This is a genomic window from Klebsiella sp. LTGPAF-6F (assembly GCF_001753185.1).
Classification (GTDB): domain Bacteria; phylum Pseudomonadota; class Gammaproteobacteria; order Enterobacterales; family Enterobacteriaceae; genus Klebsiella; species Klebsiella michiganensis.
Genome location: NZ_CP017450.1, coordinates 5,959,968 through 6,073,643, shown reverse-complemented (window position 1 = coordinate 6,073,643; position 113,676 = coordinate 5,959,968). Strand labels below are relative to the sequence as shown.

General features: G+C 57.0%; 107 protein-coding genes, 1 tRNA gene and 1 pseudogene (1 of these 109 cut by a window edge). 50 read left to right on the top strand and 59 right to left on the bottom strand.

Annotated elements, in window-relative coordinates; genetic code table 11:
- The 6 genes from murP to BJF97_RS28425 form a co-directional block, all read right to left on the bottom strand.
- Window positions 1-701, bottom strand: partial view of a PTS N-acetylmuramic acid transporter subunit IIBC gene (murP, locus tag BJF97_RS28450; protein WP_014227297.1) — the 5' end (the start) only. Its footprint begins 733 nt before the window's first position; the window shows 701 of its 1,434 coding nt (coding positions 1-701); it begins with the start codon at window positions 699-701; its stop codon lies off the left edge, out of view.
- A 24-nt stretch (window positions 702-725) separates the two neighbouring features.
- Window positions 726-1,628, bottom strand: a complete 903-nt coding sequence (murQ, locus tag BJF97_RS28445) for an N-acetylmuramic acid 6-phosphate etherase (RefSeq protein WP_009654080.1) — start codon at window positions 1,626-1,628, stop codon at window positions 726-728.
- A 160-nt stretch (window positions 1,629-1,788) separates the two neighbouring features.
- The gene (locus BJF97_RS28440; protein ID WP_014227296.1) at window positions 1,789-2,955 is read right to left on the bottom strand and encodes a multidrug effflux MFS transporter; all 1,167 of its coding nucleotides are present in this window, start codon (window positions 2,953-2,955) and stop codon (window positions 1,789-1,791) included.
- 50 nt (window positions 2,956-3,005) lie between these two features.
- The gene (locus BJF97_RS28435) at window positions 3,006-4,370 is read right to left on the bottom strand and encodes an efflux transporter outer membrane subunit (protein WP_032695132.1); all 1,365 of its coding nucleotides are present in this window, start codon (window positions 4,368-4,370) and stop codon (window positions 3,006-3,008) included.
- 3 nt (window positions 4,371-4,373) lie between these two features.
- Entirely contained in the window at window positions 4,374-7,481 is a 3,108-nt protein-coding gene (gene eefB, locus BJF97_RS28430) for a multidrug efflux RND transporter permease subunit EefB (protein ID WP_032695131.1), read from the bottom strand.
- Entirely contained in the window at window positions 7,481-8,605 is a 1,125-nt protein-coding gene (locus BJF97_RS28425) for an efflux RND transporter periplasmic adaptor subunit (protein WP_032695130.1), read from the bottom strand. Before BJF97_RS28425 ends, eefB begins: the two co-directional genes overlap by 1 nt.
- 453 nt (window positions 8,606-9,058) lie before the next feature.
- Between BJF97_RS28425 and BJF97_RS28420 the strand changes: the two genes are divergently transcribed.
- Complete coding sequence (locus BJF97_RS28420) at window positions 9,059-9,475, top strand: GNAT family N-acetyltransferase (protein WP_014227292.1); 417 nt, start codon at window positions 9,059-9,061, stop codon at window positions 9,473-9,475.
- 201 nt (window positions 9,476-9,676) lie between these two features.
- Here the strand turns inward: BJF97_RS28420 and BJF97_RS28415 are convergent, their stop codons facing one another.
- Entirely contained in the window at window positions 9,677-10,324 is a 648-nt protein-coding gene (locus tag BJF97_RS28415; RefSeq protein ID WP_014227291.1) for a TetR/AcrR family transcriptional regulator, read from the bottom strand.
- Between the two features lie 80 nt (window positions 10,325-10,404).
- On the opposite strand from BJF97_RS28415, the gene BJF97_RS28410 reads away from it, so the two are divergent.
- Window positions 10,405-11,901, top strand: a complete 1,497-nt coding sequence (locus BJF97_RS28410) for an MDR family MFS transporter (protein WP_032695129.1) — start codon at window positions 10,405-10,407, stop codon at window positions 11,899-11,901.
- Here the strand turns inward: BJF97_RS28410 and BJF97_RS28405 are convergent.
- The gene (locus BJF97_RS28405) at window positions 11,898-12,812 is read right to left on the bottom strand and encodes a LysR family transcriptional regulator (protein WP_032695128.1); all 915 of its coding nucleotides are present in this window, start codon (window positions 12,810-12,812) and stop codon (window positions 11,898-11,900) included. The two genes, BJF97_RS28410 and BJF97_RS28405, sit on opposite strands and share 4 nt — an antisense overlap.
- A gap of 102 nt (window positions 12,813-12,914) precedes the next feature.
- Between BJF97_RS28405 and BJF97_RS28400 the strand changes: the two genes are divergently transcribed.
- From BJF97_RS28400 to BJF97_RS28385, 4 genes are all read left to right on the top strand, one after another.
- Entirely contained in the window at window positions 12,915-13,535 is a 621-nt protein-coding gene (locus tag BJF97_RS28400) for a pyridoxamine 5'-phosphate oxidase family protein (protein ID WP_014227288.1), read from the top strand.
- A gap of 130 nt (window positions 13,536-13,665) precedes the next feature.
- Window positions 13,666-14,136, top strand: coding sequence for a nuclear transport factor 2 family protein (locus BJF97_RS28395; RefSeq protein WP_014227287.1), 471 nt, complete (start codon window positions 13,666-13,668; stop codon window positions 14,134-14,136).
- Window positions 14,137-14,391: 255 nt separating this feature from the next.
- Window positions 14,392-15,201 carry a lipoprotein NlpA gene (gene nlpA, locus BJF97_RS28390; RefSeq protein ID WP_014839818.1) on the top strand — a complete coding sequence of 270 codons (810 nt, stop codon included), beginning with the start codon at window positions 14,392-14,394 and terminating at the stop codon, window positions 15,199-15,201.
- A 24-nt stretch (window positions 15,202-15,225) separates the two neighbouring features.
- Window positions 15,226-16,086 (top strand): DMT family transporter, encoded by an 861-nt coding sequence (locus tag BJF97_RS28385; RefSeq protein ID WP_032695127.1) that lies wholly within the window; start codon window positions 15,226-15,228, stop codon window positions 16,084-16,086.
- On the opposite strand, the gene BJF97_RS28380 is transcribed toward BJF97_RS28385, so the two are convergent.
- Window positions 16,078-16,632: an NUDIX hydrolase gene (locus BJF97_RS28380; RefSeq protein WP_032695126.1), complete on the bottom strand. Its 555-nt coding sequence runs from the start codon at window positions 16,630-16,632 to the stop codon at window positions 16,078-16,080. The genes BJF97_RS28385 and BJF97_RS28380 overlap by 9 nt on opposite strands.
- A 169-nt stretch (window positions 16,633-16,801) precedes the next feature.
- Here BJF97_RS28380 and BJF97_RS28375 point away from each other — a divergent pair, with 169 nt between their 5' ends.
- Complete coding sequence (locus tag BJF97_RS28375) at window positions 16,802-17,581, top strand: MBL fold metallo-hydrolase (protein ID WP_032695125.1); 780 nt, start codon at window positions 16,802-16,804, stop codon at window positions 17,579-17,581.
- Window positions 17,582-17,595: 14 nt separating this feature from the next.
- The gene (locus tag BJF97_RS28370; protein WP_014227282.1) at window positions 17,596-18,549 is read left to right on the top strand and encodes a GlxA family transcriptional regulator; all 954 of its coding nucleotides are present in this window, start codon (window positions 17,596-17,598) and stop codon (window positions 18,547-18,549) included.
- Here the strand turns inward: BJF97_RS28370 and BJF97_RS28365 are convergent.
- The 4 genes from BJF97_RS28365 to BJF97_RS28350 all read right to left on the bottom strand — a co-directional run bounded on the left by BJF97_RS28365 (window position 18,546) and on the right by BJF97_RS28350 (window position 21,647).
- Complete coding sequence (locus BJF97_RS28365; RefSeq protein ID WP_014227281.1) at window positions 18,546-19,595, bottom strand: NAD(P)-dependent alcohol dehydrogenase; 1,050 nt, start codon at window positions 19,593-19,595, stop codon at window positions 18,546-18,548. The two genes, BJF97_RS28370 and BJF97_RS28365, sit on opposite strands and share 4 nt — an antisense overlap.
- A 160-nt stretch (window positions 19,596-19,755) precedes the next feature.
- On the bottom strand, window positions 19,756-20,058 hold the full coding sequence (locus tag BJF97_RS28360; protein ID WP_004855548.1) for a putative quinol monooxygenase: 303 nt from the start codon (window positions 20,056-20,058) through the stop codon (window positions 19,756-19,758).
- Window position 20,059: 1 nt separating this feature from the next.
- Window positions 20,060-21,067 (bottom strand): zinc-binding alcohol dehydrogenase family protein, encoded by a 1,008-nt coding sequence (locus BJF97_RS28355; RefSeq protein WP_032695124.1) that lies wholly within the window; start codon window positions 21,065-21,067, stop codon window positions 20,060-20,062.
- A gap of 112 nt (window positions 21,068-21,179) precedes the next feature.
- Window positions 21,180-21,647 carry a DUF3237 domain-containing protein gene (locus tag BJF97_RS28350; RefSeq protein WP_014227279.1) on the bottom strand — a complete coding sequence of 156 codons (468 nt, stop codon included), beginning with the start codon at window positions 21,645-21,647 and terminating at the stop codon, window positions 21,180-21,182.
- A gap of 187 nt (window positions 21,648-21,834) precedes the next feature.
- Here BJF97_RS28350 and BJF97_RS28345 point away from each other — a divergent pair, with 187 nt between their 5' ends.
- The gene (locus BJF97_RS28345; protein ID WP_032695123.1) at window positions 21,835-22,440 is read left to right on the top strand and encodes a shikimate kinase; all 606 of its coding nucleotides are present in this window, start codon (window positions 21,835-21,837) and stop codon (window positions 22,438-22,440) included.
- A 155-nt stretch (window positions 22,441-22,595) separates the two neighbouring features.
- On the opposite strand, the gene BJF97_RS28340 is transcribed toward BJF97_RS28345, so the two are convergent.
- Together BJF97_RS28340 and BJF97_RS28335 are read right to left on the bottom strand one after the other, a co-directional pair.
- Entirely contained in the window at window positions 22,596-23,624 is a 1,029-nt protein-coding gene (locus BJF97_RS28340; protein WP_071886348.1) for a virulence RhuM family protein, read from the bottom strand.
- A 124-nt stretch (window positions 23,625-23,748) separates the two neighbouring features.
- The gene (locus BJF97_RS28335) at window positions 23,749-24,036 is read right to left on the bottom strand and encodes a SymE family type I addiction module toxin (protein WP_032695122.1); all 288 of its coding nucleotides are present in this window, start codon (window positions 24,034-24,036) and stop codon (window positions 23,749-23,751) included.
- 136 nt (window positions 24,037-24,172) lie between these two features.
- On the opposite strand from BJF97_RS28335, the gene BJF97_RS28330 reads away from it, so the two are divergent.
- The 4 genes from BJF97_RS28330 to BJF97_RS33205 all read left to right on the top strand — a co-directional run bounded on the left by BJF97_RS28330 (window position 24,173) and on the right by BJF97_RS33205 (window position 27,874).
- The gene (locus BJF97_RS28330) at window positions 24,173-24,361 is read left to right on the top strand and encodes a hypothetical protein (RefSeq protein ID WP_032695121.1); all 189 of its coding nucleotides are present in this window, start codon (window positions 24,173-24,175) and stop codon (window positions 24,359-24,361) included.
- Window positions 24,362-24,400: 39 nt separating this feature from the next.
- A complete protein-coding gene (locus BJF97_RS34955) occupies window positions 24,401-24,634 on the top strand; it encodes a hypothetical protein (RefSeq protein ID WP_222859773.1) in 234 nt (77 codons plus the stop codon).
- Window positions 24,635-24,768: 134 nt separating this feature from the next.
- Window positions 24,769-27,402: an RNA-directed DNA polymerase gene (locus BJF97_RS28325; protein WP_222859772.1), complete on the top strand. Its 2,634-nt coding sequence runs from the start codon at window positions 24,769-24,771 to the stop codon at window positions 27,400-27,402.
- Window positions 27,395-27,874, top strand: coding sequence for a hypothetical protein (locus BJF97_RS33205; protein WP_128696591.1), 480 nt, complete (start codon window positions 27,395-27,397; stop codon window positions 27,872-27,874). The genes BJF97_RS28325 and BJF97_RS33205 overlap by 8 nt, the downstream gene beginning before the upstream one ends.
- 5 nt (window positions 27,875-27,879) lie before the next feature.
- Here the strand turns inward: BJF97_RS33205 and BJF97_RS28320 are convergent.
- Window positions 27,880-27,974, bottom strand: a tRNA-Sec gene (locus BJF97_RS28320).
- Between the two features lie 291 nt (window positions 27,975-28,265).
- On the opposite strand from BJF97_RS28320, the gene BJF97_RS28315 reads away from it, so the two are divergent.
- From BJF97_RS28315 to BJF97_RS28265, 11 genes and pseudogenes are all read left to right on the top strand, one after another.
- Window positions 28,266-29,660, top strand: coding sequence for a glycoside-pentoside-hexuronide family transporter (locus BJF97_RS28315; protein ID WP_014227274.1), 1,395 nt, complete (start codon window positions 28,266-28,268; stop codon window positions 29,658-29,660).
- A gap of 13 nt (window positions 29,661-29,673) precedes the next feature.
- Entirely contained in the window at window positions 29,674-31,992 is a 2,319-nt protein-coding gene (yicI, locus tag BJF97_RS28310) for an alpha-xylosidase (protein WP_032695120.1), read from the top strand.
- Between the two features lie 571 nt (window positions 31,993-32,563).
- A pseudogene (locus BJF97_RS28305) lies at window positions 32,564-34,136 on the top strand (BglG family transcription antiterminator).
- 10 nt (window positions 34,137-34,146) lie between these two features.
- Window positions 34,147-34,617, top strand: a complete 471-nt coding sequence (locus tag BJF97_RS28300; RefSeq protein WP_004126743.1) for a PTS sugar transporter subunit IIA — start codon at window positions 34,147-34,149, stop codon at window positions 34,615-34,617.
- A 21-nt stretch (window positions 34,618-34,638) separates the two neighbouring features.
- On the top strand, window positions 34,639-34,953 hold the full coding sequence (locus BJF97_RS28295; protein ID WP_004126741.1) for a PTS fructose transporter subunit IIB: 315 nt from the start codon (window positions 34,639-34,641) through the stop codon (window positions 34,951-34,953).
- A 23-nt stretch (window positions 34,954-34,976) separates the two neighbouring features.
- The gene (locus BJF97_RS28290) at window positions 34,977-36,068 is read left to right on the top strand and encodes a PTS fructose transporter subunit IIC (RefSeq protein WP_014227271.1); all 1,092 of its coding nucleotides are present in this window, start codon (window positions 34,977-34,979) and stop codon (window positions 36,066-36,068) included.
- 11 nt (window positions 36,069-36,079) lie between these two features.
- Window positions 36,080-36,931 carry a class II fructose-bisphosphate aldolase gene (locus BJF97_RS28285; RefSeq protein ID WP_032695119.1) on the top strand — a complete coding sequence of 284 codons (852 nt, stop codon included), beginning with the start codon at window positions 36,080-36,082 and terminating at the stop codon, window positions 36,929-36,931.
- Between the two features lie 80 nt (window positions 36,932-37,011).
- The gene (locus BJF97_RS28280; RefSeq protein WP_004855534.1) at window positions 37,012-37,872 is read left to right on the top strand and encodes a ketose-bisphosphate aldolase; all 861 of its coding nucleotides are present in this window, start codon (window positions 37,012-37,014) and stop codon (window positions 37,870-37,872) included.
- 50 nt (window positions 37,873-37,922) lie between these two features.
- Entirely contained in the window at window positions 37,923-38,855 is a 933-nt protein-coding gene (locus BJF97_RS28275) for an ROK family protein (RefSeq protein ID WP_032695118.1), read from the top strand.
- Window positions 38,836-39,510, top strand: coding sequence for a D-lyxose/D-mannose family sugar isomerase (locus tag BJF97_RS28270; RefSeq protein ID WP_032695117.1), 675 nt, complete (start codon window positions 38,836-38,838; stop codon window positions 39,508-39,510). Before BJF97_RS28275 ends, BJF97_RS28270 begins: the two co-directional genes overlap by 20 nt.
- 159 nt (window positions 39,511-39,669) lie before the next feature.
- Window positions 39,670-40,401, top strand: coding sequence for a MurR/RpiR family transcriptional regulator (locus BJF97_RS28265; protein WP_032695116.1), 732 nt, complete (start codon window positions 39,670-39,672; stop codon window positions 40,399-40,401).
- 272 nt (window positions 40,402-40,673) lie between these two features.
- Here BJF97_RS28265 and BJF97_RS28260 read toward each other — a convergent pair whose 3' ends face one another.
- The 4 genes from BJF97_RS28260 to BJF97_RS28245 form a co-directional block, all read right to left on the bottom strand.
- Window positions 40,674-42,053 carry a family 4 glycosyl hydrolase gene (locus BJF97_RS28260; RefSeq protein WP_032695115.1) on the bottom strand — a complete coding sequence of 460 codons (1,380 nt, stop codon included), beginning with the start codon at window positions 42,051-42,053 and terminating at the stop codon, window positions 40,674-40,676.
- 13 nt (window positions 42,054-42,066) lie between these two features.
- A complete protein-coding gene (locus BJF97_RS28255) occupies window positions 42,067-43,626 on the bottom strand; it encodes a PTS transporter subunit EIIC (RefSeq protein WP_032695114.1) in 1,560 nt (519 codons plus the stop codon).
- A gap of 390 nt (window positions 43,627-44,016) precedes the next feature.
- Window positions 44,017-45,732, bottom strand: coding sequence for an AsmA family protein (locus BJF97_RS28250; RefSeq protein WP_014227263.1), 1,716 nt, complete (start codon window positions 45,730-45,732; stop codon window positions 44,017-44,019).
- Window positions 45,733-45,877: 145 nt separating this feature from the next.
- Window positions 45,878-47,269: a nucleobase:cation symporter-2 family protein gene (locus BJF97_RS28245; RefSeq protein ID WP_004855527.1), complete on the bottom strand. Its 1,392-nt coding sequence runs from the start codon at window positions 47,267-47,269 to the stop codon at window positions 45,878-45,880.
- 287 nt (window positions 47,270-47,556) lie between these two features.
- Between BJF97_RS28245 and gltS the strand changes: the two genes are divergently transcribed.
- The gene (gene gltS, locus BJF97_RS28240) at window positions 47,557-48,759 is read left to right on the top strand and encodes a sodium/glutamate symporter (protein ID WP_014227262.1); all 1,203 of its coding nucleotides are present in this window, start codon (window positions 47,557-47,559) and stop codon (window positions 48,757-48,759) included.
- 582 nt (window positions 48,760-49,341) lie between these two features.
- Here gltS and glpK read toward each other — a convergent pair.
- Together glpK and BJF97_RS28230 are read right to left on the bottom strand one after the other, a co-directional pair.
- Window positions 49,342-50,853, bottom strand: a complete 1,512-nt coding sequence (glpK, locus tag BJF97_RS28235) for a glycerol kinase GlpK (RefSeq protein WP_004126722.1) — start codon at window positions 50,851-50,853, stop codon at window positions 49,342-49,344.
- Window positions 50,854-50,874: 21 nt separating this feature from the next.
- Entirely contained in the window at window positions 50,875-51,726 is an 852-nt protein-coding gene (locus BJF97_RS28230; RefSeq protein WP_004855525.1) for an MIP/aquaporin family protein, read from the bottom strand.
- Window positions 51,727-52,168: 442 nt separating this feature from the next.
- Between BJF97_RS28230 and zapB the strand changes: the two genes are divergently transcribed.
- The 4 genes from zapB to BJF97_RS28210 all read left to right on the top strand — a co-directional run bounded on the left by zapB (window position 52,169) and on the right by BJF97_RS28210 (window position 55,886).
- A complete protein-coding gene (gene zapB / locus BJF97_RS28225) occupies window positions 52,169-52,414 on the top strand; it encodes a septal ring assembly protein ZapB (protein ID WP_009652751.1) in 246 nt (81 codons plus the stop codon).
- Window positions 52,415-52,565: 151 nt separating this feature from the next.
- Entirely contained in the window at window positions 52,566-53,555 is a 990-nt protein-coding gene (locus BJF97_RS28220) for a sulfate ABC transporter substrate-binding protein (RefSeq protein WP_004126718.1), read from the top strand.
- A gap of 197 nt (window positions 53,556-53,752) precedes the next feature.
- A complete protein-coding gene (locus BJF97_RS28215; protein ID WP_009652756.1) occupies window positions 53,753-54,508 on the top strand; it encodes a CDP-diacylglycerol diphosphatase in 756 nt (251 codons plus the stop codon).
- Window positions 54,509-54,581: 73 nt separating this feature from the next.
- Window positions 54,582-55,886: an SLC13 family permease gene (locus BJF97_RS28210; protein WP_014227261.1), complete on the top strand. Its 1,305-nt coding sequence runs from the start codon at window positions 54,582-54,584 to the stop codon at window positions 55,884-55,886.
- 94 nt (window positions 55,887-55,980) lie between these two features.
- Here the strand turns inward: BJF97_RS28210 and tpiA are convergent, their stop codons facing one another.
- The gene (tpiA, locus tag BJF97_RS28205; protein ID WP_004855521.1) at window positions 55,981-56,748 is read right to left on the bottom strand and encodes a triose-phosphate isomerase; all 768 of its coding nucleotides are present in this window, start codon (window positions 56,746-56,748) and stop codon (window positions 55,981-55,983) included.
- Window positions 56,749-56,856: 108 nt separating this feature from the next.
- Window positions 56,857-57,456, bottom strand: a complete 600-nt coding sequence (locus BJF97_RS28200; RefSeq protein WP_004855520.1) for a DUF1454 family protein — start codon at window positions 57,454-57,456, stop codon at window positions 56,857-56,859.
- 112 nt (window positions 57,457-57,568) lie between these two features.
- On the opposite strand from BJF97_RS28200, the gene BJF97_RS28195 reads away from it, so the two are divergent.
- On the top strand, window positions 57,569-57,997 hold the full coding sequence (locus BJF97_RS28195; protein WP_032695113.1) for a DUF805 domain-containing protein: 429 nt from the start codon (window positions 57,569-57,571) through the stop codon (window positions 57,995-57,997).
- Here BJF97_RS28195 and fpr read toward each other — a convergent pair whose 3' ends face one another.
- The 7 genes from fpr to gmk all read right to left on the bottom strand — a co-directional run bounded on the left by fpr (window position 57,998) and on the right by gmk (window position 65,935).
- Window positions 57,998-58,744, bottom strand: a complete 747-nt coding sequence (fpr, locus tag BJF97_RS28190; RefSeq protein WP_014227260.1) for a ferredoxin--NADP(+) reductase — start codon at window positions 58,742-58,744, stop codon at window positions 57,998-58,000.
- 96 nt (window positions 58,745-58,840) lie between these two features.
- Window positions 58,841-59,851 (bottom strand): class II fructose-bisphosphatase, encoded by a 1,011-nt coding sequence (gene glpX, locus BJF97_RS28185; protein WP_032695112.1) that lies wholly within the window; start codon window positions 59,849-59,851, stop codon window positions 58,841-58,843.
- 53 nt (window positions 59,852-59,904) lie between these two features.
- Entirely contained in the window at window positions 59,905-61,986 is a 2,082-nt protein-coding gene (recG, locus tag BJF97_RS28180) for an ATP-dependent DNA helicase RecG (RefSeq protein ID WP_032695111.1), read from the bottom strand.
- Window positions 61,987-61,988: 2 nt separating this feature from the next.
- Complete coding sequence (trmH, locus tag BJF97_RS28175; protein ID WP_004855515.1) at window positions 61,989-62,678, bottom strand: tRNA (guanosine(18)-2'-O)-methyltransferase TrmH; 690 nt, start codon at window positions 62,676-62,678, stop codon at window positions 61,989-61,991.
- 164 nt (window positions 62,679-62,842) lie between these two features.
- Entirely contained in the window at window positions 62,843-64,963 is a 2,121-nt protein-coding gene (gene spoT, locus BJF97_RS28170) for a bifunctional GTP diphosphokinase/guanosine-3',5'-bis pyrophosphate 3'-pyrophosphohydrolase (RefSeq protein ID WP_004855514.1), read from the bottom strand.
- Window positions 64,964-64,981: 18 nt separating this feature from the next.
- Window positions 64,982-65,257, bottom strand: a complete 276-nt coding sequence (gene rpoZ, locus BJF97_RS28165) for a DNA-directed RNA polymerase subunit omega (RefSeq protein ID WP_004106927.1) — start codon at window positions 65,255-65,257, stop codon at window positions 64,982-64,984.
- A 54-nt stretch (window positions 65,258-65,311) separates the two neighbouring features.
- Window positions 65,312-65,935, bottom strand: coding sequence for a guanylate kinase (gene gmk / locus BJF97_RS28160; RefSeq protein ID WP_004126677.1), 624 nt, complete (start codon window positions 65,933-65,935; stop codon window positions 65,312-65,314).
- A gap of 257 nt (window positions 65,936-66,192) precedes the next feature.
- Between gmk and ligB the strand changes: the two genes are divergently transcribed.
- Entirely contained in the window at window positions 66,193-67,869 is a 1,677-nt protein-coding gene (gene ligB / locus BJF97_RS28155) for an NAD-dependent DNA ligase LigB (RefSeq protein WP_032695110.1), read from the top strand.
- Between the two features lie 5 nt (window positions 67,870-67,874).
- Here ligB and BJF97_RS28150 read toward each other — a convergent pair whose 3' ends face one another.
- Window positions 67,875-68,492, bottom strand: coding sequence for a trimeric intracellular cation channel family protein (locus tag BJF97_RS28150; RefSeq protein ID WP_014227255.1), 618 nt, complete (start codon window positions 68,490-68,492; stop codon window positions 67,875-67,877).
- A 274-nt stretch (window positions 68,493-68,766) separates the two neighbouring features.
- On the opposite strand from BJF97_RS28150, the gene BJF97_RS28145 reads away from it, so the two are divergent.
- Window positions 68,767-70,026, top strand: coding sequence for a chloride channel protein (locus BJF97_RS28145; protein ID WP_032695108.1), 1,260 nt, complete (start codon window positions 68,767-68,769; stop codon window positions 70,024-70,026).
- 73 nt (window positions 70,027-70,099) lie between these two features.
- Here BJF97_RS28145 and BJF97_RS28140 read toward each other — a convergent pair whose 3' ends face one another.
- Window positions 70,100-70,963, bottom strand: coding sequence for a YicC/YloC family endoribonuclease (locus BJF97_RS28140; protein ID WP_004126669.1), 864 nt, complete (start codon window positions 70,961-70,963; stop codon window positions 70,100-70,102).
- 123 nt (window positions 70,964-71,086) lie between these two features.
- Here BJF97_RS28140 and rph point away from each other — a divergent pair, with 123 nt between their 5' ends.
- A complete protein-coding gene (gene rph / locus BJF97_RS28135) occupies window positions 71,087-71,803 on the top strand; it encodes a ribonuclease PH (protein ID WP_004106921.1) in 717 nt (238 codons plus the stop codon).
- Between the two features lie 65 nt (window positions 71,804-71,868).
- Complete coding sequence (pyrE, locus tag BJF97_RS28130) at window positions 71,869-72,510, top strand: orotate phosphoribosyltransferase (protein WP_004855508.1); 642 nt, start codon at window positions 71,869-71,871, stop codon at window positions 72,508-72,510.
- Between the two features lie 152 nt (window positions 72,511-72,662).
- On the opposite strand, the gene slmA is transcribed toward pyrE, so the two are convergent.
- From slmA to coaBC, 3 genes are all read right to left on the bottom strand, one after another.
- Window positions 72,663-73,259 (bottom strand): nucleoid occlusion factor SlmA, encoded by a 597-nt coding sequence (gene slmA, locus BJF97_RS28125; protein ID WP_004855507.1) that lies wholly within the window; start codon window positions 73,257-73,259, stop codon window positions 72,663-72,665.
- A 177-nt stretch (window positions 73,260-73,436) separates the two neighbouring features.
- Window positions 73,437-73,895, bottom strand: coding sequence for a dUTP diphosphatase (dut, locus tag BJF97_RS28120; RefSeq protein WP_032695107.1), 459 nt, complete (start codon window positions 73,893-73,895; stop codon window positions 73,437-73,439).
- Complete coding sequence (gene coaBC / locus BJF97_RS28115; protein ID WP_014227252.1) at window positions 73,873-75,084, bottom strand: bifunctional phosphopantothenoylcysteine decarboxylase/phosphopantothenate--cysteine ligase CoaBC; 1,212 nt, start codon at window positions 75,082-75,084, stop codon at window positions 73,873-73,875. The genes dut and coaBC overlap by 23 nt, the downstream gene beginning before the upstream one ends.
- Window positions 75,085-75,259: 175 nt before the next feature.
- On the opposite strand from coaBC, the gene radC reads away from it, so the two are divergent.
- The 4 genes from radC to mutM all read left to right on the top strand — a co-directional run bounded on the left by radC (window position 75,260) and on the right by mutM (window position 77,575).
- Window positions 75,260-75,925, top strand: a complete 666-nt coding sequence (gene radC, locus BJF97_RS28110; RefSeq protein WP_004126657.1) for a RadC family protein — start codon at window positions 75,260-75,262, stop codon at window positions 75,923-75,925.
- A gap of 216 nt (window positions 75,926-76,141) precedes the next feature.
- The gene (rpmB, locus tag BJF97_RS28105; protein ID WP_002436699.1) at window positions 76,142-76,378 is read left to right on the top strand and encodes a 50S ribosomal protein L28; all 237 of its coding nucleotides are present in this window, start codon (window positions 76,142-76,144) and stop codon (window positions 76,376-76,378) included.
- Window positions 76,379-76,398: 20 nt separating this feature from the next.
- Complete coding sequence (rpmG, locus tag BJF97_RS28100; protein ID WP_003024094.1) at window positions 76,399-76,566, top strand: 50S ribosomal protein L33; 168 nt, start codon at window positions 76,399-76,401, stop codon at window positions 76,564-76,566.
- 199 nt (window positions 76,567-76,765) lie between these two features.
- Window positions 76,766-77,575 carry a bifunctional DNA-formamidopyrimidine glycosylase/DNA-(apurinic or apyrimidinic site) lyase gene (gene mutM / locus BJF97_RS28095; protein WP_014227251.1) on the top strand — a complete coding sequence of 270 codons (810 nt, stop codon included), beginning with the start codon at window positions 76,766-76,768 and terminating at the stop codon, window positions 77,573-77,575.
- Window positions 77,576-77,698: 123 nt separating this feature from the next.
- On the opposite strand, the gene coaD is transcribed toward mutM, so the two are convergent.
- From coaD to rfaQ, 7 genes are all read right to left on the bottom strand, one after another.
- On the bottom strand, window positions 77,699-78,175 hold the full coding sequence (coaD, locus tag BJF97_RS28090; protein ID WP_004106901.1) for a pantetheine-phosphate adenylyltransferase: 477 nt from the start codon (window positions 78,173-78,175) through the stop codon (window positions 77,699-77,701).
- A 2-nt stretch (window positions 78,176-78,177) separates the two neighbouring features.
- Complete coding sequence (locus BJF97_RS28085; RefSeq protein WP_014227250.1) at window positions 78,178-78,948, bottom strand: glycosyltransferase family 2 protein; 771 nt, start codon at window positions 78,946-78,948, stop codon at window positions 78,178-78,180.
- Entirely contained in the window at window positions 78,948-80,222 is a 1,275-nt protein-coding gene (gene waaA, locus BJF97_RS28080; RefSeq protein WP_014227249.1) for a lipid IV(A) 3-deoxy-D-manno-octulosonic acid transferase, read from the bottom strand. The genes BJF97_RS28085 and waaA overlap by 1 nt, the downstream gene beginning before the upstream one ends.
- Before the next feature lie 92 nt (window positions 80,223-80,314).
- Complete coding sequence (locus BJF97_RS28075; RefSeq protein ID WP_014227248.1) at window positions 80,315-81,304, bottom strand: glycosyltransferase; 990 nt, start codon at window positions 81,302-81,304, stop codon at window positions 80,315-80,317.
- A 30-nt stretch (window positions 81,305-81,334) separates the two neighbouring features.
- On the bottom strand, window positions 81,335-82,429 hold the full coding sequence (locus BJF97_RS28070) for a glycosyltransferase (RefSeq protein WP_014839790.1): 1,095 nt from the start codon (window positions 82,427-82,429) through the stop codon (window positions 81,335-81,337).
- Between the two features lie 2 nt (window positions 82,430-82,431).
- Window positions 82,432-83,559 carry a glycosyltransferase family 4 protein gene (locus tag BJF97_RS28065; RefSeq protein ID WP_032695106.1) on the bottom strand — a complete coding sequence of 376 codons (1,128 nt, stop codon included), beginning with the start codon at window positions 83,557-83,559 and terminating at the stop codon, window positions 82,432-82,434.
- Complete coding sequence (gene rfaQ, locus BJF97_RS28060) at window positions 83,556-84,632, bottom strand: putative lipopolysaccharide heptosyltransferase III (protein ID WP_032695105.1); 1,077 nt, start codon at window positions 84,630-84,632, stop codon at window positions 83,556-83,558. Before rfaQ ends, BJF97_RS28065 begins: the two co-directional genes overlap by 4 nt.
- 111 nt (window positions 84,633-84,743) lie before the next feature.
- Between rfaQ and BJF97_RS28055 the strand changes: the two genes are divergently transcribed.
- Together BJF97_RS28055 and BJF97_RS28050 are read left to right on the top strand one after the other, a co-directional pair.
- Window positions 84,744-85,706, top strand: a complete 963-nt coding sequence (locus BJF97_RS28055) for a polysaccharide deacetylase family protein (RefSeq protein ID WP_014227244.1) — start codon at window positions 84,744-84,746, stop codon at window positions 85,704-85,706.
- A 21-nt stretch (window positions 85,707-85,727) separates the two neighbouring features.
- On the top strand, window positions 85,728-86,810 hold the full coding sequence (locus BJF97_RS28050; protein WP_014227243.1) for a glycosyltransferase family 9 protein: 1,083 nt from the start codon (window positions 85,728-85,730) through the stop codon (window positions 86,808-86,810).
- A 26-nt stretch (window positions 86,811-86,836) separates the two neighbouring features.
- Here BJF97_RS28050 and BJF97_RS28045 read toward each other — a convergent pair whose 3' ends face one another.
- From BJF97_RS28045 to rfaD, 5 genes are all read right to left on the bottom strand, one after another.
- Window positions 86,837-88,003: an O-antigen ligase family protein gene (locus BJF97_RS28045; protein ID WP_014839788.1), complete on the bottom strand. Its 1,167-nt coding sequence runs from the start codon at window positions 88,001-88,003 to the stop codon at window positions 86,837-86,839.
- Window positions 87,981-88,889 carry a sugar glycosyltransferase gene (locus BJF97_RS28040; protein WP_014839787.1) on the bottom strand — a complete coding sequence of 303 codons (909 nt, stop codon included), beginning with the start codon at window positions 88,887-88,889 and terminating at the stop codon, window positions 87,981-87,983. Before BJF97_RS28040 ends, BJF97_RS28045 begins: the two co-directional genes overlap by 23 nt.
- Entirely contained in the window at window positions 88,889-89,860 is a 972-nt protein-coding gene (gene rfaC, locus BJF97_RS28035) for a lipopolysaccharide heptosyltransferase RfaC (protein WP_009652757.1), read from the bottom strand. Before rfaC ends, BJF97_RS28040 begins: the two co-directional genes overlap by 1 nt.
- Before the next feature lie 3 nt (window positions 89,861-89,863).
- Window positions 89,864-90,922, bottom strand: a complete 1,059-nt coding sequence (rfaF, locus tag BJF97_RS28030) for an ADP-heptose--LPS heptosyltransferase RfaF (protein ID WP_014227240.1) — start codon at window positions 90,920-90,922, stop codon at window positions 89,864-89,866.
- Window positions 90,923-91,037: 115 nt separating this feature from the next.
- Window positions 91,038-91,982: an ADP-glyceromanno-heptose 6-epimerase gene (gene rfaD, locus BJF97_RS28025; protein WP_014227239.1), complete on the bottom strand. Its 945-nt coding sequence runs from the start codon at window positions 91,980-91,982 to the stop codon at window positions 91,038-91,040.
- Between the two features lie 340 nt (window positions 91,983-92,322).
- Here rfaD and kbl point away from each other — a divergent pair, with 340 nt between their 5' ends.
- The 3 genes from kbl (at window position 92,323) to BJF97_RS28010 (ending at window position 95,510) form a co-directional block, all read left to right on the top strand.
- Window positions 92,323-93,516 (top strand): glycine C-acetyltransferase, encoded by a 1,194-nt coding sequence (kbl, locus tag BJF97_RS28020; protein ID WP_032695104.1) that lies wholly within the window; start codon window positions 92,323-92,325, stop codon window positions 93,514-93,516.
- 9 nt (window positions 93,517-93,525) lie between these two features.
- The gene (gene tdh / locus BJF97_RS28015; RefSeq protein WP_004855475.1) at window positions 93,526-94,551 is read left to right on the top strand and encodes an L-threonine 3-dehydrogenase; all 1,026 of its coding nucleotides are present in this window, start codon (window positions 93,526-93,528) and stop codon (window positions 94,549-94,551) included.
- Between the two features lie 161 nt (window positions 94,552-94,712).
- Window positions 94,713-95,510: a glycosyltransferase family 2 protein gene (locus BJF97_RS28010; protein ID WP_032695103.1), complete on the top strand. Its 798-nt coding sequence runs from the start codon at window positions 94,713-94,715 to the stop codon at window positions 95,508-95,510.
- Here BJF97_RS28010 and BJF97_RS28005 read toward each other — a convergent pair.
- Genes BJF97_RS28005 through gpmM form a run of 3 tightly spaced genes read right to left on the bottom strand, consistent with a single transcriptional unit; the run spans window position 95,507 to window position 99,271 of the window.
- Complete coding sequence (locus BJF97_RS28005; RefSeq protein WP_032695102.1) at window positions 95,507-96,442, bottom strand: divergent polysaccharide deacetylase family protein; 936 nt, start codon at window positions 96,440-96,442, stop codon at window positions 95,507-95,509. The genes BJF97_RS28010 and BJF97_RS28005 overlap by 4 nt on opposite strands.
- Before the next feature lie 3 nt (window positions 96,443-96,445).
- The gene (gene envC, locus BJF97_RS28000) at window positions 96,446-97,717 is read right to left on the bottom strand and encodes a murein hydrolase activator EnvC (RefSeq protein ID WP_025107808.1); all 1,272 of its coding nucleotides are present in this window, start codon (window positions 97,715-97,717) and stop codon (window positions 96,446-96,448) included.
- A gap of 9 nt (window positions 97,718-97,726) precedes the next feature.
- Window positions 97,727-99,271 (bottom strand): 2,3-bisphosphoglycerate-independent phosphoglycerate mutase, encoded by a 1,545-nt coding sequence (gene gpmM, locus BJF97_RS27995; RefSeq protein ID WP_014227235.1) that lies wholly within the window; start codon window positions 99,269-99,271, stop codon window positions 97,727-97,729.
- A 245-nt stretch (window positions 99,272-99,516) separates the two neighbouring features.
- On the opposite strand from gpmM, the gene BJF97_RS27990 reads away from it, so the two are divergent.
- From BJF97_RS27990 to cysE, 5 genes are all read left to right on the top strand, one after another.
- Entirely contained in the window at window positions 99,517-99,948 is a 432-nt protein-coding gene (locus BJF97_RS27990) for a rhodanese-like domain-containing protein (RefSeq protein WP_032695101.1), read from the top strand.
- A 111-nt stretch (window positions 99,949-100,059) separates the two neighbouring features.
- A complete protein-coding gene (grxC, locus tag BJF97_RS27985) occupies window positions 100,060-100,311 on the top strand; it encodes a glutaredoxin 3 (RefSeq protein WP_004106850.1) in 252 nt (83 codons plus the stop codon).
- Window positions 100,312-100,370: 59 nt separating this feature from the next.
- Entirely contained in the window at window positions 100,371-100,838 is a 468-nt protein-coding gene (gene secB / locus BJF97_RS27980) for a protein-export chaperone SecB (RefSeq protein ID WP_004106849.1), read from the top strand.
- Window positions 100,838-101,854 (top strand): NAD(P)H-dependent glycerol-3-phosphate dehydrogenase, encoded by a 1,017-nt coding sequence (gene gpsA / locus BJF97_RS27975; RefSeq protein ID WP_004855462.1) that lies wholly within the window; start codon window positions 100,838-100,840, stop codon window positions 101,852-101,854. Before secB ends, gpsA begins: the two co-directional genes overlap by 1 nt.
- 80 nt (window positions 101,855-101,934) lie before the next feature.
- Window positions 101,935-102,756 (top strand): serine O-acetyltransferase, encoded by an 822-nt coding sequence (gene cysE / locus BJF97_RS27970; protein WP_004106845.1) that lies wholly within the window; start codon window positions 101,935-101,937, stop codon window positions 102,754-102,756.
- A 104-nt stretch (window positions 102,757-102,860) separates the two neighbouring features.
- On the opposite strand, the gene trmL is transcribed toward cysE, so the two are convergent.
- The 4 genes from trmL to lldP form a co-directional block, all read right to left on the bottom strand.
- Window positions 102,861-103,334, bottom strand: a complete 474-nt coding sequence (gene trmL, locus BJF97_RS27965) for a tRNA (uridine(34)/cytosine(34)/5-carboxymethylaminomethyluridine(34)-2'-O)-methyltransferase TrmL (RefSeq protein WP_014227233.1) — start codon at window positions 103,332-103,334, stop codon at window positions 102,861-102,863.
- 126 nt (window positions 103,335-103,460) lie between these two features.
- On the bottom strand, window positions 103,461-104,696 hold the full coding sequence (lldD, locus tag BJF97_RS27960) for an FMN-dependent L-lactate dehydrogenase LldD (RefSeq protein ID WP_025106767.1): 1,236 nt from the start codon (window positions 104,694-104,696) through the stop codon (window positions 103,461-103,463).
- Entirely contained in the window at window positions 104,696-105,469 is a 774-nt protein-coding gene (gene lldR, locus BJF97_RS27955) for a transcriptional regulator LldR (protein WP_014227231.1), read from the bottom strand. The genes lldD and lldR overlap by 1 nt, the downstream gene beginning before the upstream one ends.
- The gene (gene lldP, locus BJF97_RS27950; RefSeq protein ID WP_014227230.1) at window positions 105,466-107,121 is read right to left on the bottom strand and encodes an L-lactate permease; all 1,656 of its coding nucleotides are present in this window, start codon (window positions 107,119-107,121) and stop codon (window positions 105,466-105,468) included. The genes lldR and lldP overlap by 4 nt, the downstream gene beginning before the upstream one ends.
- Before the next feature lie 582 nt (window positions 107,122-107,703).
- Here lldP and BJF97_RS27945 point away from each other — a divergent pair.
- A complete protein-coding gene (locus tag BJF97_RS27945) occupies window positions 107,704-108,690 on the top strand; it encodes an IS110 family transposase (protein WP_032694515.1) in 987 nt (328 codons plus the stop codon).
- Between the two features lie 197 nt (window positions 108,691-108,887).
- On the opposite strand, the gene BJF97_RS27940 is transcribed toward BJF97_RS27945, so the two are convergent.
- On the bottom strand, window positions 108,888-109,250 hold the full coding sequence (locus tag BJF97_RS27940) for a YibL family ribosome-associated protein (RefSeq protein ID WP_014227229.1): 363 nt from the start codon (window positions 109,248-109,250) through the stop codon (window positions 108,888-108,890).
- 275 nt (window positions 109,251-109,525) lie between these two features.
- Between BJF97_RS27940 and BJF97_RS27935 the strand changes: the two genes are divergently transcribed.
- A complete protein-coding gene (locus tag BJF97_RS27935) occupies window positions 109,526-109,750 on the top strand; it encodes a hypothetical protein (RefSeq protein WP_004855451.1) in 225 nt (74 codons plus the stop codon).
- Here the strand turns inward: BJF97_RS27935 and mtlR are convergent.
- From mtlR to mtlA, 3 genes are all read right to left on the bottom strand, one after another.
- On the bottom strand, window positions 109,739-110,335 hold the full coding sequence (gene mtlR, locus BJF97_RS27930; protein WP_014227228.1) for a mannitol operon repressor MtlR: 597 nt from the start codon (window positions 110,333-110,335) through the stop codon (window positions 109,739-109,741). The genes BJF97_RS27935 and mtlR overlap by 12 nt on opposite strands.
- Window positions 110,332-111,480: a mannitol-1-phosphate 5-dehydrogenase gene (gene mtlD / locus BJF97_RS27925; RefSeq protein ID WP_032692971.1), complete on the bottom strand. Its 1,149-nt coding sequence runs from the start codon at window positions 111,478-111,480 to the stop codon at window positions 110,332-110,334. Before mtlD ends, mtlR begins: the two co-directional genes overlap by 4 nt.
- A gap of 127 nt (window positions 111,481-111,607) precedes the next feature.
- Entirely contained in the window at window positions 111,608-113,518 is a 1,911-nt protein-coding gene (mtlA, locus tag BJF97_RS27920; protein ID WP_004855446.1) for a PTS mannitol transporter subunit IICBA, read from the bottom strand.
- Between the last annotated feature and the right edge of the window lie 158 nt (window positions 113,519-113,676).

Here is a 113,676-nt window from a genome sequence, read left to right as displayed (position 1 = left end):
CCGATAATATTGCCGCGCGGGTCGATACCGTGGCCGAAGAAGGTGGAAATCCCGGAATAGAAGCCGCTGGTGGCTTCCGGGTTATAGCCGAGAACAAACAGCGCAGCGATGATGGCCCCGTTGACCCCGGAGCCGCCGAAGGCTTTCTGGGCGTTATAGCCGATCAGGATGCTCAGGAAGGTAAACATCCCTTTGCTGAACACCTTCATGTAGCCGATCAGCGCCATCAATGTCGCGTTCGGATGCGCGTTTTCGAGGACAAATATCTGCTCCGCCAGGGTCGCGAACCCCAACAGCAGGCCGACGGCGATAAAGCCGGGAATAAGCGGGGTGAAGATGGTGGCGAATTTCGCGAGGAATTTTTGAATACCGCTGGTTTGCTTGCTCTTCAGCGCCTGTTTCTTTTCGGCGGCGACATCGGCCAGCGATGGCGCATCCGCCGGGGCTTCTTCCAGTAACGCATTCATCATTTCCGCCGCGCTTTGCGCCTTGCCGGGCCCAAGGACGACCTGGAACTGTTCATCGCTAACGATCACCCCCATTACGCCGTCAATCTGGCGGATGGCGGCGCTATCGGCCCGTGATTCATCGCGCAGGGTCAGGCGCAGCCGGGTCATACAGTTGCCCGCCAGCGCGACGTTCCCGGCTCCGCCAACGTGCTGCAGGATCCGCGCTATCATCTCTTTATTTATTTTTGCCATTGCAGATTACCCGTGAGTCAGCGGTCAGGAGTGGCTCAGCGCCTTGCGGATATAGCCGTTATTTTTTGCCAGCAGCGCCTGGGCATCCGCGGCGCTTAAATCAGCCAGCACCATCACAATCGCCGTTTTGCAGTGGCGATCGCAGGCTTCCAGCGCGCTCTGGGCGGTTGCGCGATCGCATTCGGTCGCTTCCATGACGATGGACACCTGGCGCTCGATAAGCTTGGCGTTGGTCGCTTCCACGTCCACCATCAGGTTGCTGTAGACCTTGCCGATGCGGATCATCGCCCCGGTAGAAATCATATTCAGCACCAGCTTCTGCGCGGTGCCCGCCTTCAGGCGCGTTGAGCCGGTCACCACTTCCGGACCCACGACCGGCGTAATGGCGACGTCCGCCAGCTGGGCCATTTCGCCGTGCGGGTTACAGCTGACGATGGCGACAAAAGCGTTCTGGCTGTGGGCATACTCCATCGCGCCGATGACGTACGGCGTGCGTCCGCTGGCGGCCAAGCCAACCAGCACGTCGCGGCTGCTAAAGTTCAGGTTCTGCAGGTCCATCGCCCCTTGCGCTTTGTTGTCTTCGACGTTCTCTACGGCGCTCAGTATGGCTTTATGGCCGCCCGCGATAATGCCCACCACCTGCTCCGGGCGGGTGCCGAAGGTCGGCGGACACTCGCTGGCATCAAGGATCCCCAGACGCCCGGAAGTGCCCGCGCCAATGTAAATCAGTCGACCACCCGCCTGCAGCGCCGCCGCGACCTTATCCACCACCTGGGCAATTTGCGGCAGATAGGGGGTGATGGCGTGAGCCACCTGCTGGTCTTCCTGGTTAATCACCGTCAGCATCTCTTCGGTGGTGAGGATATCAATGTTGGCGCTATTGGCGTTGCGGCGCTCGGTCAGCAGTTTGCTCAGGTCGATACTCATAGGAACCTCTTTATTCACGGTGGCGGGCAGTATAAGGAATTAATTATTCCTTTCCTGTGAAGGTTATCACGATTGGTGTTGAAGGAATAATAGGAGATTACAGTACTGACGGGAAAAATAGGGGTAATATAATTGGAATATTTTATTACCCCGGAGGAGGTTATGCGATGGGGCGCGGCTTTTTCAGGCCAATCAGCAGCGCGGCCAGATAGCAAAGGGTCATCGCGAAGCTCATTTTGAGCATCGTTTCGCCGCCGAGTCCGGCCAGCGGCGCGGCAATACCGCCGAACACAAACATCAGCGTGCCCATCAGGGCGGAAGCGGTGCCGGACTGGCGGGCGTGAATGGCGTTCATCGCTTCCGAGCCGGCAACGGTACTGATACCGCTCATCATGGAAACGGTAAAGAACAGGCCGACCAGCGCCAGCGTCGGCTGCGGTAGCCAGGCGAAGAGCAGGGTGATAGCGGCAAACGCCACCGCCAGCAGCTGGCCGCCGCGCAGCAGGGCTTCGGCGCTGAAGCGGCGCGCCAGGCGGGAAAAGATCAGCGCCGCGATAATCAGCCCGATACCGTTAAGGCCGAACAGCAGGCTGAACTGCATCGCGCTCATGGCATATTCGCTCTGGATAACGAACGAAGACGAGCCGATATACGAAAACAGCCCGGCCATCATAAAGGCCTGAATCAGGCAGTAGCGCATAAAGCGGCGGTTTTTCAGCACCGGCGCATCAGCCTGTTGCCGCGTAGCCGAGGCGGCGCTTTTGGCCGGCAGCGTTTCGTGCAGCACCGTCAGGCTGAGCAGCAGCAAGACAACGCCGATCGCCGCCATCGCCCAGAAGAGGATACGCCAGTCGAAGGCGGTGATGATCCAGCCGCCGAGTACCGGTGAAAGCACCGGCGCAATGCCGTTAACGGTCATCAGCAGGGCGAAAAACTGGGTCAGCAGCGTACCCTGATACCTGTCGCGGGCGATGGAGCGCGACAGCACCGAGCCGCCCGCGCCGGCGAAGCCCTGCAGAAAGCGCCAGGCGATCAGCATATGGATATCGTAGGTTATCGCGCACATCGCCGAGGAGAAGATAAACAGCAGCAGGGAGAGCGCCAGCGGCTTTTTACGGCCAATGCGGTCGCTCAGCGGGCCAAAAAACAGCTGTCCAAGGCCGAGGCCAATCAGCGCCGCGGTCAGCGAAAGCTGAGTCTGCGTGCCGGTGGCGCTGAGCTGCTGGGTGATTTCCGGCAGCGCGGGCAGATAGAAGTCGGTACACAGCGGCCCAATGGCGCTGAGCAAACCGAGAACCACGACCCAGGAGAGGGAAATTCGGGACATATCAACGGGCTCCTTGTCATCAAACCGGGCGTTGCCGCCCGGCAAAAGCGTTAGCTGGCGCCGCCTCCCAGCGACTGCCAGAGGGTAATGCGGTTTTCCAGATCCGTTTGCTGGAGGGAGATAAGCGTGGCCTGCGCCGACCACAGCGTTCGCTGGGCGGTCAGCACCGACAGATAATCTCCGACCCCGGCCTGATAGCTCTTCATCGCGATATTCAACGATTTCTGCTCCGCCGCGACGTATTTATTCTGCGCGTCCAGCTGTTCGCTGAGCGTTTCCCGGCGCGCCAGCGCGTCGGCGACATCCTTAAAGGCGCTCTGAATCATCTTCTCATAGGTGGCGATCAGCCCCTTTTTCTCCGCTTCAGCATAGCGCAGCTGCGCCAGGTTGCTGCCGCCGGTAAACAGCGGCAGGCTGATGGACGGCGCGAATGACCACACCTGCATGCCGTGGCTGAACAGCGACGAGAGCGAGTCGCTGCCGACCCCGGCGCTGGCGGTCAGCGAGATGGACGGGAAGAAATTGGCCCGCGCCGCGCCGATATCGGCGTTAGCGCTCTTCAGATTATGCTCCGCTTCCTGGATATCCGGGCGGCGCAGTAGTACCGATGAAGAGACGCCCGCCGGCACCAGGGTGATACTCCGATCGCCAAGGCTTTCCAGCGTGCCGGGCAGCAGGCTATCCGGCACGGTTTCTCCGGCCAGCAGGTTGAGCGCGTTTTTATCCTGCGCCACCAGCGTGCGGTAGCTGGCGACGCTGGCGCGCGCCTGCTGATAAACGCTTTCGGCATCGCTCAGGTCGCCTGCCGAGGCGGTGCCGACTTCCATCTGGCGGGTGACGATGCGGCGCGAGTTCTCCGCGCTGGCCATGGTGTCCTGCGCCAGCGCCAGATTGCTGTTGTCCGCGGCGAGCGTTATCCACGCGGTGGTCAGATCGGCGATCATCGTCAGACGCGTATTCTGGGCGGTGAATTCGCTGGCAAGCCAGGTTTCCCGCGCTGCGCGCGTCAGGCTTTGGTTCTTGCCAAACAGATCCAGCTCGAAGCTGGAAACCGCGCCGTCGGCTTCCGCTGACGAGGTGAGGCCGCTGGCCACCGTTTTACTGCGGGTATGGCTCAGCTCGGCGTCGAGGGTCGGAAACAGCGAGGCGCGGGTTTCGCCAAACTGGGCGCGCGCGGCTTCGATATCGGCCAGCGCTTTCTGCACGTCGCGGTTGCTGGTCAAGGCGATGTTCACCACTTTTTTGAGGCGAGCGTCATTCACTACCTGCTGCCAGTCGCTGACTACCGCGGTTGCCTCGCCGTGGCTACCCGGCAGGGTCGCCGGGACAGGCGCGGCCGGACGTTCATAGTGCGGGTCGAGAGAGACGCAGCCCGCCGTCAGGAGCGCAACAAAAACTAAGGTAAAACGAAACATAACTTACTCCTGAGAAGAACGATGGCGGGTGAAGAAACGTTTCACCAGCACAAAGAACAGCGGCACGAAGAACACCGCCAGCAGCGTCGCCGTCAGGGTGCCGCCGATAATCCCGGTACCGATCGCCACGCGGCTGTTGGCCCCGGCTCCGGTGGCGATCGCCAGCGGCAGCACCCCGGCTATAAACGCCAGCGAGGTCATCACAATAGGGCGTAGACGGGTCTGCGCGGCGCGCATGGCGGCACGCGACAGGGAGTAGCCCTCTTCCACCGCCGATTCAGCGAATTCGACGATCAGAATGGCGTTCTTCGACGACAGGCCGATGGTGGTTAATAGCGCCACCTGGAAGTAAACGTCATTGCTCAGACCGCGCATCCACGCCGCCAGCGCCGCGCCGAGCAGCCCAAGCGGGATCACCATGATCACCGAGAACGGTACCGACCAGCTCTCATACAGCGCCGCGAGGCACAGGAAGACCACCAGAATCGAGATAGCGTAGAGGCTCATCGCCTGGCCGCTGGCGAGTTTTTCCTGCAGCGACATGCCGCTCCACGCCCAGGTGGTACCGGCGGGCAGGTTATTGGCTAAGGCCTCCATCTTGTCCATTGCCGCGCCGGAGCTGAAGCCACTGGCGTTCTCACCCTGGATTTCAAAGGCGGCGGAACCGTTGTAGCGCACCAGGCTTTCCGGACCGTATTGCCAGCGGGTGGTGGCGAAGGCGGAGAACGGCGTCATGCTGTCGTCGCTGCCGCGTACGAACCATTTACCGAGGTCGGACGGCACGGCGCGCGCGTCGCTTTCGCCCTGGATATAGACCTTCTTCACGCGACCGCGATCGATAAAGTCGTTAACGTAGGTCCCCCCCCAGGCGCTGGAAAGGGTATCGGTGACATCGCTTAACGACAGCCCGAGCGACACGGCTTTGTTATTATCGATATCCACCTGCAGCTGCGGCATTTGCGGCAGATCGTTGGCGCGTACCGACTGCAGCTCGGTACTTTGATTCGCCGCGGCCAGCAGCTGGCTGCGCATTTTCATCAGGCTATCGCGATCGGTGCCGCCGCTGGCCAACAGTTCGAAGGTGAAGCCGTTGCTCTGCCCCAGGCCATCTACCGACGGCGGGGTCATGGCGAACAGGGTGGCGTCGCGAATACTGCCGAGCTCTTTGGTGGCGCGCAGGGCGATGGCCTGAGCGGTATTTTCTTCGCCTTTACGTTCGGACCAGTTTTTCAGCGACACGAAGGCCATCCCGGCGTTTTGTCCGCTGCCGCTAAAGCTAAAGCCGTCGACGGTAAAGATCACGTCGGTATTGGCTTTCTCTTTCGTCAGGAACCAGTCGGTGACCTGGCGGCGAACTTCGGCGGTACGTACCGCCGTCGCCCCGGCGGGCAGCGTGTACTGGACCATGATTTCGCCCTGATCCTCCGTCGGCAGGAAGCTGCCCGGCAGTTTCCACATCGCCAGCGCCATGCCGCCGCAAATCAGGACAAAAGCGCCCATCATCATCGCCGAGCGGCGCAGGCCGCCAACAACACGATGCTGATAGCCCTGCTCGGTGCGTCCCCACAGGCGGTTAAAGGCGCCGAAGAAGCCTTTGGTATGCGGTTTAGAATGGCTCAGCAGCGCGCCGCACAGCGCCGGGGTTAAGGTTAAGGCGACCACCACGGAGAGCATCATCGCCGAGATAATGGTCACCGAGAACTGGCGATAAATCACCCCGGTTGAGCCGCCGAAGAAGGCCATCGGCAGGAACACTGCCGAGAGCACCAGGGCAATGGCGATCAGCGCGCCGGAGATTTCGCCCATCGATTTTTCGGTGGCTTCGCGGGCGGGCAGCCCCTCGTCGCGCATGATACGCTCGACGTTTTCCACCACCACGATGGCGTCATCCACCAGCAGGCCTATCGCCAGCACCATCGCAAACAGCGTCAGGGTGTTGATGGAGTAGCCGAACAGCGCCAGCACGCCGAAGGTGCCCAGCAGCACGACCGGAACCGCCACCGCCGGGATCAGCGTGGCGCGGAAGTTTTGCAGGAACAGATACATCACGCAGACTACGAGGATAATCGCCTCGAACAGCGTCTGAATCACATCCTCCACCGAGATTTTGATGAATTCGGTGCTGTCTTTCGGATAGGCGATATCGTAACCCTGCGGCATCTGACGCTGGAACTCGGCAATCTTATTTTTCACCAGCGTCGCGGTATTCAGGGCGTTAGCGCCCGGCGCCATCATCACCGCGATCCCGGCAGCCGGATGGCCGTTGAGATTGGCGGAGGCGGTGTAATCTTCGCTGCCCATCTCAACGCGGGCGACGTCGCTCAGGCGCACCACCGAACCGTCGCTCTTGCTCTTGACGATAATCTCTTTGAACTGGGCGACGGTTTGCAGCCGCGACTGGGCACGCACGGTGGCGGTCAGCTGCTGCGCGTTGGAGGCGGGTAGTGCGCCGATTTTACCGGCGGACACCTGCACGTTCTGCGCCTCAATGGCCGATTGCACATCGGATGGCATCAGCGAATAGGAGGCCAGTTTGGTCGGGTCCATCCAGATGCGCATGGCGTATTCGGCGCCGAACACCTGCAGGCTGCCGACGCCTTCAATACGCGCCATCGGATCCTGCATGTTGCTGACCAGCCAGTCGGAGATGTCGGAGCTGGTGGCTTTGTTGTTTTTGTCATACACCGCGAGGATCAGCAGGAAGCTGCTCTGCGATTTCTCCACCGTTACGCCGGACTGCTGAACTTCGCTCGGCAGACGAGATTCCGCCTGCTGCACTTTGTTCTGTACCTGAACCTGGGCGGTATCCGGATCGGTACCCTGCTCAAAGGTGACGGTAATGCTGACCGAGCCGTCGGAGCTGCTGGTTGATGTAAAGTAGAGCAGGTTGTCCAGCCCGGTGAGCTGCTGCTCAATAACCTGGGTGACGCTGTTTTCCAGGGTTTCCGCAGAGGCCCCGGTGTAGGTGGCGGAGATTTTTATCGCCGGCGGGGCGACGTCAGGATACTGGGCGACCGGCAGGGTGCGGATAGCCAGAATCCCGGCGAGCATAATCAGAATGGCGATAACCCAGGCGAAGACCGGGCGTCGCACGAAGAAACGGGAGAACATCAGGCGTTGCCTCCGTCATTTTTGACTTCGGCGGCTTTGACCTGCTGGCCCGGCGCCACTTTGCCGGTCCCTTCGACAATCAACCTGTCGCCGCTCTTCAGGCCGTTGACGATAAGCCATTTGTCGCCGTAGGTTTCGCCGGTTTCCACGCTGCGCTGTTCAACCTTGTTATTAGCGTCAACCACCAGCGCGGTGGCATCGCCTTTGGCATCGCGGGTGATGCCCTGCTGCGGGGCGAGGATCGCATCGTTCATGATGCCTTCGTCTATACGGGCGCGAACGAACATCCCCGGCAGCAGCACGTGCTGCGGATTGGGAAAGACCGCGCGCAGCGTGACCGAGCCGGTCGATTCATCCACCGCCACTTCGGTCAGCGCCAGGCGACCTTTTTCGCTGTAGGTGCTGCCATCTTCAAGAGTCAGGGTGACGTTAAGGGTATCGCTGTTGCTCGCCAGGCTTTGCTTACGCAGGCGCAGCAGATCGACGCTGGATCGGGTGAGATCGACGTACATCGTATCCAGGCCGCGGATCGTCGCCAGCGCGGTATCCTGATCGGCGGACACCAGCGCGCCCGGCGTGACGGAAGAGATCCCGATGCGCCCGGCAATCGGTGCGGTCACGGTGGTCCAATTCAGGTTGATGCGCGCGCTTTCCAGCGCCGCTTTTTTCGACTCGACGCTGGCCTTATCCTGGTTACAGGTCGATATCGCGTCATCGGCGTCCTGACGGGAGACGCCGTTATCTTTGACCAGCACCGCGTAGCGCTGGGCTTTTTGGCAATCGGCGATGACCAGCGCCTGGGCCTGTTTCAGCGATGCGGCGGCTTCGTTAAACGTCGCGCGATAGCTTGATGGGTCGATTTGGTACAGCGCCTGTCCGGCTTTGACCATATCGCCCTCGGTAAACAGGCGTTTTTGCACGATCCCGCCGACCTGCGGGCGCACTTCGGCGCTAAGCGAGGCGGTGGTGCGTCCGGTCAGGCTGCTCACCACCGGGACAGGCTGGCCGTGCAGGGTAACGACACCCACTTCCTGCGTCATCTGCTGCGGGGAAGCGTTTTGCGCATTATCGCACCCGCTAAGGAGAAATAATGCTGCTGCGATGGGGGCTAAAGTATATTTCATTATATTTTCTCAGGATGAACGACGTCCGCCCCGCAAATTCAGTGGCGGGGTGATGGGCCGGGCGATGATGCATCTCCGGGCAAGCACAAATAACCCAATGGGAAATAAATATTCCTGTTTGCAGTAAATAACTCGGTGAATACCGCTATTGATTAAGCGGTTTTTTCGAGATTTTCCCGTGCGGCGAATACGGCATCAGACGGCGGTTACAGGCTCTGAACCGAGCGATAACGCCTGCTACAGGGCATTACTTGTGGGGTTCTCCATGGTTTTTGGTTTTGAGAATGATCGTTCTCATTTTTCCCCATTATACGTCTGTACCGAATGATGGGAAGGTTTTTTACACAAAATTTAGTGCAGGGAATTTAGTCAGGAAATAATGGAGAAAAAAAGGATATTTTGTGAAAGTAGGGTGGTGAATGGTCTGTGAAAAATAAAAGATGGAGATAATCAATGACATTAATAATAACAGAGAACATTAATCCCGCCGATCAAGAAGAGCTGCTGGCGGGACTGCGGGAATACAATCTGCGCTTTCTGGACCCGGCTCAGTTCGGCGAGCTGGGCGTTTATTCACGCGATGACGCTGGCGCGATGCGCGGCGGATTGATCGGTAAACGCAAGGGCAGCTGGCTGTGTATTGAATATCTGTGGGTCAGCGAAGCCTCGCGCGGCAGCGGCCTTGGCAGCGAGCTAATGCATGAAGCGGAAAACCAGGCGCGGGCGCGCGGCTGCAGCCACGTGCTGGTGGATACGTTCAGCTTTCAGGCGCTGCCGTTTTATCAGAAGCTGGGCTATCAGCTGCAGATGTCGCTGCCGGGTTTTCCGCACGTGGGCATGCAGCGCCACTATTTATCGAAAGCATTGTAAACCTGGCCTCAGGAGACCCTCCCGGAGGCGGCGCTGTGCGCCTGTCCGGGCTACCCGAACGCAGGCGGCTGTGAAGCGGATTGAATCCCCCGGATGGCGGCTGTCGCCTTATCCGGGCTACCCGATCGCAGGCGGTTGTGAACCGGATTGCAGACGGCTGTGAACCTGTAGCCCGGCTAAGCGCAGCGCGAGCCGGGGGAATTAGCCGCCGATCCCCCGGCCTGTCAGCGCCAGGGCGTGGCTGACAATCATCTTCCGGTCTACCGATTGCAACCGCGGATCGGTGTGGGTGCGGGAAAACGGCACCAGCACCAGGCTTATCAGGGTGGTAAACAGCAGCTCCGGGGAGAGCGCCGGATTAAGCTTGCCCTCCCGCTGCCAGCGGCGCACCGTCTCCAGCATCTTGTGGTACTTCTCATCGCCAAAACGCGCGTGCATATGCTGGCGCAGCACCGGCATCTCGCCGATGATCTCCTGCATCCACAGCGGCGCGAACCACGCGTTTTTCTCCGCCATGGCCGCCAGGGTTTCAATAAGCAGCGTAAAAGCGGTGACCGGATCGTCGCCGTGCGCGACAAAAATTTGTCCGATCTCGCTGCGTAGCGGCATAAAGCGCTCTTCGACCAGCTTTTCCACCAGCGCTTCGCGCGAGCTGAAGTAGTAGTGCAGCATCGCGGGCGTTACCCCCGCCTCTTTGGCGATGGCGTTCAGCGAAATGCGGGCGATCCCGTGGCGGGCAAACAGCGCCAGGGCAATATCCATCAGCTGTTCGCGGTTGGCGGAGCCGGATTTCTGCCCGCGCGGGCGACCGGGACGACGCGGGGCTTCGTTGTCTTTTTGTGCTGACATCCTGTGGCGATCCCTTGACCAGATTCATCATTTCCCTAAATATTAATTATGCATTTAATTAATTTCAAGCGAGTGATGCTATGACATCTGAAATCGCCAGCCAACCGGCGGTGCCCTCGATCCGCCTGCTCTTCAGCGCCCTGCTGCTGGTGATGCTGCTCTCGGCGCTGGATCAGACTATCGTTTCCACCGCACTGCCGACCATCGTCGGCGAGCTCGGCGGGCTGGATAAGCTCTCCTGGGTGGTCACCGCCTACATCCTCAGTTCCACCATCGCGGTGCCGCTGTACGGCAAATTCGGCGATCTGTTCGGGCGCAAAATCGTTCTGCAGGTGGCGATTGTGCTGTTTCTTGCCGGTTCCGCCCTCTGCGGGCTGGCGCAAAATATGACCCAGCTGGTGCTGATGCGCGGCCTGCAGGGGCTGGGCGGCGGCGGCCTGATGGTGATCAGCATGGCGGCGGTGGCTGACGTCATCCCGCCGGCGAATCGCGGCCGCTATCAGGGCCTGTTCGGCGGCGTCTTTGGCCTGGCGACGGTAATCGGGCCGTTAATCGGCGGCTTCCTGGTGCAGCACGCCTCCTGGCGCTGGATTTTTTACATCAACCTGCCGCTGGGGCTGTTTGCGCTGCTGGTGATCGGTGCGGTTTTTCACAGCAGCAACAAGCGCAGCCAGCACCAGATCGACTGGCTGGGGGCGATTTACCTCAGCATGGCGCTGCTGTGCATCATCCTGTTTACCTCCGAGGGCGGCAGCGTCCGCGCATGGAGCGACCCGCAGCTCTGGTGCATCCTGGCGTTTGGCCTGGTCGGGATCGTCGGCTTTATTCATGAAGAGCGGCTGGCCAGCGAGCCGATTATTCCGCTCTCCTTATTCCGCAACCGCAGCTTTTTGCTGTGCAGCCTGATTGGCTTTGTTATCGGCATGGCGCTGTTCGGCTCGGTGACCTTCCTGCCGCTCTATTTGCAGGTGGTCAAAGAGGCGACGCCGACCGAGGCGGGCCTGCAGCTGATCCCGCTGATGGGCGGCCTGCTGCTAACCTCGATCGTCAGCGGGCGCATTATCAGCCGCACCGGCAAGTATCGCGTATTTCCGATTATCGGCACCCTGCTGGGGGTCGTCGGCATGGTGCTGCTGACGCGCATCACCATCCACTCCGCGATGTGGCAGCTGTACCTGTTTACCGGCGTGCTGGGGGCGGGCCTGGGGCTGGTGATGCAGGTGCTGGTGCTGGCGGTACAGAACGCGATGCCCGCGCAGATGTACGGCGTGGCGACCTCCGGGGTCACGCTGTTTCGATCGATTGGCGGTTCCATCGGCGTGGCGCTGTTTGGGGCGGTGTTTACTCACGTGCTGCAAAGCAATCTCCAGCGCCTGCTGCCGGAAGGGGCGCAGCTGCCGAGGGCGCTGAACCCGGCGGCGGTGCAGAATCTCCCGGCGGAGATCCGCCTCGATTATCTGGACGCCTTCGGGTCCGCTATCCATGCGGCGTTTCTGATGGCGGCCTGCATTATGGCGGTGGCATTTGCCCTCTCCTGGCTACTGAAAGAAGCGCCGCTGAAAACCGGCACACGCTAGACGGCGGCGGCAATACGCAACAGCGCCCGACGCAGAGCCGGCGCGGCGAAATCGATAAATTTACGCAGCTTAAGCGGAGCCAGATCCCGCGAGGTGTACATCAGGTGCACCGGTGCAGGCTCTGGTTCCATCGCCTGCAGGAGCAGCTTCAGCTCGCCGCGGGCCAGGCCGTCGATCGCCTGGTAATGCAGCAGGCGCGCCACGCCGGCCCCCAGACGGGCGGCGTCGGCGGCGCTCTCCGGCGTGGTCAGCGACAGCACCGGCTGCAGCGCCACCAGCCGGTCCTCCGCCTCTTCGGCGTTAAAGCGCCAGCCGCGATAAGGCATCGGCGATTCAATACGAATGATCGGTAGCGCGGCCAGCTCGCGCGGGCGTTCGGGTATGCCGTGTTTTTCCAGCAAAGCCGGGTGCGCGCAGGTCACAATGCGCATCTCGCCCAGCCGGGTGGCCACCATCCCGCTGTCCGGCAGCGTGCCGATACGCACCGCTAAATCAATATGGTCGCCCACCAGATCGGCGTTGCGGTCGCTAAGCAGTAAACGGACGCGAATCTGCGGGTAGCGGGCGAGAAAATCCGTCACCACCGGCAAAACATGCTGACGACCGAACATGGTTGGGGCTGAGAGAACCAGTTCGCCTTTTGGCTCCTGATATTCGCCCGCCGCCCGGCGCTCGGCGTTCTCCACCTCTTCGAGAATGCGCCGCGCGGCGGCGACATAATCGACGCCGGCATCGGTCAGCGTTAGCCTGCGGGTGGTACGGATCATCAGGCGCACGCCGAGGGTATTTTCCAGTTCGCCAATCTGGCGGCTAACGGTGGTCAGGGGCATATTCAGCGCCCGCGCCGCCGCCGACATGCTGCCGAGTTCGGCCACTTTCACCAGCAGCGCCATCGCGCTGAGTCGGTCCATAATTATCCCGTTTTACGGAAAGATGATTGTCATATTGCCACTATTATCTTTTCTGCCAGCACAGTCCATGATGAGTTACGCCGCAACGCATCGGGAGGACCTATGCCAGCAGAATTTCTTGATATCGCCATGACGCCAGACGTGATGGATGTCCAGCATGAAATGGGCAGCGATGAGCTGTGGCAGTCGCCGCATCGCCAGCGCCGGGGTGAGCGCTTCGGCGCCAGCGAGGAGGCGATGATTGCCACCCGCGACAGCTTCTATCTGGCCACCCTTTCGCAAACCGGCTGGCCCTATATTCAGCATCGCGGCGGCCCGGTGGGCTTTCTGCATCTGCTGGATGAAACCACCCTTGGGATGGCGGATTTTTCCGGTAATCGCCAGTACATCACCACCGGAAATCTGCGCGGCAGCGATCGGGCCTGTCTGTTTTTGATGGATTACCCGCGCCGTGCCAGGCTGAAAATCTACGCCACCGTAGAGGTTGTGGCGGTGGATGCCGACCCGCAGCTGCTGGCGCAGGTCGCGCCGGAGAACTATCGGGCCCGGATTGAGCGCATCTACCGTTTCCACTTACAGGCTTTTGACTGGAACTGCCCGCAGCATATTACCCCCCGCTACACCGCCCGGCAGGTGGCGGAGTATAGCCAGACGCTGCAACAGCGTATTGACGAACTGGAGCGGGAAAATCAGCGCCTGCAGCAGCTTATATACCCAAAATAATTCGAGTTGCTTAAAGGCGGCAAGGGAGTGAGTCCCCAGGAGCATAGATAACTATGTGACTGGGGTGAACGAGTGTAGCCAACACATAAGCAACTTGAAGTATGAAGGGTATTCATACAGGAGATTCATGATGACCGAACAACGTCCGCCTCTGCCGCCGTTCACCCGCGAGAGCGCCGCGCAAAAAGTCCGTGCCGCTGAAGATGGCTGGAACAGCCGCGATGCCGCTAAGGTCGCGCTGGCCTATACCGTCGAGAGCGAATGGCGTAACCGCAGCGAATTTGTTCACGGCAGAACGCAGATTATCGACTTCCTGCAGCGCAAATGGCGTAAAGAGCAGGAGTACCGGTTGATTAAGGAACTGTGGGCGTGGAGCGATAACCGTATTGCGGTACGCTTTGCCTATGAGTGGCACGACGACAGCGGCAACTGGTTTCGTTCATACGGCAACGAGAACTGGGAATTCGACGAGCACGGACTGATGCAGACGCGCTACGCCTGCATCAACGATCTGCCCATTACGGAGAGCGAGCGTCTGTTTCACTGGCCCCAGGGCCGTCGCCCGGACGATCACCCGGGGCTGAGTGAGCTGGGGCTGTAAGGCGCCGTTCTGCGGAACGAGCCTCACCGTTGAAGAGATCCCCGGAGGCGGCGCTGCGCACCTGTCCGGGCTACTCGATTGCAGCCGGCGGTGAACCCGTAGCCCGGGCAGGCGCATCGCGCCGCCCCCGGGAGAAAGGGGGAAGATGATTTTATTTCCGGTTGCGGTTTTTGCGTTTAAAACCCCAGCACAAAGTCGTTATAGTTTCAGACGAAAAAATAATAACGATTTCTATGGACTGACGGGGTGATAACAATGAAATTGCGTTTACGGACAGCCGCCGCCGTGGTGCTGGCGGGCCTGCTGCTGGCGGGCTGCGACCAGAAGGGCAGCGATGCGAAACACATTAAAGTCGGCGTCATTAACGGCGCGGAACAGGATGTGGCGGAAGTGGCGAAGAAAGTGGCTAAAGAGAAATATGGCCTCGACGTGGAGCTGGTGGGTTTTAGCGGCTCGCTGCTGCCGAATGAGTCCACCAACGCCGGCGATCTGGACGCCAACGTCTTTCAGCATCGCCCGTTCCTCGAACAGGATAATAAAGCCCACAACTATCGCCTGGTAGCGGTGGGCAACACCTTCGTCTTCCCGATGGCGGGCTACTCGCGCAAAATAAAATCCGTCGCCGAGCTGAAAGACGGCGCGACCATCGCCATTCCGAACGACCCGACCAACCTGGGCCGCGCGCTGCTTCTGCTCCAGCAGGAAAAGCTGATTACCCTCAAAGCGGGCACCGGCCTGCTGCCGACGGCGGTTGATATCATTGACAACCCGCATCACCTGAAAATTATGGAGCTGGAAGGAGCACAGCTGCCGCGCGTCATCGACGACCCGAAGGTCGACGTGGCGATCATCAGCACTACCTACCTGCAGCAGACCGGCCTCTCCCCGGTACGCGACGGCATCTTTATTGAAGATAAAAACTCGCCCTATGTGAACATCATCGTGACCCGCGAAGACAACAAAGACGCGGAAAACGTCAAAGCGTTTATCCACTCCTACCAGTCGCCTGAGGTGGCGAAGGCGGCGGAGACGATCTTCAACGGCGGCGCGGTGCCCGGCTGGTAATCACTCACACAAGGAGACGTGGCGATGACCCGGCAACGCCAGGCTGATTTGCTGCTCATAGCCGCGACGGTTATCGCCGCCTGCGGATGGATTTTTTCCCGGGAAGCGATTGCCGGCATGCCGGTTTTCGCTTTCCTCGGCCTGCGCTTTTTCTTCGCCGCGCTGCTGCTGCTGCCTTTCTGCCGCGGCCTTCGCGTCGAGAGGCAGCAGTGGCCGCGCATGATTATCAGCGGCCTGTGGTTTGCGCTAAACCTGTGCCTGTGGATCTACTCGGTATCAACGACCCCATCGCTGGGCGAAGGGGCGTTTATCATGAGCCTGTCGATGCTGTTCGTGCCGCTTACCGCATGGGTGATGATGAAGGCGCGGCCGGCGCGGGCCTACTGGGAGTGCCTGCCGATTGCGGTTGTCGGTCTCGGCTTACTCAGCCTGCATATGCCGATTGCGTTTCACCCCAGCCAGGGCTGGTTCCTGTTGACCGCGCTGGTGCAATCGATCTGGTTTTGCTACACCAGCAAAAGCGCCCGCGAGGTGCCGCTGATCCCGCTGACCACCGTGCAGCTCGGCATTACCGGCATTGTCGGACTGGGGATCTCCTCCGCCGTTGAAAGCTGGACTCAGCCGTTTACCCTGCCGACCTTCGGCTGGCTGCTCGCCAGCATCGTTATCGCCACCAGCCTGCGCTTCGGCCTGCAAATGAAGGGGCAGAAGTACGCGGCGGTCGCCAGCGCGGCGATTATTATGGTGCTGGAACCGCTGCTGACGGTGATTGCCGCCGCGCTGTGGTACGGCGAACAGCTACCGCTGCAGAAAATTATCGGCGGCCTGCTGATCCTCGTCGCTCAGCTGTGGTTCCGCTGGCGGATGCTGAAGCCGCTACGCTAAACCGGTGCGCCGCTGCGCCATCAGATGCAGCAGCGGCACCAGCGATAGCCCGTCCGGCATCTCGCCGCGGGCGATCAGCTGGCCTATCTCTTCGAGGGTAAACCAGTCCGTTTCCATCACTTCGTCCTGATCTTCATCCATTCCCACCCAGGTCAAATCGTGGGCCAGCCAGGTAATAAACAGCTGGTCGCTGCTGCCGTAGGAGGGGTTATAGCGGATAATTTCGTCGGCGCGCTGCGCCTGCCAGCCGGTCTCTTCCCGCAGCTCGCGCAGGGCCGCCTCGCGCGGGTCTTCGCCTTCATCGACGCCGCCGGAAGGAATCGCCCACACCACCCGATCGATCAGGTAACGGTAGTGGCGAATCAGCAGCACTTTGTCATCCTGCATCGCCACAATTCCCACCGCCGGGCGAGGATAGTGAATGGAGAAAAAATCCCGCCGATCGCCGGGGGCCATATCAATTCCGACCTTGCGCATGCTGAACCATGGGGTGTCTGCCAGAACCTCGACATCGTGCATATCGGCGGAGGTGAGTTTCTTTTTCATCGTAGCCACTGTTCCTCAAAGTTGAGCATTCAGCACACCATAGCCGGGAGCCGATGGCAACCGTCGCAGATTGGCCCGATTTCATCGTTCATTGCCCAAACGCCCATATTGCGCCAGGCTTGTGGGACGTACGATGTTCAGCAGATAACCGCGAAGAGGAATGAACATCATGAAAATCACCCATGTGCGTAATGCTACCCAGCTTATTGAATATGCGGGTAAAAAGTTTCTCATTGACCCGATGCTTTCAGCCAAGGGCGCCTGGGCGGGCTTTGCCGGTACCGCGCGCAGCGAGTTGCGTAACCCGCTGGTGGAACTGCCTTTTTCCATCGAAACGATCGTTGACGTGGATGCCGTTATCGTCACTCACACTCATCAGGATCACTGGGACGAGGCGGCGATCGCCGCGATCCCCAAAACCCTGCCGGTTTATGTCCAGCATGACGCCGACGCTCAGCTGCTGCGCGGCCAGGGCTTTCGCGATATTCGTCTGCTCTCTGAGGACAGCGCGTTTGCTGACGTTGCGCTGGTGAAAACCACCTCGGGCCAGCACGGCAGCGACCGCACCTATGCGGTGCCGGCAATGGCCGAGCGCCTGGGCGAAGCCTGCGGCGTGGTGCTGCGCCATCCGCAGGAGAAAACCCTGTGGCTGGTGGGGGACACTATCTGGCGCGATGAAGTGGAAGCCGACATGCTCAGGCTGCGCCCTGACGTGGTGGTGCTGAATGCGGGGTATGCGCACGTCATCGGTTTTGGGCCGATCATCATGGGCAAAGAGGATGTGCTGAAGGCGCACTTCGTCCTGCCGGAAGCCAAAATCGTCGCCAGCCATATGGAAGCGGTGAACCACTGTCTGCTGAGCCGCGATGAGCTGCGCCAGTACGTGGCTGACAATCAGATTGCCGAAGCGGTCAGCATCCCGCAGGATGGGGAAAGCATGGTCTTTTAGAAGCGGAGCGGGCGATGAAACTCACGGAAGTGGCGATTGTGGCGGTGGACGGGTTTAGCCCGTTTCACTACTCGGTGCCCTGTATGCTGTTTGGCGATACGGTCTCGGAAACCAAACGCTTTAACCTGCATATTTGCGCCGAACGGCCGGGGCTGCTCAGCGCCCGCGACGGCTTCGCGCTGAACGCCAGCGGCGATTTTTCCCTCCTGGCGCAGGCGGATATCGTGGTGGTGCCTTACTGGGGGGCGGTGAATCAGCGCCCATCGCAGCCGCTGCTTGACGGCCTGGTTCGCGCGCGCAATAACGGCGCGCAGATCGTCGGCCTGTGCCTCGGGGCGTTTGTACTCGGCTACGCCGGGCTGCTGGACGACAGGCGCGCGGCGACCCACTGGGAGTTCGAGCAGGATTTTCAGCGCCAGTTTCCGCAGGTGCGGCTGGATATCAACGCGCTGTACGTTGACGATGAAGGGATCATTACCTCGGCGGGCACCGCGGCGGCGCTCGACTGCTGCCTGTATCTCATTCGCCAGCGTTTTGGCAGCCTTGTCGCCAATCAGATCGCCCGGCGGATGATCGTCCCGCCGCACCGTGAGGGCGGCCAGGCGCAGTTTATCGCCCAGCCGGTACCCAAAAACACCCGCGACGCGCGGATAAACGGCCTGCTTGAGTATCTCCAGCAGCACATCCGCGAACCGCATAATCTCGACTCGCTGGCGCAGGTCGCGGCGATGAGCCGCCGGACCCTGACCCGCCATTTCGCCAAAGCGACCGGCATGGGCATCGCCGACTGGTTGGCCGCCGAGCGCCTGCGGCGCAGCCAGATCCTGCTGGAGGCCGGGGATTTACCGGTCGGGCAGGTGGCGGAGGAAGTGGGCTATCGCTCCGCCGTAACCTGGCGCCAGCAGTTTAAAGCGCGCTTTGGCGTCAGCCCGGCGGAGTGGCGGCGCACTTTTCGTCGCGGGGCTTAGCCGCCGAGCGTGGCGCTGTCGATGACGAAGCGGTATTTCACGTCGCCTTTAATCATCCGCTCCCAGGCCTCGTTAATCTGGTCGCCGCGTATCAGCTCTATATCGGCGACGATACCGTGCTCGGCGCAGAAATCGAGCATCTCCTGGGTTTCCGGGATGCCGCCGATCATCGACCCGGCAATTGACCGGCGGCGGAAGATCAGATTAAACACTTCCGGCGAGGGATGCGGCGTGGCGGGCGCGCCCACCAGCGTCATGGTGCCGTCGCGTTTGAGCAGGGTGGTGAAGGCATCGAGGTTATGCGGCGCCGCCACGGTGTTGAGTATGAAGTCGAAGCTCTTCAGGTGGGCGGCCATTTCGTTTTCGTTGCGCGAGACCACCACTTCGTCCGCGCCCAGCTCCCGCGCCGCGTCACGCTTGGACTCCGAGGTGGTAAAGGCCACCACGTGGGCGCCCATGGCGTGGGCCAACTTGATGCCCATATGCCCCAGCCCGCCAATGCCCACGATGCCGACTTTTTTGCCCGGTCCGACGTTCCAGTGGCGTAGCGGCGAGTAAGTTGTGATGCCCGCGCACAGCAGCGGCGCGACGGCGGCCAGCTGCTCTTTGGGATGGCGGACGCGCAGCACGTAGCGCTGATGCACAACGATCTGCTGGGAGTAACCGCCGAGCGTGTGGCCGGGCGCGTCCTGCGTCGGGCCGTTATAGGTGAGCACCATACGATCGCAATAGTTTTCCAGCCCGTCCCGGCACTCCTCGCACTCTTTACAGCTGTCGACCATACAGCCGACGCCCACCAGATCGCCAACGGCGTGGCCGGAGACCCGGCTGCCTACGGCGGTCACCCGGCCGACGATTTCATGGCCCGGCACGCAGGGATAGAGCGTCCCTGCCCACTCGGAGCGGGCCTGGTGTACATCCGAGTGGCAGACGCCGCAATAATCAATGGCGATCTGCACATCGTCCGGCCCCGGTTCGCGGCGGGTGATGGCCATAGACCCCAACGGCTGGCTGGCCGAGTTCGTTCCAATAGCGTTGATCTGCATAGCAAAACCTCTTCTACATAACGGCGTTGAATAAAAAGGAGGGGGAGAGCGTTTTTTGAGCGGCAGGATCAAGCGTAGCCTGGTTGAGGCGCGATGGGTGGGGGGAGAGCTCAAAGGGTTAAAGATAGGCTCACCCCCCGCAAACGGAGTGCAGAAAATATCAGGGCGCGACGGGCGTCAGATAATCCAGCCGCAGCGGCCCGGCAAGCAGGCTATCCATCTGCGCAATAAAATCCTGGAAGTGCGGCAGGGCGATATGCGCGTCCAGCGCTTCCTGATTGCGCCAGGATTCGCGCATATAGAACGTATCCGGCGCATCGCGCAGCTGAAACAGGGCGTAATCGAGGTTGCCTGGCTCCTGACGCGTCGGCAGCAGCAGCGCCTGCAGGGCCTGACGCAGCGCGTCGCTGTGGCCCGGTTTTGCCGTCAGCACCGCGAGAAGTGAAATCGCCTCGCCGCTCATCTTAAAAGCCCTCCAGCACGATTTTGCCCACCGAACGCCCGGTTTCCAGCTGCGCGTGCGCTTTTTGCAGGTTGGCGGCGGTGATGGCGCCGTAGTGCTCGCCGAGGGTGGTCTTAATGGTGTTGTCGTCAATCAGCGCCGCCACGCGGGTCAGCAGCTGATGCTGGGCGATCATGTCCGGCGTTGCGAACATCGAGCGGGTAAACATAAATTCCCAGTGCAGGGAGATGCTTTTCGCCTTCAGCGGCACCACGTCGAGGGTTTGCGGATCGTCGATGAGCGCCAGCTTGCCCTGCGGTGCGAGAGCGGCGATCAGCTGCGGATAGTGCTGGTCGGTATTGGTCAGGCTGGCGACGTGGGTCACCGCTTTGACGCCAATCCGCGCCAGCTCTTCGGCGAGCGGTTTGCTGTGATCGATAACATGATGCGCGCCCGCTTCCCGTACCCATTTCTGGCTTTCCGGGCGCGAGGCGGTGCCAATGACCGTCATACCGGTCAGCTTGCTGGCGAGCTGGGTCAGTATCGAACCGACGCCGCCCGCCGCGCCGACGATCAGCAGCGTGTCGCCCGCGTTGCCGCCTTCCTCTACGCCAAGACGGTGGAACAGCAGCTCCCAGGCGGTAATGGCGGTGAGCGGCAGCGCGGCGGCGGCGGCATTATCCAGCGAACGCGGTTTGCGGGCGACGATGCGCTCATCCACTAACTGAAACTCGCTGTTGCTGCCCGGACGGCCCAGCGCGCCGGCGTACCACACTTCATCTCCCGCGGCGAACAGCGTCACCGCGCTGCCGACGGCTTTCACCACGCCCACCGCGTCCCAGCCCAGCACGCGCGGGGTATCGGCGTTAAACCCGGCGCGGACTTTGGTATCCACCGGGTTGACGGAAATAGCCTTCACTTCAACCAGCAGGTCATGCCCCTCGGCAACCGGCTGCGGCAGCTCGATGTCGGTTAAAAAAGGAATATTGCTGCCTTCTGCCGCCGCGCGGGTAATGGCGATCGCTTTCATACACTCTCCGGTTTTGAATAAGGTTCATCGTTTGAATGTATTGAGGATAGACCGCGGCACGCGGGGGAAAAATGGCCCGACGGCGATAACAGTTATATTGAAAACGTGAAAATCAGCGGACGCGATAAAAATCGAGCATCACGCCGTCCTGCGTGCGGCCGCCGGAACAGATAAACAGCGAGGTGGTCAGCCAGCGCAGCGCCGGCGCATCCACTTCAAAAGTCGGTACGGTACGAAAATAGATAGCTTCCGGCGGAATATCGCTAAAAAAGCGCATATCGTCGCCGAACAGCCGTTCTTTATACTCTTCGGGTAGGCGGCGAATGCCGTTGTTTTCGATGTATACGGTGCCTTCTTCCACGTGTAATGCATAGCGGGCGGAGAGGCGGCAGGTGCCGTCAGGTTCGACGATCTGGCTGTCGACGCCGCCGGGTAAGACGTGGCCGTTAAGCTCACCGCGTACGGTTCCGCTGAGGATTGGGATCAGCTGACGTTTCCCGCTCTGCGGGCTGCGGGAGACGATGACCGGTTTGTCTACCTGAATGGTGATAGAGAAGCTGTGTTCGAGTTCGGGTGTCATCATTGGTCTCCTTTCTAAGCCACGTTATCCCGTTAGTGTAAGGATTTAAAGGTGAAGGGAATAACGCAAACATTGGATGGAAATGATTGGCTGGGGAGATGGAAGTGAACAAAAAACGGCCGCGACCGCGGAATTATTTGGCGTATTCTGCTGACATAATGCTTTCACACGGACGCGAGGAATAAAGATGAATACGCTATTTCTGATTGGCCCCGGCGGGGTGGGAAAAAGCACGGTTGGAGCGCTGCTCGCGCAGGCGATGAGCTACCGGTTTATCGATCTCGATAGCGAATTTTGCGAGCAGATTTTAAATATTCGCCAATATATTCAGCGCAATGGATACGAGCGCTATGTGCGTGAGAACGCCGCACTATGCTCTCGCCTGCTGGCGGAGAATCCGCATGAAAAACGAGTGGTGGTGCTCTCCTCGGGATTTCTTGCCACCGATGTCTGCCCGGAGATTGTCGCCGGGAATCGACAGCTTGTGCGGCAGTCCGGGTACTCCATCCTGCTACTGCCTTCAGAGGATATTGATATCGCTACGCGCATAGTGGTCGCGCGCCAGCTGACACGCGGCTTAGGTCTGGTCAGAGAAAAAGAAGAGATGAAGTTCCGCCAGCGCTTTAGGGAATATTGTGCATTAGACGATTGCCGGGTGGTTTCGTCTGAGGAGCCGGAGAGGGTGGCGGAGCTGGTGCGGGAGAAGGTGGCTGCGGAACAGCGGAAACAAAAAAGCCTGGCGGCGATGCGTGAACTGAGCGAGCTGTCACAGAAGCTGGGATTGTCTAACTAAACGCCATGCAGCGCAGCTCGGTGGGAATACACAGGCCCAAAGATAATCCCGGATCGCGTAGGCCGGGCAAGGCGCCGCCCGGCAGAAAGGTGAGCACAGCAGATAAAACAGGTTTAGCCAAATGATTTTATTCGTGAGAATCGGAATCCTCAGTGCTACTTTTTAGGCTCTGTTTTCCACTGTAGCAAAGCAGCAATATCCTTCTCACCCTCGGCTTCCTTTAAACGCCGCTGTTGCTCGGAAAACTGACTATATTCCGCCTGTGCTTTTTCATCTGCCATTTGCTTACTCACTTTACCTGCACCTTGCAGAACCTCGCGCTCGTTAAATTGCAGAAACTGATCCAGCTTATCCTGCCAGTCGCGTAAAAAGACCTGACGACGACGACGGGCCTGATCCTCAGCAAAATCCAGCCACATGTTAACCACGCGATTAAGTTCGCTGACCTCATCCTGAGTCAGATAATTTTTTGCCACCGTCACGTCACCCTTATGCACCTCTTCACCTTTATAGCTGGACAGTCCCATATGCGGTTGGCTGGCGTCAGCACGCTGATGAATGAGTTCAGCCGCGGTATGTCCGGTACAGGCAAAATGCAACTTGTTCTGGATGGTTTGAAAAAACTGCGTGGTTTCTTTTAGCGATGGTTGATAGTCAGCCGCTAATGCAAAAATCTCCCGCACTCGCAAATAAACCCGGCGTTCGCTGGCGCGAATATCTCGGATGCGCTCCAGCATCTCATCGAAATAATCGGGTACAGCCGATGTACCAACAGGCGGATTTTTCAGCCGCTCATCGTCCATCACAAAGCCTTTGATCAGATACTCCTGGAGCGTCTGGGTTGCCCACTGGCGGAACTGAGTGCCGCGAGGGGAGCGAACGCGATAGCCAACGGCAAGTATCAGAGGCAAACTAAAGTGTTGAACCTGATAATTTTTTCCATCACTGGCAGTTGTTCGGTAAAACCGAACAACTGAATTTTCCTCAAGTTCGCCTTCTTCAAATATATGCTTTATATGCTCGCTGATGGTGGCTTTCGCTTTACCATAGAGTTTGCAGATCATTGCCTGCGAGAGCCAAAGCGTATCGCTTTCAAAGCGGCATTCAACACGTACTTTCCCATCACCGCTGGCAAACATAACGAACTCGCCTATGGGGGACGACGTTAAGTGTTCATTTGCCATATAGCCTCCGGGTGAACCTGCTTTGGCTCGCATAGTATGTCAGAAGAGCATAAATTTCATTAGACGGACGATTAACCCGGCGTCATTTGGGAGCGGCTATCCAGAAGGTGAAGATTTCCGGGCGTCAGACGAGATGAAGCGTATTGTTGACGCTTTTAAAGGATTGCTGAATTTGCAGTAGCTCCGCTTTAAGCATTTCTTCCTTATCGCTCTGCGGCAGCAGCACAATACAGCCATCCATTACCTTAACCGTGAAGCGCTTTCCGGTATCGAACCCCGCTGCGCGTAACCACTTGCCGGAAAGGGTAAGACTTGGTGTACTGGTGTCCCGACCTTGCGGGCGATATCCCACAATCAGGTGACGCTCGGTTCCGGAAACGACAAAGTCTGGGGTAGAATGCGAATCAGCCATAATCAACTCCTTGATAGTTGGTGTGGTTAGCTCTTGTCAGGTATTGCGAGTACCTGATGAGAGCGATTAGAGTTCAGGACGGACTTTTTTTAGGTACGTACCTGATTGGTTATACTTTGCTCTCTTGGGTACGTATATGTCAACTGCCAAACGCGATGTTAATCAGTCAAAATGCGGGAAAGCTCCCACTTTTCAGATGCGAATAACGCCTGAGTTGAAAGCGCAGTTTGAGGCTGCAGCGGCTGACGCGGGGATGAGTTTGGGAAATTGGTTTAAAACCCTAGGTAAGAATGAGATAAATAGACTAGAAAATATGAAAAAATAATTTTACTTCATCTTTTACTAAAGCAAGGGGGAATGTCGTGTGAATTTAGCTAACGATTACATAACAATCGATGATGTATATCTTGCGTATAGAAAGGCGAAGCAAGAGGCTTTTTTAGATGGTTTCTATACCAGCTCAATTAAATATACTAAGTTTGAGGAGGATTTGCATAATAATATTAAAACACTCTATGAATTATTAACTACTGCTGATCAGCGATGGTATTTAGATACAGATTTTATTGGAGGTCATCTCTATGTTCCTAAAAAATAAATGATGATGAGTGGGTTAAAAATAGTTCTATTCATTATCGCTCAGTTGATCCAAATATAGATTGGATACAAAGGTATAAGGAAAATAAAAATAAAAAATTAACTCCAGAGTATAGGCTGATAATCAATCCTACCGTGGCATATCAGATAGTCTCAGCGCTATGGATAATTAAGGTTGGAACTAAATTTGAAGAACATTTGATTGATGAGTATTCATATGGAAATAGATTAAGAAGATATGGTAGACAAAATAAAAAGAGTAATCGTGCTTTGAATATTAATGCTACAGGGCTTTTTGTTCCATATTTTAGTCCATACAAAAAATGGAGGAATAAAGGTCTGGAAACTATGAAGGAAATGTTATCTGAAGGTAAAAACGTTACAGCAGTAACGATGGATATAACACGTTTCTACCATAGAGTAAGCGCAAAGTTTATTTTAAGACCAGCTTTTCTTAAATCAATACACGTTACTCTGGATATCAATGAGAAAACATTTACAAAAATGCTCATTGAATCTTTTGATGCATGGTATGCAGAGACTCCTGACGTGAAGAATAGGCCTGAAGGTTGTTTACCTGTGGGATTAACTGCATCAAAAGTTATTTCAAATATATTACTTTATGAGTTAGATATTCAGATTTCGGAAAGCATAGCAACGACTTATTATGGTCGATATGTTGACGATCTATTTATTGTTTTTGAAACCCCTAAAGATCTTATAAATGGAAATGAAATTGTTAATTATATATCCCAACGAGTAGAATGTATAAGAATTGACAGGAAAAAAGATTCACCTCCAAACCTAAAAATAAGGTTTCAATATGCCGAAGATAGTGATCTTGAGTTTAAGGCCGATAAGCAAAGGATATTTAGTTTATCATCTCAATATGGAATTGACCTAATCAATAAAATATCTAGCCAAATCAGAGAGCAGTCAAGTGAGTATAGAATGCTGCCATCAGTCCCCCAAAATTCTAATGCAATGGCTGAAAAGACTTTATTAGCATCTTCAGACGCTTCTTTAGTTGCGGATGCCCTACGTAAGGCTGATGCTCTTTCTATTCGTCGTTTAGGTATTTCATTGTTAATAAGAGATATAGAAAAATATTCACAAAATCTCAACAAAGATGAATGGACTGATGTACGAAAAGAATTTTATGAACTTTCGGGAAGATACTTGTTAACCCCGAAGGGTTTTTTTGAATATTCAAACTATTATTCGAAAATTTTTTTAATTATGATAGCTAATCATGATTTTAATGAGGCTCAAAAATTCATTAAGGGCCTCAGTAATACCATGTCTATTATTAGGGAAACGACTAAGCTGAGTACGAAAACACAGCAGGAACTATGTTTAAGATATTTCACTGATTTATTAGTAGAAACCGCTATGAAAGCATCTACAGTAAAATATTTTGATGGCTGGGTAGAGTTGGATTCTGTTATTTTAGAGCTTCAACGTTTCGGGGCGTGCTGTAATACTCAAATTAGTTTTAACTGCAAAAAACTAAGCAAAAAAATGTTGGTTTCTGATTTGGGCTTTAGACCATATAAGGACTATTGGTATTATGAACAAAAATATGATGCCGAGTGCATTCCGGAGCCAGACTCGAAAAAAATTAATATATTACTTCGTTTACCAAGTATAGAAGCGTTTAGAAAACGAGTTAACCTAAAAAAACCATATTGGCCAGCGGTAGCATTTTCAACAAGACCGTTAAGCATTCAAGAAATGGTTTTAATTTATCCGAATATTTTACAGGATTTTTATTTCTTTAAAGACAGTATTATGGCTTTACGCGGTGCCAAGATAACTAAACATCATAAGTTTTTCAATTCAAAAGAGGAGGATAATATATATACGATTCCATACTATAGTAAAAAAAGAATTAATGTTGCGCTTACAAGTTTTGAGACAAGCTCTGAGACATACAACATGGTATTACAGGGAACCCCAGATAGAGGCCTTAAACGCTATGAGAAATTAAACTCACTAATTAATAGAGTCCTGAAATCAAAGGAGACAATAGATTATATAATTTTTCCTGAGTGCTCAATTCCACGAAAGTGGGCAATTGATATTGCTAATAAACTTGCCCTACAAGGGATTTCTTTTTTGGCAGGGTTGGAATACTACAGGAAAAATGGAGATAAAAGATATAGAAATGATTCTCTAATATCGTTAACGACTCGGTGGCCGGGCTACCCAATTAATCTAATGCTAACACAACCCAAATTGAATCCATCATATGATGAAACTAAGAGGCTAAGAGAGTTTTCGAAAGAGTTATATATTCCTAACGTGGGGGCTAACCCGTCAATATATAGGCACGGAGATTTTTTCTTTGGTGTTTTAATCTGTAGTGATTTGACCAATCCTAGGAGTCGCGTCTATTTTCAAGGCAAAGTGGATACTTTGTTTGTTTTGGAATGGAATTCAGATGTCAATACATTCGGCTATTTGGTTGAGGGAGCTGCTCATGATATTCATGCGTTCATCGTGCAAGTTAATAATAGGCTTTATGGAGATAGTAGACTTCGAAGCCCCTATAGAAAAAACTATAAAAGAGATTTGGTTCGCTTAAAAGGTGGTATTGATGATTATTATGTTATTGCTGAAATAGATTATCTCCCTCTTAGAAGTTATCAGCTATATGGAGATATGACAGATCAGAACGCTGAGTTTAAGCCATTACCAATAGGTTTTAAATATAGTCATTATAGATCTGCTAATAAAATTGATAAATCAGAGGATGGAAATGAGTAAAATTCATTGTTTTGAAACGGGTTGGTCATTATTATTAGATGCTTCTCTTTGGATAAAATGGCTAGGTATTTTATCCAATGCTGCAACATGCATTGCTGCAATTTTTGCTGTTATAGCTGTTTTTGTTGCATATCATCAATTAAAGTCAGGGAGAGATGAAGGTCGAAAAAACACAGCTTATGGAATCTATCAGCAATATCTATCTCTCTGTATTAATAACCCCCTTTTTTCAGACGGAATGAGTAAGCCGGAAGATAGAACAACGGAATATGGACAATATAGGTGGTTCGTTTCTTCTATGCTTTTTTCTTTTGAACAAATATTAGATACACAAAAAAACGATCTACAGTGGATTAATACAATTAAATCCCAACTGAACCTTCACAAAGAAATCTTAAGAAGATCGAGAACAGTAAAAGATAAAGAATGGTCAGTCGAGTTAAGTAAAATCATTGAAGAAGTGACTAAATAAAATTTTGGCGGAAGATCACAGGAGTTGAACCTGCCCGGGACCGCTGGCGGCCCCAACTGGATTTGAAGTCCAGCCACCTCACCGGAGATGACGATCTTCCGCGCCTCGATTGCTACATGGAGGCGGGGCGCATTATAGCTACTTTCCTGCATTAACCACATCCCCCAACGCACTTTTTTACTGTTAAAACTGGACTTTACAGAACCTTCTTAAACAATTCCTTGCAAAATCCGTGGCTTACACTTTTACACACTCTTTCAGGCTACCGGGATCACATAAAACAAGAAACGTAATTTGAATATGAGATATCGCAATTCATCTTACTGCGCGGATGGTTTACAAAGCATGTAACCGGTACCAACCCGCGGCAGCGCTGAGAGAAGAGTGTGCGATGAAAGATCATATTTTGTCCGTCAAAGAGAAGATTGGCTACGGCATGGGCGATGCCGCAAGCCACATCATTTTTGATAACGTCATGTTGTATATGATGTTTTTTTATACCGATATCTTTGGTATTCCTGCCGGCTATGTCGGCACCATGTTCCTGCTGGCCCGCGCGCTGGATGCGATATCCGACCCCTGCATGGGGCTGCTGGCCGACCGTACCCGCAGCCGCTGGGGAAAATTCCGCCCGTGGATCCTGTTCGGTGCGATTCCGTTCGGCCTCGTCTGCGTGCTGGCCTACAGCTCGCCGGACCTGAGTCATAACGGCAAGCTGATATACGCTGCGGTCACCTACACGCTGCTGACCCTGCTCTACACCGTGGTTAACATCCCGTACTGCGCGCTGGGCGGGGTCATCACCGACAACCCAACGCAGCGCATCTCCCTGCAGTCCTGGCGCTTTGTGCTGGCGACGGCGGGCGGCATGCTCTCCACCGTGCTGATGATGCCGCTGGTGAACTTTATCGGCGGCGAAGACAAAGCCTTTGGCTTTCAGGGCGGCATCGCGGTGCTGTCGGCGATCGCTTTCCTGATGCTGGCGTTTTGTTTCTTCACCACCAAAGAGCGCGTCGAAGCGCCGCCGAGCTCTACCTCAATGCGGGAAGACCTGCGCGATATCTGGCGCAACGATCAGTGGCGTGTCGTTGGTCTGCTGACCATCCTCAACATCCTCGCGGTCTGCGTTCGCGGCGGCGCGATGATGTACTACACCACCTGGATTATGGGGTCCGCTGGTCTGTTCACCGCCTTCCTCACCACCTACTGCGTCGGCAACCTGATTGGCTCGGCGCTGGCGAAGCCGCTCACCGACTGGAAATGCAAAGTCAGCGTCTTCTGGTGGACTAACGCCCTGCTGGCGGCGCTGAGCGTGGCGATGTTCTTCGTGCCGATGGACGCCGAAATCACCATGTTCGCCTTTATCTTCGTGATTGGCGTGCTGCACCAGCTGGTGACGCCGATTCAGTGGGTGATGATGTCCGACACCGTCGACTACGGCGAATGGTGTAACGGCAAACGCCTGACCGGCATCAGCTTTGCGGGCACCCTGTTCGTGCTCAAGCTGGGCCTGGCGCTGGGCGGCGCGCTGATTGGCTGGATGCTGGCGGGCGGCGGTTACGATGCCGCGGCCAAAACCCAGAACAGCGCCACTATCACCATCATCATCTCATTGTTCACCCTCGCTCCGGCGGTCTGTTATCTGCTGAGCGCGGTTATCGCGAAACGCTACTACACCCTGAAAACCCCGTTCCTGAAAAAGATGATGGCGGAGCTGGCTCAGGGCGCGCGCCGCAACGAACAGGAATTCATTTCAGCGCCGAACGGCAAAGAATTGCAAAACTAAGAGGAAGCTATTCATGAAAATCAGTGATGGAAACTGGCTTATTCAACCAGGGCTCAATCTGATCCAACCTGTACAGGTGTACGAGATTGAGCAACAGGGCAACGACATGGTGGTCTACGTCGCGTCGCGCGAAGTGCGCGAGCGTGCCGCCCAGCTCGATGTTCCGCTATTTACCGTGCGCTTCTTCTCTCCGCAGGAAGGGGTGATTGGCGTACGTATGGAGCACTTCCAGGGCGCGCTGAACAACGGCCCGCATTACCCGCTGAACGTGCTGAAAGACGTCAAGGTGGAGATTAACAACGGCGCTGAGTATGCCGAGCTGAAGAGCGGCAATTTGACCGCGCGCGTCACGAAAGGCGACTTCTGGTCGCTGGATTTCCTGCGCGACGGCGTGCGGATTACCGGTAGCCAGCTGAAAAACGACGGCTACGTGCAGGATACGAAAACGAATCGTAACTATATGTTTGAGCGCCTGGATCTCGGCGTCGGCGACACCGTTTACGGCCTCGGCGAGCGCTTTACCGCGCTGGTGCGCAACGGCCAGACGGTCGACACCTGGAACGAAGACGGCGGCACCAGCACCGAACAGTCGTACAAAAATATCCCGTTCTATCTGACCAACCGCGGCTACGGCGTGCTGGTGAATCATCCTGAGCGCGTCTCTTTCGAAATCGGCTCCGAAAAAGTCTCTAAGGTGCAGTTCAGCGTCGAAGGTGAATACCTGGAGTACTTCGTTATCGACGGCCCGACCCCGAAAGAGGTGCTGAACCGCTATACCCGGTTTACCGGGCGTCCGGCGCTGCCGCCGGCCTGGTCTTTCGGCCTGTGGCTGACCACCTCGTTCACTACCAACTACGATGAAGCGACGGTTAACAGCTTTATCGACGGCATGGCGGAGCGCAACCTGCCGCTGCACGTGTTCCACTTTGACTGCTTCTGGATGAAGGCCTTCCAGTGGTGCGATTTTGAATGGGATCCGGTGACCTTCCCTGACCCGGAAGGCATGATTAAGCGTCTGAAAGAGAAAGGGCTGAAGGTCTGCGTGTGGATTAACCCCTATATCGGCCAGCGTTCGCCGGTGTTTAAAGAGCTGCAGGAGAAAGGCTATCTGCTGAAACGCCCGGACGGTTCGCTGTGGCAGTGGGATAAATGGCAGCCGGGCCTGGCGATTTATGACTTCACTAATCCGCAAGCCTGCCAGTGGTATGCCGACAAGCTGAAAGGCCTGGTAGCGATGGGCGTTGACTGCTTCAAGACCGACTTCGGCGAGCGTATCCCGACCGACGTGCAGTGGTTTGATGGTTCCGATCCGCAGAAAATGCACAACCACTACGCCTTCATCTATAACGAGCTGGTGTGGAACGTACTGAAAGAGACCGTCGGCGAGAAAGAAGCGGTGCTGTTCGCGCGCTCCGCCTCGGTGGGCGCGCAGCAGTTCCCGGTGCACTGGGGCGGCGACTGCTACGCCAACTATGAATCGATGGCGGAAAGCCTGCGCGGCGGCCTGTCGATCGGCATGTCCGGCTTTGGGTTCTGGAGCCACGATATCGGCGGCTTCGAAAACACCGCGCCCGCTCACGTCTACAAGCGCTGGTGCGCCTTCGGCCTGCTGTCGAGCCACAGCCGTCTGCACGGCAGCAAATCCTATCGCGTGCCGTGGGCCTACGATGACGAGTCCTGCGACGTGGTGCGCCACTTCACGCAGCTGAAATGCCGCATGATGCCGTATCTGTACCGTCAGGCGGCGCTGGCCAATGAGTTCGGTACGCCGATGCTGCGTTCGATGATGCTGGAGTTCCCGCACGACCCGGCCTGCGACTATCTGGATCGGCAGTACATGCTGGGAGATTCCGTGCTGGTGGCGCCGGTGTTTAGCGAAGCGGGAGACGTCCAGTTCTGGCTGCCGGAAGGCCGCTGGACTCATCTGTGGCACAACGATGAAGCGCAGGGTAGCCGCTGGCATAAGCAGAATCATGATGTGCTGAGCCTGCCGGTGTACGTGCGTGACAACACTCTGCTGGCGCTGGGAAATAATGACCAGAAGCCGGACTACGCGTGGAACGAAGGTACCGCCTTCCAGCTGTTTAGCCTCGACGATGGTCGCGAAGCCGTCTGCCAGGTGCCGGCCGCGGACGGGTCGGTGGTCTTTACCCTGACGGCGAAACGCCAGGGCAACGTCATCACCGTCAGCGGTGACGGTGAGGCCAGCGGCTGGACGCTGTGCCTGCGCAACATCCAGCAGGTGGCGGGCGTGCAGGGCGGCGCTCAGGGGGGTAGCGAGCTGGGCGTGGTGGTGACCGCGCAGAGCAATGCGTTGACGATTACGCTGTAAGCGCTTTGTAGCCCGGACAAGGCGCGTCAAGCGCCGCCTCCGGGAAAGGTGCCAAACCTGATGCATCAGCGCAGCTGCTTCCCGGCTCGCGCTGCGCTTAGTCGGGCTACAGGTTTCCAGCCGTCTGCACGCCGTAGCCCGGACAAGGCGCATCAGGCGCCGCCTCCGGGGAAGGTGCCAAACCTGATGCATCAGCGCAGCTGCTTCCCGGCTCGCGCTGCGCTTAGTCGGGCTACAGGTTTCCAGCCGTCTGCACGCCGTAGCCCGGACAAGGCGCGTCAAGCGCCGCCTCCGGGAATGCTGTCAGGCTAAAGGCGGTTAACCATTCCCGGGTATATTCTTATGGTGAATTGAGATCGCTATCACGTATATTTCTTCCTGAAATGTGATCTGAATTATAATTATTCCTTAATCCCTCTCCTCGTTTTATTTCTGTCCGGATGTCTGGACAAAATTTAGTATTGTTGTTTACGCCTCTGCTACTTATATTTATCCTCAATGATTTATGTAGCGCTCGCGTGGTATCGCGCTGGCCTCCAGACATTAATCTGGTATGCAATAAGGGTAAATAATGCAAATGATTACCTCACGACAGAACAGATTATTGAAATTTCTCCTGCCCCGCAGAGAATACGTTACGCTGATGAAAATTGCTGAATATTTAAATGTTTCAGAAAAAACGGTTCAGCGTGATTTACGCTTTTTAGAACAGTGGTTATCTGAGTGGAAAATGACTATCGACAAACGCTCAGGCGCCGGCGTGATGCTGATCGCTGATAATGTCACGGATCTGCTGCAATTAGACCAATTACTCGGTAACGAGGGGGAGGACAGCGATGTCATGATGAATAACTCCCGGCGTGTGAAAATTGCTTCGCAGCTCTTAAGTGAGACTCCGCGGGAGACATCAATTAATAAGCTCTCTGAGCGTTATTTTATCAGTAGTGCATCTATCGTTAATGATCTGAAAATTATTGAGTCATGGATTGCTCCGCTCGGCTTAACGCTGATTCGTAGCCAGAGCGGGACGCATATTGAAGGCAGCGAAAACAGCGTCCGCCAGGCGATGGCGTCGTTAATTAATGGGGTGATTAATCATAATGAGCCCGGCTGTATTATCCATTCCCGGCTGGACTCAGGAAGCTATAAAGCGCTGGTGCATTATTTTGGTGAGGATGACGTTTTATTTGTTCAGTCATTATTACAGGAAATGGAGCGCAAGCTGTGCTGGTCATTAGGCGAACCGTATTATGTGAATATTTTTACCCATATCCTCATTATGATGTATCGCATTACCCGTGGGAATGCCTTACCGCGGCGTGAACAGGGGCAGCAGATTTTTTGATGAGACGATATTTAGCGTTGCCCAGAATATGCTGCGAAAAATTGAACACCGTATTGACCATTCGCTGCCGGAAGATGAAGTCTGGTTTATTTATCAGTACATCATCTCCTCTGGCGTTGTGGTGGAAGAGCGAGATGATGTCAGCATGGTGCGCTATATGCATTCTAGCGATGAGGCCCGACAAATTACCGATCGCCTGATTAGCGCTTTTTCCACCATGATTGATCTCGATTTAACCGCCGATCGCGCGTTATACGATGGTCTGCTCATTCATATCAAGCCGCTCATTAACCGCCTTAATTTTCGGATTTATATTCGTAACCCTCTGCTTGAGGATATCAAGGGCGAGCTGACGGACGTGTGGCCGCTCACCCAGCGGGCGGTCAATCAGGTTTTTAGCCGCTGGGGCGAGCGTGCGGTTTCCGACGACGAGATTGGCTATCTCACCGTTCATTTCCAGGCGGCGATGGAAAGACAGGTCGCCAGCAAGCGCGTTCTGCTGGTTTGTTCTACCGGAATCGGCACATCTCACCTGTTGAAAAGTAGAGTGTTGAGAGCGTTTCCTGACTGGACCATCGTCGGCGTGGTTTCGGCAAGCAGCCTGCATACCCTTCAGCCGCAGGACAAGATTGAACTGGTTATTTCGACGATCAATCTGCCGGAAATAGCTCTGCCGGTAGTCTATGTTAGCGCATTTTTTAATGATGCCGATATCCGGCGGGTTACGGAAAAAATCGTTACCGACAAATTACATCGCGCGGCAATATCTGCTGTAGATAATGAAGTTTTATATCCATGAGGTAAAGAATATGGACATAACCAGGATTTTAAACACCAAACGCGTTTTGTTAGATATGCACGCTACGAATAAAGCGGAAGCCATCGAGGAGTTAACCGATTTATTACAAAAAGACGGGGCGATAAGCTGTCGAGAAACCTTTATTCAGGATGTCTGGCAGCGTGAGTCGGAAGGCTCAACGGGGTTTGAAAATCATATTGCGATCCCGCATGGAAAGTCGTCCGCCGTTGTTAATACCACCCTTGCCATTGGTCGCACCCGGCAGGATATCGCCTGGGAAACGCTGGACGGCAGCCAGGTACGCTGCATTATTTTATTTGCCGTTCGTCTGGAAGATCAAAATACCACCCATATTCGCCTGTTGTCCCAGGTCGCCGGAGCGCTGGCGGATGATGACATTATTGAACAACTGCTCAAAGAAACCAGTCCGCAGAGGATTATTGATCTGTTTAACCAATATGCCGAGTCGGACATTTACTAACAATAACTAGCGGAGTCCGAGATGAATATTGTCTGTGTTGCTGCCTGTACCGCAGGTATTGCTCATACTTATATTGCACGTGAGAAGCTGATTAAAGGTGCGAAAGCGCTGGGCCACAATGTCAAAGTCGAAACCCAGGGAACCATTGGTACTGAAAATGAACTGGCGGCGGAAGATATTGACGCTGCGGATGTCGTTATTCTTGCCATTGATGTGAAAATTAAAGGCGAAGAGCGTTTTAAAAATAAACGGATTGTCAGAGTAAAAACGGAAGTCGTGATTAAGTCGCCGATTCAGTTTATCGAAAAGGTCGAAAAATCCTTAGCGAATGCCTGATCCTTAATCTGGAGGGATCTACCATGAGTGAGAATAAAATTCCCGTCTCACAGGAAATTAAGAAGCATTTATTAACCGGTATTTCATGGATGATACCGCTGATCGTCGCCGCCGGGATCTGTATCGCGCTGGGACAAGTCCTTGGCGGGACGAACGTTGGCGAGAAAACCGGCACCATTCCGTGGATGTTAAACCAAATCGGCGGCTGGGGAATGGGGCTGATTGTGCCCTTGATCTGCGCCGCTATCGCTTACTCCATTGCCGATCGTCCTGGATTCGCTCCGGGTTTGATCGTGGGTTTTGTCTGCGGGCAAATTCATACCGGTTTTATTGGCGGCATGCTGGGCGGCTTCCTCGTGGGCTACACGGTACTGGCGCTAAAACACTATATTCGGCTGCCGAAATCGATGCAGGGGCTGATGCCGATTATGGTGCTGCCGGTATTAAGCACCATCATTAGCGGTTTGCTGATGATGACCCTGATCGGCAAGCCCATTGCCTGGCTGCAGGACGCGCTGATTCACATGCTGGAGTCGATGCAGGGCGGCTCGCGTTTCCTGCTGGGCGCCATCCTTGGCGCCATGGCGACCTTCGACTTCGGCGGTCCGGTGAATAAAACCATGTCGCTGTTTGCCGATGGTCTGCTGGTCAGCGGCGTTTACGGCCCGGAAGCGGTGAAGTTTGTGGGTTCGATAATCCCGCCGTTCGGCATCACCCTCTCGTTTCTGCTGACCCGCCATAAATACACCCGTGCCGAACGCGAAGCCCTGAAGGCCGCGTTCCCGATGGGGATCTGCATGATCACCGAAGGGGTGATCCCCATCGCCGCCCGCGATCTGCTGCGCGTCGTGGGATCCTGCGTGGTGGCGTCAGCGGTGGCCGGTGGCCTGATCATGACATGGGGCGTGGAGAGTCCGGTGCCGCACGGTGGGATGTTTGTGGTGCCGCTCTTTACGCATCCCCTGCTGTTCTGCCTCTCTCTGGCGATTGGCACCGTGATTTGCGGTGTGATGCTCTCGCTGTGGAAAAAGCCGGTAACCGAGCGCGATGAAGAGTTTGATGAGCTGAACGACCAAAAGGTCAAAGACGACGAAATCACCTTTACCCTCGAATAAACGGAGGCCCTATGTTTGCCGATATGAAAAGTATGGTGATCAAAGCCTGGCGTGAACGGTATGCCCTGCTGGCGATTAACTGCATGAACCTGGAAAGCGCACGCGCGGCGGTGCGCGTGGCGGAAAAACATCGCGCGCCGATTATTCTCAACCTGTATCAGGGGCATCTGTCGCACTTTCTGGCGACGACGGCGGCGGCGGTAGTCAGGGTTCTGGCGGAGGAGGCGAGCGTACCCGTGACGTTAAGTCTCGATCACGGCAAAGATCCGATAAAAATACGTCAGGCTTTCCGCGCCGGATTTAGCGGGTTAATGATCGATGCTTCGGCGTTCGCGCTGGCGGAGAACATCCGCCAGACCCGAGAGGTCGCTGAACTGGCCGCCAGCGTTGGGCTGTGCGTGGAGGGCGAACTGGGGCACCTGGCGGATGCGCCGCGCTACGACCAGGCCAGCAATGCCGATTTAATGACCCAGCCGCAGGACGTCCCCCCCTTTATCGAACAGACCGGGATTGACCTGCTGGCGGTCTCCGTGGGAACCGCCCACGGTATGTACGCCCCCGGCGTAAAACCGATGCTCGATTTCGACCGCCTGGCGCAGATACAGCGCGCGTCATCCGTGCCGCTGGCGCTGCACGGCGGGAGCGGTACGCCGTTCGAGCAGCTGCAACGTTGCCCGGAATTCGGGGTCGCAAAAATCAACGTTGGGGCGGCGGTATTTGAAGCGGGGAAAGCGGCGCTGCTGCACACCCTGTGCCACGACAGCACCATTGAGCTGGCCGATGCGCTATCGGTGATGGAGCAGGCCAGCGCTGACGCCATCGTTCCCTATTTACACGCATCCGGCTCAATCAACAAAGCCTGATTAAATCTCAGTAAGGCCTTCCATGCCGGCGCCTGTATGCCCTGGCAGGGCTTACTACACCCTGAAACTGGAGAATAACGATGTTAGTTTCAATGCACGAATTACTTAAACCCACCCGTGAACATGGTTTTGCTATCGGCGCATTTAACGTGGCGGATAGCTGTTTTATTCGCGCCGTGGTGGAAGAGGCGGAAGCGACAAATACGCCGGCGATTATTTCCATTCACCCCAGCGAGCACGATTTTGTTGGCGACGCGTTTTTTAGCTACGTGCGGGATATCACCCAGCGCAGCCGCGTGCCTTTCACCCTGCATCTGGATCATGGCGCCTCGGTGGAACATGTCCTGCGCGCCATTCAGTGTGGCTTCACCTCGGTCATGATCGATGGTTCGCTGCTGCCTTATGAAGAAAACGTGGCCCTGACCCGCGAAGTGGTGCGGCTGGCGCACGCGGTGGGCGTGTCGGTCGAAGGCGAGCTGGGGACCATCGGCCAGACCGGAACCTCTGTAGAAGGCGGCGTGTCAGAAGTCACCTATACCGACCCGGCGCAGGCGGAAGATTTCGTCGCCCGTACCGGCGTGGATACGCTGGCGGTAGCGATTGGCACCGCGCACGGTATCTATCCGAAGGGGATGCAGCCGGAGCTGCAGATGCACATTCTGCGCGATATCGCCGGGCGTCTGTCGATTCCGCTGGTGCTGCACGGCGGCTCGGCTAATCCGGATGCGGAAATTGCGGAATCCGTTACGCTTGGCGTCGGCAAAATCAATATTTCCAGCGATATGAAATATGCCTATTTCCAGAAAGTGCGCGAAATTCTGACAAAAGAGACATGGTGGGATCCGAATGTCATTTATCCGGAACCGATTAACGCCGCGCGGAAGGTGATTCGCCACAAAATGAAGCTCTTTGGCTCTACCGGCAAGGCCAGCCTGTACTAATCCCCCGGCGGGGCGGGGAAACCTGCCTCGCTATGAATAAGGAGGCCGGTATGAAGTATTTGGGGCTGGATATCGGCGGGAGCAAAATCGCCGCCGTAGTGATGGATGAACAAGGCCATGAATGGAGGCGCTTTCGCGTTGAAACGCGAAAACAGACCCGGCAGCAGTTTATCGCGACGCTGGTGGCGTTAATCACCGCGATTGGGGATGAGCTGGCCCAGCCTTTGGCTATCGGTATTGCCCTGCCGGGGAGTATCTCCCCGCAGACCGGCAAGATCCGCAATGCCAATATTCAGGTCATCAACGGCTGCCGCTTACAGGATGAGCTTGAGCAGCGCCTGGGCCAGCCGGTTGTGCTGGCGAACGATGGCAACTGTTTCGCGTTATCAGAAGCCTGCGATGGCGCAGGTGCCGATTATTCGCTGGTATTTGGCATGACGCTGGGGACCGGATGCGGGGGTGGTATTGCGCTTAATCGCCAGATTTTCCCCGGCGCGTCAGGGATTGCGGCGGAGTGCGGGCATATCACGCTGCCGGGATATCAGGAGGTCAACGATGGGCCGCCCGAGCGCTGCTACTGCGGAAAATATAACTGCGTCGAGTCCTTTATTTCCGGCACCGGGCTGAGCGCGCGCTATCGTTTGATGACCCGGCAGGCGCTCAGCAGTCAGGCTATTATCGCCCGGGCGCTGGAGGGCGAGCATGCCGCCTGCGAGCAGGTGCTGCGCTTTCGCCAGCAGCTGGCGCGGACGCTGGCGACGGTGGTGAATCTTATCGATCCCGGCGTGATTGTTCTCGGCGGCGGTCTGTCTAACGTGGCGCTGCTGGTGAACGACCTGGAGGCGGATGTCGCCCCGCTGGTGTTTACCGACCATTTCACCACCCCCATCGTGCCTGCCCGACATGGTGACAGTAGCGGCATGCGCGGCGCAGCCTGGCTGGCCGTCCGCAGCGGAGTCGAAAATGAAACGTTCACAGATTAACTACGCGATTGATAAAGCGCATGCTATCGCCGAGTCCTTTCGCATTTGCTTACCCGAGTTTGCCTGCTTTACCGCCGATATCTGGGCGAAAAAGCGGTTTGAAGAGTGGCGAGAAGTTTGGGATCTACAGCTTGGCTGGGATATTACCGATTTTGGCAGCGGCCGTTTTCAGGAAACCGGACTGACGCTGTTGACCCTGCGTAACGGCGCGCCGGGCGATTCGCGCTATCCCAAGCCCTACGCCGAGAAGATGTTGCAGATTCAGCAGGATCAGCAAACTCCCTGGCATTTTCATTATCACAAAATGGAAGATATTCTGAACCGCGGCGGCGGCCGGCTCTGTCTGCAGCTGGCATGGGCGACAGAAGATGAACGGCTGGATATGCAGCGCAGCGTGAGCGTCGCGGTTGATGGCCGCCAGCGCACGCTGAAACCGGGAGACACCCTGGTTCTTAACCCCGGGCAGGGCGTTTGCCTGCCGCCCACGCTGTACCACCGTTTTTGGGCTGAAAACGCGCTGGTGATGGGCTGGGAAATTTCGATGGTGAACGATGATAAGCGCGACAACCGTTTTCTGGAAGATAGCGGCCGCTTCCCGATGATTCAGGAAGATGAACCGAAAAAATGGTTATTGTGCAGTGAATACGGGCGCTGAAAAGAGATAGACGTTGTCGAATCCACAACCCTCCTTACCGGAGGGTTTTTTTATTCCATTTTGTCTAAAAAAGTAACGTTCATTTCATTCTGGTGATTGATGCCACAGACGCCAGAGCCGCCGGGTGATAGCGTAGTTTAGCGCTGAGAGGAGCCCGGTATGGATTTAGAAAACATCTTTCGTGACGTTAAGCTAAGCAAAACGGAAATGACCGTGCTGCGTTTTATTCAGAACGATCCTGAGCAATGCGTTCGCGAAGGGATCCGCGCCGTGGCGGAGCACTGTTATAGCAATCCGTCTTCGCTGGTACGCCTCGCGAAGAAGCTGAAATTCAGCGGCTGGCTGGAGCTGGTCTATTTTATTAAATTCAATATCACTATGCCCAAACTCGATGTGACCAACGACATCGATTATATGAGCATTCAGCCGATGGAGCGGATAACGCCATTGCTGGAAAGCCTGCAACATCACCGCATTTTGATTCACGGCAGTGGGTTTTCGCAGCTGATCGCCCAGTATATTTATAATAAATTTTTGGTGACCGGGGTGAATGCCAGCCTCGCGCTGTGGCCGGATTACGAAATCCTCGAGCAGAAGAACGCCGCCAAATTTGATTCGATCTGGATTATTTCCAAATCCGGACGCAGCAGTTCGGCGCTGAACTGGGTGAAGGCGCTGGAAGGAAAGGAGATTAACCTGGTCTGCTTTACCGGCGATTATCAAAGCCCGCTGGCGCAGGCGGCGGATACGGCGTTTATCATCCATGATCCGCAGAAATTCGATGATGATATTTACTGGAGTAACCCCTTTTTTGGCTACTGCATACTCGGCTTTGAGCGGCTGCTGAAGATGTGGTTTATGCAGACGGGGATCCCCGGAGGCGGCGCCTGAGGCGCCTGTCCGGGCTATCGGCCCTCAGTCGGCGATGAACCCGTAGCCCGGTCAGCGCAGCGCCACCGGGATGAAACGGCGCAGATATCTCAGCCCGGTACCTTCCCCGGAGGCGGCGCGACGCGCCTGTCCGTTCTACCGATCCGCAGACGGCGGTGAATCCGTAGCCCGGTCAGCGCAGCGCCACCGGGATGCAACAGAGTAGATGTCTCAGGCCCGGCACATTCCCCGGATAAGGCGTTAGCCGCCATCCGGGGGATTTCACCGGGCGTTTATTGCCAGTCGGCGAACTGCTTATCGTCGAGATAGGCTTCAACCAGCGTTTTTGCCAGCGAATAAGAGCCGACCAGCGGATGCGCCATCAGCGCCCGTACCGCCAGCGATTTATCGCGCTGCAGAATGGCCGCCACCGCCAGCCGCTCATACTCTTTCACGCTGGCGATCATATTCTTCTGCGCCGTCGGCACATGCTTCGGCGTCACCGGCTTCAGGCCCTCTTTGCTCAGGTCGCAGCTGATCTCAATCACATCGTCCGGGCGCAGGAAGTCCAGCGTGCCGTTGTTGGGCATCGATACCACGATGCGCTTGGTGGTGGTGCTGTTCACCGCCTCCAGAATATCCAGCGCCACGCCCGCGTAGCCGCCGGTATCCGGCTCCTCGATAAACTGCTTTAAGGTCAACGGCTCGCGGGTATGGAATTTTTCCTGCTGCGACTCGTTCTGCATATAGCTATTTTCCCGGCGCAGATAGTGCTTCATCCAGATGGTAAACGCCGCTTCCGGGTTGGCTTTGACATCAACGGTCAGCAGCGCTTCGCGCATATCGTGATTGATGCGCGCAATCTGCTCGCCGCGGGTTTCCGGCGCGTTCTGAATCGCTTTCAAAGCCACTTCGCGATAGTAGTAGTAGTAAAGATATTCATTAAGCAGCTGCTTATCGCATAGCTGAACCAGCTCCGGCGAAAAGTACTGCATCGCCGTCTTGCGATACAGGTCCGGGCTGGCGATCAGGCGCTCGGTGACATCCTCGCCGCGCACGGTGAAATGGGTAAACCAGGAGAAGTGGTTCAGCCCGTAGCACTCGACGCCGAGATCGCGCTCGTCGCAGCCGAGGATCTCGGGCAGCTCGCGAATCAGCTCCGACGGGGCATCGCAGATGCCGTACACCCGACGCTTAAAGCCGGATTTGATAATCGCCTCGGTGACCAGCCCTGACGGGTTGGTGAAGTTAAACAGAATGGCATCTTCGGCGGCGTGCTCTTCAATCAGGCGGCAGTAGTGAAGAATCGCCGGAATGGAACGCATCGCCATGGCGAAACCGCCCGCGCCGGTGGTCTCCTGGCCCAGCGTGTTGTGCGCCAGGGCGATACGCTCGTCGCGGATCCGGCTCTCATCGCCGCCCACCCGCAGGGTGGTTATCACATAGTGGCTATTTTTTAGCGCCGGCACCGGGTCGCTGGTTACGCTGAAATGAATATCCGGGCGAATGGCATTAAACACATAGCGGGCGATCTCGCCGAATATTGTCAGATTCTCCGCGGAGTTGTCGAGAAAGACCACTTCCGTTAAACCAATGCGATGCGCGTTATATGCCAGAGATTTCGCCAGAAACGCAGAGCGAACGCCGCCCCCGCCTAATACGGTTAATTTCATAAATCACTCCCAATTAATTTTCTGCTAGCCAGCTATCAACCCGGGAACGAACCTGTCCCACTTTGACGCCGTAAATAACCTGAACTTCATTTCGATTTCGTACTACGCCGTTTGCGCCGGTGCTTTTTAATATCGTATCGTCAACCAGACCCATATTATGAATAGCGACGCGCAGGCGGGTAAAACAGTTGTCGACGGAAATAATGTTCTCTTTACCACCCAGACCATTAATAATCTCGTTGGTCACCGACTGCGGTTCGCCCATTTTTTTTCGGTAATCAGCTTTGCTATATAACTTCACGTTTTCATCGTCTTCACGACCCGGCGTTTTAAGATTCAACTTAACGACCAGCGTGCGGAAGATAACGTAGTAAACGGCGAATTGACCAATCCCGATAAGCACGTAGCCGGGCCAGCGGGTCAGGGAGACCGGCAGCGGCAGGTTGTAAATCAGGAACTCAATCAGCCCGGAAGCGCCCCAGGGACGCACGGTAAAGATGTCGCAAATCGCCTGCGAGGCCGCGGTTAACGTGGCGTGGATCACCCACAGCAGCGGCGAAACGAACAGGAAGGTAAACTCAATCGGCTCGGTGATGCCGGTGAGCATAGAGGTGATAATGGCCGGTAGCAGAATCGCTTTGGCCATCATTTTTTTCTCCGGTTTCGCCGTGTGGTAGAACGCCAGCGAGGCGCCAGCCAGGCCAAAGATGGTGGTCATCCCCTGCTGCGAGAAACGCAGCGCCTCGTTCATCACCGGGGTTAAATCCGGGTGGCGCATATAGGCGAGGAAAATCGCCTGGGTGCCGGAGACGACCTGGCCGTCGACGTTCAGCGTACCGCCGATTTGCGTGAGCTGGAACGGCGACCAGACGAAGTGGTGCAGGCCGGTGGGGATGAGGAATTTTTCAAAGAAGCCGTAGACGAAGACCCCCGCCACGCCGGCGTTTTTCATAAAGCCGGTCAGCGCCGCGATGCCGTGGGTCATAAACGGCCAGATCCAGGTAAAGGCGATGGCGTAGAAAATGACGACCGGGGTCATCGCCACCAGCGTCAGCTTGGCTCCGCCGTACATGGAGAGCGCGCCGGGTAGTTCAATCGTCGACACTTTGTTATGCACCCAGGCGATGGTGCAGCCGAGAATAATCCCGAGGAAGACCCCCATATCGACTACCACAAACCCCAGCAGCTGAGTCTGCCCGGTACCGTAATATTCGCCGTTAATTTTTTCCGCGAGTCCGTGGGTATGCTCCAGCCACGAGTGGTTGGCGCCAAGAAACATGATAAAACACATCACCGACACCAGCGCCACTTCGGTTTTTTTATCTTTTGCCAGGCCATAGCTGATGCCGACGCAAAAAAGTAATCCCAGATTGCCGAATAAAGGCCAGAAAGTATCGCCGAGCAGCTGGCCGAGCTGGTGTAAAAAGCTGGTCTCCGAAATTAATGTTGGGTTGGTTAAGACTGAACTGAGTGCCAAAATTAAGCCGATGACCGGCAAGAACAATACTGCACCGATCATTGCTCTGGAGAATTTTTGCATATTCTCCAGAATACGTTGACGTATTACAGACATGGTCGTTCCTTTATTTTTGTATACCCGTCATACTTCAAGTTGCTTATGTGTTAGCTACGGATTACTCGGCCCATCCAAGGGCCTCGCCCTCACGGGCCGTCGCAAGCGACGTTCAAATCTGCTCCCGGCAGATTTGTCGCTCACCCCAGTCACATAGTTATCTATGCTCCTGGGGACTCACTCCCTTGCCGCCTTTAAGCAACTCGAATTATTTTGGGTATAGGTTCAGGGACTTTAATTATTTTTTTAACTTCCAGTATTTTTGTTATAGCAAGTCCGCTATTTGAAAGGAACAGGTTGCGGGAAATAGGTACAAACAGCCGCTTAATGGCAACAGGTTTCGCGAATGGAACAGGCCCCTCTCCCGTGGGGGGAGAGGGAGAGGAGAAGTCAGGGAGTCGTTGTCGCCGGCGCTGAAGGGGGCTGGGTGCTGGTGACCTCCCCGTTGCGCATCACCTGCGCCACCTGCTGTTTCTCCATATTTATCGCGCTCAGCTGGCCGTTGACGGTCGGCTTCAGCGGCGCATCCGCCAGCACGCTGCCGGTCGCCGTCAGCTGAAGGTTACCGTCGCCGGAAACCGGCAGCGCGGGCCATCCCCAGGCCTGCAAAATATTCAGCGGCACGCCGCGACCGTTGAGGCTCAGGTTGACCAGGCGCTGCGGGAGCTGCGACACCGCCGCGGTGGCTTGCAGGATCCCTCGCTCGGTAAAGGCGCTGAGCTCGTTAACGTTTACCGTTGAGGCATTGGCGCTCAGCTTCAGCGACGGGCGGCGGACATCAATACGATTAAAGGTCGCGGCGGCGGCGTTCAGCGTCGCGCTACCGCTCCACACGCCCCAGCTGCGGTTTTTCACCAGCTGCAGCTCGCCGCCGTAGCCGTCGAGCGCGGTGATTTGCCACGGGAACGCCGGTTCAATATCGATAATCAGGTTGCGGCTGGCGCTGAACTTTCTCAGCGTCAGGCTTTGCAGCCAGTCGGGCAGCGGCGCCATCCACAGCTGCTTCCAGTTGGTTGGCAGCGTATATTCCAGCCCGGCGAACGCCGCGTCATCCAGCACCAGCGCATGGCCGGCGCGCAGCCAGTTGCCGGACGTGCGCACCATGCCGCCCTCCCAGCGTGAGGTGAACTGGCGCAGCGCGATGCCCTGCGGCGAGAATCCGGCGTTAAGGATCGGGTCGAGGAAGTGCAGCGAGCCGTAAATAAACTCGTTGGCGTTCATCGACAGCGTACCCTCCTGGCTTTGCCAGTCGCCGCGGCTCAGGGTGAGGTTGCGCAGGTTAAGATCGAGGCCGGCGATCGCCCAGTCAGGCCCCTGCAGGCTGGCGTCGGTCACATCAAGGCGGCCAATCTGTAGTGACGGCAGGGTGGTCAGCGGCGCGAAAAAGTCGGCGAGTGATTTATCGCTTTGCAGGCGAATCTCGTTGAGCCGCAAATTATCGACCTGCCAGCCGCCGTCGGCGCTGCGTTTCGCCGTGCCGGTGAGCGTACCGCGGGCGACGTCCGCGCCAATGGTCGAGAGGGACACTTCGCCGTTATCAATATTCCCCTGAATCAGCACGTTGCTGGCTTCAATACCGTTGAGCGTCATCGACCCGGCGCTCATCTGAATCTGCGTTTTCTTGCCGAGCACGTTGCCCGCTTCCGGCGCCCACGGGCTGACGCCGCCGGTGACGCGCTGCGCGCTCAGATCCCAGTCGCTCTCCGGGCTGTTGAACGCCATATTGCGCAACTGGAGACGGTCGGCGGCGAATGGCAGCGCCGCGGAAGAAGGGGAGAAGTTCAGCGTGCCGTCGCTGAGGACGATTTCGTCAGCATGCAGCGGGTCGCTAAACTGGCGGCTGCTAAACCCGATATCCACCGTTTGCGCCACCAGCGTGGCGGGTTTGCCGTCGCGTCCGAGGGTGACGTTTTGCAGCTGCAGGTGCAGTGGCGAGGAGAAATTATGGTCCATCTTGTTGAAAGAGACCTTCCAGCCGGTACCGTCGCTTAGCCAGGCGCTGGCCTGGCGCCCGCCCCACTGGGTTTGCAGCAGGAAGTAAGCGGCAATAATCACCACCAGCAGGGCAATCAGCAGCCAGAGAATCAGCTTTCTGAGAAATTTCATGGTCTTCGATCCTGAGCGAGGCACATAAGGCTGTTATGCCCGAATTATGCGCAATCCTCAAGACAGGAATTGTGTAATGAGATGATGTGAGGTTGATGATGCTGACGCTCCGGCCAGCATCGCGTGGCCGGAGCGTCAGAGAGGATCAGTTTTTCTCTGGCGGGAAAATCAGATTCAGAATAATCGCCGTGATGCCGCCAGCAGCGATACCGGAGGAGAGCAGATTCTTCAGCCAGTCAGGGGCGAACTGCAGGATCAGCGGCTGCTGGGAAACGCCGAGGCCGACGGCCAGCGACAGGGCGATAATCAGGATCGCGCGGCGGTTCAGCGGCTCGCGGGAGACGATACGCACGCCGGAGGCGGCAATGGTGCCGAACATCACCAGCGTCGCGCCGCCGAGCACCGGCTCAGGAATATGCTGCACGAAGCCGCTTACCGCCGGGAACAGGCCGAGCACGATCAGCATCAGCGCGACCACGAAACCGACATAGCGGCTGGCGACGCCGGTCAGCTGTATCACGCCGTTGTTCTGGCCAAAGCAGGAGTTCGGAAAGGTGTTGAATACCGCCGAAACAAACGAGTTCAGACCGTTGGCCAGCACGCCGCCCTTCAGACGCTTCATATATAGCGGGCCGGAAACCGGCTGCTCGGAGACGTCAGAGGTGGCGGTAATATCGCCGATGGTTTCCAGCGAGGTAATCATAAACACCAGCATCAGCGGCAGCAGCAGATTCCAGTCGATGCCCAGCCCGTAGTACAGCGGCGTGGGTACCATAATCAGGCTGCTTTCCGTCGGCGCGGTATTGGCCGGCAGCATATCGAGTAGCCATGCCGCCAGGTAGCCGGCCGCCATCGCGATAACCAGCGAAGCGATGCGCAGGTACGGGTTGCGCTGGCGGTTAAGGATAATAATCAGCGCCAGCACGATCCCTGCCAGCAGCAGGTTTTTTGGCGCGCCGAAGGTGTGGTCGGCCATGGCGGCATAGCCGCCGCCGATGGAGGTCAGGCCAACCTGAATCAGCGACAGGCCGATAATCATCACCACCACGCCGGAAACCAGCGGGGTAATAATGCGGCGGGCGAGATGCAGAACGCGGGAGAGAACCATCTCTGTGCAGCTGGCCAGCATCAGGGTGCCGAACAGCGCGGCCATCATGGTCGGAACATCGGCGCCGCCGGTTTTCAAGGCGGTCCCGCCCATAATCAGCGGCGCGACGAAGTTAAAACTGGTGCCCTGAATCGAGAGCAGACCAGACCCCACCGGGCCCCAGGCTTTAATTTGAATGATGGAGGCCACGCCGGAGGCGAACAGGGACATGCTGATGATGTGTTGCGTATCCTGAGCCGGAAGGCCCAGAGCCTGACAAATTAACAGCGCCGGAGTGATGACCGCGACAAACATCGCCAGCAGGTGCTGGAAGGCGGCGAACAGGGTTTGCGGTAGCGGCGGGCGGTCTTCAAGGCGGTAGATTAATTCGCTGGTTTGCTTATGCGCAACCGGTTGCGCATTTTCTGATTCTGCGGTGTTAACGGACATCACAACAATCCCAAAGGTGGCAAAGCGGGGATTTTATCGGACTGTAGACCAAAAGCAAACGTTTGCCACTCTTTAGCGGCAAATATTTAAGCAGGGAATAAGTGTCAAAAATTTATTAACATTTTGTATGCTTGATCGCATCATTATCCCTACAAAATATCTTTTCCTGTCCTTTTTTCCGTACTTCTGCTTAAAATCCCTTCCCGATTACTCATGATGAGAAGCAATCGACACCGGGAATACCGTCGCGTGTGAATGGATCATGCGCCTATAAGGAGCTCTTTTTTATGTTTCATCTCGATACCTTATCGACGCTCGTTGCCGCAACACTCGTGTTGCTACTGGGTAGAAAACTCGTTCAAACCGTCCCTTTCCTGAAGAAATACACCATTCCTGAACCCGTTGCGGGCGGCCTGCTGGTCGCGCTGGCGCTGCTGGTATTAAAGAAAAGCATGGATATCGAAATCGATTTCGATATGAGCCTCAAAGATCCGCTGATGCTGGCTTTCTTTGCCACTATCGGCCTGAACGCCAACCTCGCCAGCCTGCGCTCCGGCGGCAAAGTGCTGGGGACGTTCCTGATTGTGGTGGTGGGGCTGCTGCTGCTGCAAAACGCGCTCGGAATCGGCATGGCGAAGCTGCTTGGCCTCGACCCGCTGATGGGGCTGCTGGCCGGTTCGATTACCCTTTCCGGCGGCCACGGTACCGGCGCGGCGTGGAGTAAATTGTTTGTTGAACGCTATGGCTTTGCCAACGCCACCGAAGTGGCCATGGCTTGCGCAACCTTCGGCCTCGTCCTGGGCGGCCTGATCGGCGGACCGGTGGCGCGCTATCTGGTTAAGCACTCTTCCTCCCCGGACGGTACGCCGGACGATCAGCTCGCGCCGACCGCGTTTGAAAAGCCGGATATGGGGCGCATGATCACGTCGCTGGTGCTGATTGAGAGCATCGCGCTGATCGCCATCTGTTTAACGGTAGGGAAGATCGTTGCGCAACTGCTGGCGGGAACCGTATTTGAACTGCCCACCTTCGTTTGCGTGCTGTTTATCGGCGTGATCCTGAGCAATAGCCTGTCGGCGCTGGGCCTGTACCGCGTGTTCGACCGCGCGGTGTCGGTGCTGGGTAACGTCAGCCTGTCGCTGTTCCTGGCGATGGCCCTGATGAGCCTGAAGCTGTGGGAGCTGGCGTCGCTGGCGCTGCCGATGATTATTATTCTGGCGGTTCAGGCAGTGGCTATGGCGCTGTATGCGGTGTTTGTAACCTACCGGATGATGGGAAAAAACTACGATGCCGCGGTGCTGGCAGCCGGCCACTGTGGTTTCGGCCTCGGCGCGACGCCGACGGCGATTGCCAACATGCAGGCGATTACCGACCGTTTCGGTCCGTCGCACATGGCGTTTCTGGTGGTGCCGATGGTGGGCGCGTTCTTTATCGATATCGTTAACGCGCTGGTGATTAAGCTCTATCTGCTGCTGCCGGTATTTGGCTGATAAAAACCCGGAGGCGGTGCGCTACGGGGTTGTGCGGTCTGCGGGCGATAGCCCGGGTAAGGCGTTTACGCCGCAACCCGGGGATACTCCGGGATTTATACATCGACGCGGTTTCCCCCCGGCTCGCGCTGCGCTTAGCCGGGCTACGGGGTTGTGCGGTCTGTGGGCTGTAGCCCGGGTAAGGCGTTTACGCCGCAACCCGGGGATACTCCGGGATTCATACATCGGCGCGGCTTCTCCCCGGCTCGCGCTGCGCTTAGCCGGGCTACGGGGTGTGCGGTCTGCGGGCTGTAGCCCGGGTAAGGCGTTTACGCCGCAACCCGGGGATACCCCGGGATTTATGCGTCGACGCGGCTTCTCCCCGGCTCGCGCCGCGCTTAGCCGGGCTACGGGGTTGTGCGGTCTGCGGGCGGTAGCCCGGCTAAGGCGTTTACGCCGCCAGCCGGGGATACTCAGGGATTCATGACTCGACGCGGCTTCTCCCCGGCTCGCGCTGCGCTTAGCCGGGCTACGGGGTTGTGCGGTCTGTGGGCTGTAGCCCGGCTAAGGCGTTTACGCCGCCAGCCGGGAATACCTCCCATCTTACGCTTCGTCGTGCTCTTCCCACGCCAGTGCGCGTTTTACCGCCTTCTTCCAGCCGCTGTAGCGATAGTTACGCTCGGTGGTTTCAATCCCCGGACGGAACTCGCGTTCGATGACCGCTTTCTCTTGCAGTTCATCCAGGTTTTGCCAGAAACCGACCGCCAGACCGGCCAGATAGGCTGCGCCCAGCGCGGTGACTTCGCGGACTTCCGGGCGTTCCACGCGGGTGCCGAGAATATCGGACTGGAACTGCATCAGGAAGTTGTTGGCGACCGCGCCGCCGTCAACGCGCAGGGCGTGGAGACGGATCCCGGAGTCAGCCTGCATCGCTTCCAGCACGTCGCGGGTCTGATAGGCAATCGACTCCAGGGTGGCGCGAATAATATGGTTGGAGTTCACGCCGCGGGTCAGGCCGAAGATCGCGCCGCGGGCATACGGGTCCCAGTACGGGGCGCCGAGTCCGGTAAAAGCCGGAACCACGTACACGCCGTTGGTATCCTTCACTTTGGTGGCGAAATATTCGGAATCGAACGCGTCGCTAATCAGCTTCATCTCATCGCGCAGCCACTGAATAGAGGCGCCCGCCATAAACACCGCGCCTTCCAGCGCATAGTTCACCTCACCGCGCGGGCCGCAGGCGATAGTCGTCAGCAGGCCGTGCGTTGACGTCACCGCTTTCTCGCCGGTATTCATCAGCATAAAGCAGCCGGTACCGTAGGTGTTTTTCGCCATCCCCTCTTTCACGCACAGCTGGCCGAACAGCGCCGCCTGCTGGTCGCCCGCGATGCCGGCGATCGGAATACGCGTCCCACCCTTACCGCCGATGTTGGTCTGGCCGTACACTTCGGAAGATTTGCGCACTTCCGGCAGCATGGCGCGCGGGATATCCAGCGCGTCGAGCATTTTGTCATCCCAGTCCAGTTCGTGGATATTAAACAGCATGGTACGCGAGGCGTTAGTGTAGTCGGTTACGTGAACGCGTCCCTGGGTCATTTTCCAGATAAGCCAGGTGTCTACGGTACCGAACAGCAGCTCGCCGCGTTTAGCGCGTTCGCGCGCGCCTTCGACGTGGTCGAGGATCCACTTCACTTTGGTGCCGGAGAAGTAGGGGTCAACCACCAGGCCGGTGGCCTTGCGGATGTACTCTTCCATGCCGTCGCGCTTGAGCTGTTCGCAGATCTCGGCGGTACGGCGGCACTGCCAGACGATGGCGTTATAAATCGGCTTTCCGGTTTCGCGCTCCCACACGATGGCGGTTTCACGCTGGTTGGTGATGCCGATCGCCGCGATTTCATCGGAGCTGATATCGGCTTTTGCCAGCACTTCAACCAGCGTAGAGCTTTGCGATGCCCAGATCTCCATCGGGTCGTGTTCAACCCAGCCTGGACGCGGATAAATTTGTTCGAATTCTCGCTGAGAAACGCTGACGATATTGGCATCGTGATCCATTACCACGGCGCGGGAGCTGGTGGTGCCCTGGTCGAGCGCTACGATATATTTTTTGTCGGTCATAATATGAGTCCCGTAGTCAGATTACAGCGAAGCTTTGTGTTGCGTCGTAGAGGGGGATGCGGCTTCTTTCTCTTCGACGACGCAGGTGTCGCAAGGCAGGTGGCGGCCAATCAGCTTGCGGTAGCAGAATGCGCCCAGCGCAGCACCGACGATTGGCGCACACAGCGGCACCAGGAAATAAGGAATATCTTTGCCGCCGGTGAAGGCGACGTTGCCCCAGCCTGCCAGCCAGGCGAAGGCTTTCGGTCCGATATCACGCGCCGGGTTCATGGCGAAGCCGGTCAGCGGGCCCATGGATGCGCCGATGACGGCGATCAGCAGACCAATCAGCAGCGGCGCCAGCGGGCCACGCGGCACGCCGTTACCATCGTCGGTCAGCGCCAGAATGACGCCCATCAGGATAGCGGTAATCACCATTTCTACCGCGAAGGCCTGCACAAAATTGATATGCGGATTCGGATAGGTGGAGAAAATGCCTGCCAGCTCGAGACTTTCGACGCTACCGCGCACCATATTGTGGGTATGTTCGAAATCGAAGAAAAGATTGTAATAAAGCCCGTAAACTAAAGCCGCAGCGCAAAAGGCGCCAGCGAATTGCGCAACGATAAAAGGAACAACTTTACGACCGTCAAAGCAGGCGAACAGCCACAGCGCGATGGTGACCGCCGGGTTAAGGTGCGCACCGGAAACCCCTGCGGTCAGGTAAATCGCCATGGCGACGCCCAGACCCCAGATGATGCTGATTTCCCACTGACCGAAGCTGGCTCCCGCGACCTTAAGCGCAGCGACGCACCCAACGCCGAAAAAGATCAACAACCCGGTACCGAGGAACTCTGCGATGCACTGGCCTTTTAGTGTTGATGTTTGGCTCATAATCGAATCCTGAAGCGTAGTGATGATTATTGTATGTGTGAAGGTCGCAGGCGACCACGCTGCCATGTAGGCATAGTGTTAATTTATCGTTAACGAACAAAAACGAGAAATATCGAAATTCAAATGTGTGTACCACGTCAAGAAAATGAGCGTTTTCGCGCCATAAACGCGTGTTCGGCCTTTTGCGGGAGCGTTTCACCGCACATTTTTTTACGTGTTGATTAACAATTACGAAAAAGTACCGGGTAAAAGCGGCGAACGGACCAGGTAAAGGCTGAAAAGTGTTGCAAACCGCAATCTACGCGGGTTGTCGCTGGACAGGGGAGGCGGGGCTTCATACAATCGACTACATCACCACTGTAGTGCGCTAATTTTCGTTAAGGCGTCAACGCGTATACGAAACGGACGGTTTCTATCAACGCCTTGCAAGTTCAGGAGAGGTATGACGATGTCATTAGAAGTGTTTGAGAAATTAGAATCTAAAGTTCAGCAGGCGATTGATACCATCACTCTGTTACAGATGGAAATCGAAGAGCTGAAAGAGAAGAACAACACGCTGGCGCAGGAAGTACAGAGCGCGCAGCACAGCCGTGAAGAGCTTGAGCGTGAAAACGGTCAGCTGAAAGAACAGCAGCAGGGCTGGCAGGATCGTCTGCAGGCGCTGCTGGGCCGCATGGAAGAAGTCTGATGCTTCCCGCCCCCTCCCGCTCGGGAGGGGGTAAACTCTCCCCCGCTCTATATACTCACAAGTTATAGCCAATCTTTTTTTATTCTTTAATCATCAGTCCGCTTTCTGGCACGCTTAATCCATCACAACACTACATAAAGAGAGCGGTGCGATGAATAAGTGGGGCGTGGGGTTAACTCTGTTGCTGGCATCCGCCAGCGTTCTGGCAAAAGACATTCAACTATTAAACGTTTCTTACGATCCAACGCGCGAGCTGTACGAACAGTACAACAAAGCCTTTAGCGCGCACTGGAAACAAGAAACCGGCGACAACGTGGTGATTCGTCAGTCCCACGGCGGCTCCGGCAAACAGGCGACCTCGGTGATCAACGGCATTGAAGCCGACGTGGTGACCCTTGCGCTGGCCTATGACGTCGATGCGATTGCCGAACGTGGCCGAATCGACAAAAACTGGCTGAAGCGTCTGCCGGATAACTCCGCGCCGTACACCTCCACCATCGTGTTCCTCGTACGCAAAGGCAACCCGAAGCAGATTCACGACTGGAACGACCTGATTAAACCGGGCGTGTCGGTGATTACCCCGAACCCGAAAAGCTCCGGCGGCGCGCGCTGGAACTATCTGGCGGCATGGGGCTATGCCCTGCACCAGAACAATGGCGACCAGGCGAAGGCGCAAGAGTTCGTAAAAGCGCTGTTTAAGAACGTCGAGGTGCTGGATTCCGGCGCCCGTGGTGCGACCAACACCTTCGTGGAACGTGGGATCGGCGATGTGCTGATTGCCTGGGAAAACGAAGCCCTGCTGGCGACCAACGAACTGGGTAAAGACAAATTTGAGATCGTGACCCCGAGCGAATCGATTCTCGCCGAGCCGACGGTTTCCGTGGTGGATAAAGTGGTCGACAAGAAGGGCACTCGCCAGGTGGCGGAAGCGTATCTGAAGTACCTCTACTCGCCGGAAGGCCAGGAGATTGCGGCGAAGAACTTCTATCGTCCGCGCGATCCTGAGATAGCGAAAAAATACGCGAATGAGTTCCCGAAACTGAAGCTGTTCACCATCGATGACGTGTTTGGCGGCTGGACGAAAGCGCAGAAAGAGCACTTTTCCAACGGCGGCACCTTCGACCAGATCAACCAGCGTTAAATAGCCTCTCCTTATCCCCGCTTGCGCTGCGCTTAGCGGGGATACAACTCTTGTCGCCCGGACAGGCGTAAGCCGCGACCCGGGGCTGAGAAGTCTGGTAGCGCCGCCTCCGGGAAAACACACCGAACCTCTTCCTGTTTTCATTTGGTCATCAAACTGCGTTACTCTTCCGTTTCTGGCTGAGACAGGAAAAAATAATGCGAAGAGTACGATACCTTTTATTAGCGCTGCTGGTGGTCGTTGTGGCGGCGATGGCCGGCGGCTACTACTGGCTTCATTCCGGCAACCCTGATGCGTTGCGCAAAATTGTTCTGCAACAGTGCGTCCCCAATCAACAGCAGCACCAGAATCCCGCGCCCTGTGCGGAAGTGAACCTCAAGGGCGGCTATGTGCTGTTTAAAGACCGCAATGGCCCGCTGCAGTATCTGCTGATGCCGACTTACCGTATTAACGGCACCGAAAGTCCGCTGCTGCTTAATCCCCTGACGCCGAACTTCTTCTGGCAGGCCTGGCAGGGGCGCGAAATCATGAGCCAGCATCGTGGTTCCGCCGTATCGGATGACGCGGTCTCCTTGACCATCAACTCGCGCAGCGGACGGACGCAAAATCATTTCCATATCCATATCTCCTGCCTGCGTCCCGATGTCCGTACTCAGCTGGACAAGGACGCGCCCGCTATCAGCAGCCGCTGGTTGCCGCTGCCCGGTGGACTACTGGGCCACGAATATCTGGCGCGTCGGGTCACCGAAACGGAGCTGGCGCAGCGCAGCCCGTTCCTGATGCTGGCCGAAGAGGTGCCGGAAGCGCGTGAACATATGGGCCGTTTTGCGCTGGCGATGGCAAAGCAGAGCGATGGCTCGCTGGTGCTGCTGGCGACCGAGCGTAACCTGCTAACGCTTAATCGCGCATCGGCGGAAGAGATTCAGGATCACAGCTGCGCAATCCTGCAATAACCCCACCATATCTGGCGTTTACCTGTCTTATCGTCCGTCGTATTCTTGCTGAAAAAATCGACAGGAGACAGGTATGTCGCTCTGGTTGTCCCACCCTCTGTTCCTTCCTTCTATCATCGTCGGCATCACTATTCTCCTCTGGGCGACTTCGCTACTGCCGGAGTTTATGACCGCGCTGCTGTTTTTTGCCGCAGCGATGATCGCCAAAATCGCGCCGCCGGAGGTCATTTTCGGCGGCTTTGCCTCATCGGCGTTCTGGCTGGTGTTCAGCGGATTTGTGCTGGGGATCGCCATACGCAAAACCGGGCTGGCGGACAGAGCGGCCCGGTCGCTCTCGTCGCGGCTGACCGACTCCTGGCCGCTGATGGTCGGCAGCGTGGTGCTGCTCAGCTATGCGCTGGCGTTTGTGATGCCGTCCAATATGGGGCGTATCGCGCTGCTGATGCCGATTGTGGCGGCAATGGCCAGGCGTGCCGGCATTGAAGAGGGGACGCGCCCGTGGTTTGGCCTGGCGCTGGCGGTGGGGTTCGGGACCTTCCAGCTGTCTGCCACCATCCTGCCCGCCAACGTCCCGAATCTGGTGATGAGCGGCGCGGCGGAGGGATCGTATGGTATCCATTTGAATTATCTTCCCTATTTACTGCTGCATACGCCGGTGCTCGGCTGGCTCAAAGGGGCTGTGCTGATCGCCCTGATATGCTGGCTGTTTCCCGGAAAACCGCACCCGCCGCGCGACATGACGCCGCTGCCGCCGATGAGCCGCGATGAGAAGCGCCTGGCGTGGCTGCTGGTGGTAGTGCTGACGCTCTGGGTGACGGAGAGCTGGCACGGCGTGGGGCCGGCCTGGACGGGGCTGGCGGCGGCGGTGATAACTCTGCTGCCGCGGGTCGGTTTTATCAGCGGCGAGGAGTTTTCCAGCGGCGTGAATATCCGCACCTGTATTTACGTCGCCGGGATTTTGGGGCTGGCTATCACCGTGACGCAAACCGGTATCGGCGGCGTGGTGGGGAATGCCCTGCTGCAGATTATGCCGCTGGATAAAGAGAGTCCGTTCACCAGCTTTCTCGCATTGACCGGCATTACCAGCGCGCTGAACTTTATCATGACCGCTAACGGCGTACCGGCGCTGTATACCACCTTCGCGCAGAGCTTCTCCGATGCGACCGGTTTCCCGCTGCTGAGCGTGATTATGATTCAGGTGCTGGGATACTCCACGCCGCTGCTGCCGTATCAGGCATCACCGATTGTGGTGGCAATGGGGCTGGGGAAAGTGCCTGCAAGGGCGGGAATGCTGCTGTGTATTGCGCTGGCGGCGGTAAGCTATTTGATTCTGCTGCCGCTGGACTACCTGTGGTATCAGGCGTTGGGGAAACTGTAGGCTGCACCGCTCGGGGATTTTCCCGGAACCTGGCCGGGCAACCGGGCGATAACCCCGGTTGCAAAGCGCGACCGGGGAAAGGCCTTAAAGCGAATTACGCTTTTTTCGCGGCTTCTGCTGCTTTAACGATCACCGCGAAAGCGTCAGCTTTCAGGGATGCGCCGCCAACCAGCGCGCCGTCGATGTCCGGCTGGGTGAACAGCTCTGCTGCGTTGCCCGCGTTAACGGAACCGCCGTACTGGATGATCACTTGTTCAGCCACTTTCGCATCAGCTTTAGCGATGTGGTCGCGAATGAATTTGTGTACAGCCTGAGCCTGAGCCGGGGTAGCGGATTTGCCGGTACCGATCGCCCATACGGGCTCATAAGCGATAACTGCGCCTTCGAACGCCGCCGCGCCCTGGGTTTTCAGAACGGCGTCGATCTGACGCGCGCACACTTCTTCCGTTTTGCCCGCTTCGTTTTCCGCTTCGGTTTCACCGATGCACAGAACCGGGATCAGACCCTGCTCTTTCAGTACCGCGAATTTCCTGGCGATAAACTCGTCGGACTCTTTGTGGTAGGTACGGCGCTCGGAGTGGCCGATGATGATGTATTCAGCGCCGATGTCTTTCAGCATTTCGGCAGAGGTTTCGCCAGTGAACGCGCCGGACAGGTTCAGGTCAACGTTCTGCGCGCCCAGGTGAATGTGGCTGCCCGCAGCGGCTTGTTTAGCCAGGTCGATGTACATCTCAGGCGGAGCAATGGCAACTGCACAGCCGGTTACGCCAGCCAGTTCGGTACGCAGGTTCGCGACCAGTTCGTTTACCATGTGGCGGCTGCCGTTCAGTTTCCAGTTACCCATCACTAAAGGATGTCGCATTTTTATTCTCCACGCTTTAAAGCGAATTAAGGAATATAGCCGCCCCCGCGGGCAGCATGGTCTGTGAAACAGTATAGAGATTCATCACTGGAAAGGCTTTGCTTTTTGTCATTTATTGTTGTTTTCCAGCGTTTCAGATAGCGCCAGCTTAATCGGTTCAACAGCGAAGGTCAGCCCCTTTTCGCCGTTGTCCGCCACCACATAGCGCACAGCACCTTCCGTTTCGGAGAAGTAACGTTTGCCTTTTCCGGCGGTCAGCAGTTTCTGCAGCTTCTGCTGGCTTTGCGTCAGGCTGAGCGTGGGTACGAACGCGCGCATCACGGCGCTCATATACTCCTGGGCTCTCGCTTTCGCCGCTTTCTGCTGCGGCCCCTGAATCGGTAGCCAGGTGATCTGCATCGATTTAATTTTGAGCGTGCCGCGTTCAAGCGCGGTCGACGCGTAAAGGTTCTCATTGATCTTCGTGGCGGCGCGGGTCAGGTTTGCCTGGTCTTTGCTGGCGGCGACGGCGCGAAATTCATTGAGCGATAGCTTCGGGTTATCGTTGTTGAATTTTTCCCGAAACTCGCTGATGGAAATATCAAAGGCCGGCGCGCCGGAGAGAAGATAGGGCGCCGTAGCGCTGGCGTCTGACTCGGCGGACAACGCTTTTTGGCCGACGGATAATGCCGCCAGCCCAATTAAACATAAGGTTGCCCACTTCTTCATGCCCATCTTCCCTTTTTTTATCTGCTGACGATTAAAACGAGAACCGTCACGCTTGTCAAAAAGTCACGCCTTCAGGGTAAACTACGTCGGTGATGATGATAAGGAATAAAACATGACCCTACAGCAGTGGCTATTCTCAATTAAAGGGCGGATTGGACGTCGCGACTTCTGGATCTGGATCGCTATCTGGATAATGACCATGAGCGCGCTGTTCACGCTGGCCGGTAGTAACCTTCTCAATTTACAGACGGCGGCTTTTATTCTGGTGTGCCTGCTGTGGCCGACGGCGGCGGTGACCATTAAACGCCTGCACGATCGGGGTAAATCCGGGCTCTGGGCGCTGCTGATGATTCTGGCGTGGATGCTGCTGGCGGGCAACTGGTCGATGCTGCCTGGGGTCTGGCAGTGGGGCGTCGGGCGGTTTATACCGACGCTGATTATCGTCATGATGCTGATCGACCTGGGCGCGTTTGTCGGTACCCAGGGCGCGAATAAGTTTGGTAAAGAGACGCTGGGCGTGCGCTGGAAAGCGGAATCCTGATTACCAGTAGTGTTCGGCGGTCATATGACCCGGCCGGCGACGCAGGTGCTTGCTCATCTGCCGGGTCTCTTTCAGCAGCTGCTGGGTGTCGCGCACCATCTGCGGGTTACCGCACAGCATGACGTGGCTGCTCTCGGCGTTCATCGGCAGGCCGACGGCCTCTTCCAGCGCGCCGGTTTCAATCAGGAACGGGATACGTCCCGTGAGCATGCCCGGCGCGGTTTCCCGGCTCACGACCGACTGGATGCGCAGTTTTCCCGCATAGCGCGCTTCCAGCGCCTGCATCTGCGGCAGATAGCTGAGGTCGGCGGCATAGCGCGCGGCGTGCACCAGTACCAGGTTTTTAAAGCGATCCAGGTCCTTCCCTTCTTCCAGAATTGACAGGTACGGGCCAATCGCCGTGCCGGTGGCGAGCATCCATAGGGTGTCGCAATCCGGCACCTCTTCCAGAACGAAGAAACCGGCGGCTTCGCTGACCACCTGGACTTCATCGCCCGGCTTCAGTGCCGCCAGCCGCGGGCTGAGCTTGCCCTCCGGAACCGTCACCAGATAGAACTCAAGATCGGGGTTGCTGGGGGCGTTGACGTAGGAATAGGCGCGCTGCACGCGTTCTCCGTCTACGTCCAGCCCCAGTTTGGCAAACTGCCCAGCGGTGAAGGGCGCAACCGGCGCGTGAACGGTGAGGCTAAACAGTGCATCAGTCCAGTTCTGTACTTTTACCACTTTGCCCGTAACCCAGTTTGCCATAGCGACTCTCCTCTCAATCCTGTTAACGTATCTTCACCGCGACGAGAGCAGATTTCCAGCCCGAAAAGGCTGGAAAGCTCTATTGATCAAATGTTTTTACAGGATGTGCAGCTGAATATCCGGGTCTTTGCGATCGAGATAATGAATCGATTGAATACGGCGGATAGTGCGGGATTTACCGCGGATCAGCAGGGTTTCGGTGGTGGCCATATTGCCTTTACGGGTGATACCGTCCAGCAGATCGCCCTTGGTGATGCCGGTTGCCGAGAAAACCACGTTGTCGCTGCGCGCCATATCGTCCAGGCGCAGCACTTTGCCTGCTTCAATGCCCATCGCCTGACAGCGTGCCAGCTCGTTTTCGCCGATACGGCGGTTCTCTTCGCTGTCGCCCTTCACGTGGTGACGCGCCAGCAGTCGGCCGTTCATATCGCCGTCCAGCGCGCGGATCACCGCAGCGGAAACGACGCCTTCCGGCGCGCCGCCGATACCGTACATGACGTCAACTTCGCTGTCCGGCATGCAGGTCAGAATAGAGGCGGCAACGTCGCCGTCGGGGATGGCGAACACGCGCACGCCCAGCTTTTGCAGCTCAACAATGACGTCGTCATGGCGTGGCTTGGCTAAGATGGTGACCGTTAATTCACTCAGCGGCTTATTCAGCGCGCGGGCGATATTATGCAGGTTCTCCGCCAGCGGCAGTTTCAGATCGATGGTGCCCTTCGCTCCCGGGCCGACAATCAGCTTTTCCATGTACATATCCGGCGCATTCAGGAAACAGCCCTTATCGCCTACCGCCATCACCGCCAGCGCGTTCGCCTGGCCCATCGCCGTCATGCGGGTGCCTTCGATGGGATCGACGGCGATATCTACCGCATCGCCGTGGCCGGTACCGACGCGCTCGCCAATGTACAGCATCGGCGCTTCGTCGATTTCGCCTTCGCCAATCACGATAGTGCCGTCGATGTTGATCAGGTTGAGCATAATGCGCATGGCGTTGACGGCGGCGCCGTCGGCGGTATTTTTATCACCGCGGCCTAACCATTTGTAGCCTGCCAGCGCGGCGGCTTCGGTTACGCGCGAAAATTCGATGGCCAGTTCTCGTTTCATAATCCACTCATCTGAATAAAAATTATGCGCAGCGTGGCGAGATGACGTTCGCGCTACGCGTTGGAATAGCGTTCGGTTTCCGGCATCCAGCGCTCTATCAGCGCCTGTGCCTGCTGGGGATAGCGTTCGTGAATATGGCGGGCGATGCGCTGAACTTCCGGGATCATGGCCTGATCGCGCAATAAGTCCGCGACTTTAAATTCAGCGTTGCCGGTCTGACGGGTGCCGAGCAGCTCGCCGGGACCGCGAATTTCCAGGTCTTTTTGGGCGATGACGAAACCGTCATTGCTATCGCGCAGAACCTGCAGGCGCTTCTGGGCGGTTTTTGACAGCGGCGATTTATAGAGCAGCACGCAGTGGGAGGCTACCGCACCGCGCCCGACGCGCCCTCGGAGCTGGTGCAGCTGCGCCAGCCCCAGACGCTCCGGGTTTTCGATGATCATCAGGCTGGAGTTGGGCACGTCCACGCCGACTTCAATCACCGTGGTGGCGACCAGCAGATGCAGCTCGCCCTGCTTGAACGCTCTCATTACCGCCTGCTTCTCGGCGGATTTCATACGCCCGTGCACCAGGCCGATATTCAGCTCCGGCAGGGCGAGCTTCAGCTCTTCCCAGGTGGCTTCCGCCGCCTGAGCTTCCAGCAGATCCGACTCTTCAATCAGCGTACAAACCCAGTAGGCCTGGCGGCCTTCGTGAGTGCAGGCGTTACGTACGCGGTCAATAATATCGCTGCGTCGCGTATCCGGAATGGCCACCGTCGTAACCGGCGTTCGGCCCGGCGGCAGTTCATCGATGACCGAGGTGTCGAGGTCGGCATACGCGGTCATCGCCAGGGTGCGCGGAATCGGCGTGGCGGTCATAATCAGCTGGTGCGGATGAAATCCCTGCTGTTGCCCTTTCTCCCACAGCGCCAGCCGCTGATGGACGCCAAAACGGTGCTGCTCGTCGATAATCACCAACGCGAGGCCGTTAAACTGGACCTGCTCCTGAAAGATGGCGTGGGTGCCGACAATCATCTGCACCTGTCCGCTGGCGATAGCCTCCTGCTGCGCCAGGCGCGCTTTGCCTTTTTGTTTGCCCGCCAGCCAGCCCACCTCAACGCCCAGCGGTTCGAACCAGCTGCGGAAGTTATTGGCGTGCTGTTCAGCCAGCAGCTCGGTCGGCGCCATCAGCGCTACCTGTTTGCCGTGAGCGATGGCGCGCAGGGCGGCAAGCGCGGCGACCAGGGTTTTACCGGAGCCCACGTCCCCCTGCACCAGACGCATCATCGGCACGTCCAGCGCCATATCGCGCTCGATTTCAGCCGTGACGCGCGCCTGCGCGCCGGTCGGCGTAAAGGGGAGGGAGGCCAGCAGCTTATCTTTTAGCGTGTCGTTAGCGCTGAGCGCGAGGGCGTGGTAGCGCTGGGCGCCTGCCCGCAGCGCCAGCATGCTGAGGTTATGCGCCAGCAGCTCTTCCAGGATTAAGCGCCGCTGAGCCGGATGTTTGCCGCTTTCCAGCTCGCTAAGCTGTAAAGAGGGCGGCGGGCGATGCAGCGTGCGCAAGGCGTCCGGCAGGCTCATCATCCCTTGCGCCAGCTCAGGCGGCAGCAGTTCGGCGATCGCGCAGGTTTCAAGCAGCTCCAGCGCCTGGTCGGTGAGCTTACGCAGCGTAGCCTGCTTGATGCCTTCGGTGGTGGGATATACCGGGGTCAGCGTTTCCTGTAAATCAGGGGTACTCATGTCGCCCTGAACCCGATATTCCGGATGGATCATCTCCGCCCCGTGCTTACCGCGCTTCGCCTCTCCGTAGGCCAGCACGCGACGCCCGGTTGCCAGGCTATTTTTCATCGCCGCGCTGAAGTTAAAAAAGCGCATGGTGAGGATGCCGGAGCCATCGCTTATCTGGCAGGTCATCATCCGGCGGCCGCCGAAAGTGATGTTGCAGTTGAGGACTTCGCCTTCAACGGTGGCGTAAACGCCGGGCAGCAGTTCGCCGATGTGATACAGATGGGTGCGGTCTTCGTAGCGTAGCGGCAGGTGCAGAAGCAGATCCTGTACCGTATGCAGGCCGATTTTTGCCAGCTTACTGCTCTGGGCCGCGCCAACGCCCGTCAGGGAATTGAGCGGCACCGCATCCAGCAGACGGCCCTGCATGATTACTTCGCCGCCTGCATGGTGGCCCACCACGCGGCATCGGCTTCGACTTCGCCCTGCTCGTTGACGTGGGGGTAGGGAAGTCCCTTGCGTTTAGCGACCTTCGCCAGCACCGGATAGCCGCCTTCAAACAGCAGGCGCTGCTGGTCTTCTTCCGGCAGCATACTGTTCTCGCGCCGGTACATGCCGGCGTTCTGCCGCTGGCGCTGGGCTTCGTAGAGGATAAGCGCTGAGGCGACGGAAACGTTCAGCGACTGCACCATGCCAATCATCGGAATGATGATGTCCTGGTCCGCCAGGTCTAACGCTTCCTGCGTAATGCCGGTTTTCTCCTGCCCCATCAGGATACAGGTGGGACGGGTATAGTCGATTTCACGGAAATCGACGGCGTTATCAGAGAGATGGGTCGCCAGGATCTGCATGCCCTGGCCTTTTAAATGCGTGACAGCCTCGCCAATAGTACGGTGGGTTTTGACCTGCACCCAGCTATTGCTGCCGGCGGCCGCGGAGGCCATGGTACGCATACGGCTACCTGGCCAGATGGCGTGCACTTCATGCACGCCAACGGCGTCTGCGGTACGAATGACCGCAGAGACGTTATGAGGCTTATGGACCTGCTCCATGCAGACTGTCAGGTCAGGCTGGCGCCTGGCGAGCATCTCGCAGATACGCGCATAACGCTGTAAATTCATGATACTTCCATCCTTCGAATGACTCTTTAATCGCTGCGGATTACGCGGCCCATTCCTGGGCCTTGCCCTTTACGGGGCCGCTGTAAGCAGCGTTCAAATCTGCTCCCGGCAGATTTGTCATTCGCTTGCCGCCTTGACGCAATTCGAATGATTTTGTGGAAGAGCTAGTTTCGGTTACGGGTGACTTTTATTACATCCGGCATGACGCGAATTTTGCGCATGATATTCGCCAGATGCACGCGGTCGCGCGCGGTAAGGCGAATAAAGGCGCTGTAAACGCGGCCATCTTTCTCTTCCGTATTCAGGCTTTGAATATTGGAAGAAGCGGTGTTGATCGCCGCGGTAAGATTTGCCAGGGCACCCTGATGGTTGAACATATCCACCTTGATTTCGGTGATAAATTCCTGCGCTGTCTCTTTGTCCCACTCGACCGCCATAAATTTCTCCGGCTCTTTCTGATAGCCGCGAATGTTACGACAGGACTCATGGTGAATAACCAGGCCTTTGCCCGGGCTGACGTGCGCGATAATCGGGTCGCCGGGGATCGGGCGGCAGCATTTGGCGAAGGTGATCAGCACGCCATCCGCGCCTTTAATCGGCAGATGATTATGGCCGACAGGCGCTGGCTGTACAGGCACGGCGGTGGTTTCACCCTGCTGCAGGTTTTTTGCTACCACGACGCTCATGGCGTTGCCGAGGCCGATTTCGGCCAGCAGATCGTCAAGCGTGGTCAGCTTCATGCGCTCAAGTTCACGCTGAATGTTCTCTGGCGGGATCTCGGCCAGCTTGCGGCTACCGCCGAGGGCGTGATTGAGCAGGCGGCGCCCGAGGCTTACGGAGTCGTCGCGCTTAAGATTTTTCAGCAGCTGGCGAATTTTGGCGCGCGCTTTCGAGCTGACGACAAAGTTCAGCCATGCGGCGTTCGGACGTGCGCCCGGCGCGGTGATGATTTCCACCGTCTGGCCGCTGGAGAGCGACTGCGACAGCGGATACGGCTGGCGGTCGACGCGGGCGCCGACGCAGGCATGGCCGATGTCGGTATGCACCGCGTAGGCGAAATCCACCGGCGTCGCGCCGGCGGGCAGTTCGACAATGCGCCCTTCCGGGGTGAAAACGTAAATCTCATCCGGGAACAGATCGGATTTCACGCTCTCAATAAATTCAAATGAACTACCGGCGCTCTGCTGGAGCTCCAGCAGGCTCTGCATCCAGCGCTGGGCGCGGATTTGCGCCGTGGTGCTGCTCTCGCCGCCGTGCTCTTTATAAGCCCAGTGCGCCGCCACCCCCATTTCCGCCATCTGGTCCATGTCTTCGGTACGAATTTGTACCTCAACCGGGACGCCGTGCGGGCCGATCATCGAGGTGTGCAAAGATTGATAGCCGTTCGCCTTTGGAATGGCAATATAGTCTTTGACGCGACCCGGACGCGGCTTGTAAAGGCTGTGCATCTGGCCAAGCACGCGGTAGCAGGTGTCGGAATCATGGACAATCACGCGGAAAGCGTAGATATCCATAATCGAGTGAAAGCGCTGCTCTTTGAGCACCATCTTGCAGTAGATGGAGTACAAATGCTTTTCGCGACCGCTAACGCGACAGGGAATTCCCGCTTCCTGCAAACGCCCTTCGATTTCGGAGAGGATCTTTTGAATCATCTCCTTACGGTTGCCGCGCGCCGCTTTAACCACCTCTTTAATGACGCGGTAGCGGTTAGGATACAGCGCCTCAAAGCCCAATTCTTCGAGCTCGGTTTTGATGTGATGGATACCTAAACGGTGCGCCAGAGGGCTGTAGATCTCCAGCGTTTCGCGGGCGATGCGGCGGCGCTTGTCCGGGCGCAATGAGCCCAGCGTGCGCATGTTATGGGTGCGGTCAGCGAGCTTGATAAGGATGACGCGGATATCCTGCACCATCGCCATAATCATTTTGCGAAAGTTTTCAGCCTGGGCCTCTTTCTTGTCGCGAAACTTAAGCTTATCAAGTTTTGACACCCCCTCTACCAGTTCAGCAACGCTTTTACCGAAAAGCTGCTCCATGTCCTGGTAGGTGGCGGGGGTATCTTCTATCACGTCGTGCAGCAGAGCGGCCATCAGCGTTTCATGGTCGAGTTTCATCTCGGCCAGGATACAGGCTACCGCTACCGGGTGCGTGATATAGGGTTCACCGCTTGAACGTGTCTGGCCCTCGTGAGCGTCACGTGCAACGAGATAAGCCTGCCGAAGACGTTTAATTTGCTCTTCGGGCAGGTAGTTTTGAATCAGCTGATTCAGGCTTTCAAACAGATACAAGGGCGACCCGCAGTGTGATTAACGACGACCTTCAGCAATAGCGGTAACGGCTTGTAATTCAGCGGCTTCCTGCTCTTGCTGTTCCTGGCGCTCACGAACGTCGAGGATCTTGTTGTTGATCAGACCTTCTTCGATTTCGCGCAGTGCGATAACGGTAGTTTTATCGTTTTCTTCCGGTACCAGCGGATCCTTTCCGCCTACCTGCATCTGACGAGCGCGACGCGCGGCGACCAGTACCAGGTCAAAACGGTTACCAATTTTCTCTACAGCGTCCTGAACAGTTACGCGTGCCATACTTAAAATGCTCCACAGGTGAAGAAATGACTGGGCATGATACTGAATGTGGGTTCAGTCTGCCAACAGTTTGGTGATTAAAGCGCCATGTCGCTGCTTTTGGCGGCTCATGCGCAGACGTTCGGCGCGAATAATAATTTTCAGATCGCTCAGCGCGGTATCAAAATCATCATTCACAATCAGGTAATCATACTCCGCGTAATGGCTCATTTCTGCAACTGCCTGCGCCATACGTTTTGCGATAACCTCTTCGCTGTCCTGACCGCGGCCGCGCAGGCGACGATCAAGCTCATCTTTTGACGGCGGCAGGATAAAAATGCTGCGCGCGCCGGGCATTCTGTTGCGGATTTGCTGCGCGCCCTGCCAGTCGATATCGAGGAAGACGTCGACGCCGGTCGCCAGTACCTGCTCGATAGCTTCGCGCGAGGTGCCGTAATAGTTGCCAAAGACTTCTGCATGTTCAAGAAAAGCGTCTCTGCCAATCATCGTCCTGAATTCGTCGTGATTCACAAAGAAATAGTGTTCACCGTGCACTTCACCCGGGCGCGGAGCGCGCGTGGTATGCGAAACAGAAACCTGAGAGTCGTACAACGGTTGGGTTTTTAATAAAGCCTGAATCAGGCTGGATTTACCCGCGCCGCTAGGGGCGGAAACAATATAAAGCGTGCCTTGAGCCATGAGTGTCTTTTGTATGTGGTGGTCGAAATAGAGCTTACATACGAGCCTATTATACACGGCGGCGCAGCGTGACGCAGTCCCTGTCACACTTTTTGCGTTCTTTCTTTCATTTTGCTTGCTGTTTTCCTGATTTCTCCGTGCGTTGCAGAAACAACGCAGAAAAGCCGGAAGCATGCTCGCAGCGTTAAAAATCCCCTCTCGCCGATGAAAATAAGCCTGCGGCACAATTGCCGACGAGAAAACAGGAGGGCATCGCGATGCAAAAAGGAGTCTGGGCGCTGGTGCTGTGGATGCTGGTGGGATACGGGCAGGCAGCCTGCCCCGAATGGCCGCAGGCCAGGGCCGATCGGGAGATTGAACGTCTCAGCCAGCAGATAACGGAATGGAAAAACGCCTACTGGCAGCAGGGGAGCAGTACGGTAAGCGATGAGGTCTATGATCAGCTTGCGGAGCGGCTGGCTTACTGGCGGCGCTGCTTCACCGGCGAGGCTCCCGCTCACGATGCGTCTCCTCCCCTAAAAGGGGAGGCCAGACATCCGGTGGCGCACACCGGCGTGCGTAAACTGGCAAATCAAGCCGACGTGGCGCGCTGGATGCGCGGTCAATCCGGCCTGTGGGTACAGCCTAAAGTCGATGGCGTCGCGGTCACGCTCGTGTATCGGCAGGGGCGTCTGACCCAGGCGATAAGCCGGGGTAATGGCCTGGCCGGGGAAGACTGGACGGCCAGGGTCTTGCAGATCCCCTCTGTGCCTAAAGTCTCTGACGGCGTACTGGCGAATAGCGTTCTACAGGGTGAGCTGTTCCTGCTCCGCGCGGGGCACGTGCAAAAGCAGATGGGCGGCATGAACGCGCGGGCAAAAGTTGCCGGCATGATGATGCGCCAGCAGGCTGCGGTGGATCTTAATCAGCTGGGTCTCTTTATCTGGGCATGGCCCGATGGGCCGCAGGATATGAAACAGCGGCTGGCGCTGCTGCGGCAGGGCGGCTTTCTTTACAGCGCGCTTTTTTCGCACCCTGTCGCGGATGCGCAGCAGGTTGAACAGTGGCGCCAGCGCTGGTTCACTTCACCGCTGCCTTTTGCCAGCGATGGCGTCGTAGTGCGGCGGGAAAAAGCATCTCCCGGGCGCTTCTGGGTTCCGGGTCAGGGCGATTGGGTCATCGCCTGGAAATACCCGCCCGCCTCGCGCGTCATGGAGGTTCGCCGTATCAGCTTTAGCATCGGGCGCAGCGGTAAAATAGCCGTGGTGGCGCATCTGGAGCCGCAGATGCTGGACGATAAGCGCGTGCAGCGGGTGAGCGTCGGTTCGGTATCCCGCTGGTACAATCTGGATATTGGTATTGGCGACCAGCTGCAAATCAGCCTTGCCGGGCAGGGGATACCGCGCATCGATTCGGTCGTCTGGCGCACGGCTCAGCGTAATAAACCCCAGCCACCGGCGGCGCGTTTCAATTCTTTAACCTGCTATTTTGCCACGCCCGAGTGTGCGGAACAGTTTCTTTCGCGGCTGGTCTGGCTCTCATCCCGATCGGTTCTCGATATTGACGGCGTGGGAGAAGCGCTATGGCGGTCCCTGCATGACGCGCGCAGCATGGAGCATCTCTTTTCATGGCTGGCGTTTACGCCGGAGCGGCTGCAAGCCATACCGGGGGTCTCGACGCTGCGCGGGCAGAGGCTGTGGCACCAGTTCAATCTTGCGCGCGAACGGCCTTTTCTGCGCTGGATCCAGGCGATGGGAGTCCCCATACCGAAGACGGCGTTTGCCCGGCTGAAGGAGGATGACTGGCAACGGATGCAGGAGCGAAACGAAGAGCAGTGGCGGCACCTGCCGGGGATCGGGGCGGAAAGAGCGCGGCAGCTGGTGACGTTCTTACATCACCCGGATGTTGCCGCACTGGCGAAGTGGCTAAGCGGGCAACGCGTTCCGGGATTCTGAAAGCATTAATGTGCGCTATGGTTGTAGTTAAATACCGGCAGGCCCAGCTTCCAGCGCAGCGCCAGCATGCGGGCGGTAAAGCCGAACAACAGGGTGGAGATCACCACCACATCGTGGTTGCTGACGTAATGCTGAAGCGCGATGTATAAAATCGCGGCGGCGAATGACACCCCGGCGTAAAGCTCTTTCTGGAACACCAGCGGGATACGCTTGCAGAACATATCGCGCAGCACGCCGCCAAAAACGCCGGTGATGACGGCGGCAATGGAGGCGATGACCGGGCCCTGGCCCATATCCAGCGCGATCTGGGCGCCAATGATAGAGAACACGATCAGGCCGAGCGCATCAAGCACCAGAAACAGACGGCGCAGATGCGGCATCACCGGCGCGGCAATCGTAGTCAGGACCGCAGCAATGGCGACAATAATGACGTACTCGGGGTGCTGCACCCAGCCCAGAGGATAGTGGCCGAGCAGAATATCGCGCACTGAACCGCCTCCGAGGGCCGTCGCGGTGGCAATGATAATGACGCCAAACGTATCCATACGGCGGCGCCCGGCAGCCAGCGCGCCGGTCATGGCTTCCGCCGTAATCCCAATCAGATAAAGAATATGAAGCAGCATAAATCCCCCACGGTGATGGCGGAAGGTTAACGATTTGTGCGCAAGATCACGATTGAGATTTTCTAAAGTGAATGAATTTAACCTGATTAAACTAATGCACGATCGGTTTAAATCGGCTGAATTTAACGGTTCATTTGTCATTTATTCATTTCTAGTGATTATAAAAAGTAATGTGAAAGCCGTCGATGCGTATCGATATTGAAAACGCGATGAATACCTGTTGTTTAACTCTCGACCTTTATCCTTTTATTTTCCTCCTTCAGGGCCTGAGAAAATGACTGCAGAAGCTGGCAATAAAAACTATCTCACCCGCCTGATTGCCGTTGTGCTGACGGGGCTACTTGCCGGCCTCTCAGGCATGGTTCTGGCGCTGATTTTACACGCGATTCAGCACCTGGCCTTTGGCTACAGCCCCGGGCAGATCGTGAGCGCGGAGTCATTTCTACAGGGCGTCACGGATTCATCCTGGCCTCGTCGCCTCTCGGCAATCGTCGCGGGGGGAGTCATCGCAGGATTTGGCTGGTGGCTCCTTGGGCGCTATGGGCAGAAGCGAGTCTCCATAGCGTCAGCGGTGGCAAATCCTTCGGTGCCAATGCCTGCGGGTACCACAACGATTCATGCCCTGCTGCAGATCGTCACCGTGGCGCTGGGCTCTCCGCTTGGCCGCGAAGTGGCTCCGCGGGAAATGGGCGCGCTGGGGGCAGGGATGGTGGCGCGTAAGCTGGGACTGCTGGCGGATGAAACCCGAACGCTGGTTGCCTGCGGCGCCGGTGCGGGCCTGGCGGCGGTGTATAACGTTCCGCTGGCCGGTGCGTTATTCAGCCTTGAGGTAATGCTGCTGTCGTTTAGCTGGGAAAAAACGCTGGCGGCGATTATCACCTCGGCGATTGCCGCGTGGACGGCAACGCTCGGGTTAGGCGAGGAATCGCAATACCATTTTACTTCCGGCATCCTGCCGCATTCATTTCTCTGGTGGGCGATTATCGCCGGCCCCATTCTTGGCGCCGGGGCCTGGCTCTTTCGCAAAGCGACCAGCACGGCGCGCTCGCGCGTTCGAAGCAACTGGCAGATGCCGGTTTTCTGTCTGCTGGCGTTTTCCCTGCTTGCCGTCCTCAGCCTCTATTTCCCCCAGCTTCCGGGAAACGGTAAAGGGCCTATGCAGCTGGCTCTCAGCGATGAACTGGGTTTCCCCGGGGCGGCGATGCTGCTGGCGCTAAAAATGGTGGTGATTCTGGCGGTGCTGCGCGGCGGCGCGGAGGGCGGCCTGCTGACGCCGGGGCTGGCGGTCGGCGGCCTGACCAGCCTGCTGCTGTGTATGCTCTGGCAACAGCTGCTTCCCGGCGGAGATTACGGCAGTTTTGCTCTCGTCGGCGCGGCGGCGTTTCTCGCCGCATCCATGCAGATGCCGCTAACGGCGGTCGCGCTGGTGATGGAGTTCACCCACATGGATCACAGCTATCTGGCCCCCACGCTGCTGTGCGCCGCAGGGGCATTTTTAACCTGCCGGATATTGGATAAGAACTACGCCTTCTGAAACGCAGCGAAAATAAAAGGCCATGATTTACCATGGCCTTTTGTCCGTGCGTGGGTTGGCGAGCGAAAAACCGTTACTCGATGTTCTGAATCTGCTCGCGCATTTGTTCGATCAGCACCTTCAGCTCAATGGCGGAGTTCGTCACTTCGGCATTGATTGATTTAGACGCCAGGGTGTTCGACTCGCGGTTGAACTCCTGCATCATAAAGTCGAGGCGGCGACCGACCGCTTCTTTCTTCTTCAGGATATTCCACGTCTCTTTCACGTGCGCTTCCAGACGATCCAGCTCTTCGGCGACGTCTATACGCTGCGCCATCAGCACCAGCTCCTGCTCGAGGCGGTTGTTTTCCAGCTGCACTTCCGCATCTTCCAGCTTGGCAACCAGACGCTCGCGCTGCCACTGCAAAATTTCCGGCATATGGGCACGTACTTTAGCCACCTCGGCCGTCACGCCGTCGAGACGCTGTTCGATCAGCGCTTTCAGCGCCTGGCCTTCGGTTTCGCGGGCGACGATAAAGTCATCCAGCGCACCGTTCAACGCGCCCAGAATTTCGGCGGCAATGGCGTCCAGATCCTGTTCATGGGCCGACATCACGCCAGGCCAGCGCAGAATATCTACCGGATTGATTTCGCCTTCGTCGCTCTGCATTTTGACCCAGTTGGCGGCGTTAACCAGCTGCTTTGCCAGTTTTTCGTTAAGGATCAGCTCACCCTGCGCGCTCGGGTCCTGCTCAAAACGCAGGGTACATTCGACTTTACCGCGGGTCAGACGGGAGCGAATACGTTCACGCACCACGGGCTCCAGGCTACGGAACTGCTCCGGCAGGCGGAAGTAGGTTTCCAGATATCGTTGGTTTACCGAGCGCAGTTCCCACGCGGCGCTACCCCATTCACCCTTGATTTCACGCCGGGCGTAGGCGGTCATACTGCGGATCATAGACGTTCCTGTTTTTAAAGGAGAGTGGGGTGGATTATAGCTTTCGAGGCCTTATCAGGATAGGAATAAGCGCGCATTATCCGTATAATGCGCAGCCACATTCGTTTCAAGCCGGAGAACATCATGCGTCCAGCAGGCCGTAGCGCTAATCAAGTGCGCCCAGTAACCCTGACCCGTAACTACACAAAACACGCAGAAGGCTCCGTGCTGGTCGAATTTGGTGACACGAAAGTATTGTGCACCGCTTCTATTGATGAAGGCGTGCCGCGCTTTCTGAAAGGCCAGGGCCAGGGGTGGATCACCGCCGAATACGGCATGCTGCCGCGTTCTACCCATACGCGTAACGCGCGTGAAGCCGCAAAAGGTAAGCAGGGCGGACGCACCATGGAAATCCAGCGCCTGATCGCGCGTGCGCTGCGCGCGGCGGTTGACCTGAAAGCGCTGGGTGAGTTCACCATCACTCTGGACTGCGATGTGCTGCAGGCAGACGGCGGCACCCGTACCGCGTCTATCACCGGAGCCTGCGTGGCGCTGGCCGATGCGCTGAATAAGCTGGTCGCGGCCGGTAAGCTGAAAACCAACCCGATGAAAGGAATGGTGGCGGCGGTCTCCGTAGGCATCGTGAATGGCGAAGCGATTTGCGATCTGGAATACGTTGAAGATTCCGCGGCGGAAACCGATATGAACGTGGTGATGACCGAAGATGGCCGCATCATTGAGGTGCAGGGTACGGCGGAAGGCGAGCCGTTCACCCATGAAGAACTCCTCACCCTGCTGGCATTGGCCCGGGGGGGTATCGAATCCATTGTCACGACGCAGAAAGCGGCGTTGCAAAACTAGTTTTTAAGGCGACTGAGAAGTCGCCTTTTTTTTGTCCGTAGAAAAGTAAGATGAGGAGCGAATCCATGAAACCGTATCAGCGCCAGTTTATTGAGTTTGCGCTTAACAAGCAGGTACTTAAGTTTGGCGAGTTTACGCTGAAATCCGGGCGCAAGAGCCCCTATTTCTTCAACGCCGGCCTGTTTAATACCGGGCGCGATCTGGCTCTGTTAGGCCGTTTTTACGCCGAAGCGCTGGTGGATTCCGGGATTGATTTTGACCTGCTGTTCGGCCCGGCCTATAAAGGCATCCCTATCGCCACGACCACGGCGGTCGCGCTGGCGGAACATCATGACCGCGATCTGCCTTACTGCTTTAACCGCAAAGAGGCAAAGACCCACGGCGAGGGCGGAAATCTCGTGGGGAGCGCGCTGCAGGGCCGCGTCATGCTGGTGGATGATGTTATTACCGCAGGCACCGCGATTCGGGAATCGATGGAAATTATTCAGGCCAACGGCGCTGAGCTGGCCGGCGTACTGATCTCTCTGGATCGTCAGGAACGCGGACGCGGCGAAATCTCCGCGATTCAGGAAGTTGAGCGCGACTACGGCTGTAAAGTAATTTCCATCGTGACGCTGAAAGACCTGATTAGCTATCTGGAAGAGAAGCCGGAAATGGCTGAACACCTGACTGCCGTTCGCGCCTATCGCGAAGCGTACGGCGTATAAACATCTGCCCGGCGGGCAACGGTCTGTCGGGTCGATTGCTGGCAAAACGGCCAGCCGCGGCGAGAAGAGCGCCTGGGTATCAATGCGGATAATGCCGGGCATTCCTGCGGGAAGAGATGCAGCCCTTCGGGCTGCACAGAGACCGGCGAGAATTATTTCAGCTGGGCGGCGACCAGCGGCCAGCGGGCGTCAAAATCGTCCGTCGGGCGATATTTAAACTCGCTGCGCACAAAGCGCGATAGCATCCCTTCGCAGAATGCCAACAGCTGGCTGGCCAGCAGGGCTTCATCGACGGTATAGCCTTCGCCTTCGCGCATTTTCTTTTCACGCAACACCTGACGCAGCTGAACTTCAATGCGCTCGAACAGCTGATTGATGCGGTCCTGAAGCCGGTCCTGTTCAAACATCAGCGCATGGCCGGTCAGAATTCTTGTCAGCCCAGGATTACGCTCGCCAAACCCAAGAATCAACAGCACAATCAGACGCAGGCGCGCTGAGGTGTCTTTTTCATCTTTTAAAATCAAATTGATGCGCGTAATCAGGCTGTCTTCGATAAATTCAATCAGGCTGTCAAACATGCGGGTCTTGCTCGGGAAGTGCCGATACAGAGCCGCTTCGGATACGCCAACGGACGCCGCCAGTTTCGCTGTGGTAATGCGCTGACTTCCATCGCTGGATTCAAGCATTAGCGCCAGAGATTGAAGTATTTCTTCGCGACGATTCCTTTTCGCAGTTTGTTTTTCTGCCATGTTTTAAAATACCCCTGAAAAAAAGCACTTGTCAGGCAGGCACCCACAAAGCGACCGCAAGCTGTTGCCTGCGGTGATGTTATTGCATTAGTGCGCTTTGCGATGCTGGTTCCACTTCATCCTTCAGGCAGCCCTTTTGCCGGCAGCGCCCCGAAAGAGTTTTGTCTATCGCCGGGCTTATTGACGCCCTGAGTGACCGAAGCCGCCTTCGCCGCGATCGGTGGCGTCAAAATCTTCCACCAGGTTAAATTCTGCCTGCACAACGGGCACAAACACCATTTGCGCGATACGCTCGCCGGGTTCGATGCTGAAGCTCTGCTGGCTGCGGTTCCAGACGGAAACCATCAGCTGGCCCTGATAGTCAGAATCAATCAGACCGACCAGGTTACCCAGTACGACGCCGTGCTTATGGCCCAGTCCGGAGCGCGGCAGAATCACCGCCGCCAGAGAGGGATCGGCAATATGAATCGCCAGGCCGGTTGGCACGAGGGTCGTTGCGCCAGGAGCCAGCTCTACGGCGTCATCGAGACAGGCTCGCAGGTCAAGTCCGGCGGAGCCGGAGGTGGCATAGGTCGGCAGCAGAAATTGCTGACCAACACGCGGGTCCAGAATCTTAACGTCGATTTTTTTCATCATAACGGGTAACGATCTCGTCGAGTAATAATTGGCCCAGGAGTTCCTTGCGCTCAAGTGGTAAGCGCTTATCTCCCTCCTGCCAGAAAAGGTGTAATGCATTGCTGTCGCTGTTAAATCCCTGATTTGGCTGAGAAACATCATTGGCGCAAATCAGATCAAGATTTTTGCGGGCTCGCTTTTGCCGTGCGTATTCTTCCACATTATTTGTTTCGGCGGCAAACCCAACGACGTAAGGGCGGTTGGCCTTAAGCGCGGCGACCCCTGCGACGATATCCGGATTTTTAACCATTTTCAGGGTTAATTCATCACCTTGTTTTTTGATTTTTTCTTCGGCGATGGCGACCGCACGGTAGTCAGCGACCGCCGCACAACCAATAAAAATATGCTGCTGAGGCGCGCTGTTTTGCACCGCGGCTTCCATTTCCAGCGCGGTGGTGACATCAATTCTGTGTACAAACGGCGGCGTAGGCAGCGAAACCGGGCCGCTCACCAGCGTGACGTTCGCCCCGCGGCGCGCGGCGGCGGCGGCAATCGCGAAGCCCATCTTACCAGAACTGTGATTGGTGATATAACGCACCGGATCCAGCGGCTCGCGGGTGGGGCCCGCGGTAATCATGATGTTCAGATGTTGCAAATCTTTGACAGGCGAGAAATGCTGCGCGGCCATATCCACAATGGTCAGCGGGTCCAGCATCCGCCCCGGGCCAACATCGCCGCAGGCCTGGCTGCCGCTGTCCGGGCCCCAGACCAGCAGACCGCGGGCGGCAATGACGTCCAGATTATGCTGAGTGGCGGCGGCGCGATACATCTGCTGATTCATGGCGGGCACGACGGCGACCGGCGACGGCGTAGCGAGACAAATCGTCGAAACGAGATCGTTGGCCATCCCTGCCGCGACGCGAGCGATTAGGTCGGCGGTGGCGGGGGCAAGAATGACCAGGTCGGCCCATTTCCCCAGCTCAATATGGCCCATCGCCGCTTCGGCGGCCGGGTCAAGCAGGCTGTCGGAAACCGGATAACCGGATACCGCCTGCAGACTTAATGGCGTAATGAAGGCTTTTGCGGCTTCCGTCATGGCGACGCGGACATCCGCGCCGCGGTCACGCAGGCGGCGCACCAGTTCCGGCGTTTTATAGGCAGCAATGCCGCCGCTCACGCCAAGAACGATCTTTTTACCAGCCAGACTCATCATGATTTTTTCCTGTTGCGGTACACCAGAATTCGCGCATCTTATCACAATCCTGACGGCATCGTGTGCCTCGCGCAGATACACTTTGCGAGGCGCTACGCAGGGATAAAACTTGCGTCTCGGCGGCGCAAAAAGGCTGTGCCAGGATAGCGCGCAGTGGGAAGGAGATGCCGCGATGGAAATACAAGAATCCCTGATGCCGAGGGAAAAGATGCAGCGCTACGGTATCGAAGTTTTGTCGGATATTGAGCTGTTGGCGCTATTTTTACGTACCGGTACCCGCACGCAGGACGTGATGACATTTTCGCGGGAGCTGCTACAGCGTTTTGGCTCGCTGTACGGCCTGCTATCGGCGGAGGAGTCGCAGTTTGCTGAGGTGGAAGGCATTGGTCTGGCGAAATATGCACAGCTAAAAGGGATTGCTGAACTGGCGCGACGCTATTTTAGCCTGCGAATGACGGAAGAACCCTCTCTGGTTACCCCGTCGATGACGCGGGAATTTCTGCAAAGCCAGCTGGCCGACGAAGAGCGTGAGATCTTCATGGTGATCTTTTTAGATAATCAGAACCGGGTATTGAAACATAGCCGCCTTTTTTCTGGTACTCTTAGCCACGTTGAGGTGCATCCGCGAGAAATCGTACGCGAAGCCATCAAAGTGAACGCCGCCGCGGTGATCCTGGCACATAATCATCCATCCGGTAGTCCTGAGCCGAGCAAGGCCGACAGGTTGATTACCGAAAGAGTGATAAAATGTTGTCGATTCATGGATATACGTGTGCTGGATCACCTTGTTATTGGCCGCGGAGCGTACGTATCTTTTGCTGAACGCGGCTGGATTTAGCCCCGATCGCGCGATCCATCGGGATCTTTGTCTGTTCGGGACTTGAGCACATCGCCGAGTCAGCGTATACTACGCCACCTTTGAGAATCTCGGGTTTGGCATTTGGGCCTGGCAATCGAGAGTTCGCTTAGAACTGCGATGACCGGGCTGTAAAGCCTGACGAGGCGCCAATACCCCATACGAAGCTCGAGCTAATTTGATTTTTGGAGAATAGACATGTCCCGAGTCTGCCAAGTTACTGGCAAGCGTCCGGTGACCGGTAACAACCGTTCCCACGCACTGAACGCGACTAAACGCCGTTTCCTGCCGAACCTGCACTCTCACCGTTTCTGGGTTGAGAGCGAGAAGCGTTTTGTCACCCTGCGCGTATCTGCTAAAGGTATGCGTGTTATTGATAAGAAAGGCATCGATACAGTTCTGTCCGAACTGCGTGCCCGTGGCGAAAAGTACTAAGTACTTAGAGGAAATAAGTCATGGCTAAAGGTATTCGTGAGAAAATCAAGCTGGTTTCTTCTGCTGGTACTGGTCACTTCTATACCACTACGAAGAACAAACGTACTAAGCCGGAAAAACTGGAACTGAAAAAGTTCGATCCAGTTGTCCGTCAGCACGTTTTATACAAAGAAGCTAAAATCAAATAATTTTAGATTCCTTGTAAAGAAAAACCCCGCCTCGGCGGGGTTTTTTGTTATCAAGACTACGCTACCGTCTACACCGTTGGCGCTGGCGAACGTTTACCCCCTGCGCCAGGCGGAAGAGCATGCTGAACAATAATTGCCCTGAACCTCGTCGCTGAACGCGGTAAGATAGTGCATCCTGCCGTTTTTGTTCGAGAAAAGAATGCCTGAATTACCTGAAGTAGAAACCAGCCGCCGCGGCATTGAGCCGCACCTGGTGGGAGCCACCATCCTGCACGCCGTTGTGCGCAACGGGCGCCTGCGCTGGCCCGTTTCTGAAGAGATCTATCGTCTGAGCGACGTTCCGGTGCTCAGCGTACGCCGCCGCGCTAAATATCTGCTGCTGGAACTGCCCGACGGCTGGATTATCGTCCACCTTGGGATGTCGGGAAGCCTGCGTATCCTGAGCGAAGAGCTGCCCGCGGAAAAACACGATCACGTGGACCTGGTGATGAGTAACGGCAAGGTGCTGCGCTATACCGACCCGCGTCGTTTTGGCGCCTGGCTGTGGACCAAAGCGCTGGAAGGGCATCCGGTGCTGGCGCATCTGGGGCCGGAGCCGCTGAGCGATGAGTTCAACGCCGATTATCTGCAGGCGAAGTGCGCGAAGAAAAAAACCGCGATTAAGCCCTGGCTAATGGATAATAAGCTGGTGGTCGGGGTGGGCAATATCTACGCCAGCGAATCGCTCTTTTCGGCGGGTATTCACCCCGACAGGCTGGCTTCTTCGCTGTCGCGCGAGGAGTGCGAGCAGCTGGTGAAAGTGATTAAGCTGGTCCTGCTGCGATCCATCGAACAGGGCGGGACGACGCTGAAAGATTTCCTGCAAAGCGACGGTAAACCGGGCTACTTTGCCCAGGAGCTGCAGGTGTATGGCCGCAAGGGCGAGCCGTGCCGCATTTGCGGGACGCCGGTTATCGGCAGTAAACACGCCCAGCGGGCGACGTTTTATTGTCGCCAGTGCCAGAAGTAATATGCGGTGGTTGCCGTGAACCCGGCTTGCGCTGCGCTTAGCCGGGCTACAGGGCTGCGCTTGGTCCGGTAGCCCGGACAGATGCGCAGCATCGCCTCCGGGAAGAGCCCCGATGGCGCAGGATTACAGCTTCTTCAGCAGCGCCTGGTGAACGTTTGCCGGCAGAAAGTGAGATACGTCGCCCTGGTGGCGCGCCACTTCTTTCACCAGCGAAGAGGAGATAAACGACCACTCTTTGCACGGCATCAGAAACACGCTCTCCAGCGTCGGCATCAAATGACGGTTCATATGCGCCAGCTGCATCTCATATTCAAAATCCGCCACCGCCCGCAGGCCGCGAATTAAAATGTTCGCCTGCTGCGCGCGGGCAAAATTGGCCATTAAATCGCTGAAGCCAATAACCTCAACGTTGACCAGATGCGCCGTTGCCTGGGTGGCCAGCGCGATGCGCTCGTCGAGAGTGAACATCGGCTTTTTGCTCGGGCTGGCGGCGATAGCCAGCAGCACCTTATCGAACATGCTGGCCGCGCGGGTGACGATATCGATATGGCCGTTGGTGATAGGGTCGAAGGTTCCCGGATAGATCGCTTTTGTGCTCATAATCACACTTTCTCCGAGTAGCCGCGGCTCAGGGCCCACAGCTCGGTGTATTTATTAAACGTGTATTGCGCGTTGACCACCGCCAGCAGCCAACCTTGTTTCCCATCCAGAATGCCCCCGCGCAGCAGCAGCGTTTTCACAAAGGCGCCCAGCGTATGGCCGAAGATAGCGGCCAGCGAGGTCTTTTTGCCTCTCTGATGGCGCTCCTGCGCCCAGGCGGCGGCGTAGGCCAGCTGCTTTTGCTGAAAGCCGGAGAAATCACGGCAGGTCAGATGCAGCAGGTCGCCCGCGAGTTCGATAACCCGCGCACCCTGGGCATCGAGAGATTCGTGGACCAGATTATCGTTATAGCGGTAACGGTCGCGTTCGTACAGGCGCATCACGCGGTCGGGGTACCAGCCGCTGTGGCGCATAAAGCGGCCAAGGAAATAGTTGCGCCGGGCGATGCTGTATATCGCGCCGGTTTGCGGTGCGGCCAGCACGCTGCGGATAGACTGCGCAAGCTCCGGAGTGACGCGCTCGTCGGTATCGATCATCAGCACGTAGTCGCCGGTGGCGTAGGCCTGAGCGCGCTGGCGCTGAATACCGTAGCCCTGCCAGTCGCGATTGACATGCACCTGAACGCCCTGGCTGCGGGCGAGTTCGACGGTGTTGTCGCTGCTGCCGGAATCCAGCAGCACTATCTCATCGGCCCAGCTTACCGACGCCAGACAATCAGGCAGCAGATCCGCCGCGTTTTTGGCGATCATCACGACCGAGAGTCGAGGCGACATTAGTGGCTCCGCTGCGGCAGATAGGGTTGCAATAACTGTAGCAGACGGGAGAGCGCGCCCTGGTTTTGGTGCAGAACTTCCACCGCATGGCGACCGTACCACAGACGGTAATCTTCATCGGTCAGCAGGTTAGACACCTGCGTTACCAGCGAGTCGGCGTCGGTGACGGTAATCAGTCCATCGTCCTGCTGCAGCTTGGCGCAGATATCTTTGAAGTTGAACGTGTGCGGACCCATCAGTACCGGTATCGCATGGGCGGCGGGCTCCAGCGGGTTATGGCCGCCGCGCTCCACCAGGCTACCGCCGACAAACGCGAGGTCGGCAATACCGTACAGCAGCATCAGCTCGCCCATGGTATCGCCAATCACCACCTGGGTACTGTTAGACGGGATTTCGCCGGTGCTGCGCAGGGTGTAGCTCATTCCCGCTTTCTGCACCATCTCGCGGGCGTCGCCGAAGCGCTCCGGATGGCGAGGGACAAGGATCAGCAGCAGGTTGGGGAAACGCTCCAGCAGCTGCTTATGCGCCTGAAGAATAATTTGTTCTTCGCCGTCGTGGGTGCTGGTGGCAATCCATACCTGGCGGTGCGGCGCCCACTGGCGGCGCAGGGTGATGGCGCGAGCCGCCAGCTCCGGCGTGACCGAAATATCAAACTTCAGGCTGCCGGTGACCGCCAGCTGATTGCGTTTCAGGCCAAGAGCGATAAAGCGGCTGGCGTCTTCTTCATTCTGCGCGGCGATAAGGGTAATGCGGCTCAGCAGCCGACGCATAAATTTCCCCAGTTTGGCATAGCCTTTCGCCGAGCGTTCGGAGAGGCGAGCGTTGGCGATTACCAGCGGGATTTTACGCTTGTGCAGCGTGGCGACCATGTTCGGCCACAGTTCGGTTTCCATGACGATAACCAGCTTCGGCTGAACGGTATTGAAGAAACGGTTCATCGCGCCGGGCAGATCGTAAGGCAGATAGACGTGATGCACGTCTTTGCCGAAAGCGGACATGGCGCGTTCAGAGCCGGTTGGCGTCATGGTGGTGACGGTGATCGGCAGATAGGGGTAACGGTGGCGTAGCGCGCGCACCAGCGGAATCGCCGCCAGCGTTTCACCTACGGAAACGGAATGCAGCAGGATGCCACCCGGTTCTACCTTGTTCTGGCAGAAGCCATAACGTTCCTTCCAGCGTTTACGATAGGCAGGGGCCTTACGGCTGCGTAACAGCAGTCGCAGCCACACCAGCGGCTGAATGAGGTAAAGTAGGGCGGTATAAAGCAATTCCAAGCGATTTATCCGTATTTATGTTTTTGCGGGCAAATTCTAAGCATTTAACCCGCGTAAAGCTATCTCTTTGGCGGAAACTAAGGGATTCAGTATTAAGCCGCGTCGCGATAGCGCTTGATGCGCAGATAGCGGCGTCCAAGACGCCAGCGTAGACGGAACGTACGGGCGTTTTTCCAGATCAGGCGCCAGATACCGCGGTCAAAGAACTCTTTAATGATAATATGCTTTTTTGACTCATCTTTCATGCTATCGAAGGTATGAATAATTCCCAGCCCCTCTTTGGCGATCTGCCAGCGGCAGGCGGAAATATCGCGAACCTTGTCCGGATAACGCTGGTTGATGGCGTCCAGCATCTCAAGAATCTTCATATAGTGGCGCGCTGAACGCATCAGCGTGTCGTCGTTGTCCGGCTTATGCGACACCGATTCCGAGTGAATATAGTAATCGTAGAACTGCTCGCTGGTGTACTGCACGCGTTCTGCCGCCAGCAGCACTTCGGTGGTCCAGGGAATATCCTGATGGCGCAGGCCAGGCTCAAAGTGGAAGCGGTGGCTGGCGATAAACTCCCGGCGGTAGATATTCAGCCAGGTGACATGCAGGAACTTACGAGAATCCAGCGCCTGCTTTAACCAGACGTGGCCGGGCAAAACGCCGGTCGACTGCAGCCGGTCCAGCGGGAAAATAGGATGGATATCTTTTTTCGTCTCGTAGACGTAGCGGCCGTTGCAGGTGGCGACGTCTAGATTGCCCTTTTCCGCCATCTCCAGAAGCGTACGGTACATGCCCGGGTAAAGCTTATCGTCGATATCCGGGAAGGTCAGGTACTTACCCGTCGCCGCGGCGAGGCCGGTATTGCGCGCCACCGACACGCCCTGGTTTTCCTGCTCCAGCACGAGCACGTTTTGCAGGCGCTCTTTCCACTGGTCGATAACCGCAAGGCTACCGTCCGTCGACCCGTCGTTCACCAGGATCAGTTCATAGCTTTCCAGCTGCTGTTGCTCAAGGCACTCAAAGAATTGCGCAAGGAATTTTTCGCCGTTATAGACGGCGGCTACGATGCTTAGTAAAGGCGTTTGACTCATAACTCATTCGATCCTGGTTGAATAACGGCGTCAGGCGCTGCGCAGCTGACGATACTGCTGACAAATCGATGCCACGCTGAACTTCTCCAGCGCCGCTGCGTCGATGGCCGGCGGGCTATGGTAAATGCTTTGCATCGTCTGAGCCAGCGCCGGGCTGTTGAGATCCGCCAGGCCACGCGACAGCTCGCCGGTGAGGATCTCGGTCACGCCGCCCGGGCAGCGGGTGCTGGCGACCGGCGTATCCAGCAGCAGCGCCTCAACCACCACGTTGCCAAAGCCTTCGCTATCGGAGCTGAGGACCAGCATCCGCGCGCCTTTAATCCACGGCAGCGGGTTTTTCTGGAAGCCCTTAAACAGGACGCGATCGGCAACCTGTAGCTGCTGCGCCAGCTGGCGCAGGCGCTGCTCTTGTTCCGGTTTTCCCTGCCCCAGCAGCACCAGCGGCGCATCAATACCGCTTTGCGCATACGCCTCAATCAGGCGGTCGTGGCGTTTACCGGGATGAAAGCGGCCCACGTGGATAATATAGTCGCCGTCGGGGCGCTGGCTGGGCTCTTCGGCCGCGGCGCGCAGCGCGGGGATATCAAACGGGTTATAGATGGTTTTAAGCTGGGCCGGGCGAATAGCGAACTGCTCGACCAGGTCTTGACCTACCGCATCGGAGACGGCGACGACGTTACGTCCCTGGTAAACGCGCCCGATTTTCTGCTGTTTCAGCCAGCGGTCAAAACCGCTGCGGTGTCCGAGATAGGACGCGGAGAACACGCCGTGCAGGCAAAACCAGACGTTGCGTCCGTTCAGCAGGCGGCTGCGGGAGACAATGCGGTCGGTTTTATGCAGATTCGAGAGCACCAGATCGAAACGGCCCTGCCGTTCTGCTTTCTCAATTGCCGCATCAAGCTGGCGCGCGCGCCGGGACAGCTCCGTCAGCTTGCGCCACGGCTTGCGGCAGCGATCGGCGATGACCTGATAATCCAGCCCTTCCGGCAGCGGATAATCGCAGACGTCGCGCAGGGAAAAAAGCGATACCTGTTCACCCTGGCTGAGAAAATGCGCTGCCAGCGTCAGCACGACTTTTTCCGCGCCGCCGCCGGGCAGGCCGTCGATAACAAACAGTATGCGCATCGTTATTTCACCAAATCCTGATAGAGGGAGAGCAGCTGCGCCGAGAGATGTTCTCTGGTGCAGGTCATGATGCGCTCGCGGGCGCGTTCGCCTTGCGCAGAGCCTAACGCCCGGGCGGGAAGGGCGCTAACCGACTCCTGCAGGGCCGGGATATCCAGCGCATCGCAAACGTAGCCATTGCTGCCCTGAACAATAAACTCCGCGCCGCCGCAGCCGGTAGTCGTAATCACCGGCAGGCCGCAGGCCATCGCTTCGAGAATGACGTTGGGAAACGGATCGTACAGCGTCGGCAGCAGCAGGCCGTCGGCCATCTGATAGAACGGCAGGGTTTCCGACTGCATGCCGAAGAAGCGCACCCGCTCCTCGCAGTTCAGCGTTTTCGCCAGCTGCTGATAGCGGCCCTGCTCTTTATCTTTGCCCACCACCAGCAGGTAGCGGTTGGTCGGCGCGATGGCGCGGATCGCCGCATCCAGCCCCTTGCGCTCAAAGCCGGAGCCGACGTAGATCAGGCAGGTCGCCTGGCGCGGCAGATTCCATTTGGCGCGCAGCGCGACAAAGGCTTCTTCCGTCGGCGGCAGAAAACGCTGGTTATCGATAGCGTTATAGATAACGTGGATTTTTTCCGCCGGCAGGCCGAAGTCTTCAATAATCTCGCGTTTAATCATCTCCGCGTTGCAGATAACGCCGCGCAGGTGCGCGTCCTGGTACATGTCGCGCTCGGCCTGCATCACATAGCGATGGTAGCGGTCGGCAAACAGCAGGCGGCTTTTCCAGCCGGGCAAAATGCGCGAGCGCTGCTGCAGCCAGCGGCGGTGCACGCCGTCTCCGGCGCGGTACAGGTCGCAGCCGGGGATACGCTCGTGGCTTTGCACCAGATCGAAGGCTTCGCGCTGCCACAGCTGGCGGGCGGCGTCGGCAAATCCTCGCTCGCGGCTGATCCGCCCCCATTTGCGCGGATTGCAGATGTGGATGTTCCACTCGGGCTTCACCGGCCCCTGCCATTCGCGGGTGATGACGTTCAGTTCAAGATCGCTGTCGTCGAGGGCTTCCAGCGCGCGGGAGACAAAGCGCTCCGCGCCGCCGTCCGGGCGATACTTCTGGCGTACCAGAGCCAGCCTGAATTTACTCATGCCAGTACCTTTTTCGCCGCCGCGATAACCGCGTCGGTGGGGATTAAATCGAGAAAGCGTTCGTTGGTGTTGGTATCAATGTCGTCAGGATCGGGAATCGCTCCGAAATCACCCGCCCAAATCACCTCGCCCTGCGCCTGCCATGGACGCCAGAAGGTGAGCTTGGAGGGGCCGAATAGCGCCACCAGCGGCGTACCGAGCGCGGCGGCCATATGCATCGGCACGGAGTCAACGCCGATAAACAGGCGGGCATGGTCGATGACGGACGCCAGCTGGCGCAGGGTGAGCAGCCCGGCGAGGGAGTGCAGGCGAGCATTGGGACAGCCCGCCATAATGGTGTCGATCATCTGCTTCTCTCTGGCGTCAGGGCCGGAGGTCAGCACGACCGGGTAGCCTGCTTCAGAAAGCGCGTTTATCAGGGCGCTCATCCGCCCTTCGCGCCAGCACTTAAAGAACCAGCGGGAGGTTGGCTGAATGACGATATAGTTATCCTGAAATCCTGCCGGCAGCAGCGCGCGGCTGGCGCGCCAGTCCTGCTCGCTGTAGCCCATCGTCGCCGGCGCGTCAGCAATATCCAGCCCAAGCGGCGCCAGAATCGACAGATTCTGCTGCACGGTATGCAGCTGGTTATGCTGCTCGGTTGAGGCGAGGGCGGTATGGCAAAAACGCCAGGCCGGGTGGCGACGCTTCGGAAAGTCAAAGCCGATACGGATGGCCGCCCCGGTCAGTTTGGTGATGATCGCGCTGGGCCACTGATCGGCAAGATTGAGCACCATATCGTAGCGCTGCTGGCGGAGCGTGCGAATCAGCTGCCACTCCATCTTCAGCTGATGGCCGGCGCCCTGTTTTTTCCAGCGCCGGTCAATGCCGTAAATGTGGCGGATATCCGTATTCGCTGCGAGCATATCCCGGGTTTCTTCATAAAGCAGCACATCCACGCTGGCGGCGGGATATTGCTGCTTAAGCGCGTGAATAAGCGGCGTTATCAATAACATATCGCCATGATGGCGAAGCTTAATAACCAGGATTCGCGCCGGGTTCACGCGGCCGAAAGTGCGGGTTTCAGGCGTCATTCTCTATTCTTCATTCAGGGGCAGGGCTCCGATTCTAGGGGATCAGATAGATTGAGAGAAGCCTTGTCTTGCTCTACCATGACCCGATACGTATGGCCTGAGGACGTTTTCGTGCACAAACCCGCATTTCTCATCACGATTGATACAGAGGGTGATAACCTTTGGCAAAAACATGACAGCATCACCACCGAGAATGCGCGCTATCTACCGCGTTTTCAGCAGCTTTGCGAAAAGTATGGTTTTAAACCGGTCTGGTTGACCAACTATGAAATGGCCATCGACCCGGTTTATATCGAATTTGCCAAAGATGCGATCGCCCGGGGAACCGCGGAAATCGGTATGCATCTCCACGCGTGGAACAGCCCGCCGACCGATCCGCTCACCGATGACGACTGGCGACATAAACCGTATTTGATCGAGTACAGCGATGCGGCGATGCGGGCAAAAGTCGACTATATGACCCGTCTGCTGGAGGATACCTTCCAGACCAAAATGGTCAGCCATCGCGCCGGGCGCTGGGCGTTTGACGAGCGCTACGCGCGTCTGCTGGTGGAGTATGGCTATCTGGTGGATTGCTCGGTTACCCCGAGGGTGAACTGGAAGACGGCGAAAGGCGCGCCGCAGGGCGACGGCGGTACCGATTACCGTGATTTCCCGCAGCACGCCTATTTTCTTGACGAGAATGATATCCGTCGTGAAGGGCAATCATCGCTGCTGGAAGTGCCGATGAGCATTCAGTACAAGCATTCCGCGTGGATGAATAGCCTGAAGCAGGGCTACGATCGCCTGCGCGGCAAAGTACGCTCGCCGTCGGTACACTGGCTGCGTCCGATGGGCGGCAACGTTGAGACGATGAAAAAAGTGGTCGAACAAACGTTGACTCAGGGTAATGACTACGTCGAATATATGCTCCACTCTTCAGAGTACATGCCCGGCGGCAGCCCAACGTTTAAAAACGAGCAGGATATCGAGCGCTTATATGCCGATCTGGACGCTTTTTTCAGCTGGCTGGCGCCGCAGGTGAAGGGAATGACGTTGGCGGAGTACTACCAACAGAAACTCACACAGCGATAAAAGATCACAACCAGGTACCGTATGCGTATCGTGAAGCAGTTTACGCGGAAGAAAAATGCCTTCTTCCGCGAAATTAAGTTTAATTTAATTAACTATCGTTACAGAAATAAAAGCGCACGCCAGCCCTTTAATTCCGCGAAGATTCAGCATGTTTTATTATTGCGCCTGGATGACAAAGTTGGGGATATGGTCGTAACGACCGGCTGCGCAAAGCTTTTAGCTGACCGGGGCTATAAGGTTTCGGTTCTTACCGGGCCGGTTTGTAAGCAGATGCTTGCCGGTGCGGATTTTCTTGAGCAGGTTTATTTATATCAGCCGCGGATGCCGTTAAACGCACTGCGTGCGGCAGGATTTGACGCGGTCGTTGATTTTGATGACGTGAAAACCTACGAGCGTTTTAAACTGCTGGCTGATTTACGCCCTGGCTGCGTTATCGGTTTTAATAAACAAGAATATAAGCTTTACGATCACTCTATCCCTTTTCTGGATAGCAGCAGCCATATTTCCGCGCGCTATAAAGCCGTCGCCAGGCTATTTGGCATAGAACACCCTCATTACCACTATCATCTGCCCGGCGATGCTTTTGAGCGGGAAAGAGTCAAAACACTGCTGGCTCAGCACAAGGGGAGTCAGCTCTGTATTGCCATAAACCCGTTTACCGCCTCAACGGATAAAGACTTTTGCCGTCATCAGGTTTCTGCTCTGATTGAACGCTTATATACGCTCCCTTATAAAATTAGCGTCGTGATGGTCGGGCATAGCGAGAAAATTCGTCAGCTTAATCTGGAAACGGCGCTGCATCTGCCAGATAGCAATATTAATTCAGCGGTTGAGATTGTTCGCCACTGCGATCTGGTGATTACGGCGGATACCGCCATCGTGCATATTGCTCGCGCGTTCGACAAGCCCATGGTGGCGGTTTACAACAAACGTAAACTCAAAGATACCGGTTTGCCGGGCTATACCATTTGGGCGCCTGGTTATGACAAGGCCAGACAAATTGTCTGCGAAGAGACTAACGTCGCCGACATGACCATTGACGCGGTCTGGCCGGCGATCAAAGCGCAGGCGGATGCCCTGATCGCCGCTCGCCAGCAGGCATAAAAAAGGGCCCGCTGCGGGCCCTTCTCTTAGCGTTTCGCCTTCAGGCTGCCGCTCAGCGCGATGCCCAGCGGCAGCCAAAACAGCGGCCAGCTTTCGCGAGGGTTGCTGATGATAAACATGCCCTGCGAGGCCATAAAAATCAGCGCATAGATAAAAATCGCCAGCCCGTAGCGGCCATCCTGCTGTTTACGCCATGCCTGCCATAACCCTCCGGCAATGACCGCCAGCAGCAGCGCCAGGCCGATTATGCCGCCTTTCAACAGTGCGCCAAGATAGACGCTGTGGGTGGTAGTGATATGCTCGCCGCTGTAGTTGGTAAAGTTCAGCTCGTAGTCAAAACCCCGACCCAGCCACGGCTGGCTGGCCACTTCCTGGAGCGTATGGTGCCAGATACTCAAGCGCAATCCGCTTTGGGTGCCCAGCTCTTCAAAGCGCGCCAGCAGCAGGTCTCCCGTTGGCGTAAAGAAGAAAAGCGCGCCCAGAACCAACGCTAACGCGGCGACAATCAGAAGGTTGCGGCGGGTAAAGACGTGCAGGTGCAGGGTGCAAACAAACGCCACCAGCAGCGCGATAATCGGGCCGCGGCTTTGGGTCAGAAACAGCATCACCAGCATGATGGCCATCGGCACATACAGCAGGTGGCTGCCTTTCTCCTTCAGCAGCATCGCGCAAATAAGGATACCGATACCGCAATAGCCCGCCAGGTCGATCACGTTGGTCGGGCCGGGATTCTCCGGCGAAACCAGGCGTTCCTTGAGGACCAGCGTGAAGTCGATCGCCATCGTCCAGACGGAGAGCACTGTGATCCCGGCCACGACGCTCAGCAGCGCCAGATGTCGGGTCCGGGGATGGCCAAGTAGCGTTGTCAGCAGCAGAAGATAGAAAATTAAATAGGTGCCGTGGGTCAGAGGGGAATCGATATGCTGCGGCGTCTGCCCCCAAATATTGCTCAGCGCATAGTACACGCAGAATACCACCAGCAGGCTATAAACCGGCCACCGCTGGCGGATGCTTTCCGCTATTGCCTGACGATTGTCTTTGTTAAGCAGTGAAAGCAAAAAGAGCAAAATAGATAAATGAAGGAGGTTATTTGTCCGGGTTGATACGCAGAAAATAGCGCTAAAAAACAGAAACAAAGTGAAGAAAACGGTGTAGCCCTGTCTGGCGTAATTACTTATTTTTAAAGTACTCATCAAAAGAAACCTTTTCGAAAATCGTTTCCGGAACCGCGCTTTCTAACGAGAAGTTGACGACCCGAATATGGTTTTGTTGCAGCACGTTGGCAGCGTGCGAAAAGGACGGCATGACCAGGTCATCCACCTTATTTGCCAGCCAGGAGGGGAGTTTATCCTGTTCCGTTTCGTAGAATCGCGGCTGGTTGAAATTACTCATATCCAGCCCGCTTATCAGAATGGTTTTAAATCCCAGCCACATCAGAATTTGCAGTGCCCAGTAGACCACGGTTCCGGCATCGAAAATGCCGTGACGAATGTCGGTGCTAAAGCAAATATCCTGCCTTTGCGGATGAAAGCGTAGCGCGGGGACGCCGCGCCAGGCCTGCTGTATCGCGTTTTTGGCGACTTTAGGCTGATAAATTTTATAACAGGCGTCTTCAATTAATGCCAAACGACAGCGAAGCTCTGCGCCGTGGCGGTCGAGGATTTTGGCGATACCGTGCATGGTGGTGAAGAGCACAATGTCAGCCTGGCTAATCACCGAACGGATCACGTCCGGTTTTTTATCGTAAAACTCCATATCCACGATGGTATAGAGCGAAAATTTAATTTTATCAGAGAGATGCCAGGCACCGTTCACCCCCATCACCGGAATACTTTTCGGCAGCAGCGTAAAATCGATGCGGCGCGTAGAGGGTCCGGTGGCGGTCAGCAGCACCTCGCCCTGAGCGCTATCCTTCAGTTCGCTGAGATTGACCAGCGGAACCGCTTTCCCTTTGTATTTCAGGGTGCGGATTTCGCCGCTCGCCGCGCGCGTGATATGGGTAAACGGCCAGAGATTTTCGTTATGGCGAAAGGCGCGTCGATGCGTGTAGCGATAGATCTGCTTAAATAATGAACCCATTAAGCCAGTTCCTGAGATTTCAACAGTTGCCGAACCCGGGACGCGGGAATATCGCCCGTGCTGCTGCCGCTTTCCGGGCGCACCACGTGCTGATTTTTACCGTAGCCGCCAATCAGCCCCGGATCGGTCGGGCCGTACAGCGTGAAGTTCGGTTTATCGAGCGCGGCGGTGAGATGGCTCAGCCCCGTGTCGACGGAAACGACCCCGCGCGCGCCGGCCAGCACCTGGGCTACCTGCTCCAGGCTCATGCGCGGCAGGACGTCGACAAAATCGTGCCCTTCCGCCAGGCGTCCGGCCCGCGCCTCTTCATGGGGGGCGCCCCACGGCAGTTTGATGCGTATGCCGCTGTCGGCAAGCAGGGCGATAAGCGCCCGCCAGTTCTCTTCCGGCCAGTGTTTATCATCGCGCGTCGTGGCGTGGAGGAACACCAGATACGGCGCAGCGGACGGGTCAGCCTGACGCAAAAAATGGCGGGCGATCGCGTAGTCGCCCTGGGTTTCCGGCTTCGCGTAGCCGAGGCTTTTCGCGAACAGCTCGCGGGTGCGCTCAACGGCGTGCTGCTGTTTAGCGATATGGTGACGACGGTTGTAAAACAGGCTCGCCAGCGGCTCGCGGGCGGTCTGCCAGTCCATACCGTGCTTCACGCCGCGGGCCAGTCGGGTGACCAGAGCGGCGCTCTTCACCAGCCCCTGGGCATCGATGATAGCGTCGTACTTTTCCGCGCGCACGGCCTCGCGGAACGCCTTGCGCTCGGCTTTGATCGGCGCGGAAAACCACGCCTTGCGCCAGCGGCGAATCGCCACCGGGATGACCCGGTCGACGCTCTCATGCCAGGAAGGGATCTGCGCGAAGCCTTCTTCAACCACCCAGTCGAAACGAATGCCGGGAAAGGCCAGCGCGGCGTCGCTCAGCGCGGGCAGCGTGTGCAGCACGTCGCCCATGGACGAGGTTTTTACGATCAGTACCCGCATCCGTCAGGCTTCCTCTTGTTCCGTTTTTTCCAGCAGCAGGTCGTTTAATTCTTCCAGTACGCGCTGCGGCGTAATGTCGATCAAACTCTGATGATAGCCTTCGGCGGCGTCGCCTTTACGCACTTTGTGGTAGCCGCTGATCAGGCGGATCACGCGCGCTTTGTGCGACAGCGGTGGAGTGAAGTCCGGGCTGCTGGGCCCGTAGAGCGCCACCAGCGGACGGTCCAGCGCCGCGGCGACGTGCATCAGGCCGGAATCGTTGCTGACCACCGCTTTACAGGCGGCGATCAGAATAACGGCCTGCTCAAGCTGGGTTTCGCCGGCCAGATTGCGGCACCATGCCTGCTGTTCGGTCGTGAGCGCGGCGAGGATTTCATTGCCCGCTTCGTGGTCTTTCGCGGAGCCAAACAGTACGATCTGAAAGCCTTCGTCGATCAGCTGTTTCGCCAGCTCGGCGTAGTGATAGTGCGGCCAGCGTTTTGCCGGGCCGAACTCTGCGCCGGGGCAGAAGCCGATAATCGGGCGCTCGGCTGAGAGATTAAACGCGCTGCAGGCCTGCGATTTTTCGCCTTCATGCACCTGCAGCTGCGGCCAGAGCAGCGGCTGCGGCAGATCTTTCGCGCAGCGCATCACGCCTTTGTCGTAGGCCAGACCGACGTAGCGTTCGACCATCAGCGGCCAGGCGTCTTTATCCAGCTTACGGGCGTCGTTCAGCAGGCCGTAGCGCATCTCGCCGAGCCAGCCTGTGCGATGCGGTATTCCCGCAAAGAACGGCACGAGGGCCGATTTAAACGAGTTGGGCAGCACGAAAGCGCGATCGTAGCGACGTTCGCGCAGGCTGTGCCCAAGCTTACGCCGTTCACCGATTTCCAGTGCGCCGTGGCCGAGCGGCATCGGGATCGCTTCGTTGACTTCCGGCATGCGCGATAGCAGCGGACGGCACCATGCGGGCGCCATCACGTCGATTATCGCCTGGGGATAGCGCGCCCTGAGCGTACGGTAAAGACTTTGCGACATCATCATGTCGCCCACCCATGACGGGCCAACCACCAATATTTTCATTCATTCCATCCTTCAAGCTGTCTCTGCGTTGGCTGCCTGCGTTCCCTCCGGTCACTGACTTTAGTCAGCTCCCGGAGAATCACTGAGTTGCCGCCTTGATACCGCTCGAATGATTTTATGAATTCGCATGATTGTCGCGATTGAGCCAGGCCATATATTCCGTTACGCCTTCGGCAACGGTCTTAAACGGTTTATCGTAGCCCGCTGCGCGCAGGTTAGTCAGATCCGCCTGGGTAAACGCCTGATAGCGGCCTTTGAGTTTATCCGGGAACGGAATGTACTCGATGCTGCCTTTCTGGTGATAAGCCAGCGTTGCGTCTGCAACGGCCTGGAAAGACTCCGCGCGCCCGGTGCCGAGGTTGAAGATGCCGGAAACGCCGTTTTCCCAGAACCACAGGTTCACCGCCGCGACGTCGCCGACGTAGACGAAGTCGCGCTTGAAGCCGTCGCTGCCTTCGAACAGTTTCGGACTTTCGCCATTATTCAACTGGGTGTTCAGATGGAAAGCGACGCTGGCCATGCTGCCTTTATGGCCTTCGCGCGGCCCGTAGACGTTGAAATAGCGGAAGCCGACAATCTGCGAGTTCGCTTCCGGCAGGATCTGACGGACGTATTCATCAAACAGAAACTTGGAGTAGCCGTAAACGTTGAGCGGCTGCTCGTATTCGCGGGATTCAATAAAGTCGCTGGTGCGGCCGCCGTAGGTCGCTGCGGAAGAGGCGTACAGGAACGGGATTTCACGCTCCAGACAGTAGTGCAGTACCTCTTTGGAATACTGATAGTTGTTATCCATCATGTACTTGCCGTCCCACTCCGTGGTGGAAGAGCAGGCGCCTTCATGGAAAATAGCGTCGATATCGCCGAACTCTTCGCCCGCCATAATCTGGATCAGAAAGTCTTCTTTATCCATGTAGTCGGCAATGTTCAAATCCACCAGATTGATGAATTTGGTCCCGTCTTTCAGATTATCTACGACCAGAATGTCGGTAATACCCTGGTCATTCAGCGCCTTAACGATATTGCTGCCGATAAAGCCTGCGCCGCCGGTAACGATGATCATAACTGTAACCTTTGAAGTTGGTAGTCCAGAGACAATCCGGACATGAATACTCCTATCATATCACTACATCGGAAAGGCTTCAGCCATTCGCCGATAAGGTAGAGAGGGACTCGTGATTTATGCTGCAAATAATTCATGCAGTAATGCATCATCTCGTATCAGCGTATATCTTTAGGTAATATACCCGTCATACTTCAAGTTACAGGTACGTTGGTTTTCCTCGCTCACCCCAGTCACTTACCAGAGTAAGCTCCTGGGGATTCGCTGCGTCACCGCCTTCCTGAAACTCGAATTATTTAGGGTAATATGTGCCAAATTTTGCCGAATCTGGAGAGTTGCAATGCGTGGGGATTTCTACAAACAGTTAACCAATGACCTGGATACCGCGCGCGCGGAAGGGTTGTTTAAAGAAGAACGGATTATCACTTCGGCGCAGCAGGCGGATATCACCGTCGGCGGCAGCCAGGTCATTAACTTCTGCGCCAATAACTATCTCGGCCTCGCGAACCACCCGGAACTGATTGCCGCCGCGAAAAGCGGGATGGACAGCCACGGCTTCGGCATGGCCTCCGTGCGCTTTATCTGCGGTACCCAGGACAGCCACAAAGCGCTTGAGAAGAAGCTGGCCGATTTTCTCGGTATGGAAGATGCGATTCTGTACTCCTCCTGCTTCGACGCCAACGGCGGCCTGTTTGAAACCCTGCTCGGCGCAGAGGACGCGATTATCTCCGATGCCCTGAACCACGCGTCGATCATCGACGGCGTGCGCCTGTGTAAAGCGAAGCGCTTCCGCTATGCCAACAACGATATGCAGGAGCTGGAAGCCCGTCTGAAAGAGGCGCGTGAAGCCGGCGCGCGCCATGTGCTGATCGCCACCGACGGCGTGTTCTCCATGGACGGGGTGATCGCCAACCTGAAGGGCGTCTGCGATCTGGCGGATAAATACGACGCGCTGGTGATGGTCGATGATTCGCACGCCGTGGGTTTTGTGGGTGAAAACGGCCGCGGCTCCCATGAGTACTGCGACGTGATGGGCCGCGTCGACATTATCACCGGTACGCTGGGTAAAGCGCTGGGCGGCGCGTCCGGCGGCTATACCGCCGCGCGCAAAGAAGTCGTCGAGTGGCTGCGCCAGCGCTCGCGTCCGTATCTGTTCTCCAACTCGCTGGCGCCGGCGATTGTCGCCGCCTCCATCAAAGTGCTGGAGATGGTGGAAGCGGGCAGCGAGCTGCGCGATCGTCTGTGGGCTAATGCGCGCCTGTTCCGTGAAAAAATGACCGCGGCAGGGTTTACCCTTGCGGGCGCCGATCACGCCATTATCCCGGTGATGCTCGGTGAAGCCACCGTGGCGCAGCAGTTCGCGCGCGAGCTGCAAAAAGAAGGTATTTACGTCACCGGATTCTTCTACCCGGTGGTACCAAAAGGCCAGGCGCGTATCCGTACCCAGATGTCTGCGGCGCATACCCCTGAACAAATTGAACGTGCGGTGGAAGCCTTTACCCGCATCGGTAAACAACTGGGCGTCGTTGCCTGAGGGTGTGAGATGAAAGCGTTATCCAAACTGAAGGCGGAAGAAGGCATCTGGATGACCGACGTACCGGAACCGGAAGTCGGCCACAACGATCTGCTGATTAAAATTCGCAAGACCGCGATTTGCGGTACCGACGTGCATATCTACAACTGGGACGAGTGGTCGCAAAAGACCATTCCGGTTCCGATGGTGGTGGGGCATGAATACGTCGGCGAAGTGGTGGGTATCGGTCAGGAAGTTCGCGGCTTTAAGCTGGGCGACCGCGTTTCCGGCGAAGGGCATATCACCTGCGGCCACTGCCGTAACTGCCGCGCCGGGCGTACGCATCTGTGCCGCAATACGACGGGCGTCGGCGTCAACCGTCCGGGCTGTTTTGCCGAATATCTGGTGATCCCGGCGTTTAACGCCTTTAAAATCCCCGACAATATCTCTGACGATCTGGCGTCGATTTTCGATCCGTTTGGCAACGCCGTGCATACCGCGCTTTCATTCGACCTCGTCGGTGAAGATGTGCTGGTTTCCGGCGCCGGCCCGATCGGCGTGATGGCCGCCGCGGTGGCGAAACACGTTGGCGCGCGCAACGTCGTGATTACCGACGTTAACGAATATCGCCTGGAGCTGGCGCGCAAAATGGGCGTCACCCGGGCGGTGAACGTGGCGAAAGAGAACCTTAACGATGTGATGGCCGAGCTGGGCATGACCGAGGGTTTCGACGTGGGTCTGGAGATGTCCGGCGCGCCGCCGGCGTTCCGCACCATGCTCGATACCATGAACCACGGCGGGCGTATTGCCATGCTGGGTATTCCGCCGTCGGATATGTCTATCGACTGGACCAAGGTGATTTTCAAGGGGCTGTTTATCAAAGGGATTTATGGTCGCGAAATGTTCGAAACCTGGTACAAGATGGCCGCGCTCATTCAGTCCGGGCTCGATCTGTCGCCGATCATCACCCACCGCTTTGGCATTGATGATTTCCAGCAGGGCTTTGACGCGATGCGCTCCGGCCAGTCTGGCAAAGTCATTCTCAGCTGGGATTAATTCCGCCCCGGTCAGGATGGTAAAAAAGCGCCCACGGGCGCTTTTTTGAGAGTTATCCTACAATTTTGTGATACTTAATCCACTCCGCACTTTTTCTAAATCGCTTTCTCGCCTATTCGTTTATACAGTCAGTTTAACCATGGTTTAACCCTATAAAGATTATGCTTAAACTTTCTGTATGCTTATTGACCTGTAATTCATCCCGCTTATTACGGGAGGTGTTACCACCGCTGCTCAGGGTGGCTGATGAATTTATCGTCGTCGATTCAGGCAGTACGGATGCTACGCTGCAGATTTGCCAACAGTTCGGTCTCTCCGTTCACCATCATCCTTATACCGCTCACGGTACGCAGATGAATTATGCGACCTCTCTGGCCCGCCACGACTGGGTGCTGTGTGTGGACAGCGATGAGATCCTTGACGACGAGGTGGTGGCGGCAATTCTGGCGCTCAAGGCCGGCGATGAGCCGGACCCCGCCTGCGCATGGCGTCTGCCGCGCTACTGGTTCGTGCTGGGTGAAGAGGTGCGCACCATTTATCCGGTATCATCGCCGGATTTCCCGGTTCGCTTGTTTAACCGCTCCGTCGCCAGGTTCAACGATCGGCCGGTAGACGATCAGTTGGTTGGCTTTACGCACTCTGCCCGGCTACCGGGATTCGTGCGCCACGATACCTTCTACTCCCTGCATGAAGTGTTTAGTAAGCTCAATAGCTACACCACGCGGCTGGTTAAACACCAGAAAATCAGGCCGTCTCTTGCGCGCGGAGCGATCAGCGCGATTGGCGCTTTCTTTAAGTGGTATCTGTTCAGCGGAGCGTGGCGAAAGGGCAAGGTTGGCGTGGTCACCGGGCTTTACGCGACCTGTTACAGCTTTCTTAAATACTTTAAAGCCTGGTATGCCCATCAGGACAAGCCGGAATCCGCGGCGGATAAGCACACGGATTCCCGGATGATTTAGTTTGTGGGCTTATCCCAGCCCTGCCACTTTAGCTGGTAATACTGCACCAGCGTGCTCTGAGTGATGCTTTCGCTAAGAATGGTAAAGAAGCGGCTGGCGTTGACCGGCTCCGGCGGGCGCTTAGATTTGCACTGTTTCACGCCGCGGAACGGATTGCGCGGCGGCTGAACGGACGGCGGCGCTGTGTTCGGCGTTGAGGTATCCACCTGCGGCTCGTTGAGCAGGCTGCTCGGGCGAACCAGAGTGATATCCGGCGGCAGGTTATACACCATCTGCTGCAGCACGCGCACCGTCGTCGGGTGCGGGTGGCCGATAGCAATGGCGGAGCCGTTGCGCCGCGCCAAAGCGATAGCGCGGTTGAACTGATAGCGGATATCCGCTTCGTTTTGGGTATCGTCGAGGAAAACCTTACGCTTAATCACCTTTACGCCGGTGCCCTGCGCCGCGCGCATGGCCTGGGTATTGCCGATGGTGACGCTATCGAGGAAGTAGAGATTGTAGCGCTCGAGCGCCTGCATCACCTTCTGCATACCGAAGAGATTCGACGTCATGGCGCTGCCCATATGGTTATTCAGCCCCACGGCGTACGGAACCTTACCGTAGGCTTCGCGGATAATGCGCTCTATCTCGCTGCTGTTCATATCCGGGCGGAGGGTGTCTTTTTCCAGCGGCTGTTTGCTGAGCGGCGCCATTGGCAGGTGGATGAGCACCTCGTGGCCGAGATTATGCGCTCTGGTCGCCATTTCTCGGGCGTGGGGCGCATTAGGAAGGACGGCAACGGAGATCGTCGCTGGCAGCGCCAGCACCTGGTTTTCCGTTTGTGGACGATAGCCAAAGTCGTCGATAACAATGGAGAGTTTGCCGGCAAAAACCGGCGACGCCATAACCAGCGTACCGGTTACCGCGAGTGCAATTCTGCGAAATTGAAGCAAAACTTATCTTCCCAACCACGGCTGTGGATTGACCGCCTGACCCTGGCGGCGAATTTCGAAATAGAGCGACGGACGGCCCTGACCGCCGCTGCTGCCTACGAGAGCGATCGGCTGGCCCGCCCGGACCTGAGTGCCGACGCTGACCAGCGCGCTTTGGTTATAGCCGTAAAGACTCATGTCGCCTTTGCCGTGTTCAACGACCACCACCAGGCCATAGCCCTGCAGCCAGTCGGCGAGAATAACCCGACCATCGGCAACGGCTTTGACCTCGGTGCCTTCAGACGCAGCGATAACCATCCCCTTCCAACGTAGTTCACCTTGCAGCTGTTCGCCATAGCGATGGAGAATTGAGCCGCGAACCGGCCAGAATGCCTGGCCGCGCGGTGAGCCAAGTCCGCCGGTGCGGGACATCAGCGAGCGTTCGCTTTCGGTAGGTTTGTAGGTGGTGCCTTTACGCGAGGCTTCCTGCTGGCGATCGCGCACATCCTGCGCTTCGCGGGCTTCGCGATCCGCCCGCGCTTTGGCCGCCGCCGCCGCCTGGGCGATACGGCCGCGCAGGCGTGATTCGTTAGCCCGCATCTCGCTGAGCTGCTGCTGGCCTTGCTGAATGGAGGATTCCAGGCTGGCGAGGGTCTTTTTACGTTCGTTGCGCGCCTGCTCCAGCTTGCTCTGCTGGGCGCGCTGTTCGTACACCAGGGTTTGCTGCTGGCTCTGTTTCTCTTCCAGCATCGATTTTTGCACCGCCACGTCTTCGCGGGTTTTCTTCAGCTGGGCGATGGTTTCCTGGCGCGCCTGGTTCAGATAGCCAAAGTAGGCCTGCAGGCGCTGATTACGCTGCCCCTCTTCGCCGCTGAGGATCATCTGGATGCCGGTATGCGGCCCCTGACGAAACGCGGCGTCGAGCTGCGCGGAAAGGTTACGCTCCTGCGAGGCGCGCTGACGCTCCAGCTTGGCCAGCGCGGCGTTCATTTCGTCGATCTGCTTATTCAGCTGGTTCAGCGTTTCCTGGGTTTCGCGCAGCTTGCGCGCGGCGGCGGAGATGGCCTCCTCCTGCGCTTTAAGCTGGGCGACCAGGGAAGCGCGCTGCTGCTGCTGCTGCTTAATCGCCCGCTGTTTAGCGGCGATATCGGCCTGAATGGATTTAAGCTGGTCGCGATCGTCGGCGTGAGCAGATGCGGCGCACAGCAATACGCCAGCGCTAAGCGCGCTGGCGTAAAAGACGGATCGAACTGCCGTTGCGATCCATGTAGTTGAATACGTCGCCTTTCCCCTCATGGGGAAGGATTATTCCACGATGAACAGCGGCTTGCCAGTCATCTCTTGCGGGATTTCCATTCCCATCAGCGTCAGCATGGTCGGCGCGATGTCGGAAAGTTTGCCGCCGTTGACCGCTTTGACGTTTTTATCGCCAACGTAAATCAGCGGAACCGGCAGGTTGGTGTGCGCGGTGTGCGCCTGGCCGGTGGCCGGATCGCGCATCTGCTCGGCGTTGCCGTGGTCTGCGGTGATCAGCAGCTGTCCGCCAACGGATTCAACGGCTTTGCTCACCTGGTCGATGCAGTCATCCAGCGCTTCGACCGCTTTAACGGCGGCTTCCATTACGCCGGTGTGGCCAACCATATCGCCATTCGGGTAGTTACAGATGATGGTGTCGAACTGACCACCCTTGATGGCGGCAACCAGTTTTTCGGTCAGCTCAGCGGAGCTCATTTCCGGCTGCAGATCGTAGGTGGCGACCTTCGGTGAATTGATCAGAATGCGCTCTTCGCCTTTGAACGGCTCTTCAACGCCGCCGTTGAAGAAGAAGGTCACGTGAGCGTATTTTTCAGTTTCGGAGATGCGCAGCTGGGTTTTGTCGTTCTTCGCCATCCATTCGCCGAAGGTGTTCACCAGAGATGCCGGCGGATAAGCGCAGGCGACTTTAATGTCCGCGGCGTACTCGGTCAGCATGACGAAATCGAGGTTCACCACTTTCTTACGGGCGAAGCCGTCGAAATCGGCGTTAACGAAGGCGCGGGTAATTTCGCGCGCGCGGTCGGCGCGGAAGTTCATGAAAATCAGCGCATCGCCGTCTTCCATCGCCGCATCGGCCTGGCCTTCAGCGCGAATAACGGTCGCTTTCACGAACTCATCGTTTTCATCGCGCGCATAAGCGGCCTGCAGGCCCGCAACGGCGGTATCGGCCTGGAACTCGCCTTTTGCCAGGGTCATCAGATCGTAAGCCTGCTCAACGCGGTCCCAACGGTTGTCGCGGTCCATGGCGTAGTAGCGGCCAACGATCGAGGCGACGCGGCCTTTGCCCAGCGCGGCAAATTTGTCTTCGAATTTCGCCAGCGTCTTTTCAGCGCTGCGCGGCGGAGTATCGCGGCCGTCGAGGAAGGCGTGCAGATAGATTTTATCCGCGCCGCGTTCGGCTGCCAGCTCAACCATCGCCATGATGTGGTCTTCGTGGCTGTGGACGCCGCCCGGAGACATCAGGCCCATGATATGCACGGCTTTGCCTGCGGCAACGGCTTTATCGACCGCGCCGGTCAGTACCGGGTTGGCGAAGAAGGTGCGTTCTTTGATTTCAACGTCCAGGCGGGTGAGATCCTGATACACGATACGGCCCGCGCCGAGGTTGACGTGGCCCACTTCGGAGTTGCCCATTTGACGATCCGGCAGACCGACTTCCAGGCCTGAAGCATCAATCAGGGTATGCGGACGTTTCGCCCACAGTGCGTCCATAACAGGGGTTTTGGCGCTGTAAATAGCGTTATCCTGCTGGTCTTCACGGTAGCCATAGCCATCCAGAATCACCAGTACCATAGGTTTTTTAGAAACCGACATTGCGACAACCTCATGCTCAAAGACAGAAAATTTGCGTAATTTTACTACAGCTGAATCGATCAAATCACCGTAAAAGATCAAAGAAAGAGGGCGGCCAGAGCGCATTGCCGCGGCGAGAGCGGTTTTTTTTCGTGACGGGCCGCAGAAAATACATTACATCGCGCTCACTGGCTGTATTTGCCGCAATGCACAGGTATACTCCTTCCCTGGTTTTTTTATCACTTAGTCGGGAGTTGTAACCCCCCATGCAAGAAATTATGCAATTCATCAGCCGTCACCCCGTCCTGAGCATCGCGTGGGTCGCGCTGCTGGTGGCGGTGCTGTTCTCCACCTTTAAAGGGCTGATGTCGAAAGTTAAAGTCATCACCCGCGGTGAAGCGACGCGCCTGATCAACAAAGAAGATGCCGTGGTTGTCGACCTGCGTCAGCGTGACGATTTCCGTAAAGGCCACATTGCGGGTTCTATTAACCTGCTGCCGAGCGATATCAAAGCAAATAACGTCGGCGAGTTGGAAAAGCACAAAGCACAACCCATTATAGTGGTAGACGGCTCAGGTATGCAGGCGCAAGAACCCGCCAGCGCGCTGAACAAAGCCGGTTTTGAAAAGGTCTTCGTACTGAAAGAAGGCATCGCTGGCTGGAGCGGCGAGAACCTTCCGCTGGTACGCGGTAAATAATTTACCCGCGTCTTTATGGCGTAGCGCGGTTTTCCCTGCGGCGGCTATTCGTCAGCGGGAAAACAACGCCTGCGGCGTAAAACTCTCGGGGGTAAAAACAGGAGTGAAGTCATGGCCAATATTGATATCTATACCAAAGCGACCTGCCCGTTCTGCGTACGTGCAAAAGCGCTGCTGAACAGCAAGGGCGTGACGTTCAACGAGTTGCCTATCGATGGCGATGCTGCGAAGCGTGAAGAGATGATTCAGCGCAGCGGTCGAACGACGGTTCCGCAGATTTTTATTGATGCGCAGCACATTGGCGGCTGTGACGACTTGTACGCGCTTGATTCACGTGGTGGACTCGATCCCCTCCTGCGCTAATTTTTGCGCTCATCCCCATTGGACGGGCGTACTTAAGGACAACACGAAAGGGTTTTACTATGTCAGAACAAAACAGCACCGAAATGACTTTCCAGATTCAGCGCATCTACACCAAAGATATTTCTTTTGAAGCGCCGAACGCGCCGCAAGTTTTCCAGAAAGATTGGCAGCCGGAAGTTAAACTTGATCTGGACACCGCTTCCAGCCAGCTGGCTGAAGGCGTGTATGAAGTGGTGCTGCGCGTGACCGTAACCGCCTCTCTGGGCGAAGAAACCGCATTCCTGTGCGAAGTACAGCAGGGCGGTATTTTCTCCATCGAAGGCATCGACGGCACCCAGATGGCGCACTGCCTCGGCGCATACTGCCCGAACATTCTGTTCCCGTACGCGCGTGAGTGCATCACCAGCCTGGTTTCCCGCGGCACCTTCCCGCAACTGAACCTTGCGCCAGTGAACTTCGATGCGCTGTTTATGAACTATCTGCAGCAGCAGGCTGGCGAAGGTGCTGAACAACATCAGGATGCCTGATGAACGCGCTTAACGCTGCAATGACTGTGATCGGTGCCGGCTCTTACGGCACCGCTCTTGCCATCACCCTGGCAAGAAATGGCCACCACGTTGTGCTGTGGGGCCATGACCCGAAACATATTGCGACGCTGCAGCACGACCGCTGCAACGCCGCATTTCTTCCTGACGTTCCTTTCCCCGACACGCTGCATCTGGAAAGCGATCTGGCGACCGCGCTGGCGGCCAGCCGCGATATCCTCGTCGTCGTGCCGAGCCACGTTTTCGGCCAGGTGCTGCGGCAGATTAAACCGCTGATGCGCCCCGACGCTCGCCTGGTATGGGCGACGAAAGGTCTGGAAGCGGAAACCGGGCGCCTGCTGCAGGACGTGGCCCGTGAAGCGCTGGGCGACGCGATCCCCCTGGCGGTGATTTCCGGCCCGACCTTCGCGAAAGAGCTGGCGGCAGGCCTGCCGACGGCGATCTCGCTGGCGTCGACGGATCCGCAGTTCGCTGACGATTTGCAAAGCCTGCTGCACTGCGGCAAGAGCTTCCGCGTCTATATCAACCCGGACTTTATCGGCGTACAGCTCGGCGGGGCGGTGAAAAACGTCATCGCTATCGGCGCCGGCATGTCTGACGGCATCGGCTTTGGCGCCAACGCGCGTACCGCGCTGATTACCCGCGGGCTGGTTGAGATGTCGCGCCTCGGGGAGGCCCTGGGCGCCGATCCGGAGACCTTTATGGGGATGGCGGGCTTAGGCGATCTGGTGCTCACCTGCACCGATAACCAGTCGCGTAACCGCCGCTTCGGCATGATGCTCGGTCAGGGCATGGATGTGCAAAGCGCGCAGGAGAAGATTGGCCAGGTGGTTGAAGGCTATCGCAATACCAAAGAGGTTCGCGTTCTGGCGCAGCGTTTAGGCGTCGAAATGCCAATAACCGAGGAAATTTATCAGGTATTGTATTGCGGAAAAATTGCGCGCGAGGCAGCATTGACCTTATTAGGTCGTGCACGCAAGGACGAGCGTAGCAACTAACTGCGATGGAACCTGGATCACCTGAATGACCCGGCCAGCAAAGAACTGGCCGGTCATTATTATATCGTCTGGAGTCAGCAATGCCGTGTGAAGAACTGGATATCGTCTGGAATAATATTAAAGCCGAAGCTCGGGCTTTAGCTGACTGTGAGCCAATGCTCGCCAGTTTTTACCACGCCACGCTACTCAAGCACGAAAATCTCGGCAGCGCCCTGAGCTATATGCTGGCGAATAAACTGGCTTCTCCGATCATGCCCGCCATCGCGATTCGTGAAGTGGTGGAAGAGGCCTACGCCGCCGACCCGGAAATGATCGCCTCCGCCGCCTGCGATATTCAGGCGGTGCGAACGCGCGACCCGGCGGTGGATAAATACTCCACCCCGCTGCTCTATCTGAAAGGATTCCACGCGCTGCAGGCCTATCGTATCGGCCACTGGCTGTGGAATCAGGGGCGTCGGGCGCTGGCGATCTTCCTGCAAAATCAGGTTTCCGTATCGTTCCAGGTGGATATCCACCCGGCGGCGAAGATTGGTCGCGGGATCATGCTGGACCACGCCACCGGCATCGTCGTCGGCGAAACGGCGGTGATTGAAGACGACGTATCGATTCTGCAATCCGTGACCCTGGGCGGTACCGGTAAAACCAGCGGCGATCGTCATCCGAAAATTCGCGAAGGGGTGATGATTGGCGCCGGGGCGAAAATCCTCGGCAATATCGAAGTCGGACGCGGGGCAAAAATCGGCGCGGGTTCGGTGGTGCTACAGCCGGTGCCGCCGCATACTACCGCCGCAGGCGTTCCCGCCCGCATTGTGGGCAAGCCGGAGAGCGATAAGCCCGCGATGGATATGGATCAGCACTTTAACGGCATACACCATACCTTCGAGTACGGCGACGGTATTTGATTGATTTCCCGGAGGCGATGCTGCGCATCTGTCCGGGCTACAAAACCGAGCGCTGTCTGGTAGCCCGGACAGGCGCTACGCGCCGCCTCCGGGAGAAAGCGAGCTCAGCTGCGCAGCACCGCGCCGGGATAGCCCAGCTGGCGCCAGGCTTCATAGACCACCACCGACACCGCATTTGACAGGTTCATGCTGCGGCTGTCCGGCATCATCGGAATACGGATTTTTTGTTCTGCCGGCAGAGCATCAAGAATGCTGCCCGGCAGTCCGCGGGTTTCCGGGCCAAACAGCAGAAAATCGCCGTCCTGATAGCTTACCGCGCTGTGCGCCGGCGTCCCTTTGGTCGTCAGGGCGAACAGGCGCTGCGGCTTTGCGCTTTCAATAAAGGCGGCGTAATCACCATGGCGCTGGACGGCAGCAAACTCGTGGTAATCCAGACCTGCGCGGCGAAGACGCTTATCGTCCCAGGCAAAACCCATGGGTTCGATAATATGCAGATTGAAGCCGGTGTTGGCGCACAGGCGGATGATATTCCCGGTATTTGGCGGGATTTCTGGTTCGAATAAGACGATGTTAAGCATGCTGCCCCCTTAATTGCGGGGGGCAGAATAGCAGATATTCGGCTAACCCTCACCCTGCTCCTCTCCCGGAAAGAGAGCGGGAGAAAACCGGCGCCGGCCTGTGAGCCGGATGGCCTGATGAGGACGTTAACCCGCCTGCCGGACGGTTCCCTCTCCCTGTGGGAGAGGGTCAGGGATAACCGCCGCGTTTCCCGCTTTGATCGCATCAAAGGTCCGCAGCGCATCGGCGTTCTGGACTAAAGATTCACGGCTGATTTCGCCGATGGTTTTCGCGCCGGTCAGCGTCATCGCCACCTTCATCTCTTTCTCGATCAGGTTCAGCAGATTGGCGACGCCCTGTTTGCCGTGGGTGGCCAGCGCATACAGATAAGCCCGGCCCAGCAGCACGCTATCGGCGCCGAGGGCAATCATCCGCACCACATCAAGGCCGTTGCGAATACCGCTGTCGGCAAGAATTGTAATATCGCCTTTAACCGCGTCGGCAATCGCGGGCAGAGCGCGAGCGGAAGAGAGCACGCCGTCGAGCTGGCGGCCGCCGTGGTTGGAAACCACGATCCCGTCAGCGCCGAAGCGCACCGCATCGCGGGCGTCTTCCGGATCGAGGATCCCCTTGATCACCATCGGACCGTCCCAAAAGTCGCGGATCCACTCAAGGTCTTTCCAGGAAATCGAAGGATCGAAGTTATTCGCCAGCCAGCCGATATAATCCTCCAGACCGGTCGGCTTGCCGAGGTAGGCGGAGATGTTGCCCAAATCGTGCGGACGGCCGTTTAACCCGACGTCCCATGCCCACTGCGGATGGGTCACCGCCTGCCAGTAGCGGCGCATTGCCGCGTTCGGGCCGCTCATCCCGGAGTGAGCATCGCGATAGCGCGCGCCGGGGGTCGGCATATCGACGGTAAAGACCAGCGTTGAACAGCCCGCCGCCTTCGCCCGCTCCAGCGCATTGCGCATAAAACCGCGGTCGCGCAGGACGTACAGCTGGAACCACATCGGGCGCTTAATGGTCGGGGCGACCTCTTCAATCGGGCAGACGGAAACGGTAGAGAGGGTAAACGGAATACCTTTTTCATCCGCCGCGCCGGCGGCCTGCACTTCACCGCGGCGAGCGTACATCCCGCACAGCCCCACCGGCGCCAGCGCCGTTGGCATCGCCAGCTTTTCGTTGAATAAGGTGGTTTCCAGGCTCAGGTCCGACATATTGCGCAGAATGCGCTGGCGGAGCGCGACGTCGGACAGGTCCTCAACGTTGCGGCGCAGGGTGTGCTCGGCGTAAGCGCCGCCGTCGATATAGTGGAACAGGAACGGTGGCAGGATACGCTGTGCGGCGGCGCGGTAGTCGCTGGCGGCGGAAATAATCATCACAAGTTCTCCCTGGAATTTTCGTTATGGTCACCGGGCAGGCGGGTAATTCGCGCCTGGCGGGCCTGGTCTTCATCAAAGCGTTTGATGGTGGCGTGAACAAAGCCCAAATGGGCCATCATCGCCTGTCTGGCACCTTCCGGGTCACCGGCGATAATCGCCTCCATGACCGCCTGGTGCTGTTCGGTCAGGCGAGCGAAGACCGGCGGGACGAGATACATCCGCTGGCGGCTCTCCTTGACTGAGGACTGTAAAAGGTCAAAAAAACCGCGCATGGTTTGCAGCAGCACCACGTTGTGCGACGCTTCGGCGATCGCCAGATGGAAGCGGACATCGGCCTGCGAGGCCAGGTCAGGGTCTTCGCTTTGGGTGGCTTCAAAGCAGAGGCGGATTTTCTCTTTTTCGGCATCGGTTGCCCGCATCGCCGCATGCCAGGCGGTACTGGCTTCGATGGCGTGACGGGCTTCGAGAATATCAAAGCTGTAATCGGGGTCGTCGGAGAGCAGCGTCTTCAGCGGTTGAACGATGTTTTGCTCCGACCACGCTTCGTGCTGCCAGCGCACGAAGGTGCCGCCGCCGCGACGGCTGAGCAGCACCCCTTCGTTGACCAGCATCGCCAGCGCTTCGCGCAGCGAATTGCGCGATACGCCCAGTTGCGCCGCCAGCTGACGTTCGGCGGGCAATCGCATGCCCGCCTCCAGCTTTTGTTCTTCAATCAGCGCCCGCACGCGACGGGCGACGTCGTCGGCAAGGCGTTTTGGCATCACTATCACGGGATCATCCAGGTTAAGACATACGCCTGCAGCGTGGTGATAACGCCGACCATACAGGTGAAAATCAGGCTGTGTTTGACGGTAAAGCGGAACAGATCGGACTCCTTACCTACCAGACCGACCGCCGCACAGGCGATGGCGATAGACTGCGGAGAGATCATTTTCCCGGTCACGCCGCCGGTGGTGTTCGCTGCGACCAGCAGGATATCGGAGACGCCAATCTGCTGGGCCGCCGTGGCCTGCAGCGCGGCAAACAGCGCGTTAGACGAGGTATCCGAACCGGTCAGAAATACCCCCAGCCAGCCGAGGAACGGCGAGAAGAAGGTAAATGCATGACCGGTGTGCGCCAGCGCAAGCGCCAGCGTTGAGGATAGACCGGAATAGTTGGAAATAAAGGCGAACGCCAGCACCATGCCGATGGAGTAAATCGGCAGCGCCAGCTCTTTCAGCGTGCTGCCAAAGGTCGAGATCGCGTCTTTTGGCTTCATGCGCAGCCAGACGATGGAAAGCAGCGCGGCGAACAGGATGGCGGTGCCGGTGGCGGAGAGCCAGTCAAACTTATAGACCGCGGCGTACGGCGTGGCTTCGCTAACCACCGGCGGCATGCGGGCCACCATTTTGTCGAGGAACGGCACGGAAATATTAATCACAAAATCGTACATCGCGCCGCCGGGGGCGAAGAGCGCTTTGAACGGCGGCACGCTCCACAGGGTCACCGTCGCGGTCAGAAACAGGAACGGCGACCAGGCGCGAATCACCTGTCCCGGCGTGTAATGCGTGCGGGCCAGGTTCATATCGACCTGCGATGCGCCCATATCGCCGAAGCGGAAGATGCGTACCGGCTGCCAGCGTTTGAGGAACAGCGTCAGACAGACCAGCGATACCAGCGAAGAGATAATGTCCGGCAGCTCCGGGCCGAGGAAGTTAGAGCTGAGGTACTGAGCGATAGCAAAGGAGCCGCCGGCGACCATGACCGCAGGCCAGGTCTCTTTAATGCCGCGCCAGCCGTCCATAATCGCCATGATCCAGAACAGGACGATGATGGTCAGGAACGGCAGCTGACGGCCAACCATCTGGCCGATTTCGAAGCTGTCGAGGCCCGTCACCTGTCCGGCGACCAGAATCGGAATGCCCATCGCGCCAAACGCGACCGGCGCGGTGTTAACGATCAGACACAGGCCCGCCGCATACAGCGGGTTAAAGCCGAGCCCCACCAGCAGCGCTGCGGTGATGGCGACCGGCGCGCCAAAACCGGCGGCCCCTTCGAGGAACGCGCCGAAGGAGAAACCGACAATCAGCATTTGCAGACGCTGGTCCGGGGTGATCGACAAAATCGATGAGCGGATAATGTCGAACTGCCCGGTTTTCACCGAGATTTTATAGACGAAGACCGCGGCGATAATAATCCACGCGATTGGCCACAGGCCGTAGAAGAAGCCGTAGATGACGGAGGCCAGCGCGTGGTCAACCGGCATTTTGTAGAACAGCAGGGCGACGGAGAGCGCAATGAGCACGGTCCAGGTCGCGGCAACGTACCCTTTCAGCTTGAGCTTTATCAGGGCAAAAAAGAAAAACAGAATCGGTAGCGATGCGATAAGACTCGATAGCCAGATGTTGCCGGCCGGATCGTAATTTTGTTGCCAGAGGTTCATGCAGGTCTCCATCGGGCCGTTATGATGCCGTGCTGAGTCTTGCGCTCTTAGCAGGTCACATCATTTGTAAAACTGGCCCAGCCAAATTGCGATTGTAGGATTAACGACAACGAATAGTTAATCAAATGTTATTGATGAGCAATATGTCTGTGACGAAAAATGATGGATATGTGAACCATTGGACGATTTAAGAAAACATTGGTAGGGCCAATTAGTGGGGAATGACGTTTGAAACAGAGCCTGTCCCGGAGGCGATGCTGCGCATCTGTCCGGGCTACCGGCCCGCAGACGGCGGTGAACCCGTAGCCCCGGTAAGGCGTTAGCCGCGACCGGGGAGCAGAGCGCAGAGTAGCTGAATTTCCCGGAGGCGATGCTGCGCATCTGTCCGGGCTTGTATTATTAAAAAATCCAGAGAGAACCGGCCAGTTCCCTCTGGTGGTGGTCCGGATGCCGTGTCCGGGCTCAGACTTTTAGTCTGTTTGGTAGATCCCGCACCAGACCACCGTTATCCACAAGTGATAAACCGAACAGTATCATGGACCGGTTCACCCGGTACCCCGTATTTGCAAGGATGGTTACACCATGGAAAACGAAATTCACTTTATTGGCATTGATGTTGCCAAAGCTAAACTCGATGTCAATATGTTGCGGCCTGATGGCCGTCACCGCAGCAAGAAATTTGCCAACACCCCCGGAGGTCATGACGAGCTCGTCAACTGGTTGCGGGGACATCAGGTCATCCATGCCCATATCTGCATGGAAGCGACCGGGACGTATATGGAAGATGTCGCCGCTCATCTCTCTGACGCAGGGTATCAGGTCTCTGTTATCAATCCGATGCTCAGCAAAGCGTTCGTCCAGAGTCAGGGAATACGCAGCAAAACTGATACGGTGGATGCCCGCCAGCTGGCGTATTTTTGCCGGGAGAAACGCCCGGCGATATGGGAAGCGCCACATCCGGTTGAACGTGCCCTGCGGGCGCTGGTTCTGCGGCATCAGGCGCTGACAGAGATGCATGTTCAGGAGCAGAACCGGCGTGAAAGCGCGCGTGATGTTCAGTTGCCGAGCATAGACATGCATCTGCTGTGGCTGGATACGGAACTGAAACGTCTTGAAAAGCAGATAAAAGACCTGACGGATGATGACCCGGATATGAAACACCGGCGCAAACTGCTGGACAGTATCCCGGGCATTGGCCCGAAAACTTCAGCGGTGCTGCTGGCTTATGTGGGGCTGAAAGAGAGGTTCAGGGAGGCGAGGCAGTTCGCGGCGTATGCGGGTCTGACGCCCCGGCAACATGAATCAGGCAGCAGTATCAGGCGGGTAAGCAGGATGAGTAAAATGGGCCATGTATCGCTGCGTCGGGCGTTGTATATGCCGGCGATGGTGACGCTGTATAAAACAGAATGGGGCAGGGAGTTCAGGGAACGGCTGGAGAAGAACGGAAAAAATGCAAAGCTGATAATCGGGGCGATGATGAGGAAGCTGGCGCAGGTCGCATACGGCGTCCTGAAATCAGGACGCCCGTTCGATGCCACACTGCATTCGAAAAATGCTTGCATGGCATAACAGTATCTACCGGTCCGCAGACGGCGGTGAACCCGTAGCCCCGGTAAGGCGTTAGCCGCGACCGGGGAGCAGAGCGCAGAGTAGCTGAATTTCCCGGAGGCGCTGCGCATCTATCCGGGCTACCGGTCTGCAGAGGGCAGTGAACCCGTAGCCCGGCTAAGCGTAGCGCGAGCCGGGAGATTCACGGGATGAAGATATCAGAACGCGGTTTTTGAGAAGCCGGTCATCTCTTTGAGGCCCATTTCGCGGCCCAGCGCGGTCATCGGGTGGACAACAACCAGACCGCGTACGCTTTTCTTGAGCTTACCCATATCGGCCTGCTCTTTTTTGGTGATGGCGCGGCGATGCGGCATGCTCATCAGCTTTTGCGCTTCTTTGCTCAGCTTCTGGCCCTGAACCTCACGCAGGCGAACGAGTTCCGTCTCAATGGTGGCTTTCTCTTTTTCCAGCTCGGCGTATTTTTCTGCGGCGTCGACCAGGGACAGGTCGGCCTGCTGGTGATGGATAGCGTCAAGACGATCGCTCAGACGTTTAATTTCGTTTTTTTCGACTTCTTTCATGGTGGCTTAATCTATTAAGAAAGGGGCGTTATCAGACTATAGTATGTGCTGTCGCTTGGGTTGTGGGTAGTTATTTATCAAAACGTCGCCGTTTTTTGCTCATAACAACCGCAGCGGCATATTATAACTTATTGAATATAAAAAGCATTTTAACCCAGAGTCGGCGAATATTCATTTCTGTGAAGCCTGACGGCCATTCAGCACGTTTTCCTCATCTGAAACCCTGTTTTTGGCTAATCCTTAATAGGATCATTCCCCCAAAAGAGGAGAGCGTGATGGCAAAAATAGGCGACAGCGTACCGCGCATTATTGATAAAGCCGTAGATTTTATGGCTTCAAGTCAGGCTTTTATGGAATATCTAAAAAAATCTCCGCGTTTGCAGCATATACCGCCGGATATCCCGGCAGATAAAGAAGCGCTATTTCTGCGGCGTCTTGAGTATTATCGTCAGCTTTATCGGCCGACGTGCGACCAGCAAGAGCCAGAATCAGAGCGTTGATTTTTGAAAGGCTTTTTTTAAGCTGATTTTAGAAATCAGCTCGGTCAGAGATAGCATCATTGTGGAACGTACGACCTGCTGGTAGCGCAGCTTTTGCATTGCCAGCAGTTCAGCATCGCTCTCATCAAATTGCGGCGTGGGCGGCAGGGCGGCGACGCAGTGCAGCTCGCCGAACGGTCCGAGGATCTCATCGTCGGTAAAGCTATACTCATTACCGTCGTGATTCAGCTCTTCGCGCAGGGCCATCAGCAGTTCAGCGTCTTCATATTCGGCGCGGCTAATCACCCCAAGGCCGTAAATCAGCTTCAGGCGTACAGAAAGGTCGCCAAGCGGCCCGTCGCCGTCCAGCAACGGCTCCACTGCGTATTTCACCGCGTAGTCGTCTTTACGGAATACCTGAAGCACCAGAATATTGACCGCTTCCGTCAGCAGTTCAACGGTGGCGATCAGGAAGCTTCTTACGGTTTTGCCAGCATTCAGACGTTCAAGCACACGGTTTTCAAATGCCTGTGTTTCTTCCATTATTGCCTGCATATCTGACATGAGTAATGGGCGCGGTTCGGACCGCGCCAGGTCTTGCCTCATTTGGTGGCGTTATAGTCGTTAACGGCTTCCGCCACCACCTCGCTTGCTGCGTCCAGACCCGAAATCTGCGCCAGCGCGGCCTGTGGGCCTTTCTCGGCAATCAGCGCCGCCAGTTCCTGCGCCTGCGGGTCTTCTTCGCTGCGGAAGTGCATGGCAGCGGCGATCCCTTTCACCAGATTGCGGTGCGGCAGGCCGTATTCCAGCGTACCGAGCAGCGGCTTAATTAAGCGGTCGCCCGCGCTCAGTTTGCGCAGCGGCTGGCGGCCAACGCGCTCAACGTCATCCTTCAGATACGGGTTCTCAAAACGACCGATAATTTTCTGGATGTAAGCGGCGTGCTTTTGCGCATCAAAGGCATAGCGTTTGATCAGCACCGCGCCGCTCTCTTCCATGGCGCCTTTGACCACGGCGCGAATGTGCTCATCAAGAATCGCGTCGCGAATCGTCTGATGACCCGCCAGTTTTCCGAGGTAGGCGGTTATAGCATGTCCGGTGTTTAAGGTGAATAGCTTACGTTCGACAAATGCCATCAGGTTATCGGTTAATTCCATACCTGGGATGTTTAGCAGTTCGCCTTTGAACTGGGTCTTATCGACAATCCACTCGCTGAAGGTTTCCACGGTGACTTCCAGCGGATCGTGAGTGGCGGAAGCAGATGGCGGAACGATGCGGTCAACGGCGGAATCAACGAAGCCGACGTTGGCTTCAACCCAGGCTTTGTCTTCTTCGGCGAGGGCGTTAAAAACGTGACCCTTCAGCTGGGTGGTGCCGCGGACCATGTTCTCGCAGGCGATGATATTCAGCGGGGCGGTAATCCCCTGCGCCTTACGTTTGGCCAGGCCTTTGGCAATCGCCGGGGCGATGCGTTCCAGCACGACCGGGCCGACGGCGGTGGTCACCAGATCCACGCTGGCAATCAGCTCTACAACTTCGTCGCCGATGCTGCTGACGGCGTCAACGCCGGAAACGGTATCGACCTGCTCATTCTCGCCGACCACTTGAACCTGGTAGCTATGACGGGCATTCAGGGCATCGAGCACGACCTGATTTACATCCGCAAACGTCAGCTGTATCCCCGCGTCCGCCAGCAGTTTGCCGATAAAGCCACGACCGATATTACCTGCGCCAAAATGTAATGCTTTCATAGTATTAACCTTCAATTAATGTTTTTACCTGAGAGGGCTGGGGTCAGGCGTTTCCCTCACCCCAGCCCTCTCTCCCCACGCGTAAGGAGAGAGGGGGGCGTTGCCCGGCGCACCGCCGGGTGACGGATTACGCTTTCAGCAGCGTCAGAACTTCTTCAACGCTGGTGGTTTTTGCCAGACGCTCAATGACCGATTCATCGTCCAGGGCGTTGGTCAGGCTGGTAATCACCTGGATATGCTCGTTATTACGCGCGGCAATACCGATAACCAGGCGAGCCACCTCGTCCTCTTCTTCGCCGAAGCGTACGCCTTCCGGGTACTGGCAGAAGACGATGCCGGTTTTCAGAACGCGATCTTTGGCTTCGATAGTGCCGTGCGGGACCGCGATGGACTCACCCAGATAGGTGGAGGTCAGCTTTTCACGGTCCAGCATCGCCTGGACGTATTCCGGCTCAACGTAGCCGCCTTTCACCAGCTGCTCGCCGGCAAACAGAATCGCTTCTTCTTTGGTCGCCGCTTTACGACCGAGGAAGATGTTTTCCGCGCCGAGTTTGAACAGATTGGTGTCAGACGCATCGAAGCTGTCTTTCAGGCTGTCGCGGACTTTCTCTTCGTTATCCGTGTGGCGCTGCGCCGAAACCAGACGTTCGGTCAGGCTGGTGTACAGGCCGCTGTCGAGGAAGTTGGTCAGCGAAATATGCTGCGCCTGCGGCACCTGACGCATCGCACGCTCGGTCAGGTCGCGGTGGGTGATGACCAGGTCAACATCCGGCGGCAGGTTGTTGATCGCACTGTTAGTCACGGAGATGTTGCTCAGCCCGGCATCCTGCACTTTTTTACGCAGCACGCCTGCGCCCATCGCGCTGGAGCCCATACCGGCGTCGCAGGCGACGATGATTTTACGCACGTGGCTCAGGTCGTTCGCGACATCGCCAGCGGCCAGCGGCGTGGCGCCGCCTTTGGACTGCGCTTTCATATCCTGCATGCGACGGGTCGCGGCTTCGATATCATCTTCTTCTTTAACTTTGCTGGTTTTCAGCAGCACGGCTGCGACCACGAAGGAGACGGCCATCGCCGCAATAATCGCCGCGATGTTAGCAAAGTAAGCGCCTTTCGGCGTCATCGCCAGCACGGCGAGGATAGAACCCGGAGAAGCCGGAGAGACCAGCCCGCCGTTGAGGATAGTCAGGGTGAATACGCCGGTCATCCCGCCGAGGATAACGGCCAGAATCAGACGCGGGTTCATCAGCACGTACGGGAAGTAAATCTCGTGAATACCGCCGAGGAAGTGGATGATTGCCGCACCGCCTGCAGACTGTTTCGCGCTGCCGCGGCCGAAGAACATATACGCCAGCAGGACGCCCATCCCCGGACCCGGGTTAGCTTCAATCAGGAAGAAGATGGATTTGCCCAGCTCGTGGGATTGCTGAATACCCAGCGGCGAGAAAATACCGTGGTTAATGGCGTTGTTGAGGAACAGGATTTTCGCCGGTTCAACAAAGATAGAGGCCAGCGGCAGCATCTCGTGCGCCACCATGAAGTTAACGCCTGCGGCCAGAATTTTCGACAGGACTTCAACCGCCGGGCCAATGCCGAGGAACGCCAGAATGGCGAGGATCATACCGATGATGCCCGCGGAGAAGTTATTCACCAGCATCTCAAAACCGGATTTGATCTTACCGTCTACCCAGACGTCGAATTTTTTAATTGCCCAGCCGCCCAGCGGACCGGCGATCATGGAGCCGAGGAACATCGGCATATCCGCGCCGACGATAACGCCCATGGTGGTAATCGCGCCGACCACGCCGCCGCGCTCGCCGCCAACCAGCTTACCGCCGGTATAACCGATCAGCAGCGGCAGCAGATAGGTGATCATCGGACCGACCAGCTTCGCCAGCGTTTCGTTCGGTAACCATCCTGTCGGAATGAATAGTGCGGTGATAATACCCCACGCGATAAACGCGCCGATATTTGGCATCACCATATTGCTGAGGAAACGACCAAAGCTTTGCACTTTGATCTTGATATCGGATGACATAAAACACCCCTTCTTCTGTTTTTGCTATCGGCAGGCTGAAAGCCCGAGGCTTGTTGTTAATAAGGCGGCAGAGGTAGCCGGGCCCTGAGTGATAGTGCGAAATCTGGCACTGAATCGTTAAGCTGTCCAGTCGGTGGATTTTTATGTGATTTGGATCA

Bases quoted from the DNA above. Each gene is read 5' to 3' on its own strand.
- BJF97_RS27940 (WP_014227229.1), bottom strand. From the start codon at position 109,250: ATGAAAGAAGTCGAAAAAAACGAAATTAAACGTCTGAGCGATCGTCTT.
- BJF97_RS28415 (WP_014227291.1), bottom strand. From the start codon at position 10,324: ATGTCAGCACAAAAAGACAACGAAGCCCCGCGTCGTCCCGGTCGCCCG.
- BJF97_RS28340 (WP_071886348.1), bottom strand. From the start codon at position 23,624: ATGGCAAATGAACACTTAACGTCGTCCCCCATAGGCGAGTTCGTTATG.
- glpK (WP_004126722.1), bottom strand. From the start codon at position 50,853: ATGACCGACAAAAAATATATCGTAGCGCTCGACCAGGGCACCACCAGC.
- BJF97_RS28040 (WP_014839787.1), bottom strand. From the start codon at position 88,889: ATGGGTTCATTATTTAAGCAGATCTATCGCTACACGCATCGACGCGCC.
- pyrE (WP_004855508.1), top strand. From the start codon at position 71,869: ATGAAACCGTATCAGCGCCAGTTTATTGAGTTTGCGCTTAACAAGCAG.
- BJF97_RS28195 (WP_032695113.1), top strand. From the start codon at position 57,569: ATGACCCTACAGCAGTGGCTATTCTCAATTAAAGGGCGGATTGGACGT.
- BJF97_RS28435 (WP_032695132.1), bottom strand. From the start codon at position 4,370: ATGTTTCGTTTTACCTTAGTTTTTGTTGCGCTCCTGACGGCGGGCTGC.
- tdh (WP_004855475.1), top strand. From the start codon at position 93,526: ATGAAAGCGTTATCCAAACTGAAGGCGGAAGAAGGCATCTGGATGACC.
- gltS (WP_014227262.1), top strand. From the start codon at position 47,557: ATGTTTCATCTCGATACCTTATCGACGCTCGTTGCCGCAACACTCGTG.
- dut (WP_032695107.1), bottom strand. From the start codon at position 73,895: ATGATGAAAAAAATCGACGTTAAGATTCTGGACCCGCGTGTTGGTCAG.
- BJF97_RS28150 (WP_014227255.1), bottom strand. From the start codon at position 68,492: ATGCTGCTTCATATTCTTTATCTGATTGGGATTACGGCGGAAGCCATG.
- BJF97_RS28065 (WP_032695106.1), bottom strand. From the start codon at position 83,559: ATGAGTAAATTCAGGCTGGCTCTGGTACGCCAGAAGTATCGCCCGGAC.
- BJF97_RS28230 (WP_004855525.1), bottom strand. From the start codon at position 51,726: ATGAGCCAAACATCAACACTAAAAGGCCAGTGCATCGCAGAGTTCCTC.
- BJF97_RS28275 (WP_032695118.1), top strand. From the start codon at position 37,923: ATGAAGTATTTGGGGCTGGATATCGGCGGGAGCAAAATCGCCGCCGTA.
- BJF97_RS28270 (WP_032695117.1), top strand. From the start codon at position 38,836: ATGAAACGTTCACAGATTAACTACGCGATTGATAAAGCGCATGCTATC.
- lldD (WP_025106767.1), bottom strand. From the start codon at position 104,696: ATGATTATTTCCGCCGCCAGCGACTACCGCGCCGCCGCACAGCGTATC.
- kbl (WP_032695104.1), top strand. From the start codon at position 92,323: ATGCGTGGGGATTTCTACAAACAGTTAACCAATGACCTGGATACCGCG.
- BJF97_RS28045 (WP_014839788.1), bottom strand. From the start codon at position 88,003: ATGAGTACTTTAAAAATAAGTAATTACGCCAGACAGGGCTACACCGTT.
- BJF97_RS28395 (WP_014227287.1), top strand. From the start codon at position 13,666: ATGACCGAACAACGTCCGCCTCTGCCGCCGTTCACCCGCGAGAGCGCC.
- BJF97_RS28250 (WP_014227263.1), bottom strand. From the start codon at position 45,732: ATGAAATTTCTCAGAAAGCTGATTCTCTGGCTGCTGATTGCCCTGCTG.
- BJF97_RS28345 (WP_032695123.1), top strand. From the start codon at position 21,835: ATGAATACGCTATTTCTGATTGGCCCCGGCGGGGTGGGAAAAAGCACG.
- BJF97_RS28375 (WP_032695125.1), top strand. From the start codon at position 16,802: ATGAAAATCACCCATGTGCGTAATGCTACCCAGCTTATTGAATATGCG.
- BJF97_RS28290 (WP_014227271.1), top strand. From the start codon at position 34,977: ATGAGTGAGAATAAAATTCCCGTCTCACAGGAAATTAAGAAGCATTTA.
- rfaF (WP_014227240.1), bottom strand. From the start codon at position 90,922: ATGAAAATATTGGTGGTTGGCCCGTCATGGGTGGGCGACATGATGATG.
- BJF97_RS28330 (WP_032695121.1), top strand. From the start codon at position 24,173: ATGTCAACTGCCAAACGCGATGTTAATCAGTCAAAATGCGGGAAAGCT.
- mutM (WP_014227251.1), top strand. From the start codon at position 76,766: ATGCCTGAATTACCTGAAGTAGAAACCAGCCGCCGCGGCATTGAGCCG.
- slmA (WP_004855507.1), bottom strand. From the start codon at position 73,259: ATGGCAGAAAAACAAACTGCGAAAAGGAATCGTCGCGAAGAAATACTT.
- glpX (WP_032695112.1), bottom strand. From the start codon at position 59,851: ATGAAACGAGAACTGGCCATCGAATTTTCGCGCGTAACCGAAGCCGCC.
- BJF97_RS28380 (WP_032695126.1), bottom strand. From the start codon at position 16,632: ATGAAAAAGAAACTCACCTCCGCCGATATGCACGATGTCGAGGTTCTG.
- BJF97_RS28260 (WP_032695115.1), bottom strand. From the start codon at position 42,053: ATGAAATTAACCGTATTAGGCGGGGGCGGCGTTCGCTCTGCGTTTCTG.
- ligB (WP_032695110.1), top strand. From the start codon at position 66,193: ATGCAAAAAGGAGTCTGGGCGCTGGTGCTGTGGATGCTGGTGGGATAC.
- trmL (WP_014227233.1), bottom strand. From the start codon at position 103,334: ATGCTTAACATCGTCTTATTCGAACCAGAAATCCCGCCAAATACCGGG.
- BJF97_RS27935 (WP_004855451.1), top strand. From the start codon at position 109,526: ATGGCAAAAATAGGCGACAGCGTACCGCGCATTATTGATAAAGCCGTA.
- murQ (WP_009654080.1), bottom strand. From the start codon at position 1,628: ATGAGTATCGACCTGAGCAAACTGCTGACCGAGCGCCGCAACGCCAAT.
- rfaC (WP_009652757.1), bottom strand. From the start codon at position 89,860: ATGCGGGTACTGATCGTAAAAACCTCGTCCATGGGCGACGTGCTGCAC.
- BJF97_RS28245 (WP_004855527.1), bottom strand. From the start codon at position 47,269: ATGTCCGTTAACACCGCAGAATCAGAAAATGCGCAACCGGTTGCGCAT.
- BJF97_RS28220 (WP_004126718.1), top strand. From the start codon at position 52,566: ATGAATAAGTGGGGCGTGGGGTTAACTCTGTTGCTGGCATCCGCCAGC.
- coaD (WP_004106901.1), bottom strand. From the start codon at position 78,175: ATGAGCACAAAAGCGATCTATCCGGGAACCTTCGACCCTATCACCAAC.
- tpiA (WP_004855521.1), bottom strand. From the start codon at position 56,748: ATGCGACATCCTTTAGTGATGGGTAACTGGAAACTGAACGGCAGCCGC.
- BJF97_RS28255 (WP_032695114.1), bottom strand. From the start codon at position 43,626: ATGTCTGTAATACGTCAACGTATTCTGGAGAATATGCAAAAATTCTCC.
- gmk (WP_004126677.1), bottom strand. From the start codon at position 65,935: ATGGCTCAAGGCACGCTTTATATTGTTTCCGCCCCTAGCGGCGCGGGT.
- BJF97_RS28335 (WP_032695122.1), bottom strand. From the start codon at position 24,036: ATGGCTGATTCGCATTCTACCCCAGACTTTGTCGTTTCCGGAACCGAG.
- BJF97_RS28410 (WP_032695129.1), top strand. From the start codon at position 10,405: ATGACATCTGAAATCGCCAGCCAACCGGCGGTGCCCTCGATCCGCCTG.
- rph (WP_004106921.1), top strand. From the start codon at position 71,087: ATGCGTCCAGCAGGCCGTAGCGCTAATCAAGTGCGCCCAGTAACCCTG.
- BJF97_RS28215 (WP_009652756.1), top strand. From the start codon at position 53,753: ATGCGAAGAGTACGATACCTTTTATTAGCGCTGCTGGTGGTCGTTGTG.
- BJF97_RS28295 (WP_004126741.1), top strand. From the start codon at position 34,639: ATGAATATTGTCTGTGTTGCTGCCTGTACCGCAGGTATTGCTCATACT.
- rpmG (WP_003024094.1), top strand. From the start codon at position 76,399: ATGGCTAAAGGTATTCGTGAGAAAATCAAGCTGGTTTCTTCTGCTGGT.
- BJF97_RS28400 (WP_014227288.1), top strand. From the start codon at position 12,915: ATGCCAGCAGAATTTCTTGATATCGCCATGACGCCAGACGTGATGGAT.
- lldP (WP_014227230.1), bottom strand. From the start codon at position 107,121: ATGAACCTCTGGCAACAAAATTACGATCCGGCCGGCAACATCTGGCTA.
- BJF97_RS28405 (WP_032695128.1), bottom strand. From the start codon at position 12,812: ATGGACCGACTCAGCGCGATGGCGCTGCTGGTGAAAGTGGCCGAACTC.
- BJF97_RS28200 (WP_004855520.1), bottom strand. From the start codon at position 57,456: ATGAAGAAGTGGGCAACCTTATGTTTAATTGGGCTGGCGGCATTATCC.
- BJF97_RS28085 (WP_014227250.1), bottom strand. From the start codon at position 78,948: ATGTCGCCTCGACTCTCGGTCGTGATGATCGCCAAAAACGCGGCGGAT.
- BJF97_RS28285 (WP_032695119.1), top strand. From the start codon at position 36,080: ATGTTTGCCGATATGAAAAGTATGGTGATCAAAGCCTGGCGTGAACGG.
- coaBC (WP_014227252.1), bottom strand. From the start codon at position 75,084: ATGAGTCTGGCTGGTAAAAAGATCGTTCTTGGCGTGAGCGGCGGCATT.
- mtlA (WP_004855446.1), bottom strand. From the start codon at position 113,518: ATGTCATCCGATATCAAGATCAAAGTGCAAAGCTTTGGTCGTTTCCTC.
- BJF97_RS28360 (WP_004855548.1), bottom strand. From the start codon at position 20,058: ATGAGCGGCGAGGCGATTTCACTTCTCGCGGTGCTGACGGCAAAACCG.
- trmH (WP_004855515.1), bottom strand. From the start codon at position 62,678: ATGAATTTACAGCGTTATGCGCGTATCTGCGAGATGCTCGCCAGGCGC.
- gpsA (WP_004855462.1), top strand. From the start codon at position 100,838: ATGAACGCGCTTAACGCTGCAATGACTGTGATCGGTGCCGGCTCTTAC.
- BJF97_RS28075 (WP_014227248.1), bottom strand. From the start codon at position 81,304: ATGAGTCAAACGCCTTTACTAAGCATCGTAGCCGCCGTCTATAACGGC.
- BJF97_RS28145 (WP_032695108.1), top strand. From the start codon at position 68,767: ATGACTGCAGAAGCTGGCAATAAAAACTATCTCACCCGCCTGATTGCC.
- secB (WP_004106849.1), top strand. From the start codon at position 100,371: ATGTCAGAACAAAACAGCACCGAAATGACTTTCCAGATTCAGCGCATC.
- rfaD (WP_014227239.1), bottom strand. From the start codon at position 91,982: ATGATCATCGTTACCGGCGGCGCAGGCTTTATCGGCAGCAATATCGTT.
- grxC (WP_004106850.1), top strand. From the start codon at position 100,060: ATGGCCAATATTGATATCTATACCAAAGCGACCTGCCCGTTCTGCGTA.
- BJF97_RS28010 (WP_032695103.1), top strand. From the start codon at position 94,713: ATGCTTAAACTTTCTGTATGCTTATTGACCTGTAATTCATCCCGCTTA.
- rpoZ (WP_004106927.1), bottom strand. From the start codon at position 65,257: ATGGCACGCGTAACTGTTCAGGACGCTGTAGAGAAAATTGGTAACCGT.
- fpr (WP_014227260.1), bottom strand. From the start codon at position 58,744: ATGGCAAACTGGGTTACGGGCAAAGTGGTAAAAGTACAGAACTGGACT.
- BJF97_RS28350 (WP_014227279.1), bottom strand. From the start codon at position 21,647: ATGACACCCGAACTCGAACACAGCTTCTCTATCACCATTCAGGTAGAC.
- eefB (WP_032695131.1), bottom strand. From the start codon at position 7,481: ATGTTCTCCCGTTTCTTCGTGCGACGCCCGGTCTTCGCCTGGGTTATC.
- BJF97_RS28440 (WP_014227296.1), bottom strand. From the start codon at position 2,955: ATGTCCCGAATTTCCCTCTCCTGGGTCGTGGTTCTCGGTTTGCTCAGC.
- BJF97_RS27990 (WP_032695101.1), top strand. From the start codon at position 99,517: ATGCAAGAAATTATGCAATTCATCAGCCGTCACCCCGTCCTGAGCATC.
- gpmM (WP_014227235.1), bottom strand. From the start codon at position 99,271: ATGTCGGTTTCTAAAAAACCTATGGTACTGGTGATTCTGGATGGCTAT.
- BJF97_RS28300 (WP_004126743.1), top strand. From the start codon at position 34,147: ATGGACATAACCAGGATTTTAAACACCAAACGCGTTTTGTTAGATATG.
- envC (WP_025107808.1), bottom strand. From the start codon at position 97,717: ATGAGGGGAAAGGCGACGTATTCAACTACATGGATCGCAACGGCAGTT.
- BJF97_RS28420 (WP_014227292.1), top strand. From the start codon at position 9,059: ATGACATTAATAATAACAGAGAACATTAATCCCGCCGATCAAGAAGAG.
- BJF97_RS28425 (WP_032695130.1), bottom strand. From the start codon at position 8,605: ATGAAATATACTTTAGCCCCCATCGCAGCAGCATTATTTCTCCTTAGC.
- zapB (WP_009652751.1), top strand. From the start codon at position 52,169: ATGACGATGTCATTAGAAGTGTTTGAGAAATTAGAATCTAAAGTTCAG.
- BJF97_RS28370 (WP_014227282.1), top strand. From the start codon at position 17,596: ATGAAACTCACGGAAGTGGCGATTGTGGCGGTGGACGGGTTTAGCCCG.
- yicI (WP_032695120.1), top strand. From the start codon at position 29,674: ATGAAAATCAGTGATGGAAACTGGCTTATTCAACCAGGGCTCAATCTG.
- BJF97_RS28050 (WP_014227243.1), top strand. From the start codon at position 85,728: ATGCGTATCGTGAAGCAGTTTACGCGGAAGAAAAATGCCTTCTTCCGC.
- BJF97_RS28210 (WP_014227261.1), top strand. From the start codon at position 54,582: ATGTCGCTCTGGTTGTCCCACCCTCTGTTCCTTCCTTCTATCATCGTC.
- BJF97_RS33205 (WP_128696591.1), top strand. From the start codon at position 27,395: ATGAGTAAAATTCATTGTTTTGAAACGGGTTGGTCATTATTATTAGAT.
- nlpA (WP_014839818.1), top strand. From the start codon at position 14,392: ATGAAATTGCGTTTACGGACAGCCGCCGCCGTGGTGCTGGCGGGCCTG.
- BJF97_RS28280 (WP_004855534.1), top strand. From the start codon at position 37,012: ATGTTAGTTTCAATGCACGAATTACTTAAACCCACCCGTGAACATGGT.
- BJF97_RS28070 (WP_014839790.1), bottom strand. From the start codon at position 82,429: ATGCGCATACTGTTTGTTATCGACGGCCTGCCCGGCGGCGGCGCGGAA.
- BJF97_RS28315 (WP_014227274.1), top strand. From the start codon at position 28,266: ATGAAAGATCATATTTTGTCCGTCAAAGAGAAGATTGGCTACGGCATG.
- mtlD (WP_032692971.1), bottom strand. From the start codon at position 111,480: ATGAAAGCATTACATTTTGGCGCAGGTAATATCGGTCGTGGCTTTATC.
- BJF97_RS28140 (WP_004126669.1), bottom strand. From the start codon at position 70,963: ATGATCCGCAGTATGACCGCCTACGCCCGGCGTGAAATCAAGGGTGAA.
- rpmB (WP_002436699.1), top strand. From the start codon at position 76,142: ATGTCCCGAGTCTGCCAAGTTACTGGCAAGCGTCCGGTGACCGGTAAC.
- mtlR (WP_014227228.1), bottom strand. From the start codon at position 110,335: ATGAGGCAAGACCTGGCGCGGTCCGAACCGCGCCCATTACTCATGTCA.
- BJF97_RS28355 (WP_032695124.1), bottom strand. From the start codon at position 21,067: ATGAAAGCGATCGCCATTACCCGCGCGGCGGCAGAAGGCAGCAATATT.
- BJF97_RS27945 (WP_032694515.1), top strand. From the start codon at position 107,704: ATGGAAAACGAAATTCACTTTATTGGCATTGATGTTGCCAAAGCTAAA.
- rfaQ (WP_032695105.1), bottom strand. From the start codon at position 84,632: ATGACGCCTGAAACCCGCACTTTCGGCCGCGTGAACCCGGCGCGAATC.
- BJF97_RS28385 (WP_032695127.1), top strand. From the start codon at position 15,226: ATGACCCGGCAACGCCAGGCTGATTTGCTGCTCATAGCCGCGACGGTT.
- BJF97_RS28365 (WP_014227281.1), bottom strand. From the start codon at position 19,595: ATGCAGATCAACGCTATTGGAACGAACTCGGCCAGCCAGCCGTTGGGG.
- recG (WP_032695111.1), bottom strand. From the start codon at position 61,986: ATGCAGGGCCGTCTGCTGGATGCGGTGCCGCTCAATTCCCTGACGGGC.
- BJF97_RS28265 (WP_032695116.1), top strand. From the start codon at position 39,670: ATGGATTTAGAAAACATCTTTCGTGACGTTAAGCTAAGCAAAACGGAA.
- cysE (WP_004106845.1), top strand. From the start codon at position 101,935: ATGCCGTGTGAAGAACTGGATATCGTCTGGAATAATATTAAAGCCGAA.
- radC (WP_004126657.1), top strand. From the start codon at position 75,260: ATGGAAATACAAGAATCCCTGATGCCGAGGGAAAAGATGCAGCGCTAC.